Below are 91,474 nucleotides of genomic sequence, written 5' to 3'. Positions count from 1 at the left end.
TTGCTTGGCGACCATAGCGTTTTGGACCCACCTGATTTCCATGCCGAACTCAGAAGTGAAACGAAATAGCGCCGATGGTAGTGTGGGGCTTCCCCATGTGAGAGTAGGACATCGCCAGGCTTTAAATTTGAAAAAGCCCACTCGAAAGAGTGGGCTTTTTTACGTTTCTGGGTTCTGAAAATTACCTAAGCACTCAGAACTCAAACATCTATCGTTAAGGTGTAATGTATTTACTCTCCGCTACTTTCCAAAAAGCCTTCACTAATGGATTCTCTAACTGATTTTTGGTGCAGCAGACACCAAGCTCAAACGGCTTAATTGGTAACACTTTTAAGCGATTTATCTTCTCCCTCACCGGGCTATTGTTGATCACGACATCAGGTGCGATACCCACACCACATCCCAGTGCAACCATACTTACGATGGCTTCATGCCCTGACGTTTGCGCGTAGATATTCGGCTTTATTTTCATTTGTTTGAGCCAAGTATTGGCTCTATCTCTTGCTGTCCCTGCTTCTGGGAGAATGAATGGAATTACTGACCAGTTTGGTCTTTCTTTTTGTAGCTCTTCCGCAAATGAACTCACGCCGACAGGAGCGATGACAGAAAGCGGTATTTCACTGATCGTTTCAAATGCGATTTTGCTTGGCATCTGCTCAGATTTGGCTGAGATGGCAATATCGGCTTCATCTGCTAAAATTTTGTCGATCGCTTGAGCTGGATCGCCGGTTGATAGCTTAAATTCGATAAAAGGATGCTGAAGACGAAAATCAGAGATTAACTCTGGCAGGTGGCTGTAGCTTGCAGTAACCGAACAAAATAGACGGATTTCTCCTTTCAATTCGTCCTCTGCTCCCTTTAGGTGACTTTGGTACTGCTGCCATTCGCCAAGAATTTTTAAGGCGACAGGAACCAGTTTTTTGCCTTGGCTCGTTAAATCAACGCTGCGATTGTCCCGCAAAAATAATTGTTGGCTAGTTTCTTCCTCTAGCTTTTGTATTTGTCTGCTCAAGGCTGAAGGACTCACATGCATCGCTGCTGCGGTCTTAGCGAAACTTTTACTCTCACACAGATGAATAAAAAGTTGCAGGCTTTTGATATTCATTAAATCTTCATGTCCATGTTGCACAAATTGCAATAACTAATTGTGAATATATCACTTTAAGCAATTTAATGTCTGTTTTAGTATGAAGTTATTCGGTAAGGCAATTACCGACCTCAATGGAAGAATCTCAAAGGAGCACCCAGATGGCTAATTATTTCAATACCTTAAACTTGCGCGAGCAGTTGGACCAATTAGGTCGTTGTCGCTTTATGGACCGTAGTGAATTTGCTTCAGAAGCGGATTACTTAAAAGGCAAGAAAGTGGTTATCGTAGGTTGTGGTGCTCAAGGTCTTAACCAAGGTCTGAATATGCGTGACTCTGGTCTAGACGTTGCTTACGCGCTTCGCCAAGCAGCAATTGATGAGCAACGTCAATCTTTCAAAAATGCAAAAGACAACGGTTTTGAAGTAGGTAGCTACGAAACGCTAATTCCACAAGCTGACCTAGTAGTAAACCTTACTCCAGATAAGCAGCACACAAACGTTGTTGAGACGATAATGCCGCTAATGAAAGAAGGCGCAGCGCTAGGTTACTCACACGGCTTCAACGTTGTTGAAGAGGGCATGCAAATCCGTAAAGACCTAACAGTAGTAATGGTTGCACCTAAGTGCCCGGGCACGGAAGTTCGTGAAGAGTACAAGCGTGGTTTCGGTGTTCCAACTCTTATCGCTGTTCACCCAGAGAACGACCCAAAAGGTGAAGGTTGGGATATCGCGAAAGCTTGGGCAGCAGCAACAGGTGGTCACCGTGCAGGCTGTCTAGAGTCTTCTTTTGTTGCTGAGGTGAAATCTGACCTAATGGGTGAGCAAACTATCCTTTGCGGCATGCTACAGGCTGGCTCTATCGTATGTTACGAGAAGATGATTGCTGATGGTATCGACCCTGGCTACGCAGGTAAGCTTCTTCAATACGGTTGGGAAACCATCACTGAAGCACTGAAGTTTGGTGGTATCACTCACATGATGGATCGCCTAACTAACCCTGCAAAAGTGAAAGCATTTGAGCTTTCTGAAGAGCTAAAAGAACTGATGCGTCCGCTATACAACAAGCACATGGATGACATCATCACCGGTCACTTCTCTAGCACTATGATGGCTGACTGGGCAAACGACGATGCAAATCTACTAGGCTGGCGTGCAGAAACAGGTGAAACTGCTTTCGAAAACTACCCAGAAACTGACGTAGAAATCTCTGAGCAAGAGTACTTCGATAACGGTATCCTGATGGTTGCTATGGTTCGTGCGGGTGTTGAGCTAGCATTCGAAGCAATGACGGCATCTGGCATCATCGATGAGTCTGCTTACTACGAGTCTCTACACGAGCTGCCACTTATCGCAAACACTATCGCACGTAAGCGTTTATACGAGATGAACGTGGTTATCTCTGATACGGCTGAATATGGTAACTACCTATTTGCTAATGTAGCAACGCCGCTACTGCGTGAAAAATTCATGCCTTCTGTTAGTACAGACGTCATTGGTAAAGGTCTAGGTGAAACGTCTAACCAAGTGGATAACGCGACTCTTATCGCTGTGAATGAAACAATCCGCAACCACCCTGTAGAATATATCGGTGAAGAACTACGTGGTTATATGACAGATATGAAGCGCATCGCGGTTGGTGGCTAATTTTCTTTGCTTCAAAGTAGAGAAAATATTAAATGAACTCTGGCCAGACTGGAGTCGATAAATACAAAAACACAACATCTAATCAAAAGGCTTGGTCGCCGTTGACCAAGCCTTTTTGTTTTTAGCCGATTTATCTGCGCGCCGATAAGAAAAACGCTCCTTTGTGAGGAGCGCTTTGATACTTATTTTTCAGCAAGCTTTTCTTCAAGTTGCGCCAACTTCTGTTCCATTTCTGTTAGCTTTTGACGTGTACGTAGTAAAACTTGAGTTTGAACATCAAACTCTTCGCGACTTACAACATCTAGCTTGTTTAGCTGGCCTTGGATTACTTGACGAACTTTCTGATCGACATCAGAGCCCAACTCTTTTACAGGTTGAGGCATTGAGTCGTGAATCTGTTTAGCAATTTGCTCTAATTTCTTTGGGTCAAACATAGTGGCTAAAACTCCTTTTGATTTGTCCTCATTTTAAGTAAATGATACGTGAAAGTCGCCATTTAGATGGCAAAAAAGAGAGCGGCAATAAAAAAGGCCACCGAAGTGACCTTTTTGAATGCCTTAATAGCTTATCTGTTATCCGCTAATTCACGATGAGCTGCTTTCGCTTCGTCAACTCGCGCTAACTTCTCCAAGTCTTTGTCTTCAACAAATACTGGCAGAGGTTTGTGTTTTTCAGCTAGGTAGCTGTAAATCACAGGTAGGACAAATAGTGTGAACAGTGTACCGATTGCAAGGCCAGCAACGATGACGATACCGATACTGAAACGTTGCGCGGCACCTGCACCTGTTGCGTACATCAGCGGGATCAGACCTGCGATCATCGCTGCAGTGGTCATTAGGATAGGGCGAAGACGCACTTTCGCAGCCTCCATCACCGCATCAATACGAGACAGTTTATTATGTAACTGCTCTTCTTTGGCTACTTCACAGATCAAGATGCCGTGCTTGGTGATCAGGCCGACCAGCGTGATCAAACCAACCTGCGAGTAGATGTTCATTGAGGCCGTACCCCACGCCAACGCGATCAAGGCACCACATATTGCTAGCGGTACAGATACCATGATGACAATAGGGTCGCGGAGTGATTCAAATTGAATCGCCAGAACGAGGAAGATGATCGCAAGTGCAAGACCAAAGGTTGCATACAAGGCGCTACCTTCTGTCACAAACTGACGAGATTCGCCCATGTAATCGTGGTTATAGCCTGCAGGCAGTTTGGTTTGTGCGATGTCTTCAAACCAGTTAATTGCATCACCCATAGCAACGTTAGGCGATGGCACCGCACCTACCGTCGCGGAGTTTAACTGGTTGAAGTGTGGCAAAGAGCGAGGCTCTGCAATCACATCAATCGTAATCAAGCTGCTTAGTGGGACGGCTTTACCATCAACAGAACGCACATAGTAGTTCTTCATCGACTCTGGGTTTAGACGCCATTTACGTTCAACTTGAGGAATCACTTCATATGAGCGGCCGTTAAGGTCGATACGGTTAACGTAACCATCAGCCATCATGGTGCTGAGAGTGATACCAATATCTTGCATGGTCACACCGTAGGCACCCGCTTTGTCTTTATCGATCTTAATCTTCATGGTTGCTGAATCGTAGTTCAGGTCTAGATCGGAATAGACAAACATTGGACTACTTGCAACATCGGTCAGGATATCGCTAGCGATAGTAAACAAGCTTTCGAAGCTATTTGGTGTCGTAATTACAAACTGGACAGGTAGGCCTGAGCCCGCACCAGGCAGTTCTGGCATTTGGAACGCAGTGACAGACATACCTGGGACACTTGAAACTAGGCCTCCCACACGTTTTGTGATTTCAGATTGACTTGCTTCTCGTTCACTCCATGGCTTCAATGTTGCTAGACCAAACGCTTGGTTTGAGTTCGGCACACCGTTAAATACCTGAGCGTATTCTACTTCTGGCTGATCAGAGAGAATCTTATTCACGTCATCCATGGTGTTTTGGATGTAGTCCAAGTTCGCGTTTGATGGTGCGGTACCCATCAGAACAACTACACCTTTATCTTCGGACGGCGCCAGCTCACTAGGAATAAACTTAAATAGAATCGGTAAGCTCGCAAATACAATTATCGCAAATGCAATTACAACAGGACGGTGAGCCATGACTGCTGTAAGCATTTTCTCATAGCGATTAGTCATGCCATCAAGGATACGATGAACTTTTTGCTCAAACTTGCTCGGTTTTTCATTCGCCTTCAGCATCTTTGAACACATCATAGGTGATAGCGTTAAAGCGATGATACCGGACACAAATACCGAACCTGCTAGCGTTAAAGCGAACTCTTTGAACAACGAGCCTGTAATACCGCCCATCAACGCGATTGGTGCGTATACCGCACCTAGCGTTAATGTCATCGCAATAACTGGCACTGCAATTTCACGCGTACCAATGATTGCTGCACGGAATGGTGACTCGCCTTCTTTGATATGACGATCCACGTTTTCTAGTACCACGATCGCGTCATCCACCACCAGACCGATGGCAAGTACCATCGCTAGTAGTGTCATTAAGTTCCAAGAGAAGCCCATTGCCTGCATAACCATCGCCACACCAATCAAAGAGAGTGGAATAGTGACGATAGGAATGATGACCGCACGGAACGAACCTAGGAACAGTGTGATCACTACAAGTACGATAATTGCCGCTTCAAGAATCGTTTTCACTACTTCGTGAATTGACTCGTTGATCGCAATGGTAGAGTCGTACATCACGTTCATTTTGATGTTACTTGGTAAGTTGCGCTCAAGTTGAGGTAATAATTCAAGCACATCAGCAGCGATGTTGATTGGGTTGGCACTTGGCGCGGCGTTGATTGCAGCAACCACTGCTTCTTGGCCGTTTGCACTTGCACGGTAAACGTCGTGACTCTTCTCAAGTGTTACCTTCGCGATATCACCTAAGCGAATAACGTCCCCTTCACCCGTTTTTACGACCAACGCTTCAAGCTCAGCAACGTTTGATACCTGAGTATCCGCGCTGCCGTTATAAAGCACGAACTCACCCGTCGCTTGACCCGTCGCAGATTGGTAGTTGTTGGCGTTAAGAACGCTCATCACATCCGTTGCAGTCAGCTTTAATGCGCCCATTTTTGCTGGATCTAGCCATACGCGCAGCGCGTATTTCATACCACCGTAAAGGTCGACTTTTGATACACCATTTACAGTGAATAGCTGTGGGTTGATTACACGCTCAAGGTAGTCGGTGATCTGGCTGGAAGACAACTCGTCACTAGTAAAACCAATATACAATACCGCGGTAGTTGAACCAGTCGACATCGTTACAGTCGGGTCTTCAGCTTCTTTTGGAAGCTGGGAACGTACCGAGTTCGTTTTCGCTAAGATGTCAGCCAATGCCGCGTTCGGGTCGGTATTCAACTTCATGTTGACGGTAATGGTTGATTTACCTAACACCGATTGCGAGGTCATATAATCAATATTATCGGCTTGCGCCACCGCTTGCTCCAATGGCTGAGTAATAAAGCCCTGGATCAAGTTGGCACTTGCACCGTAGTAACTGGTGGTCACGGTGACCACTGTATTCGTCATTTCAGGGTATTCACGAACTTGCATTTTGAACACGGCTTGCAAACCAAGCAATGCAATCAAAAAACTGATCGATACCGCTAAAACTGGACGTTTTATAAAAACATCTGTAAAGCGCATGATGCCTCCAACTTAAAGCATTGGTGTTTCAGCAGGTGGGGTAGTTGCATCGCTTTCGACAATGCTTACTTTTGCGTGGTTACTTAAACGGACTTGACCCGATGTCACCACTACATCACCTGGCTTCACGCCTTCTAGAATGTGTGCGATATCTTTAGAGCGTTCGCCAACTTTTACCACATGCTGCTTAACGCGTTTCTCGCCATCTTCTTCCGTTACGATGTAAACATTGTCGCCGTATAGCGTAAACGTGATCGCAGTTTGAGGCAGAGTGACCTGATTTTCTAATTTAGGCAGAATGATGTTTGCACGTGCGAACATACCACTACGCAGTTTGCCATCACTGTTAGGGATATCTGCTTGAACCTGAATCAAGCCACTTTGTACGTTAACCGCAGGCTCAATCGCAGAAATTGAACCTTTGAAAGGCTGATCTGGGTAGGCATCCACGAAGATATCCACTTCTTGGTCGATATTGATACGTGAAATATCGGTTTGCGGCACGGTAAAGCGTAAGCGCATCACGCTGGTGTCTTCCAGGCGAACAATATCGGTACCCGCTTGTAGGTACTGACCTAGGTACACGTTACGAATACCTACTACACCATCAAATGGCGCTTTGATTTCGCGTCGGTCGATGGTCGCTTTCAAGCTTTCAATGTCCGCTTTTAAGGAGAAGTAGTTCGCTTCTGCTTCGTCATACGCTTCTTTAGAAATAGAGCCTTTTTTAAATAGCCCTTGGTAGCGTTTGTATTTCGCTTCTGCTGCTGGCAACTTGGCTTGCGAGCTCTTTAAATTCGCTTTCTCAACGTCAGAGTCAAGCAGTACTAATGGCTGACCTGCTTTGACTTGAGTGCCGGAATCAAATGCGATTTTGTCGATAACACCACTGGTTTCGTTTGCGACCGTCACACCTTGGTTTGGTTCGATAAAACCGATAGCCTCGATCACTGGTACCCAATCAACCGCTTGTACTTTCGTCACGGTTACTGGGAACTCAGGTTCAGGACGGTTTGCCATGTATTCAGCAATCTTTTGTTGCTTAAATAAATTGAAACCTATCACGCTGCCGAACAAGAGAACGGCGATAAGTAACATAAAGAAAGTCCACTTTTTCATTCTATTAAGAACTCCAAGTTAGTGTTTAATAATTGCATCCCAACTGGCTTCAATAGCAGCTTCTAATGCCGCCTTATCCAGTTGATAAAATCCCAAAGCGTGTTTCCTAGCAAGTGCAACACTTGCCTCAAAACTCAATCCAGAAAGCACTTCGTTATCGAGAGGCTTGAATACGCCCTCTTCTTTCCCCTGATTAAAAAGAAGATCTACTTGGGCAAACATTTGTCTTTCAAGTTCCCGAGCTTTGCTACTATTTGAACAGGGTAGAGACTCATATTGGACTCGGTTGCTGATCGCACTTAAGTTCGAGCTCGCTAGATTCCAAATATTGAGCCACATGGTTCGATAACGCTGTTTTAAAGGCATCTCTTCACTAACACCTAGTTGCACCGCAGTAGCAACACGCTTAGCAACGTTAAGGCGTAGTTCCTCTAAAAGATGTTCTTTATCTGAGAAATAACGGTAAATCGTCCCTGCTGCGACACCTGCCTCATTGGCGAGCTTTTGCATGGAAAGCCCTTGAAAGCCAGATTCAGCAATGAGTTGTTCAGCAGCGACTAAGATTTGTTCTCGTTTATCTACAGCAGGGTTATCCTTCATAATGTCACCCTTTAGTGAATGAACGTTCATTCATTATAGCTTAAATACCCGCCATTTATGCAACAGAATATTGCACTTAATTGGTGTAAAAATTACAAGAAATCAGCATAGCTTTCACGAGGCCACCCCTTTATCATAGGCGCCACATTCATCACCCGCAGAGAATTTCTATGAAGCTGAACCCTAGTCAAGATGAAGCCGTGAAATACGTGTCAGGTCCATGCCTAGTGCTAGCTGGTGCTGGCTCGGGCAAAACTCGTGTTATTACCAATAAAATCGCTTATCTGGTTCAGCAATGTGGTTACAAAGCGCGTAACATTGCGGCGGTGACGTTTACCAACAAAGCAGCACGTGAAATGAAGGAGCGTGTAGGTCAAACGTTAGGGAAAGGTGAGTCTAAAGGTTTGATGGTATCAACGTTCCACACCTTGGGATTAAACATCATCAAACGCGAATACAAGCATTTAGGATTGAAAGCGGGCTTTTCACTGTTTGATGACCAAGACCAACTGGCGCTACTCAAGGAACTTACCGAAAAGCAGCTTGATGGTGATAAAGATCTGCTACGTCAGCTTCTGAGTTGTATTTCCAATTGGAAAAACGACATGTTGACGCCAGAGCAAGCCAAAGCGCGTGCGCAAGGTGAGCAGCAACAATTGTTTGCGTTCTGCTTTGATATGTACCAAAAGCAAATGAAAGCCTATAACGCGCTCGATTTTGATGACCTAATTTTGATGCCCGTCTTACTCTTGCGCAATCATGAAGACGTTCGTCAACGTTGGCAGAACCGTATCCGCTATCTATTGGTCGATGAGTACCAAGATACCAACACGAGTCAATATGAGTTGGTGAAATTAATCGTCGGTGAACGTGGGCGATTGACGGTCGTAGGAGATGATGACCAGTCCATTTATTCATGGCGTGGTGCGAAACCTCAGAATCTAGTCTTGCTGGGTGAAGATTACCCGAATTTGCGATTGATTAAGTTGGAGCAAAACTACCGCTCAACGAGTCGAATCCTGCGTGCGGCCAACATTTTGATAGCCAACAACCCTCACGTCTATGAGAAGTCCTTATTTTCAGAAATTCCTGACGGTGAAAAACTCAAAGTGTTGTTGGCTAAAAATGAAGAGCATGAGGCTGAGCGTGTCACGGGGGAGTTGATTGCACACAAATTCTTGAATCGAACCGACTATCGTGATTACGCAATTTTGTACCGTGGTAACCACCAATCGCGCTTAATTGAAAAGTCTCTGATGCAAAACCGTGTGCCGTATAAAATTTCTGGCGGCACCTCGTTTTTTGCACGAGCAGAAATTAAAGACATCATGGCGTATTTGCGTGTTTTGGTTAATCCAGATGACGACAATGCATTCTTACGTATTGTGAATACACCACGACGTGAAATTGGCCCAGTAACGTTAGAAAAGCTAGGCAGTTATGCCAATATGCGTGGGAAGAGCCTGTTTGAGTCGAGTTTTGAAATGGGGCTCGAACAGCACTTAACGGGACGCGGCCTGGAAAATTTACGTCGTTTCACCCAATGGTTAGTGGCGATTGCTGACCAAGCTGAGCGTGGTGATACCGTCGAAGCGGTTCGCTCGCTAGTTCGCGATATCCATTATGAAGATTGGCTATACGAAACTTCAGCAAGCCCGAAAGCCGCTGAAATGCGAATGAAGAACGTTTCTGATCTTTACTCCTGGATAGTGGCGGATCTAGAAGGTGACAACTACGATCAAGAAGAGAAAACGTTAAAAGAAGTCGTTCAGCGTTTGACCTTGCGTGACATGATGGAACGTGGCGAAGAAGATGAAGACAGCGATGCAGTACAACTGATGACGCTGCATGCATCAAAAGGCCTTGAGTTCCCATATGTATACCTAATTGGGTCTGAAGAAGGTATTTTACCGCACCAAACCAGTATTGATGAAGACAACGTCGAAGAAGAGCGTCGTCTGATGTATGTTGGCATTACCCGTGCGCAGCGTGAACTGACTTTCACCATGTGCAAAGAGCGTCGACAGTTCGGCGAGTTGATAAAACCGACTCAAAGCCGATTTTTGGATGAGTTGCCATTTGATGACGTTGAATGGGAAGTGAATAAAAAGCCAGTATCAGCAGAAGAGCGTATGGCGAAAGGTCAGGCACACATTGCCAATATTCGAGCAATGTTTAAGAAGTAGAGTAACCTTGTTCTCACTGACTAAACACAAAAAGGCTTGCCAGTTGGCAAGCCTTTTTCATTGATGTCTTTACTTATAGACCTTCAATCATGTGGTCGATTGCTGCGATGATTTCATCGTCAGAACAGTCCATACAGGTACCTTTGGCAGGCATCGCATTGAAGCCTTCTAACGCGTGCTTCACTAACGTCTCTTTGCCTTGTGCAATACGCGGTGCCCAGTCATCGGCATTACCTGTTTTAGGTGCGCCGTTTACACCAGATGCGTGACAAGCAATACAAAAAGTACCATAAACTGTGGCGCCATCACGTGGACCGGTTGGTTCTTCTTTCACTGGCTCAGAACCCGCTAGATAAACATCACCGACAGGTTGGATGCGTTCTGCGATCGCATCGTATTCAGTTTGGCTGATGTCAGAAGCTAAAGCTGCCGTAGAAAACGTTAAGGCAGCGAACAAAACGCTAATCATTTGTCGAGACATATCCATTAAACCCACTTCACATTCCCGAGGTAAGTGACTTACCTATTTATATAGTTAGAGTATTAATGCCGAGCAGAGAAATCACTAAATTCCACTGAATGGCATAGAATGATTAGACAACTTGGTTGCAGCTGTTAAATCAATGTAAATAATGGGTGATTATATCCCGATAACTTGTTGCAATAAACAACAAGTTATCCATGACAGGGCGTGAATCACATCAAAAATTCAGTTTAAAGGAAGATAACTGTCGAAAAAGAGACCAAACGATAAAAAAAGTAAAAAAAGTACTAGACGGCATAGTGTGATATCCGTATTATTCCACTCCGCCGATAGGGCATGCGCCCGTAGCTCAGTTGGATAGAGCGTTGGCCTCCGGAGCCAAAGGTCGAAGGTTCGAATCCTTTCGGGCGTACCATTGCCTCGGAGGATACATCGGTAAAAATCAGTGGTGGCTATAGCTCAGTTGGTAGAGCCCCGGATTGTGATTCCGGTTGTCGCGAGTTCAAGTCTCGTTAGCCACCCCATTCTTTCTTTTTTAGATTGAATGCGGTAGCATTGCTTCCAATCTTGATTAAATCAAGATAAAACATCGTCGGTGAATAGCGCAGTTTGGTAGCGCATCTGGTTTGGGACCAGAGGGTCGGGGGTTCGAATCCCTCTTCACCGACCACTATTTAGTTTATGGCTGAGATAGCGGTAAACATGACAATTTGATGGTGGCTATAGCTCAGTTGGTAGAGCCCCGGATTGTGATTCCGGTTGTCGCGAGTTCAAGTCTCGTTAGCCACCCCATTCTTTATTTAAAGAATATATGCTCGGTGAATAGCGCAGTTTGGTAGCGCATCTGGTTTGGGACCAGAGGGTCGGGGGTTCGAATCCCTCTTCACCGACCACTATTTAAAGCCTCAGTCGAAAGACTGGGGCTTTTTTACATTTGAAATTTAGAATGTAGGGAACTGAGGGGCGTGGGCTGAAACGCCAGTCCGATCGAATCTCTCTTCACCGACCGCTATTTAGAGCCCCAGTCGAAAGACTGGGGCTTTTTTGCATCTATCCTCTTAAAAGAATCTGCATTCGATTTCAATTTCACCAAAAGTGTACAGCTCTAGGGGCTTTTGACCACCTATGATCCAAATGCTTTTCGAGCTGACAAAATAAACCCCAGAACGACGTCTGGGGTTTTGTGTTTTTCTAATCCGCTACTTTTATTGGGCGAGTGTTTTAAGGATTTCTCTCAGCTCTACCGTTTCTTGGATTTCAAAATTTGGCGTTATATCTGTTGAGTTACTTGCGCCTGTCGCATTTACCCACACACTCAAAATGCCCATATTGTTAGCGCCTGCTATATCTGCTGGTAAAGAGTCGCCAATGTGTAGGGCTTCTTCTGGTTTTACTTCGACCAAGTCGAGCGCTTTTTGGAAAATGCTCGCAGCGGGCTTCTCTTCAGGCTCTTCCCCCCCCACAATAATATGGTCCACCCAGTCGCTCATCTGTGTCGCGCTGAGTTTAGGGTGTTGAGAAAAAATCGGGCCGTTAGTGATCACGACGAGTTTATAATGCTGACGAAGATCGCTGAGCATTTCTTTTACACCAGGGAAGAAAGTGAACGCGCCCATACGTGCAGAGTCAAAGTAGTCTTGAGCTTGTTGAGCCTCTTCGGCATTAATGCTGACTCCGTGCTCCGCCAATATATTTTGGATCAGGCCACAACGGAACGCGTTTTCATCAGGTAGCAGAGCCACAAGGTGAGGGAATTCCGCATTCAGCTTCTTGTACACACCCTGTAAGTAGCGCTGTAAAAAAGCTTGTGGTTCGGTAACTTGCGGGTAGGTCTTATGAATCCAAGTCGTAAACTTTTGTCCTGCAACTTTATCGGCTTGTGACGTCGCACATAAAGTCTCGTCCATATCAAAAAAAATCGCTTTAAGCACAGGGGCTCCTTTCATTTACAGCTTGGCTCTAACATTGATTATCTATTATCCCACTCTGAATTGTGCCGTAAAGGGTTAAAACCGACGTGTTTCACCTACAATGGGAGAGTGATGGTAACCGCACTTTCTTTTGTTTAGTCAACAAACCGCTTAAGCAGCGCATAATCGTCGTCGACAGAGGATTTGTGTGGTTTTGCTGTTGTGTTCACGTTTTAGCCTATCCTTTCTCTTTCTAAGTTTGGCTTTTTATATTTGCCGACTATTTTATTAATAGTTTTTTATGTTGAAAAATCGCTTTTCGCATACGATATTGTTTGTTAAATGTTAATAATTACACATGAATAATGTGGTTAATGGTTCTGGTTAGCTCGTGCTTATTTTTAGAGTGTTTTTCTAGTTTTATTGGTGCATGGCGCACAAAAATAGTGTGATATGAAAATGGTTAAATACTTGTTAATGCATTTTTATTCGCTCATTGTGCGTTTATTTAATGTTTTCTCGGCGGAATATACTTTAATTGTTGCTTTTTTGTGTGATTTTTGCCAAATTGTTTCCGCATTAAGATTTCAGAGTATTATTCTGAATTTGAACGGATTCATTCAGGTGATGAATGGTGCCTTTGGCGCGATTCGATACCACAGACAAGGCAGTAGAGGTCTGAAATGTCACTATTAGAAGTGAAAAACCTTCGTATTGAATACCCATCCCGACACGGCGTTCACGCTGCCGTGAAGTCACTTTCTTTTCATATTGAACGTGGTGAAATCGTGGGTGTTGTTGGCGAATCAGGTGCGGGTAAATCCACCGTTGGTAACGCCGTTATTGATTTGCTTAGCCCTCCAGGTCGCGTTGCTAGCGGCGATGTTTTCTTGGATGGAGAAAAAATTTCTGGTTTATCACCAGAAGCGATGCGTAAGGTTCGCGGATCGAAGATTGGTTTTATTTTCCAAGATCCAATGACCTCACTTAACCCACTTTTTACGGTTGAGCAGCAGCTGAAAGAGACGATCCACGCCAACATGAAAGTCTCTGATGAAGAGGCGTATCAGCGTGCGCTTTCTCTGATGCAGCAAGTTGGCATCCCGCAGCCAGAAAACCGCTTAAAACAATACCCACACCAATTCTCTGGTGGTATGCGTCAGCGTGTCGTCATTGCGATTGCTTTGGCAGGTGAGCCAGATCTGATCATCGCCGATGAGCCAACCACGGCACTGGACGTATCAATCCAAGACCAAATCCTCAACTTGATCCGAGAATTGTGTATCAAGAATAATGTCGGCTGTATGCTGGTTACTCACGATATGGGTGTGGTCTCCAACGTCACTGACCGCGTCGCGGTAATGTATCGTGGTGACTTGGTGGAGTTTGGACCAACAGCCAAAGTGTTGGGCGATCCTGATCACTCCTATACTCGCAGTCTAATTTCAGCCGTTCCACGTTCAGACAGAAAGCTCGATCGCTTCCCTTTGGTCAGCTACATCGAAGAAGCGGCAGAAATGGAGCCTCTCGACATTAAGAATCACTGGCTAGGACAAAGCCAGGATGAGCGCGAGTACACAGGCCCGCTTTTGGACGTGAAGAACGTTAATCTACGCTTTGTCACCAAAGACTCTTTATTTGAAAGCCGTCGCGAATACGTGCAGGCATCCAATAATGTGAGCTTTGAAGTGCATGAAGGCGAAACCTTTGGTTTGGTGGGTGAGTCTGGCTCTGGTAAATCAACCATTGCGCGAGTTATTGCTGGTTTATACCAACCTAACTCTGGTCAGGTGAAGTTTGAGGGTATTGACCTGACAGCTTTAACCTCTGAGAAAGAACGCCGCCCAATGCGTCGTCAAATGCAAATGGTGTTCCAAAACCCGTATACCTCAATGAACCCTCGTATGAAGGTATTCGATATTATTGCTGAGCCAATCCGTTTTCATAAACTGACGAAAAACGAGTCGGAAACTCGCCAAATCGTGAATGACCTTCTCGATCATGTTGGTTTGGGTCGCATGGCTGGGCTTAAGTACCCTCATGAATTCTCCGGTGGTCAGCGTCAGCGTATCTCTATTGCGCGTGCATTGGCGACTCGTCCTCGACTTTTGATTTGTGATGAACCGACATCGGCACTGGACGTATCGGTACAGGCACAAATTTTAAACTTGCTGAAAGATCTGCAAAGTGAGCTGAACTTGACTATGTTGTTTATCAGCCACGATTTACCTGTTATTCGCCAGATGTGTGACCGAGTAGGTGTGATGCAAATGGGTACACTGTTAGAAGTGGCACCAACAGAACAGTTATTTACGGCACCCCAACACGAATACAGCAAAAAATTGATTTCTCTGATGCCTGAATTTACAGGCTTGCGAGAAGAGATCGAGACGGCATAAACCAAGCACCTCGCTTGGCTAACCTTTAGTCATAACAAAGACGCAAACACAACAACAAGGGATCCGTATCCCCGCATGAAGGAGTTATGCAAATGAAAACCATGAAAAGCAAATTAGCAGTGGCGCTAATGGCGGCGGGCCTAAGCTTTAATGCACTGGCAGCAGATATCAAAGTTGGCTACGCAGCTGACCCAGTATCGCTTGACCCACATGAGCAGCTATCAGGTGGCACACTGCAAATGTCACACATGGTATTTGATCCGTTGGTTCGCTTTACTCAAAAAATGGATTTCGAACCTCGCCTAGCGGAAAGCTGGGAACGCATTAACGACACTACCGTTCGTTTTAAATTGCGTGAAGGTGTGAAATTCCACTCTGGTAATACCCTAACGGCTGACGACGTTGTATGGACGTTTGAGCGTCTACAAAGTTCTCCTGATTTTAAAAACATTTTCGACCCGTACGAGAAAATCGTCAAAGTGGACGACAACACGTTCGATCTTGTAACCAAAGGTCCTTACCCACTTGTGCTGCAAACTGCAACGTACATTTTCCCTATGGACAGCAAGTTCTACACGGGTAAAACAGCAGACGGCAAAGACAAGTCTGAGCTAGTGAAGCACGGTAACTCATTTGCATCGACTAACGTATCTGGCACGGGTCCATTCATTGTGACTTCACGTGAACAGGGCGTAAAAGTGGAATTTGAACGCTTTAAAGATTACTGGGACAAAGAGTCGAAAGGTAACGTTGATAAGCTAACGCTTGTACCAATCAAAGAAGACGCGACTCGTGTAGCTGCGCTACTTTCTGGTGGCGTTGACATGATTCACCCGGTAGCACCAAACGATCACAAACGTGTGAAAGACGCAGACGGCATCGATCTAGTAACGCTACCAGGTACTCGTATCATCACGTTCCAACTAAACCAAAACAGCAACGAAGCACTGAAAGACGTTCGCGTTCGCCAAGCGATTGTTCACGCAATCAACAACGAAGGTATCGTGAAGAAAATCATGAAAGGCTTCGCGACAGCAGCTGGCCAGCAGAGTCCAACTGGCTACGTTGGTCACGATGACAAGCTAGTACCTCGCTACGATCTGAAGAAAGCAAAACAACTGATGAAAGAAGCGGGTTACGAAGACGGCCTGACGCTAACTATGATTGCGCCAAACAACCGCTACGTAAACGATGCGAAAGTAGCGCAAGCGGCGGCGGCAATGTTGTCTAAGATTGGCATCAAGGTTGATCTGAAAACCATGCCTAAAGCGCAATACTGGCCTGAGTTTGATAAGTGTGCGGCAGACATGCTGATGATTGGTTGGCACTCGGATACGGAGGATTCGGCAAACTTCAACGAGTTCCTAACCATGACTCGTAACGAAGAAACCGGTCGTGGTCAGTACAACTGTGGTCACTACTCAAACCCAGAAATGGACAAAGTGGTTGAAGCTGCAAACGTAGAGACGGACCCTGCGAAACGTGCAGCAATGCTGAAAGGTGTCGAAGCGACGCTATACAACGATGCTGCATTCGTACCGCTACACTGGCAAAGTGAAGCATGGGGCGCGAAGTCTAACGTGAAAGCCGCAGAGATCGTGAACCCAATGGTAATGCCTTACTTTGGCGACCTAGTTGTCGAGTAATCATACTTAGTCATGACAGAGAGGGGCGCCAGTCCTTCTCTGTTTTCGACACTTGGCTCGGTTTTGTTTCAGTCGGATTGAGCCAGTTTTACAGACTGAATTTTCTCTCTAAGTTTAGAGATCTATGGATAGTTAAGGGGCAAGGAATGTTTTCGTTTCTGGTCAAGCGCCTGTTTCAGGCACTGATAGTGATGTTTGTGATCAGTTTGGTGGCGTTTGCCATTCAGGACAACCTGGGTGATCCGCTGCGTGAGCTTGTAGGTCAGTCGGTTTCGGAATCGGAGCGCCAAGCGCTACGCGACGAATTGGGCCTGAACGATCCCTTTATCACAAAGTACACGCGCTTTGTGGGTAATGCACTGCAAGGTGATTTGGGTACATCATACTTTTTCAAGCGACCTGCGGTTGAGGTGATCCTCGATAAGCTGGTGGCAACATTAGAGCTCGTGTTTGGCGCGACGCTCATCATTATCGTTTTCTCTATACCACTCGGGGTGTATTCCGCGATTCACCCGAAGAGTGTCTTTACCAAATTTGTTATGGCGATGAGTAGTGTCGGCATCTCGATTCCGGTGTTCCTAACCGCAATCATGCTGATGTACGTCTTCTCCATCGAACTCGGCTGGCTGCCTTCCTACGGGCGAGGTGAAACCGCTAACTTGCTTGGTTGGGAATCTGGCTTCTTTACCATCGATGGTATTAAGCACCTTATTCTGCCGTGTATTGCGCTAGCATCAATTATGCTGCCGTTGTTTATCCGTCTGGTACGTTCAGAAATGCTGGAAGTACTGAGCTCGGAATACATTAAGTTCGCCAAAGCAAAAGGTTTGAACTTACAAAAGATTTACTACCAACATGCACTTAAGAACACCATGCTGCCAGTATTGACGGTAGGTGGCGTGCAGATTGGTACCATGGTGGCTTACACCATCCTAACCGAAACCGTATTCCAGTGGCCGGGTACAGGCTTTCTTTTCCTAGAGGCAATCAACCGTGTCGATACACCGTTGATCACAGCTTACGTTATCTTTGTTGGTCTGATTTTCGTGGTAACCAATACCATCGTTGATTTGCTGTACGGCATCATCAACCCAACTGTGAACTTAACTGGAAAAGGAGCTTAATCATGAGCCAATCAAATGTAACACCAGCTCCTGAAGCCGCTCCATCTGCATGGCAACGTTTTAAAGAGTCGGACTTTTTGTATTACTTCAAGCGCGATAAAGTGGCGATGGCAAGTTTTACGGTCTTTATGATGTTCTTAGTGTTGGCATTAGCTGCGCCAATTCTAGCTCCGACTGATCCGTATGATCTGACGTCTATCGACATCATGGATTCAGAGCTACCACCGTCTTGGATGGAAGAGGGCGATGAGCGTTTTGTTCTTGGTACTGATGAGCAAGGCCGTGATATCTTATCGACCATTCTTTACGGTTCTCGTCTGTCTCTAACCATCGGCTTTTTAGCCGTCGGTCTTCAGTTGATTCTGGGTATCATCATTGGTTTGTCGGCGGGTTACTTCGGTGGTCGTATCGATAGCTTCTTGATGCGCTTTGCGGATGTTCAATTATCGTTCTCAACCATGATGGTGGCGATCATCGTATCGGCCATTTTCAAAGCCAGCTTTGGCAGCGATTTTTACAGCCAATACGCGGTGGTGATGCTGGTGGTGATCATCGGTGTGGCTGAATGGCCGCAATACGCACGTACCATTCGTGCTTCAGTACTGGCTGAGAAGAAGAAGGAATACGTAGAAGCGGCACGTGTGATGGGCTTTAAAGCGCCACGCATCATGTTCCGTCACATCCTGCCGAACTGTCTATCACCAATCTTGGTTATCTCGACGGTACAGGTAGCGAATGCGATCATGTCGGAAGCGGCACTGTCATTCCTAGGTTTGGGTCTTCCTGTTGATCAGCCGTCACTAGGTGCGCTGATCAGCATCGGCTTTAACTACATCTTCTCAGGTGCGTGGTGGATTACTGCCTTCCCAGGCATCGTGTTGGTTACACTGGTTCTGGTTATCAACTTATTGGGTGACTGGTTACGAGATGTATTCAACCCGAAACTGTACAAAGGTTAAGAATTTTCCCGCCAAGCGTTGTAAATTCGCTTAATTCCTTCCTAAACTGAGAGCCGGATGCAAATTCCGGCTCTTTTTTTGCTAGTTATTCTTTGTTCACATTTTTTTGGCGCTTTGCCGCCATAATGACCTTACCCACTAATTTAGAGTGAAGTGTATGGAAATGAAGAAGGCACAACACCCATCTCGTATCTTCCAAGCAAGCCTAGCTTTCGGCTTGTTGCTGGTATGCGCCCAGTTTTCTAGCCCAGTATCGGCGGAGGAGTTCCTTTGCCAAGCTACTCAAGCGAGCGAGAAAGAACTGCCGATGCTTGAGAAAACGTGCCCAATTGGTAACGGAGTATGGGGAAAGAAAGTGCCGCAAGGAGGCAACTACCTCTACTGGATTCAATGCGGATTACTACCAAAGCCAATGTCACTCGCGAAAGCAAAGCCGCTTTACAGCAAGATTACGACTGACGTGTGGATGAAGCCGGAGTCCAAAGGTTATCGCTGTTTGATTGGGCCTTACAAAGATCTGTCTGATGCGAGGGGAGATTTGCGGGGAGTCAAAACCTTGTCGAATTACAAAGAGGCGTTCATCCGCGTGGTTGGAAAAGAGAATAAACAGTCTACGACACCATCTAAACCCGCTGTGCCGTCGAAATTAGCCGCATCTTCGGTTAAGCCAACACCGACGGTGACCCCGAAATCCGCGCCAGTTCCTGCCGTGCGAGCTGATACCGACGCCTTTACAGCGCCGGCAGAGAAGTCAAAGACCAAGGTAAAAAATACACGTGATAATTCTTCGTCCAAGCCTGTTGCTAAGACCAAAGCGAAGCCAGTTGTGAGCGGGAATGATGACATTGAAGTTCGGTTGAGAACCTCCTTACAAGGCAAAACGTACGTGGTGCCGTACTTACTCGACCACCACAATCAGTTTTACATGGAATACGGCAAGCCGTGGAATCGTCTCAACTACGAAAACTCGCAAAAAGTATGTCAGCAACTGGGTATGAGCTTAGCCAGCCCTGCAGAATTCAAAGTGTTGAGGGCGTCTGGTGTGATGGAAAAAAATCAATGGCCACTGCAACTGCCGTATTGGGGCAAAGATAAGAAAGGTTTGTTCGCAGATCGTGAGCCAAACCAGCTCACCGGAACCTCATTATTGAACGTAGTGTGCGTGAAATAACGACTCAAATATTGCGGTCAAAAGATAGAAGAAAGCCCCGAGTTCGGGGCTTTTTTGCGGTCTCAAATATTATCGCTATTTGAGTGGCGTTTCTTTGTGACAGTTAGAGCAGATATACACTTCTTTTATGCCGACCAAGCGTTCCCAAAGCGTTCTGCGTCTTCTACGCAAATGCACGCTATCACAGCAAGGGTTAACGATGGTTGCTTTAGTCATCATCGCCAGGCTCCAAAATCGGGAGCGAACTCGCGATGCTCGTCATGGCTTCTTTGTTGTGAGAGTACAGACCATATTCCGGCGCGGATTCATGACCGTTTTGCTCTTTACTCCAACGAATACCGATGTAGAAGTCACCAAAATCACGGTTGATGTAACGATGACGAGTTTTGTAATCTGACTCTGAGCCTGTTTCTTTTAGAATCAGCAGCTCACGGCCTTCATCTCTCTGGATTTCCCAATTACCTGGAGTTTGGAATCCTGTTGGCATGAACGACGTGTAGTTGTAAGTATCAGCGTCGTACTCGTACGTACCTGACGAGTATTTCAGGACTTTGTCGTCGCCCGAGCCTTTACTTTCTACCATCAAGTCATGCTCTACCGTGCCGTGTTTGATGTGTTCTGCAACCGAAAGTGATTCTGCGAATGGTGTATTGCTTGAATCCATCCAGAACAGCTCATCATCTGAGATTTTAACGATCATTTGAGTGCCGTTATGCTCGGTTGTGTGCTGGTACAGCATTTCATACTCTTCGCCGTAGCTGTTGTATAGCTTGCCGTCTTTCAGCTCGACGTCTTCACAGTCTTTATTGTGGTATTCCGCGTAACCAGTTTGTTGGTCCAGATCGGCAAGAATAGCGTAGGCATCGTGTTCCCATGTGTTTTCTAGGAAGTCGCTGATGCTCGCTTTGTACTCTTGATTCATCTCATCATGGTTTGAGCCCCAGCAGAATAGTAGGCCTTCAGAGTCTTGCATCAACATGGCATAGCCAATTTCACCGTCTTTTTGTGCAAAGCTACCCATTTTCCACTCTTGGCCGTTGAAGTGCTCGTGAGTGAAGCCCAAAGTCGGCACTACTGGTGGTGGCGTGACGCCTTCGATAACCGTTGGCATGCTGAGTGCAATCTGTACCGCGGTATGGCCATCTGTTGCGCTAATCGCAAGTGCTGCACCAGCTTCGCTCGCTTTTGTCGGTGTGCCTTTAATGGTGACAATCGCATTGTCATCCTCAGATACTGTTAGACCTTCAATGTCCACATAGTCCGCTGAGTAGTCGGTGATATGACCGTCTTTATCTTGGAACAAGCTAGAAATATCGAGCGTTTGTTCAAATACTTCACCTTGTTGTAGGTACCAACCATCAACGATGGACTGTAGACGCGCTTGTTCTGTTTCCACAACCGTTGGTGGTAAGTTTGCCGATTCGATTTCGAACTTAAATACGGTGCTTACCGTACCCAAAACCTTACCTGAAGAATCAATGTCTTGCGCCGTTAGGACTATCTCAAAATCACCAGCTTTTTCTACGATAGCAGTCGGATATAGAACAATCAGATTTCCAGTTTGCGCAACTTCAATGCCTGTGCCTGCTAAGTTGTGCGTCAGTTTGGTTGTCACAAGGTTTTGGTCTTTGTCTGTGAAAAGACCTTCGATGTTTAGTTCAACGCCATCAAAGCCTGCGCCTTGTACGATTTTTGGTAATTTGCCAAGCTTATCTTTAGCAGCCTCTTCGACGGTTTCGTTTACGGTTAGCTTGTTATTGATTGCCGTTTCAGGTGCTAAGTTGTCGCTATTTGGGGTCGCGTCAGTGATGATTGGGCGTAGGCTTGCATCATTGATGTTTTCGCCGGATGCGATAAGACGATCGACTTCTTGGTTTGCCGCTTGAGCAAATTCAGTGGCCTTTTTCTCGTAGTTAGCTGGGTTTTGCGCTTTTGAGTCGGTCAGAATCTGAGCGGTTTTATGTAGTTCGGCGTTTTTTGTCGCACCTTCAACAAAATCACTGTACAGATCAATTGGTGCTTCTTCTGAGCCTCCTAGCGCTTGGTTTACCTTGGCTTTTGCGTCTTCTTCACTAATGGATGGATCTTTTGCCATTTCAATCGCAACAAGGTCTGTGATAGGTGAAATCACGTTTGACGATGTTGGTGCACGGAACACGATTTCGTGGGCCATGGCTTGGCCTGGATGATCCATATCAACCGTGTATTTGCCAGCGTACTCTTTAGAATCCAAAGCGATAAGCTGTTTCTGCTTTGCACCGTTTGGTGTAATGGTCTGCAGTGCTAGAGTGTTTTCTGGTTTGGCATCCAATTTAAGCTGACCTTTCTCATCGGTCAGACCAAGGAGTGTTTCTTTAGTGTCCCATTGGCCGTTGTTGTTCGTATCTTCAAAAACAACTGCATGTTTGAAGTAGCCGTCAAAGCCTGTGATCACAACACCGTTGTTAGCACTGTTTGAACCACCATCTGAACCGCCACAGCCAGTAAGAGCGATAGCCACTGACGCTGCTAATAAACTCACCTTATTCATTATTCATTTGTCCTTGTTTCGTTTCCGAATGAGAAAGTCGCTTTTTTATTGTTTTTGTCTTTCAATCTCACTAGTGAGATTGAAGAGAGTGGTGTCTTTTTAATGACTATTGAGCCTAGGTTCAAGACACGAAAAACCGCACAAAACCCGTAAAATTTATTTCTATTTTTTGTCTATGATGGAAAATTGATAATTTGATCACGGTTCCAGTTTTGTTTTTGGGATGATTGTTTTGTCAAAATAACCATCTGTAAAGAAAGGTTTATTGGGTGTTAGTAAGGACTGGGGCGTGATAAATCATGTTGATCTTAAATTCCTCAACGCGATCAGCAAATTGAGGGTGAGGTTTAAGCACATAACTGTAGACTTCGCCTGGAATGAATATGTCGTAATCTGTGTATTCAAGGTTGTAAAACATAAATGTTCGTTGCCAGTAATCATCTGGCCATTCAGCACAATGTATTGGAGTTATGCCGTCAAAATCCATTGAGCTAGAGATAATATCGGCAAACTCTCCTCGCCCCGCTACGATAGAGCTGTACCAGTAAAATAAATAATCATGACAAAATAGGTCATGTTGGTTTGATTTCATATTGAGATCAGAGTCCAGTTTGTGCACAGGTTCGTTACCCTGAACACTTCTATCAAATATGTAGTTGCTAGCAGTCCCGTTTATATAACCTCCTCCTGAAATGGGAAAGAGGTAGTCAAACAACGTTCCTTGATATTCGTACTCACCAGTGTGGACATTGATGCGTTTTTCCATCGATTGCTTGTTTTTTTGCATGGTGTAGCTTTCGAATTGTTTGCCATCAAATACGGTGGTGAAATAGTTCTGAGTCTCTTTATGAACCTGAGATGCGTATACTTTTTTGGTGGTCCAAATTTGGCGTACGCCATGGACATAAACAATCAACGAGTCATCACTGATTTTGTACTCACCCACCTTTTTTAAGTCTCCCTTTTCAGGACACTGGTGTTTGTTGTTTGAGGCGGCATAACGTACCTCGTCATCCTCAAACTGAAACGCTTCGCAATAAACCACTTCATACGCGTACGCGGTACCGCCAAGGTTTTGCGTCGTCTCCAAGCGATAGACAATGCCGCCAATTAACGGGTGTTCCGTGTCATTGTGACCTGGAGTGACAACAGGCAACTCAAAACGTGTTGTGACCCACGCATGGTCGCTGTCGCCGTGGTAATCATCACGCGCCGCTACCGCCAGGTATGTGGTGGTTTTAATGTTCTCTGGTGCACCTAGCACCATCATTTGTCCTTGGTTTAGCACCCTTAATCCATTGGCGTTTTCGAGCCAAATCCGAGTGGTGAGGAGATCACCATCCGGGTCTTCAAACAGTTGGTTAAGATTGAGCGAATAGCTAATCGGAGAGTTTTGGTTGAGCTCCCAAGCATAAATAATGGTTTGTAGCTGTTGTTCCACCGTGAGGTTGATGATGGGTTTATTGTTCTCTGATGGGTCCTCTTTTGAGCGGCTGTCTTCATAACCCAATGACGAGTCGTAAAAAGAGCCGTCTTCTGTAGTATGAAATGGGTTCGTAATTGGCCCTGGTTGTCCTAAAATGGCAGAATTGAAGGCGTCATCACCGTCTTTTGTGTGGGCGTTCTCCAACGCAGAACCTGTCAACGCTTGCTTTACTTCAACTAAAGATGTGCGCTCATATTGACGATGTGTTCGCGTGGTTGATTGGCTCGTGCTGTCTGATGAGTCCGCCGCTGATGCCAAGCTGGATTCGTCTGACATGCAGTATACGCCGAGCAAACCAACGCAGATTGCGCCGATTATCCAAAACTTTTTGCTTCTCATTACGCGTGCGCCATTCGTGATTGCAACCAGCTGCGAGAGAATTTTAGGTCTTTCTCTATTAAGCTTGCGCTGCACTCGAGCAGTTCACTGATTTCTTGGTTTTTCATTCCCATTAAATACTTGAGTTTGAGTGCACTTGATTGGCGTGGGTAACGGCTACTGAAGTTATCCAGCGCTTTATCCATGATGATCAATTGTTCGAAGCGATCTTCTTCATCTCTCATCAATGTGATGTGTTGACGCTTTTGTGCTTGGTGCGAGCGTGCGTTATCGATCAAGATTTGACGCATCACTTTGGCGGCCATCAAAAAGAAATCACGTTTTGTTTCAATTTCACTCATGTCGCAGTTGGACATCTTCAGGTAAGCATCATGAATTAATGCTGTGGTGCTGTTGACGCTATCGGCCAATACTTTGTTGTCGGTGCCGTACTTTTCCGCGTTTCGTTCACGCTCGTGTTGGGCGATCTTACGTAACTGCAAATACGCAAATTGGTAGAGCTCACTCTCAGCTTGTTTATCACCAGATTGCCATTGTTGAATGATTTGTGTCAGTGCTACTGCTGTTGCCATGGTTATACATCCTCGCTCACTTTGACAAATTCAGAAATGGTGTGGGTTTCAATGCGATCGGAGCCGTCTCGGTTGCGGAGAACATCTTGTTGATAGCGATATAAAATGCCTTGTTCCCAAGTTGCGCCAGCGGGCAAATATTCCCAAGTGGTGTAATTGATTTCGGCTGGGGTCGTTGACCAACGTACCATGACATTCATTTGCGCAAGCTCGGCTTTGGGTTCGTTATTGTTGACCCACCACATGTCCGCATACTCTTGGGTGACATCTTGTGTGTATAGGCTTGCGTCGGTTGGACAGGTGTCTGCATTGTGTGGCAGTCGCATGACTTGTTGGTGGCGCATCAATAGGCACGATTGTGTCATGGACTGCTGGTGGTATTGGGTCTGCTGCCATACCCCGAGGTAGTCGATATCGTGTTCGTTCGTGTTGGGGTAGGTAAACCACAGCATTTCTGTACGATTGTGGTGGTGGATGTTTTTTTTACGCCCAAGGCCTTGTACTTTTTCCATCAGTAGCTCAGTACTTGGATCAAAGTTGAGTGCAACGGAGCGGTATTTCCAGTCGCCTTCATCATCAAAGTCTTCGAGAGAGAAGCCATTCAAATCGTTGCGGGTGCACCCTGTGATTGAGCAACCGACGATATTAAACCAATCCGCAAATTTGCTTATCGGCTCGACAATGTCTTCCGTGATAGGGCGCTTCATCGAGAGGAAGCAACCTTGAAAATGATCGCCAATGCTTGGATGCTCAATCAATGAATCTTTGGTGATGGTGAATCGAGTTTCACCAAACGGAGGGCGATATTTAGGATGATGTTGATAACGTAAGTCGTAAGCACAAGCTCGGCCTTGCCAATCTTTCTTTTTGATCACGATGTTTTTGAACGTCATGCCGCGAGGTTCAAAGATGATCTCATCTGAGGCAAAGTTTTTTTCAATGTACTGCTGGCTTTCGTTTAGGTGCTCGATTGCCTCATCGACAGATACCCAGTCGAGATTGAGGTGACGTTTGGCGTCATCCAGATAATTGAGGTCAAGGCCCTTGAGCTGGTTTTGAAAGCGAGCATCAGACAACACGCGGTTGGCTAAGACAATTTCCTTACGATTCTCAGGCGTGCTGTCGAGAGAGAGCAGCAGGCGCGTCATATTGATGCTACGACTGGGTTTGGTTGTTGCCATCGTCGGTGTAAGCACTTCTTGGCTCGATAAGGTTGTCAGCAGATAACCCTTATCATCGTTGCCAAGGAAGAAGCTAATCACATCACCAGGTTGGTAGTGAAATGCCCCTTGTTGGGTAACGCCAGTGATATTGGAACTGGTTTTGTAATACAAGCCAGTCACTGGCGCATCGATAAAGTAGCCTTGCTTCACGGTTGAAGTGGGCGGGTGTGAAGTGGCAGCAGAAGTGTCTGCTGCTAACGTGGAGGTAGCCGTCAATGCAGACAGCCAAAATACCACTGAACGTGTATACATCTTGTTTTAAGCCTTATTGGTTGGTGCTGTCCTCAGACGCACAATTTGGCTGACAACTCATTGGAGTAGTTAGGTGCTTCTTTGGCACCGGTGTCATCATCGCCAACAACATTTTTTGTTTTATATGTTTGGGGATATCTGGATTAGAGAGTATCCGTCTTCGTGTTAACTCCATCATGGAGCTCACTGAGAGGTGCTCGACATTTTGCCCCTTCGCGTGGAAGATAAGACGAGTCATTTCGTACATCATATCTTCTGCAATCTTCTTCTCTTGTTGCAGTTGGATATTCTTTTGCATCATGGCGCTGCCAAATAGCACACCTGATAGCACGATGATGCCTGACAATGCAGAAGCAAGAGGGCGCCGTTGCACCAAGCGAAAGGCGCTATACAACGGCCAGTGTTTTTTCTGCTCGATAGGGCGACGTTCGATAATTCGCTCGATATCAATGCGTAGCGCTCGTACATCTGAGTATCGCACTTGGGTGGCTGGACGCGTCGCCCGTCTTATCACCCAATACACATCAGACCAAACCGCTGGTGACGGAAACATCAAAGCGAGGATTTTGCCCAATGAATAAACATCGCTTTGCTCTGTCAGTACTTGTCCAGCCTGCTGCTCAGGGCTGGCAAAATTTTGGCTAAACGCAATCAGTGCCGAGGGTGAGCCCTCTCGGGTGGAGTGCGCTTTTTGAGTCAAGTTGAAGTCGAGCAGTTTGGGTCGTTTGCTACGATCGATCAGTATATTTTCTGGTTTTAGATCGGCATGCAAAACATGATGCTGGTGGGCGTGCTCCATCGCCTGACAAATCTGCTTAAACAGCAACAGTTTTTCCGTCTTTTCCAGCTTATTTTCTGACAGGTATTCATCTAAGGTTTGACCAAATACCCGCTCCATCACGATGTAAACTGAATCTTGATGAAGACCGCCATCAAACACTTTCGCTATGTACGGATGGTTTAGACGTGCGAGCAGTTGTGCCTCATCGAAGAGTGCACGTTGTCCCAGCACATTACTCAAATTGCTTTGAATAAACTTGATGGCCAGATCTTGTTCGAACGTTTCATCTGCACGTAGGGCGGCGTAAACGACACCCATGCCACCGCGACCCAACTCATGAGTTAGGCGATACTTACTGATGACTTCTCCGCTTAGATCGACGTCTCGGTTCGTAGCCTGGTGAGCACCAAAGTAAAGTAACTGCGTTAGTTGTTCTTCAGGTGTCTCGTGGGCTAAAAGAGGAACGAGTTGTTGATACAGCTCAGGTTGACTTTGTTGCAATGCTTGGAGGTATTGCTGCTTTTGGGAGTCGTCCAGATCAAGCAAGTGATAGTAAATCTGGGTTTCGCTAGAGCCTAACTGCACTGTGCCTAATGTCTTATTCTTTTAGGTACGGCATTTTATAAGAACTTTGATATAAATGTCATTTATTTATTCGGCTTTGACTCACAATGTATGAAACGCAATTTGGTGGCTAATAGAATAATAACGTCATGATTTTGCGAATTATTTTCACTGAGCTTGTCGGCAGAGAGTCTATTCGTCATAATGTTACTTGTAACATTACTGATAAATCACATATTTATGGCTCAACAGAATAAGAAAACTCGCACGACATTGCAGGATGTCGCAGACCAAGTTGGCGTCACGAAGATGACGGTTTCACGTTATATGCGTAACCCTGAATCGGTGGCAGAAAAGACTCGGGCCAAGATTGCGACTGCGATTGAAGAGATGGGATACATCGAAAACCGCGCCCCCGCTATGCTGTCAAAGTCGTCCAGTAAAGCCATTGGTATTTTACTGCCCTCATTGTCCAACCAAATTTTTGCTTCTTTTGTTCAGGGCATCGAGATGGTAACCAAAGCCAATGGCTATGAGACGCTTTTAGCGCATTTTAGCTACGATGAGCTTGAAGAAGAACGCAAGATCGCGTCATTACTCTCTTATCAGGTCGATGGACTTATTCTCACTGAAAGCCATCATACGCCGCGTACATTGCAAATGATAAAAAATGTAGGGATCCCTGTAGTGGAAACCATGGAACTACCACCAAAGCCGATTGATATGGCGGTCGGGCTCGATCATGAAGATGCCTCGTACACGGCGGTTAAGCAGATGCTAGATTCAGGTAAGCGCACAATCGTTTATTTTGGGGCGCGTTTGGATACGCGAACCAAGCTGCGTATGCAAGGCTATGATCGCGCGATGACGGAAGCAGGGCTAGAACCTAAGCACGTATTAACGGGTGATCACTCTAGCTTCTCTTTAGCGCATGATTTGCTTGAACGCGCGCTAGAAACTCACCCAACGCTTGATGGCGTATTCTGTACCAACGACGACATCGCGATAGGGACCATGCTGAGCGCGCAACAACGTGGCATTCAAGTTCCGCAGCAGCTGGCGGTAGTGGGCTATAACGCGCTGGATATTGGTCAAACCATCAGCCCGAAACTGACTAGCGTCGATACACCGCGTTTCAAAATCGGTGAAAAGAGCGCAGAGCTTTTGATCGCGCGTCTGAAAGGTGAAGCGCAAGAAGAAAAAGTGGTTGATATGGGGTATCAAATTACCTCAGGAGAGAGTGTTTAACTCGCAGTTAACCGCTCTTCGTATTCGCTCATCAATGGTATTGGCAGGTTAGGGTATGGCACATCAGCTGGATGCATTGGATCTCAACTTAATGCGTTTATTAAAAGCCGTGGTGGAAAACCGCAGCATCAAGCTGGCCGCAATGCAGCTTGGCATTTCTCAACCGAGCGCCAGCCGCGGCGTAATGAAGCTTAAGCAAGTGTTTGATGACCCGCTATTTGTGCGTAAAGCGCATGGGGTAGAGCCATCTCCCATGGCGATTCGCCTTGCCGCCGAATTCGATAACATGATTGCACCACTGGAAAAAGTGGTGCAAGAGTTTGAAGTATTCGACCCTCAGCAATATCAAGGACAGATCGCGATTGTAACCGACCCTTATTTGATGGATGAACAAGGGCAGCGATTGCTAACTGGCTGCCATCGAGCGTTCCCTAAAGCGCACTTTGCCTTTTCCAGTTGGAACAGTTACTCGCACGATGAAATGCTCGAAGGTGAGCACGATTACTGCATTCTTGACCAAGAGACCGAACTGTCGAAAGACATTTACATGCGCCCGTTATTCGTTGAAAAACGAGTGATTTTGGCGCGTAAAAACCATCCGACCTTGTCGAAAGTCAGCAATGATTGGGACACGGTCTCCAAGCTGCCCCTTGTTTCTTTGCCTGCGCCCGCGTCATATAAACCGCTTTGTACCGTGGAGTCCGAGTATCGCCGCATGGGCTATGAGCCCGTGGTGTTATTGAAATCCTATAATTTGCGCGTGGCTTGCCAAATGCTGCAAGAAACCGACGCAATTATGTATGCCAGTCAAAGCTCGGCATTGTTGATGCCGGAACTGGCGTCTTACGCAATGCCACTCGTCAACCGTGAGTTCAGTCAGTTTGTGGTCTCTGGCGGTTTCCTTCAAACCAACCGCAACCATCCTTTGCACAGACACCTGCATAAAGTGGTGCGACAAACCCTCAATACGCCGCTGATTTTTACGCAGTGACGTCACTTTATGGCATCGGCTGAATGAGAGAGCTGGTGCTTTAACCTTGTCAGTATTGTGTTATTACATAGACAACTTACTTCTTAAGATATTCAAAAATGAATATCTCAATTACCTGTCTCTTTTTCCTACCCAGCGCTAACCTTATCTCAAATAGTCAGGAGAAGTGGCTCATTTTTATCTTTTTAACTTTTTGAATGTCGATACAGGTACGCGACATTCACCATTCTCCGTTATGCATTTTTTTAATTTCTGATGGAGGATTAATCATGCTAGTTGCACGTCTATTTTTATTGCTCGCCATCGTTGCCGAAGTGGCTGGCACCAGCACTATGTCTCTTATCGGACAAGGGCACGGGTGGTGGGGCTACATCGTAATGTATGTGCTGATCGCAATCTCTTACTACTTTCTCGCGTTTGCCGCGAAGAAAATATCGATCGGTGTGGCATACGCTGTCTGGGAAGGGTTGGGTATCTCGTTGATCACCGTGGTGTCGATCATCGCCTTTGATGCCAACTTAAACCATCAAGAGCTGTTTGGTTTGATGTTAGCCGTTGTCGGCATTGTGTGTGTGACTTTAGGGGAATCACACGATCAACCTAACGCTGAGAAAAACGCCGATAAACCGGCAAAAGAACGTTCATTTTCTGCTAGTACAAGGTGCGAATCATGAGTCAATTTTTTACGATGTCATTTGGATTTGTCGTGATGGCTGCCTTGGTCGATATCATGGCCAATATGGCGCTGACACGCTCAAAAGGTTTTAAATACAAAGGCTGGGGCATTGCGGCGATTGTGTTGGTACTGACAGCATTCACGCTGTTGGCACAAGCGGTTAAAGAGATCGACTTAGCCATTGCTTATGCTTCTTGGGGCGCGATCGGTATCTTGGGTACCGCAGTGGGTGGAGCCTTGCTGTTTAAGCAGAAACTTAAGCCAATCGGCTGGTTTGGTATCTTTGTGGTGATTGCTGCGGTCGTGGTGATGAAAACCGCTTAATCAAGCTAAACAAAAACAACGAAGACAAATACAAAGAGCGGAGTATCAAACTCCGCTCTTTTTGTTTTTCTGGCTTAAACAATGAAGCTTGCGCCTTCTTCTGCGCTAGAGACGTTTTGGCGGATCACGCTAAACAAGCCTCGTCCCCATGTTTGTTGGGTAGATTCGGTGTCGAAATGAATCAACTCGCGACCAGTGGTATCGCTTAAGTTGTTCAGTTCGCCCGTTTGGCAATCAAGGCGAATCAAATCACCGTTGCGCACCAAACCAATCGCGCCACCACGAATGGCTTCTGGAGAAACATGAATCGCAGACGGAATTTTACCTGACGCGCCAGATAAACGACCGTCAGTAACCAGCGCCACTTTAAAGCCCGCTTTTTGCACGTTACCTAAAATGGGCATCAGCTTGTGCAGTTCAGGCATGCCGTTTGCCGCTGGGCCGTTGTGTGTGACCACAACGATGCAATCTTTGTTCAGCTCACCACGTTTGTACGCGGCTTCCACTTCGTGTTGGCATTGGAATACGATCGCTGGTGCCACAATCACGCGTTGCTCTTCTTTCACCGCAGACACTTTCACCACGGCTTTACCCAAGTTGCCAGTCAGTACGCGAGTGCCGCCGGTGTTTTGGAAAGTGGCGTCCGGTTTGGCGATCACGTCACCGTCTTGGCTGCCTTGGCACGGTGTCCAAGTCAGTTGTCCATCGACAAGACTCGGTCGCGTCATTTGGTCTTCAAATTCACCAAACACGGGTTTCACATCGCGATGCAAAAGCTCGGATTGGTTCAAGCGGTGCAATAACGCTGGCACGCCCCCCGCGTCTTGGAACGCGTTCATATCGGCTGGGCCGTTCGGGTAAACGCGAGCTAACAAAGGAACCACATCCGACAGATCGCTGATGTCTTGCCACGTGAGCAAGATGCCAGCAGCACGCGCCACGGCGATCATATGAATGGTGTGATTGGTACTGCCGCCAGATGCGAGTAGAGCGATGATGCCGTTGACCAAGCTCTTTTCTGTGACCACTTCTGCCAGCGGACGAAAGTGTGCAGAACCCGCCGTCATAGAGGCGATTTTCAGAGCTGCGTGATCGGTTAACGCTTTACGCAGTTGGGTATGGGGATGGATGAATGCCGAACCTGGCAGCATCAAGCCCATGGCTTCGAACACCAACTGGTTGGTGTTGGCTGTGCCGTAAAACGTACACGTCCCCGCAGAGTGGTAAGCGCGACACTCCATATCCAGCAGAGCGTCTTTGCCGACTTCACCCGCTGCGTATTTTTGGCGCACGTCGACTTTCTCTTCATTGCTGATGCCTGTTGCCATCAGACCCGCTGGTACAAACGCAGTCGGTAGATGCGCGTAAGACAGCGCGCCCATCAGTTGCCCCGGGGCGATTTTGTCACAGATACCAAGCAGTAATGTGGCATCAAAGACATTGTGACTCAAAGACAACGCTGTTGATTGCGCAATTAAGTCACGCGAAAACAGCGACATATCCATGCCTGCTTGACCTTGAGTCACCCCATCGCACATCGCTGGCACACAACCTGCGACTTGCGCTGTATGGCCGTAGTCCGCCAGTACTTGTTTGATTTGCGCTGGGTAGTCTTGGTACGGTTGGTGGGCGCTCAACATGTCGTTGTAGGCGCTGATCAGCGCGACATTGGCATGAGTAAAATCGAGAATATTTTTCTTTTCAGAAGAGCAAGAAGCGGCGACTGCATGGGCTAAGTTACCACAAGATAAACCAACACGGCCTTTGCCAGCTTCGGCTTGCACTTCGGTGCGAGCAAGAAACGCAGCGCGCGCTTCACGGCTGCGCTCGGTCAAACGTTGTGTGACCTCAAGAACAACAGAGTGAGTCATTACGCCACCTCGATCGCTTGCATTTTGATTAGCTCAGCGGCAGAGCGTTCCACCACGTCGCTGATGTCTCCGTCGATACTGATGATCAGAGTTTGAGGCTCGTTGTCTGGGCGCTCTAGCGTCTCGAATTGGCTCTTCACCATGTTTTCTTTCATGAAGTGGCCTTTGCGCATACGCATGCGATTAAGGATCAACTCCATATCGCCATCAAGGAACAGGAAGGTCACGTTGTCGTTGCCTTCGCGGATCTGATCGCGGTAAATCTTTTTCAGTGCTGAACAAACAATAATGCCGTGTTCGTTTTTGCTTTCTAGGCTGTACGCCGCATCACGAATGCGTTCTAGCCATGGCTTGCGATCATCATCGTTCAGAGGTTGGCCCGATGCCATTTTCTGAATGTTCGCTCGTGGATGAAGATCATCACCATCAATGAATTTACGCCCTAGCTTTTTCGCTAGATGCTCACCAATTGTGCTTTTTCCACTAGCACAAACGCCCATAACGATGACACTACTACCAGCCATAACTTATCCTCATAACCAAATTTGCGCGTGATCTCAATTTTTGAATTCACTTTAAAATATGGGTTTATCTTATTTATGTTATCGGTAACATGTTACCGGTAACTGAAATAAATGTGAACCATAACACAAACAATAATTCTTAAAGGTGAACCTATGGAGCAATTAACCCAAGCCCCAGATCCTACGTTCCTACTGACGATTGCAGGCCTTGCCATTGCAGCGTTACTCGTTCTGATCATTAAACTGAAAGTCCATGCTTTTGCTTCCCTTACTATGGTGAGTTTAGGCACAGCAATCGCCACTGGCGTTCCTTCTGAGAAAGTCGTATCGACCATGATGGGCGGCTTCGGCGGCACACTGGCTTCCGTAGCATTGCTGGTTGGTCTTGGTGCGATGATCGGTAAAATTCTTGAAGTGACTGGCGGTGCGAAAGTGCTGGCAGACACTTTGATTGGTCGCTTTGGTAAAGAGCGTGCACCATTTGCTTTGGGCGTCGCTTCATTACTGTTTGGCTTCCCAATCTTCTTCGATGCTGGCCTTGTAGTGATGATGCCAATCATCCTAAGTGTGGCGGCTCGTTTTGGTGGCTCACCAATTAAATACGCGTTGCCTGCAGCCGGTGCTTTTGCGGTTATGCACGCGTTTGTTCCACCACACCCTGGTCCGGTTGCAGCGGCAGAATTCCTTGGCGCAAACATCGGTCTGCTATTGGTGGTGGGTATTTTGGTTGCTATTCCCACTTGGTACCTTGGCGCTTACCTATTTGGCTTGTACGCGGGCAAAAAATTCGATATCCCACTATCTAAAGCCTTCTTTAATGGCGAAGCGATGGTGGATGAGCGCAACGCACCAAAATTTGGCACGGTTATGACCATCCTTGTGCTGCCAGTCCTGCTAATCTGTTTGGATACGGTATTGAACACACTGGCGGTTGCAGGTTTGATTGATGGCAAAACGGCACTGGTTGAGTTCCTACGTATGCTAGGTAAAACCCCAGTCGCGTTGCTGATTACTTTGATTGTCTGTCTGGCTGTGTTTGCCAAAGACTACGGCATGGCAAAACTAGAAAAATTATGTGGTGAGTCATTGGCTCCAATCTGTGGTGTTATCCTAGTAACGGGCGCAGGTGGCATGTTTGGCGGCGTATTGCGCTCAAGCGGTATTGGTGATGCACTGGCTGACGTTCTTACAGACACAGGTATGCCTGTGATTGTGGCGGCGTTTGTGATTTCAACCTGTCTGCGTGTTGCTCAAGGCTCGGCAACCGTAGCGCTAACCACGACGGCGGCTCTTATCGCGCCAGTTGTGGCAGCATCAACAGGTTTGAGTGAACTAGACCTTTGCTTTATCGTAATCGCGATTGCGGGTGGTGCAACGGTACTGTCTCACTTCAATGACTCTGGTTTCTGGTTGGTCTCTCGTCTGCTTGAGATGGATGAGAAAACCACATTAAAAACTTGGACGGTAATGGAAACGTTACTTGGTGGTATCGCGTTTATTATCGTCGCAACATTAAGCTTTATTCTTTAGAGGTTCCCCATGACAACACTTGAACAACGATTAAGAGAAATCAAAATCGTCCCAGTTATCGCAATCAACGACGTAGCACACGCTCTGCCACTGGCAAAAGTGTTGGTAGAAAACGGTTTACCATGTGCTGAAGTAACATTCCGCACAGAAGCGGCGGCGGAGTCGATTCGCATCATGCGTGAAGCGTACCCAGAGCTGTTGATTGGCGCGGGCACCGTTCTGACCACAGAACAAGTGGATATCGCGATCGAAGCGGGCGTGGACTTTATCGTTAGCCCAGGTTTCAACCCAACCACAGTGAAATACTGTCAGCAACGTGGCGTGACTATCGTACCAGGTGTAAACAACCCAAGCTTGGTTGAGCAAGCGATGGAAATGGGTCTGCGTACGTTGAAGTTCTTCCCTGCTGAGCCATCAGGCGGCGTAAGCATGCTGAAAGCACTCACGGCGGTTTACCCAGTGGAATTCATGCCAACAGGTGGCGTAAGCCCATCCAACGTGGAAGATTACCTAGCGCTGAAATCGGTTGTAGCTTGTGGCGGTACTTGGATGGTGCCAACCGCAATGATGGACAACGGCGATTGGGAAGGTATTGCTGAATTGGTTCGCGCAGTTAAGTAAAACGCACAAACGGCTCCGAAATACCCCCGAACGTTAGAAAACGTGATACGAAAAAGGGTCATCAAGTTACTTGATGACCCTTTTGCTTTTTGGAATGAAGCGGCTTTAGAAGTGATGCTTCATAAAGCGCTTAATAAAGCGAATGAAATCTGCTTCGGCTAGCTTCGCGCACTTCAATGTTTGGGCGTGAGACAATTCTACATCTCCCAAGCCTTCTGCCATGTTGGTGATCGCACACACTGCCAATACGGGTAAGCCGCAATGCGCTGCAGAAATCACTTCTGGCACGACCGACATGCCCACTACATCACCACCGATGATTTGCATCATGCGGATTTCGGCTGCGGTCTCAAAGTTGGGGCCTGTGTAAGAGACAAACACACCTTCATTCAGGTGAATGCCATTGGCTTTGCCGACTTCAAACGCTTCTGCGCGCAGGTCTTTGTCGTACGCATTGACGAGGCTGAAGAACCTCGGGCCGTACTCTTCATCATTCGGACCGATCATTGGCGATTCAGGCATGGTGTTGATGTGGTCATGAAATACCACCAGAGAGCCGACATCAATACGCTCAGGGCGAAGTGAGCCTGCCGCGTTGGTGACGAGCAGAAACTCACAGCCCAGCTTTTTAAAGGTGCGCACGGGCGTGGTCATGACCTTCATTGAGCCGTGTTCGTAGTAGTGACCGCGACCTTTCATGCACACTACGTCTACGCCGCCCATGGTACCAAGCACCAACTCACCAGAGTGGCCTTGCACGGTGCTAACCGGAAAGCCTTCGAGCTCTTCGTATGGAATGACCACTTTGTCTTGTAGTTCGTCTGCCAATACGCCTAAGCCAGAGCCTAAAATAAACGCCGCTTTAGGTTGGAAGTTTGGTTTGCGTTCGCGAATGGTTTGTAGTGCGCCGATTACTGGATCGTGATTCATGTTAGTCACCTTCTGGTTGTGTGTTGATTCCATTGTGTGACTTTCTGCGCTAGTTATCTTTGCTTTATTCGCTACTATCATCCTTAAAAAGAGGATGATGAAATTCGCTAGGACTCAATGCATGAAGTCAGAACCATTTGAGCGCGTGACGCTGAAGATGCTGCGTTACTTTTACGAGGTCGCACAAACCAAGCATTTCACTAAGGCGGCCGAGAACCTCAATATCACCAATTCGCCGTTGAGCAATCGCATCAAAGAGTTGGAAGAAGTGCTTAACGTCAAACTGTTTGAGCGTGATTCAAGAAACGTCATGCTGACGGAGGCCGGGCGATTGTTGGAGTCCAAATGCCAACTGATTTTTCAGACCTTAGATGTCTCGCTCAATCAAGTGCAGCAAGTGGGTTTGAACCAGAGAAACATCTTGCGAGTTGGTGTGGTAAGTAGCGCATTTTGGGGCGGATTTGATCGTCTGTTACAGCGCTTCCATGCTGAGCATGACAGTTATCATGCCGACATTTTTGACCTCAACCCAGAGACGCAAAAGAAGCATCTGAGTGAGAAGAAAATTGACGTGGGTATTGTACGTTTTGCCGATGCACTCAACATTTATCCGTATCAGTCGGTGTCTTTGGGCAAAGATGTGTTTGTGGTGGCGGTGTCGGAGCAACATGAGTTAGCCAGCAAATCTTTGCTGCGGCTCCAAGATTTAAAGACGTGTGAGTTTGCGTTTATGAGTTTGGCGAATTCTGCCTCGGCAAACTTCATCATCAATGCCTGTCTGCAAGAAGGCTTTTCACCCCATATTGGCAAACAAGTGGTGGAGCCAAGCACCTTGATGGCGTATGTAGCAAACAGCAACACCGTGACGTTGGTGCCGTCGACGTTTTCTCAGCATCATTGGCATGGGATTCGTTTTATCAAGCTGAAAGAGTCACTGCGTGCAGACTTGTGTCTGATTCATGACGGTAAGCAGGAGAGTGCTATCAAAGCCGAGTTTATTCGCACGTTATTGGAGAATGCGAGTTAAGCATGGGCAAACAAAAAAGGTCACCCTAAGGTGACCTTTTCGAATGATTCGCTGAAATCAGCAATGCGATTAGCGCGCAATTAACGCATCGTTACGAATTCTTCTGAGCCCGTTGGGTGGATAGCCACAACAGAGTCGAAGTCTGCTTTGGTTGCGCCCATCTTCATTGCTACGCCGAAGCCTTGGATCATTTCATCTACCGTGAAACCGATGCCGTGCAGACCAACAACCGTTTCTTCTTCGCCCGCACATACAAGCTTCATCTTACATGGTTGACGGTGCTTAGTAACGGCGGTGTACATCGCAGTAAAGCCAGATGTGTAGACTTTGATGTTGTCTTTGCCGTACTTCTCTTCCGCTTCTTGCGTTGTAAGACCGATAGTGCCGATTGGTGGGTGGCTAAATACCACAGTTGGAACCAAATCGTAGTCCATCTTCGCGTTTGGTTTATTGTTGAACAAACGCTCAGAAAGTTGACGACCCGCTTTCACTGCTACTGGTGTTAGCTCGATACCGCCTTCCATGATGTCACCCACACAGTAGATGCCTTTCACGTTGGTTTCTTGGTATTCGTCTACCTTGATGTAGCCTTTTTCGTTCGTTGCCACGCCGGTTGACGCTAGGTTGATTGCGTCTGTCGCTGGGTGACGGCCGATTGCCCAGATTAGTTGGTCAACGTTTTGGCTCTCACCGTTTTCTAGGTGCAGAGTTAGGCTGCCATCGGCTTCTTTTACCACTTCTTTTGGTACAGAATGGGTGTGCAGTGTTGGGCCTTCTGCGTCCATCACTTCAACCAACGTATCGATGATCATTGGATCGAAGCTACGTAGTGGTGACTCTTTACGTACGAACAGGTGCGTTTCTGTACCTAGCGCGTGCAGTACGCCAGCAATTTCAACTGCGATGTAGCCAGCGCCCACAACCGCAACGCGTTTTGGTTGTTCTGCTAGGTCGAAGAAGCCGTTTGAATCGATGCCGTATTCAGCGCCTGGAATGTTTGGAATAGTAGGACGACCACCAACCGCGATCAGGATGTGATCTGCTGTGTAATGTTCACCGTTTACTTCGACAGTTTTTTCGTCAACAAACTTAGCAAAGCCTTTAATCACGTTTACTTTGTTGTTGCCAAGAACGCGATCGTAAGATTGGTGAATACGACCAATGTATGCCTGACGGCTCTCAACCAGTTTGCTCCAGTCGAAACCTTTCACGTCGACATCAAAACCGTAATCTTCTGCGTACAGGTTCATTGCTTCTGCGATTTGCGCGCCATGCCACATCACTTTTTTCGGTACACAACCTACGTTGACACAGGTGCCACCAAGGTCTTGAGCTTCGATTAGCGCAACTTTCGCGCCGTACATCGCCGCACGGTTTGCAGATGCGATGCCGCCACTGCCGCCACCGATACAGATATAGTCAAAATGAGTCGCCATTACTTTCTCCAAGAGCTTATAAATTTTATCTGGTACATAGATAGATTGGGATGACCTTGCCTGAACTCAATGCCACCGTTATCCCACTATCATAAATCGAATGTAACGAATTCCTAAATGGGAAAAAGCGACATTACTTATGACAAATAGCGATGAGAGGCACAAAAAGAAGAATAAGCGCGATGAGAGGGCAAAGTTGAGAGTATAAAAAAGCGCAACGAAAATGTCGTTGCGCTAGAAGGTTTCGGTGCAGATGAGCTTACTCTGGCACAATCCAGTCCACTTTCCAGTGGCCGGTGGCTGGTGCGATCGCGTCTTGCAGGAATGGCAGAATCTCTTTCATCTGGCTTTCCAGTTTCCACGGCGGGTTAATCACAATCATGCCGGATGCCGTCATGCCGCGCTCGTTGGTATCGGGTGCGACACCTAACTCGATTTGCAGAATTTTACGAATGCCCAGTGCTTCCAGGCCTTCGATCATATCTTCGATGTCGTGACGGTTTACCACTGGGTACCAAATCGCGTAGATACCGGTTGCCCAACGCTTATGGCTCTGATGAATCGCTCGCACTACATCGCGGTACTCTTTCGCGAGCTCGTATGGTGGGTCAATCAGCACCAAACCACGACGCTCTTGTGGTGGTAAGCTTGCTTTTAGACGCTGGAACCCGTCCTCTTTGAAGATGCTCACTTGGCGATCGCGATGGAATTCTTGCTCCAACAGCGGGTGATCGGCTGGGTGCAGCTCCGTCAGCACCATGCGATCTTGTGGGCGGATTTGCGCACGTGCCACACGTGGTGAACCTGGGTAGTAACGCAGTTTTTCGCCGTTGTTGAGTACTTTGATGGCATCGATGTAGCTTTTGATGTCTTCAGGAATATTTGGGTTATCCCAAATACGCGCGATGCCTTGTTTGTATTCGCCCGTTTTTTCAGACCATTCGTGAGTCAGATCGTAACGGCCCACACCCGAGTGGGTATCGTGATAAACGAACGCTTTATCTTTTTGTTTCAGCGCATCAAGAATGAGGCTTTGAACGATGTGTTTGACCACGTCGGCATGGTTGCCAGCGTGGAAGCTGTGGCGGTAACTTAACAAATTAAACTCTCGAAACACTCTTTGGTTGAGTGTGGTCTGTGATTTTCACTCTATGGCGGTATTATACTCAAGTAACTTAAAGATGTAGAACTTCCAATCAAATCCGTTCCTCTAACTAGGGGCTCACTATTGAAATTTCTTTAAGTCACCCACACTTACTATTGGTAATCGAATTGAACTAGGTGAGTTTCTCGTGCTCAAAGAGTGTGAAATCTCATTTAGGTATAACAAGACTCAAGGACAGAGTAGCGCTCGTTGACTATATGGTCATCGCAGCATAGAGAAAGGGAACGGAGCTCCCCCAATCCATGTTGCTGGCTCGTCTGTACATTGAGTTGGCCTATCTACACAAAATAGACAGGCAATCACAGAGTCAAAACACAAAAGGAATTATTCATGTCTAATCCTCTTCTGACGTTTACGGACTTACCTCCGTTTTCTCAAATTAAACCAGAACACATCAAGCCTGCCGTTGAACAAGCGATTGCTGAATGCCGAGCGAAAATCGATGAAGTTCTAAAAGATAATGCTCACCCAACTTGGGACAGTGTGATTGCGCCAATTGAAGAAGCGGATGACCGCTTAAGCCGTATTTGGTCGCCAGTGGGTCACATGAACTCCGTGGTGAACAGCGAAGATCTGCGTGAAGCGTACGAAAGTTGTTTGCCAATTTTGTCAGAGTACGGCACTTGGGTTGGTCAGCACAAAGGCCTGTACGAAGCGTACAAAGCGATTAAAGCCAGTGATGCATTCGCAACGCTGACTCGCGCTCAACAAAAAACCATCACCGATGCGTTACGAGACTTTGAGCTATCGGGTATTGGTTTACCATCCGATGAGCAGCACCGTTACGGCGAAATCAGCAAGCGCATGTCTGAGCTCAGCTCTAAATTCTCTAACAATGTACTGGATGCCACCATGGGTTGGACCAAGTACATCACGGATGAGAAAGACCTTGCTGGCATGCCAGAATCGGCGCTGGCAGCAGCGAAAGCCGCGGCAGAAGCAAAAGAGCTAGATGGTTACCTCATTACGCTGGATATCCCATCTTACCTACCTGTCATGACGTACTGCGACAACCAAGAGTTGCGTAAAGAAGTGTACGAAGCGTATGTGACGCGCGCTTCTGATCGCGGTCCAAATGCTGGTAAGTGGGACAACTCAGAAATCATTACTGAGCAACTGAGACTGCGTCACGAAATTTCACGCATGTTGGGTTTCAATACTTACAGCGAGAAATCGTTAGCAACGAAAATGGCCGAAACGCCAGATCAAGTGTTGGGCTTCTTGAATGACCTAGCGACACGTGCGAAACCGCAAGGTGAACGTGAAGTGGAAGAGTTGCGTCAGTTTGCGAAAAGTGAGTTTGGCGTTGAAGAATTGCATGTGTGGGATATCGCTTACTACAGCGAGAAACAAAAGCAGCACTTGTTCCAAATTTCGGATGAAGAACTGCGCCCGTACTTTCCAGAGTCAAAGGTTGTCAGTGGTCTGTTTGAAGTGCTAAACCGCGTGTTTGGCATGACAGTTACTGAGCGCGAAGGCGTGGACACTTGGCACGAATCTGTGCGTTTCTTCGATATCTTTGACGCTGAAGGCGCACTGCGTGGCAGTTTCTACTTAGATCTCTACGCACGTGAGCACAAACGTGGTGGCGCGTGGATGGATGACTGTCGTGGTCGTCGTATTACGCTCTCTGGCGAACTGCAAACGCCGGTGGCGTACCTAACGTGTAACTTCAACCGTCCAGTGGGCGACAAGCCAGCACTGTTTACGCACGATGAAGTTGTGACACTTTTCCATGAATTTGGTCACGGTATCCACCACATGCTGACGCAAGTAGAAACTGGCGCGGTATCAGGGATTAATGGCGTACCTTGGGATGCGGTTGAGCTACCAAGTCAGTTCCTAGAAAACTGGTGTTGGGAAGAAGACGCACTGGCGTTCATTTCTGGTCATTATGAGACAGGCGAGCCGTTGCCAAAAGCGATGCTAGATAAGATGCTCGCGGCGAAGAACTTCCAGTCGGCGATGGGTATTTTGCGTCAGCTAGAATTCGGTTTGTTCGACTTTACTCTGCACACCGAATACGACCCAGAAGTGGGTGCACGCGTTTTAGAAACGCTGGCGAAAGTGAAAGAGAAAGTTGCGGTGGTTCCAGCCGTTGAGTGGGCGCGCTTCTCGCACAGCTTCGGTCACATCTTCGCTGGTGGTTACAGCGCGGGTTACTACAGCTATCTATGGGCTGAAGTGCTGTCGTCAGACGCGTATTCTCGCTTTGAAGAAGAAGGTATCTTCAACAAAGAAACGGGTCAAAGCTTCCTGAATAACATCCTAGAAATGGGTGGTAGCGAAGAACCAATGGAGCTGTTTAAGCGCTTCCGTGGTCGTGAACCACAAATTGATGCGCTATTGCGCCATTCTGGTATTGCAGCGTAAGCGCACGCTGTCTTTCCAAAAATACTAAGGCCAACCATTCGGTTGGCCTTTTTTGTCCATTTTTATAAAAAATTCACGGATTCACACTGCGGTTAATTGGGTTCTGCAGCGATATCAATGTCTCCGTAGACTGAACCTCATCAATGGCTTGCAGCTTATCAATCAGCACAAATTGCAGTTCTTCAATCGATTTGCACATCAATTTGACGAATATGTTATACGCGCCCGTGGTGTAGTAAGCTTCAACGACTTCGTCGAGCGCGTTGAGTTTTTCTAGCGCGGAATGGTAATCACGAGCTGCGTTTAGGTTAATTCCAATGAAGCAGCACACATCGTAGCCGAGCTTTTTGGTGTTTACGATCACCTCCGTTCCTTCGATGATATCAGCCGATTTCATCTTCTCAATACGCACATGGATAGTGGCAGGGCTGACATCGAACTGCTTGGCCATTTCTGCGTAGGGCGTTCTGGCGTCAGCCATCAGTGTTTTTAATATTGCGCGGTCAAGGTCGTCGAGTTTCGGCAGGCTCGCATTCATACTATTATTTCCGTTAGGGATAGAGTTTTACCTCCCTTTTATACTCATAGCGGATAGGATTCACAAGGTTTGGCAGGAGTAACTGCGGGTTAACTCCGAGCTATGGAGATAATGTGCAGCGTTTTCTGGTTATTGTCGCGCTATGTTGGAGCGCGTTTGCCGCGGCCTCAGATCCGAAAGTTTTGGTCGTGCACTCCTATCATCAAGGTTTTTTCTGGACGGATTCCATACAGCGAGGTATCGAGCAGCAATTGGGTGATCGATCGCTGGATATGCGCGTGCTCTATTTAGACTCGAAACGTAACCAGAGTGAGCAGTTTTTCGCTCAGCTTGAATCCTTATATCGTACGAAATTAAGCACAGAACGATTCGATGCCATTTTAGTGAGCGACAACAACGCGCTTGAACTGATGCAGCGTTTGGCGCCAATCATCAAAGACACCCCGGTTATATTTAATGGCATCAATAATTATCATCCTTCTTTGCACCAATCTCTGAACGCAACAGGAGTAACAGAAGATGTCGATTTGGAGGCAAATTTAGCCCTCATAGAGCGCCTACACCCTGATTACACCCAAATTCTTATTGTCAGTGACCATTCCGTAACGGGAGAGGTATTACGCTATCAAATCGACGATTTTGTACATGAACATCCGCAATATCGCGACAAAATCGTGCAAGTTATTCCCGATAGTATCATTGACTTAAAGCAACAAGTAGCGAAGCTGAATAAAGATAAAGTCGTCCTGTTTTGGACCTATTACCGAGATAAACAAGGTGTGGTTGGCAGTGAACGTGACTGGATTGGCGTCAACAGAGCCTCAAATGCGCCGCTGTTTATGGTGCACGACATTGGCTTAGGGCACGGTGCGGTTGGTGGCGTGATCCAAAGTGGTTATCGGCATGGCATAGAGAGCGCTGAGATACTTGAGTTTGTGTTGGATAACCCTGACCAAGCTCTGCCAGCCGTGAAGAAAAGTGATTCTGAAATCAAGCTCGATTATCAAGCTGTAGTGCGCTGGGGGCTGGGTGCTGAGCAAGAGGTCTCTGCGGTATTTTTTAATAAACCGATGAAGTTTTCTGAGCGTTTTGCCAAAGAAATTCGCTTGTTTGGTAGCCTGTTTGTGGTGATGTCGGTGGTCATTTTGTTGATGGGTTACTATTTACAGCGGATGCGTCGCAGCGAGAGTGCCGCGCGAGAAAGCCAAGCCATCTTAGAGTCGATTTTTGATCAGAGCATGCAGTATATGGGCATTTTGGATGCCAACGGTGTACTTAAATCGGGCAACGATCACCTGCAATCTTTGCTGTATCACCAAGGGCTGCGTTTAGACCGACCACTTTGGTTTCATCCCAATTGGAGTGAGAAAGCACAATCGTTGCTTGAGGCGTATTTCCACGCGCCTCACCATCAAGTGTCGACGTTTGAGGCTGAAATTTGGAGTAAAGAGCACGGTACATTGGTGTTGGAAATTTCACTCAAGCCTTTTTCTCAGCAAGTAGGAAATCAAAAGCAATACTTGTTTGAAGCGCGCGATATCACTAGTCGTAAGTTGATGGAAGATAAGCTCTATCAACGCGAATCAACCCTGCGTAACTATTATGAGCAACAGCCCGTCATGATGGTGACGCTCGACAGCAACAATCGCATTCAAGAAGTGAATCGATTTGCTCAGCTACTCCTCGGCTACAAACCGATGGACATGCTCGGACACCGCCTAAGGGAGTTTTATTTTGATGACAAGGTACTGTTTCCTCGCCAAGTGCTATTGCAACCCAATCAACAGGTGCATGGGGTCTGGCGACGGGAAGTCGAGTACCGCCATGCAAATGGTCATCGTGTTTGGGTACGTGAGAACATTCGTCCACTGAGTGAATCTGATCAGCTGTTGATTGTGGGTGAAGATATTACAGAAACCAAACAGCTTTCCGAGAAATTGGAATATCAAGCGCGCTATGACTTACTGACAGGGACTTATAACCGAAACCACTTTGAACTAGAGCTCAAGACCGCACTGCGTGAGGTGGACAGCCATCGTCGCGTCCACGCCATGCTATACCTCGACTTAGATCAGCTAAAAGTCCTCAATGATACGGTTGGGCATGATGCGGGTGACGCGGCGATTCAATTTTGCGCCAGCATGTTAGAGGAAGTGCTGCCATACAATTCCATCTTGGCTCGAATGGGAGGCGATGAGTTTGCGGTACTATTCAAAGATTGCGACGAATACGGCGCCATTAATATCGCTAAACTGATCATCTCGACGTTGAGTGAGCATCTCTTTATTTGGGAAGATACACGCTTGTTCATCAGTTGTTCTATTGGTATTCGTATCATCGATCATACGGCAGAGACGCCGCAAATGGTGCACGCTCAAGCAGACTCGGCGTGTCATGCCGCCAAGGAGCAAGGCCGTAACCGCTACAATCTGTTCAGCTTAGATAACGAAGAGCTACAACGTCGCCAGATGGAAATGCAGAGCGTCAATTTGGTGCATGAGGCATTGTCGAATCAGCGTTTAGAGCTATTTGCTCAACCGATCAAAAGCTTACAAAAGCACGATGCTCAGATGTATTTTGAGATTTTAGTGCGCATTCGCAATGGATATGGTGATTATGTTTCTCCTGCATTATTTATTCCTGCCTCCGAGCGCTACAACATTGCGCATTGGATTGATAAACAGGTCATTACTCAAACGCTAGAATGGTTTGAGCAACGCCCGGAGGTGGTTGAAAAACTCGGCCGTTGTTCGATAAACCTTTCAGGTCAATCTATGGGGAATCAAGAATTTATCGATTTCTTATTGGAACGATTGGAACGTTCGTCCATGCCGTGTGAAAAAATCTGTCTAGAAATCACCGAGACAGCAGCGATGAGTAATCTTGAGCAAGCCATTGAGCTCTTCACCAAGCTCAAAGCGTTGGGTTGCATGATTGCATTGGATGATTTCGGCTCGGGCTTGTCTTCATTTGGTTACTTAAAGAAACTTCCCGTTGATATCGTGAAAATTGATGGCCTTTTCGTGCGAGATATCAACGTAAATGAAATGGACCGTGTAATGGTTCGCTCGATCAATGATCTGGCAAAACAGCTAGGCAAAGTGACGGTGGCGGAGTTTGTCGAAAACGAACAAGTCATGCAGCATTTGATCGATCTTGGTGTGGATTATGGCCAAGGCTACGGTATTGGGCATCCTCAACCGCTTTCTGAGTTAGTTGAGCGACTGAAGGCTGAGTAGTTTTGTCATATCAAGCTCAACCTAGCATTGAGAGGTAACTTAGGTATACACTCAGCGCCAGTTACCGCGATTTTTTATTGGAGCCTACTTTTGCAACTGCAATTGATCTGTGAAGACCCGTCTCAACAACCTCATCTGGATGAACTGGCTGCGCGCTGGCAGCTTTCTCACACTGACGAGAGCGATTTTGCTTTGGTGTTGACCACCGAGCGTTTAGAGCTGCGTAAAGTGGATGAGCCAAAGTTGGGCGCTATTTTTGTCGATTTAATTGGTGGCGCAGTGGGACATCGCCGAAAATTTGGTGGTGGTAAGGGCCAAGCCATCGCAAAAGCCGCAGGTTTGAACAAAGGGGCAACGCCAACCGTTCTAGACGGCACGGCGGGGCTGGGACGTGACGCATTCGTTTTGGCTTCGCTCGGCTGTAAGGTACAGATGGTGGAGCGACACCCGGTAGTCGCAGCGTTGCTGGATGACGGGTTAGCGCGTGCGAAACAAGACCCTGAAATTGGAACTTGGGTATCAGAGCGTATGTCGCTGATCCATGCCTCCAGTCATGATGCATTGGAACAGCTGGCACAAGATGAAGACTTTGTTCAGCCAGATGTGGTGTATCTCGACCCTATGTATCCGCACCCAGAAAACAAGAAGAAATCGGCGCTCGTAAAAAAAGAGATGCGCGTTTTCCAATCGTTGGTTGGCGCCGATTTGGACGCCGATGGTTTGCTAGATCCTGCCATGGCGTTAGCCACAAAACGCGTGGTGGTGAAGCGCCCAGACTATGCAAACTGGCTGAACGAGCAAACGCCGACTATGGCGATTGAAACCAAAAAAAATCGCTTTGATGTCTACGTTAAAGCCTCAATGGCATAACTTCCTGACCGCTCAACTTTTCTTGTCACAGTACGGTGTATCGTGCTGTGATCAAGCCTCTCTTTCTGAATCGTTACTGATAGTTTTCTCTTGCTAATTCTCCTCCCTGACTGTATATCTAACTAAGAATTATTATTATTTCACTTGTTGTGATGCGGTCGATAATTGGGAAGCTGGAGTAGTAGAATGGCTAAACGCTTATGTAAAATGAGTCGTAAACAGATCGCGGCGGAGCTTGGCGACATCCATCGTTTAGTTTTCGCACCAAAGTTTGTTTGTCGCTCTTGCGCACGTTCTTCAGCGGCCAAAGATACCCTGTGTAAGCCAGCCGCTATTCCGCCGCAAAAATGCCAAGACAAGCCATTGAACGAGCAACAATCATGTGGCTTATTGGCTGAAGCGCTGCCAGTACAACCGATTCCTATGACAACAAAACAAAGCAACGAAAAAGCAGCGATTGTGAAGCGTGTTGTTGAACGCGTGAAAGAGAAAAAGCAAGCCGAAAAATCCCTGGAGCCAGTAAGAACCGACGCACCAGTATGGTTTGATTTAGCGGATAAAAAATCGCTTAAGAAAGCGAAAAAAGCACTGAAAAAGCATTATAAGCAGCAGAAGAAGTTGTTAAAAGTAGCGAAAAAACAACAAAAGTTACTTAAGCGTCAGCGCAAGCTTGAAGCGCGCAATGCCAAGCTAGAGGTGTTGCTATCAACGCCACCTAATGCGTTGATGAGCACAAGCTCGCAAGTCAAAGTGCATTAATCTAATCCAAAAAAACGCTCTCCAGTTGGAGAGCGTTTTTTATTGTCGGTATGTGTGTTGGGAGCGGTCGCTTTACTTCTTGGCGTAGCTCATTTCGACGCGCTTTTTCACCCAGGTTTCGTTAATCCATAGCGATAGCATGATGATCGCACCGCCAATGGCGAGTCGCATGACATCAACATCGCGGTTCCAAATCACAATGTTCACAATCAAACCTGCTGGCACTAACGCGTTGTTCATTACTGCAAGTGCTCCTGCGTTTACCATGGTTGCGCCTTTGTTCCACGCGAAGTAACCAAAACCGGAAGCAATTAAACCAAGGTACGTCAGAATGCCCCATTGCGTTGCGGTGGTGGGTAGTTTGTCGAGGTTGCCCATCAGAGCGAAAGCCACGGTTGCTACACAAAGCGCACCTAAGTAGAAGTAACCAAACACGGTGTGTTGTGGCAAATCAACCGGCTCACTTTCCATGATGTATTTGTAGCCTACCTGACCAATGGCAAAACAGAGGTTTGCTCCTTGTACGACCAAAAAACCCAGCAGGAAGTCTTCATTAATGCCTGCAAACTTAATCCAGGCTGCGCCAAATACAGCAATCGCCGCGGTAACCAAATACCAAGGTGAAAAGCGACCTTTCAAGAAGTCATAGATCAGCGTGACGTAAATGGGTGTGAATACGGTGAACAGCAATACTTCTGGCACGGAAAGGAGCAAAAAAGATTGGTAGTAGAAGCAGTACATCAGACCAAGCTGAAAGCCACCGACCGTCATCAGTTTCGCGATTAAGGATTTGCTAACGCCGCGGAATTTTAAAAAGGGAATGAAAACCAGACTCGCCAGTGCCACGCGCATGAACACCGAGAACCAAGAATCAACCTGACCAGCGAGGTAAACGCCGATCAGGCTAAATGAGAATGCCCAAAGTAGGGTAACTGCGGATAGATAAGCCATGGATGAGAATCTTTATCAACAACAAATGTGCCCGCAGTCTAACCAAGTTTTAACGTCGCGCCAATCAGTCTTTTAGCGGTACGACCAGCATATCGACTGGAGAGCAGTTAATCAGTTGTCGAGTCGAAGACAGAATCTTGCTCCAGAAATCTTGGTGATGACCACAAACCACCAAATCGATACTGTAGTCTTGAATGGTATCGCACAGCTCATTACTCAAATCGCCACTACCGACCAACGTATGGGCTATTGGGTATTGCGCATATTCTGCGAAATTCGCCAATTGTGTGCGCGACGCTTCCATTGCTTGATGTTGCGCTTCTGCCATATTGATGTCGATAAGCCCGGTGTAGAGCTCTGCGTAGTTCACGTCGATGTGAATAAAAGAGACTTTCGCATCCAGAGGTTTAGCCAGTGATACGGCTTTTTTAATCAACACTTTACTGTCGTCTGACAGGTCGACTGCCACAAGTATGTGTTTGTAACTCATATTGCTATCTCCTTGTAAGGTCATAGTTTTAGATTAGCACTAACCCCCAAAAAAATTTGCTGAAGTGATCTCATATCAGTGTCGTAGGTACAAAGTCTTGTCTCAGTAATCATGTTATAGTGGCGTTATACCCAAGTGACTTTGAGATGCGGAGTTCAGCGCTCCGTTACTGACTATAGTTCAAGTAAAACCTTGCCTCTGATGTAGAGCAAGTCAATCTCGCGGCGTCGTTTATCTCGAGGTTACTTGGGTATATTGCATGCACATTAATAGGAGTTAACATGCTGTCTCAAACTATGGTCGAACAATTGAATGAGCAAATTAACCTAGAATTTTTCTCATCCAATCTATACTTACAAATGAGTGCTTGGTGTGAAGACAAAGGTTTTGAAGGTGCGGCTGAATTTTTACGCGCTCACGCCGTAGAAGAAATGGAGCACATGCAACGCCTATTCACCTACGTAAGTGAAACTGGCTCAATGCCAATTTTGGGCGCTATTGATGCACCAAAGCATGATTTTGCTAGCTTAGGTGATGTTTTCCGCGAGACCTTCGAACATGAGCAAATGATCACGGAAAAAATCAATAAATTGGCACATGTTGCATTTACTAGCCAAGACTACTCAACGTTTAACTTCCTACAGTGGTACGTGTCTGAACAGCACGAAGAAGAGAAGTTGTTTAAAGGGATTTTAGATAAGATCGAATTAGTAGGTGAAGATGGTAAAGCATTGTTCTTCATCGACAAAGATCTAGCACAAATGGCGAAAGAAGGTTCATCTTCAATCATGGATGCTCCAGCTGCGTAAACGCGTTTTTTGACGCTATAAGTAGCGGGTAAAGACGAAGCATTGATCGTCTTTTTCTCTTGAGCATTGTTGAAGATGTAGGGAGGAAAAGATGATCAGTGGAGACACAATCTTATTTGCGCTAATGGTGGTAACTGGAGTCAACATGATCCGGTATCTCACCGCTCTTCGTTCTCTAATTTACATCATGCGTGAAGCGCATCCGTTGTTATATCAGCAAGTTGATGGCAATGGCTTTTTTACCACCCATGGAAATGTCACCAAACAGGTGCGTTTGTTCCACTACATCAAAAGTAAAGAATATCACCATCACCACGATGAGATTTTTACTGGTAAGTGCGAAAGGGTGCGTGAGCTATTTGTTTTATCGACCGCTTTGCTCGGTGTTACCCTACTCGCGGCCTTCATTCTTTAAAGAATCAATAATCTAGCGAGTTAATCTCCTAGGATTGTACGGGTATGCATAGCGCTTACCGTTTAAGCGCTTTTCCCCTTCGAGATTTGTCGGTAGAATGTCGCGCCTAGAAAGCAAGGATGTGCAATGTGCACATCCTTTTTTATTTCGATTCGATCCCAATCAGTCTAAGAGCTACCGATGAGTAAGAAATTTGATGTTGTTGTAATTGGCGCAGGTGCAGCGGGTTTGATGTGTGCTGCAGAAGCCGGCAAGCGAGGCCGCCGTGTTTTGGTGCTCGATCATGCTAAAAAGCCAGGACGTAAAATCCTTATCTCAGGCGGTGGCCGTTGTAACTTCACTAATTACGACGTCTCAGCCAGCAACTACCTATGCCAAAACCCGCATTTCGTTAAGTCGGCGCTTTCTCAATACACCAACTGGGATTTTATCTCGATGGTGTGTAAGCATGGTATTGAATTTGAAGAGCGCGATCACGGTCAGCTGTTTTGTGTCGATGCGTTTACGGCGAAAGACATCGTGAAGATGCTGTTGGCTGAGTGTGACATGCCGAATATCGAGCAGCGTTACCAATGCGATGTTCACTCAATTGAGAAAATCGATGAAGGTTTTCGTTTGCACGCGGGTACCGAGCCAGTTGAGTGTGAGTCTTTAGTTATCGCAACAGGTGGCTTGTCGATGCCAAAACTGGGGGCGACACCATTTGGTTATAAAGTCGCGGAACAATTTGGTCTTCGAGTTATCCCAACTACGGCAGGGCTGGTGCCATTTACGTTGCATAAAGAAGACAAAGAAGACTTTGCTGAGTTATCTGGTATCGCGGTACCTGCGGAAATTACAGCTGAAGATGGCACCATGTTCAAAGAAGCCCTGTTGTTCACACATCGTGGTTTATCTGGCCCAGCCGTTTTACAGATTTCATCATTCTGGCGAGCGGGGCAAAAGGTGTCGATTAATCTGGTGCCAAATGATGATGTTGCCGAGTTATTAGAACGCAGCCGTGAAAAGCATCCGAATCAGTCGCTCAAAAATACGCTCGCTAAAGTGCTACCAAAGCGCTTGGTTGAAGTCTTGATTGAACGTAAAGAGCTGGTCGATAAACCGTTAAAGCAGTTCAATCAAAAGGAGCTTGCGGCGATTGTGGCGCGTTTAGAACATTGGGATATCGCCCCTAATGGCACTGAAGGCTACCGAACCGCGGAAGTGACACTCGGCGGTGTGGATACCGATCACTTATCTTCGAAAACCATGGAATGCAAAGATATCAAAGGGCTGTACTTCATTGGCGAAGTGATGGATGTGACTGGTTGGTTAGGGGGCTACAATTTTCAGTGGTGCTGGTCGAGCGGCTTTGTCGCGGGTCAGTGGGTGTAATCAAACGCTACACATCCGCATAAAAGATAAGATAAAAAAGAGCACTGAATTGTATTCCGTGCCCTTTTTATATTCTCATTGTATTCCCACAGCGAGTTACTCGTCTTGATACTTTTCGAGTTTGTTGTAGAGCGTTTTAACGCTAATGCCTAATTCCTGCGCTGATTCCGTTTTATTGCCTTGATTCTCTTCAAGGGTATTGAGAATGGCGGCTTTTTCTAGCTCTTCTAGTGATACGCCCGCTGGAACGAGGTCTTCGATGCTGGTGCCTGTTTCCAATGGTGGCGTATCGAATATCAAGTGTTCATCTCGGATAGTGTCATCAGCCAAAATAAACGCGCGCTCGATCGTGTGTTTGAGCTCACGGACATTACCTGGCCAATCGTGCACGGCGATTTTTTGGATGGCAGAATCAAGAATGGTTTTGGTTTTAGCCTCATTTGCGTTGCGGTGCGCGATAAAGTGCTTAGCCAGACCGACGATGTCACCGCCTCGCTCTCGCAGTGGCGGTATCGTTAATGGGAAGTGCGATAAACGGAAAAACAGATCTTCACGCAGGAACTGCTCTTCAATGGCGACTTTAGGATCACGGTTGGTGGCGGCAATGATGCGAGTGTTGGCGATATGCACCGTATTACTACCTACTGGGCGATACTCTCCGGTTTCCAACACACGCAATAGCTTCACTTGATGCTCGATAGGCATCTCGGTGATTTCATCTAAAAACAGCGTGCCGCCTTCTGCCTGTTTAAATACACCTTGGTGAGTTTTATTCGCTCCGGTAAAGGCGCCTTTTTCATGGCCAAACAGTTCACTATCGACCAACTCTGGGCTAATCGCACCACAGTTAATCGCGATAAAGGGTTGTTGCTTGCGATCGCTAGCTAAATGAATGGTCTGTGCGACTAACTCTTTACCCGAGCCGCTTTCACCGACAATGAGGACGTTGGCTTCTGTTTTTGCGACGCGTCGGATCATGCGATAGAGCTGATGCATTGGCGATGAGGACCCCACCAAAAGGCCAAATTGGTCGAGATCGCTAGTGGACACTTTACGTCCTTGATCTTGTTTTTGCTGATAGTACTGGCTGACTTCGCTTAGGGTGTCCGTCAAAATGGCAATATCGACGGGTTTTCTGTAGTGAAAAATTGCACCTAAGTTCATTAGCTTATCCAAATTTTCGTTTGGAGCACCAGAGCTAATGATGATCAAGTCCATATCGTAGATGTCTTCGATATTAGAAAGGCGCTGGTAATCTGCGCTAGTAAAGTGGGCGACTTCAACAATCGCAACTTCCGGTTTGAGTTGGAGGAAATCTTCAATCCAACTATCTGCGGCATCGGTATTATGCAGACGAAATTTGTTCAGTTCCTGGCAAGAGGCAATAGCATCTTTAAGTGTCGGGTCTTGTATTCGTAGAAACAGGCTTGGCAACGACATAGAAATGTCCTCTTTACTATGACAGAAACAATGTACGTGGATTATTCTAAGTGCACAAGACAAAATATTGTCAGCAAAGATTTAAGGGTCTGTAGGCTATTTTAATTTTGTTTAACCTATCTTGGTATATATCAGTAATAATTCTGATAAATATTGCTTCTTTATTCGGGTGTCTCACGTTTTAAATAATAATTCTGCGATTAAGTGAAGTCGAAGAAATAATATCTCTTCTTTTATTGGCGTATTATGTGATTGATTGCGAAATTATTAACGATTAAAAATTACATTTCTTCTGTGTAAATAATTCATGCTTATGTTTACTTGTTAGTCTTATTTTCACCTCTTGTTTTTATTATTCCTTTAAAAACAATTGGTTAAAAACTTGGCACATGGTTTGCTCCTATGGAAATACAACGTCAATAAAGGAGAATTACCATGAATAACATCGCAGCTAAAATTGTACTTACGTCAGTTCTTGCTACTTCATCTACAGCAGTCTTAGCGAGTGATAAATGGGAAAAAGAATCCATGGACGCTTGGCTAGATGGTAAAGCCGAAACTACGCTGCTGCTAAACAGTAACCTTAACTCTTTTGATATCAACACCGATGTTGAAAATCAGGTAGTTACCCTTTCTGGTTCGGTAAACAATGACCTTGAAAAATCGCTTGCCGAAGAGCTTGTAACAGGTCTTGATGGTGTGAAAGAAGTAAATAACGAATTGTCAGTGGTGAATGAAGGTAAGAAAGAAACCGATTCAGAGGCATTAGCCACACTGACCGACTCTAAAATCACGACTATAGTTAAAACGCGCCTACTGATGGATACCAATGTAAGTGGTACGGACATTGATGTAACGACGGAACGTAAAACGGTAACGTTGGCAGGTAAGGTTAATTCAGATGCGGAGCATGATCTTGCACTTTCAATTGCAAATAATACCAATGATGTAAATAAGGTGATTGATAAGCTAGAAGTGGTTCAATAATAACGAGCCGAGTGATTTAACCCACTTTTATTAGGAGGTAACACTATGGTTCGTTGGATGTTTATTTTTCTGGCTTTGGCACTGGTTTCTGCACTACTAGGTTTTACTGGTATTGCAGGGGCAGCGGCCTCTATCGCGCAAGTGATATTTTACCTATTCCTATTGTCATTAATTGTATCAATAGTGATTGTTCTGCTAGGAAGAAAAAACGTAAATAGATAGGAGATTTCATGCGACTTACGTCATTAATTTACCGTATCGCCGCAGTATTTGGTTTGGTGTTCGCACTGGCTGCTTGTAGTGAAGAAGGGCCAATGGAACAGGCAGGCAAGAAGATAGATGAAGCCGCCGAAGAAACTCAAAACGCGATTGAAGATGAGTGTGAAAATATTAAAGAGAACTTGAACGCAGAAGACCAAGATTGTTAGTCGAGTCAGGTCAGCTTTTTGTTCACAGCAATGTAAGAGAAGGGCGGTCAATCACCGCCCTTCCTTTTATCCCAATTGTTTACAATCAGATGAGGAGTCAAAGATGAAAAACATATTTGATGTACTAAAAGAGAGTCATGAAAAGCAACGCCTTTTACTCGATGCTCTGATGGAAACGTCTGGAGATTCCCCTGTACGCGAAGAGTTTTACCTCAATCTGAAGGATGAACTCGAACAGCACGCCGCCGCAGAAGAGCGCTTTTTCTACGCGCCTTTAATCGAGAGCGATAAAACCATCGATCTTACTCGTCATGGCATCGCAGAGCACCACGAGATTGATAAAGTGATTGCGCAGCTTGATGCAACCGACATGAGCTCGCCAGCATGGCTCAACCTCATGAAAACTTTGCGTCACAAAGTATTGCACCACCTCGAAGAAGAAGAGCAGCGTTTTTTCCAATTGGCCGGTAAGGTGATGACCGATCAGCAGAAAATGAAACTAGCGGATAGCTACGTCGAAGAAATGGCTAGTTAGGTGGAGTATTGGTCCTTTTCGTGCCATTTCGGCACGGGAAGGGGCCCAATCAAAGCGTTTACCAAGCTAATTAGCCTAAACTAAAACCAGCTTATTCTCACTTTCACTAAAAAAGCGCACTCGCTGAAGGCAAGGAGAGCGAATGTTTATCATCAAATATTATATTCTTGGCGCTCTGATCAGTTTATTGGCCGCTATTTATATTCCCCAAATCATGGTTAGCCTGTTGTTCTTATGGGTATCTCTTTCTTTAGCATTAGTCAGCGTAGCCTACGTTTTCGACATTCCCTCCATTTTTAGAAAAAACCAAGACGGCAAGATTGTCAGGTGGATCCGCTGGGCATTCATCCCCTTTTTACTGGGCGCTAGAGCATATAATGCCTGGGAAAGACGGCGCGATACTGTGCCTCCGATCCAAAAAGTCAGCGATAATTTATACCTCTCCCGTCGGCTATTTCAGAGTGACTTAGATTTTCTCGAATCCAATGACATCTCTTGTATTGTCGATGTCACCGCAGAATTTGCTGGGCTTGAAAGTGCGATGACCGACAAGCAGTTTCATTACCTTTCGATTCCGGTACTCGACCACAAAGCCCCAACGCTAGAGCGCCTTCGCCATGCGATTAACTGGATTGATACGCAAATCTCGTGCTCGCGAGCTGTGGTTGTGCATTGTGCGTTAGGGCGCGGTCGTTCGGTGTTTGTTGTTGCGGCGTATCTACTGAGCAAAGACCCGTCGCTGACGGTTGAATCTGTGATGAAAAAAATCAATGACGTGCGCAGTACCGCGAGATTGAATAAATTGCAGATCAAAACGTTACGAGCGATAAGTGAAAAAGGCGTACTGGATCTGGATCAATCCACTTGGATGGTGGTTAACCCTGTTGCAGGTGGCGGCAAATGGGAGGAAAACAAACAGCACTTGATTCGTGAACTAACCAAAAAATATCGCTTGAGTATTCATCAAACCACCACAAATCTCAGCGCCGAGCAGCTAACACAACAGGCAAAAGAAAGTGGGGCTAAGCAAATTATCGTAGCGGGTGGCGATGGCACAGTGACGGAAGTGGCGAGCCAGCTGGTAGGTACCGACATAAAACTCGGCATTGTTCCGCTCGGAACCGCCAATGCGTTGTGTCATGTGCTCTATGGAGTTGGCGCAAAATTCTCACCAGTCGAAAAAGCGTGTGAAGCATTGCTAGCAGGTCACTGCCAACGTATTGATACGGCGGAGTGTAATCAGAGGCTTATATTGTTAGTCCTAGGTATTGGCCTAGAGCAGAAAATGATCGAGCATGCGCAGCGAGAAGAGAAAAACACCTTTGGACAATTGGCCTACTTAACGGGCTTTTTTAACGCGGTGGTGGCGGAAGATACGCAGACGTTGACTGTTGCGATGGATGCGCCATTTGAAGATGGAAACCGCGAAAATGGATCACAAACGCTAGAAGTTCATAGCTTTGTTGTTGCGAACATCGCTCCTTTTAGTACGTTGCTCGCGCAAGGTGGTGGTGCTCCGCAGCCTGACGATGGCAAGCTGCATATCACGTATTTAGATAACACCGAATCTTTAGGTGGACGCCTCATCGCATTGTCTGATCTGACATTAACCAGCGTAGGTGCGCAGGAGGAATCGACTCATTTTCAATACGCGACGGCTCAGAATGTCACTATTTCTGCGAACAAACCGATTGAGTATGTGATTGATGGTGAGCTTTATTCTGATGAGCAATTAGCGATTAAGCTTCGTCCAAAATCGTTGAATGTATTTGTCCCAAGCGGGAGAAGTAAATCGGCTTAGCTTTAAAACAGATAAGCAGTGGATAATGCGCCATTTGCCTAGTGCTTTGTAGCGTGCCTTTGTTTACCGGTTTAGTCGTAGTTTTGAGGGAACCAATAAGGTCGCTGCGTAGGTGCAGCGGCTTTTTTATATCGGCATTTTTTTTTGTATCTGAGAGAGCGTCTATTTATCGTTCTCGAAGTGAAAGGAAGAAGGGGGTGAGTATGACTACTCACCCTGGGGTAAGTGCTTTTCAATTTCATCGTTTTCGACTTGTAAAGCAGCTAACCAGTAAGAAACAAGCGCCGTTAAGTTAGTGTCGTCAATGGCTCTGAGTAGCGCTTTTAAATCATCTAACAACAACTTGTTCATGAAATGCATTTCTTTGTAATTACCTAATTCGGCAACGCCGTATTCGGTGGCATTTTCTGCAATGAATTGTTCACCATCTTGGTCGAAGAACAACTTCGCCATCTTTTTGATCATCACTTTTTCTATTTTAACGAATCGATACGCCGCTCTTGCGAGTGTCATATGCGATTGCGGATTAACGAGAGGCAAACACGTTTGGCGATGGTGTGTCATTTTTACGAGTAGCTCCCTTACTCGATTATTATCCAATGTCATACTGACCTCTTTATTTATGACTACCGTGTTGATTACTCGGTTTAGTGTTTTCTAGTTTTGGTTGTATTGAGGTGCCTGTGGTCTTATCAGAAATGGCCAAAACGGGTTGGCCATTTTCTCTGCCAGCGCTTGATTGCAAAGGCGACCACTAAGGATCAGCTGATAAGGCTGATGCTGCTGAGCTTTTCTTTACAGCTTTTGATATCACTGCGAACTTTCAGTAGAACCGAATTATCCGCTTGCTCTGGGTGGCTAGTAATTAGGTTTTCGATCTCTTTGAGCACCTTGCTTTCAACACCTTCGAGCTGTTCCAAATACATGGACTCTTTGTCAGAAGACACCTCCTTCATCACATCGCTGTATACCTCACGCGCTTTAATGGTGTAGGAAACCGGAGTGTCGTCGGCAGAGTCTTCCTGGTTATTTGCCAATGTGTAGGGAGTAAGCTCAAGCACCGCTCGCTCACGTACTCTAAGCAGTTCTACCAACACATTATTCAAAGAAGTGTTGTCAATGTTCTCAATGGCCTTGTTGTAAATGTCATTTCCGCTCTCGATAAGCTCAATGATTGAGGCGATATTTTCATTTTTCATATCTCACTCCTGATTTGGTTGGTGATGGGAGTGTTTGTACGTATGGGGAACAAACACAGATGTTTCATCTTTAGTTGCAGGTTGTATGCCAATGAATGTTATTTTTCTATTAATCAATTGGTTATGAGTTTATTGCGCAAGAATTGGAGGGTTGCAGACGTGGTGCTAAGAAAAAATTACAAGAATGTTGGGGAAGTCTGGAAAGAATTACACGTACAGATAAGGGTTTGTCGTGAAACAAAATAAAAATCAAATAAAAACAAATACTTATAATTTTGGCACGGATATGGCTTTGTTGTGAGTAAGTGAGTTCAAAAGTTGTTTCACTTGATTTACTACTCAACTCATCAACGGAGGCTAGTTATGGCTACAACAAAAGAAAGCACAGTAAAACCTCAAGAGCAGTTAGAAGAAGCATATCACTTAGCGGAGCAAGCCACGACGGAAGCCGTCGGCGCAATGAAAGACCAAGCTAAAGAGAAATTTGATGTGGGCGCGGAACACGTTCAGCAGGCGACCAAGTCGGCAGAGAACGTTATCAAGGAGCGTCCATTGCTGAGCATTGGTTGTGCCTTCCTTGCGGGTTGGGCGGTTTCGAAGCTGATCAAATAATCACGGTCCAACGGATTAAGCCACATAACAGAAGGCGAGGGTTCCAATGAATAATTCCGGACAAGTCACCAACCAGCAACCGGGCTCGGCCGCAGCAGACAGCGGTCGAGCCCCAAGTGGGGCAGAAGAGCAGGATATCCAACAAACCATCAATGGTTTGAGCAGTATTCTTTCACAACTGGACCAATTGACTCAATCGCTGAAAGCGTGGTCGGGTTCAACGTTGGATTTGTTCCTCTTGGAGGTGAAAATTAATGCGTCCGCAGCGCGACAGATTTTGCTGTGCACCATTGTTTTTACCTTATTGTCGGTATTGTTCGTGTTCAGTTTGTGCCTTGCCTCTGGTGTGGTGGCTTATCAGCTGACCGCTAACGTGTATGTTGCCGTGGGCGTATTTATTGCGTCCTTAGGTTTGGCATTACTGTCTTTAGCTTGGTGGCAGAAGCGTTTAGTTGGTTTCCTTGGATTCAAAAATACGGCAGAACAGTTGCAGGAGGGGTGGGATGCGCTCGCTACAAAAGCTCAATCGAGCCATGCGAATCAAGCGGATGGAAGGTAAGGCATCTTTAGAGCAATGCTGCTTGTCGATGGAAATGTTCACATTTACCACTAAGAAGTTTGTGAAAGAAAATCCTTGGACGACGCTAGGTATTAGTGCTGTCGTTGCTGTTACCGCTGCCAAAGCGGGTCGATTGTCTCGACTGACTTCCTCTATCTCTTCCATGGGGCTATTGGCGAGTAGTGTCTCCGAACTGACGGATTCGCTTGCCAAGCCAGTTATGGCAGCGTCTTCTAACCAGTCGGGCGTAGAACAAGGTCAAAATGCAGAACCACAAGCAAGCAATACTGCTTCGACAGAAGAGACCGCGACATAAGCAGAAGTCGAGCAACCCCAATAACGGCTTTCGCCGATAATCATTCCTACCGACCTTGAGCCTTTTTATGACAGCGAAATTGAACATCCCTGCCAACACCGCGATTGGTGCAACCCTTCTTGTCTTATTGCTCGTTCCTGGGCTGTATTTTGCTAAGCCAATCTTGTTACCTATTGTGCTTAGTACCTTTATTTCTCTGTTATGCAGTCCTTTCATTAACTATCTTGAAGACAAAGGTTTACCGCGCGCGATTACCGTCGTGGTGACTCTGTCATTCTTGGTTGGTGCTTCAATTATTGGCCTTGCTGCCATGTCGGAGCCTGCCAAGCAGTGGTGGTCTGAACTGCCCAGTATCGTGAAAAATGTGTCGCAAGAAGTGAGCGAAGTGACTCAAGCCTCGGCGGATCACCTTAATACGCCGCTGAATATTGCCAGCGATATGGGTATGGATGAAGTCGGGAACAATACCGTATTTTCTTTGGTGAAGACACTCGCGACCACGACGCCGACCATTTTGACACAAGCGATGATCGTGCTGTTTATGGTTTATTTTATGCTCAATCACGGACGCAGCTTATTTCGAAAGTCAGTGTCGTACTTGCATGGGTTTGCCAAGCAGCGCCAAGCGATTGAACTGGTCAAAGCACTACAGAAAGACCTATCTCGATACATTGGCACTATCACGTTGGTGAATGCGGGACTTGGGTTGAGTGTTGGGGCTGTGTTTTTTGTTTTAGGCCTTGAGGACCCGTTCTTGTGGGGTGCGTTTGCTGGCGTGATGAATTTTGCGCCGTATCTCGGCCCAGTCATCTCCATGGTGAGTTTCGGTTTTGTGGCTTATCTGCAGTTGGAGTCGGTCAGTTTTATGCTCACTGTGGTGTCTATCTATTTGTTGATCAACTTGATTGAAAGCCAGTTTGTCACGCCAACGTTATTAGGGAAAAGATTCAATTTAAATCCGTTAGTGATCTTCGTTTGGCTCGTGTTCTGGGGTTGGCTTTGGGGTGGTATGGGGCTCTTAATCGGTGTACCGCTATTGGTCTGCATTAATATTTTGGTTGAGCGTCTGGAGCTGTGTCAATCAACTCACAGTCAACCAAGCCAAACCATCCCCGAGGATGTGGCTCCACGAGAATGACTTGGGCTACAAGCTGGCTCAACGAAAAAGTTTTTCCGCACTTACTGGCTGGCTAAAAAGATACCCTTGACCGTAAACACAGCCTTTTTCGAACAAGTAATCGGCTTGCTCCTGAGTTTCTATTCCTTCCGCTACCACTTTCAATGACAGTGTTTTGCCCATGGCGATAATCGCATTCACAATCGCATTGCTATCGCTGTTGCTGGGTACATCACTGACAAACGAGCGGTCAATTTTCAGCTTATTGATGGGTAAACCTTTTAAATAAGACAAAGACGAATAGCCTGTGCCGAAATCATCCAGAGAAATCTCGATGCCTAACCCTCTTAGTTGATTTAACGACGCAATGGCTTGTTGAGGGTCGATCAGTAAAAAGCTCTCGGTTATCTCCAAATCCAGCCGTTGAGCAGGAAAACCGGTTTGATTGAGGATATCGCTCAATCTCTGAATGAAATTCGATTGCTGAAGCTGTAATGCCGACACATTAACCGCAATTCTGCCAAACTCAACGCCTTGTTTCAGCCAAGCATTTCCTTGCTGACAAGCGTGTAGCAAGACCCACTCGCCAATGCTTTGGATAAGCCCCGTTTTTTCTGCAATTGGAATAAAGTCGGCTGGTGGTACAAGGCCAAATTCGGGGTGCTGCCAGCGTAATAAGGTTTCAACGCCAACAATCGCATGTTGCTCCAAGTTATATTGTGGCTGGAACTCTAATCGAAGTTGCTGTTTTTCTATCGCTTGATGCAAAGCAGATTGAATGCGCACATGAGATACCGATTTATCGGTTAAATCTGGCGAGTAAAACGCGTAGCCGTTGCGTCCATTTTTCTTCGCTAAGTACATCGCCGTATCTGCGTTTTTGAGTAAGGTTTCGCTGTCTTGGCCGTCTCTTGGGTATAAGGCTATGCCAATACTGGTCGAGACGCGCAGTGAGTCGTGATTTGCCAAGTCGAACGGTTGTTGGAAAACGCTGAGAATATCGCCGACGGTTTCCAGCAAAGCCACATCACTGTGGACGTCCGGCAAAATGATCACGAACTCATCGCCGCCAATACGAGCCACATGCGCATTTAAGTGAAGAATATCTTGCAGACGGATAGCCAACTTAGACAGCAACTGATCACCACAAAAGTGACCCATGCTATCGTTGATGTGCTTGAAATGGTCGATATCCAGAAATAGGGTGGCAAACGTCTGTTGGTTCTTGTGCCCGGTTTCAATGTGTTGCTCAAGCAAGCTAAGTAAATGGGTGCGATTAGGTAGATTCGTTAACGGATCATAAAAGGCCATGCGCTGCAGTTTTTCTTCGTGTGCTTTACGCACGGAAATATCTTCAAATACACAGATGTAGTTAATGAGATGATTTTTATCGTCCATTACGGCACTAATGGTCGCTAACTGCGGGTAAATGCTGCCATCTTTCTTTCGGTTGATGAACTCGCCTTTCCATTGACCTTTGGTTTCGAGCTGATGCCACAACTGTTTATAGAAGCCTTGGTCATGATGACCAGAGCGCAGAATTCTGGGGTTCTTTCCAATCACCTCTTCAGAGCGATAGCCGGTGATTTGAGTAAAGGCTGTGTTTACATCAATGATGTTGGCATTGCGATCAGTAATGACCATGCCTTCTTGTGAGTTATTAAAAATTTTGGACGCCAATGAGAGTTGCGTTTCGACCATTTTCCGGCGTGTGATGTTGCGTGTCATGCCCAGAATGCCAATTAAGTTACCGTCATTATCACGGACAGGAGACTTAATGGTTTCTAGCCAAGTTGGGTTATTGTTTTCATCAATTTGGCGGCATTCTTCGACGATGTTCAGCGTGCCTGTCGCCACGACCAAGTTATCGGCCTCAATGAACTTCTCTGCTCGTTCGTGGCTAAACAGTGCGAAATCGTCTTTGCCGATGATCTCACTGTTGGTCTTTTGCCACGCATTTTCTACGCTTCGATTGGTCATCGAATAAAGACCATCCATGCCTTTTATCCAAATATGGTCTTCAAGGCAGTCGATAAACTCTTGCAGCGTCGGTAATGGTGTGGTCGCTGCAGTTTGATGGCGTGTTCGTTCTTGCTGGTAGTGTGAGCTGACATCAAAGCTCATTCGCCCCACTAATGCACTCAGCCAAGCAGACACTACCGTGATTTGATCGTCAGGGTGAGTTAGCGCTAATACGGCAAACAGATCGCCATTTGGTAGCCAAATTGGACCTATGCTCAAGGTTTGCTGTCCAAAGGATGTGTGGCTTATCGTCAAGTCTGTCGGTTTAAATTGATCGGCAACTTGCACTACCACTTCGACGATAGCGCAATGATTTTGAACCGAGGTGGACACCTCAGTTGATAGCCACTGCTGGGTATCGCTCAGAGTATAAAGTTGTCCCTGAGCTTGAGTAGCATCACAGCATTGTTGCAGAGCCTGTTGCCAGTCTGCCATCAAAGGCGAAGGAATAGCGAAGCGAAACATAATTAATAACGTGTCCTGAAGCGCCCAAAGATAGTGGTATTAGAATCTAGCTTAAGCTATTGGGCCGTGTTGGTATCGTATCCAACGCTTAGGTAATTCCCAGCAGCGTAAGGCGCTTTCTATCATTAAACTGTTAGCTATATCTCTTTTTTATCCAACTCATTGCATCGTTTATTGAGGTTTTTTGTTCATCATTGAGAAGTGCTCATGGCTTTGTTTTTTTTACCCCACGATACTTGTTGGACCACTAATCCACTGATGATCAGTATTAAACCAATCAAGGTTGATGGATGAATTTCTTCACCAATGATAGTTGCCAATAGCATCAGTGAGATGAATGGCGAAGCAAAGATCAGATTACTGATGCGGGCTGTGTTTTGTGTCGATTTGAGGGCGCTTAGCCATAGGACGAAAGTAATCCCCATTTCAAATAGCCCGACATACGTCACCGCTGCCCAGCCTTTAATTGAGATTGCCTGCCAGCTCGCACCTTCATAAATACTTAAACCAATGGCAAATGGAATAGCGACCAAAAAACCAAGTAATACACCAACCACAGGGTCGGCCTTATTTTTGGTGTTTAAAATCCAGTAACCAGCCCACAACAGTGTCGATAGCAGCGCCAGCCCCACGCCCAACGGGCTCTCGAATTGCATGCCGAGAACATTGCCTTGTGTGGCAATCACAATCACGCCTACATAACTAAAACCGCAAGCGAGCCAATCTTTAGCACGGATCTTCTGCCCTAAGAAAACAGCAGCCATTAGCGTCAAGGTAATGGCCCAGCTGTAGTTGATCGCTTGGGCTTGGGATGCAGGCAGCAAGTCATACGCTTTAAAGAGAATGACGTAATACGCCAAGGGGTTAATCAACCCAAGCAGTAGGTAATACCAAGGGTTTGAGAGGAAGGTGGCACTTAACTGGCCCAACTTGCCTTGCACACCACAGATTATCGTCAGCGCAAGCGCAGAGACGATACTGGCAATGCACAGCATTTGGATTGGCGTAAATTCTGCCAACGTGAGTTTAAATGCGGTTGCAACGGTAGACCAAAGTAATACTGCTGAGAGCCCAAATCCTAGGGCGCGACGCTCGTTCATGATGCCTCTGCGTGATGATGTGCCGCTCGGTCTGGTTCATTTGAGCGGAAGAAAGAATATTATAGGAAGGCCTAGTGTATGCGAGGATTTTTCATCCAACAAACTGGACATTTATCCAGTGTCTAAATACCATTGTTATAGATACAAAACACAGGCTAACTCGCTATTATGCAATGGATTCTTGAGTACCAATCTCTCATTCTCTCTTCTCTTTGCGCTGCCACGCTTAGTGGTGTCGCCGTCGGTTGGTGGGTGAAACAGCGTTTTATCACCCAAACTCAGCTTCTCGAACAACAACTTGTTTCAGAAAAGCAGTTTCACCAACAGCAGCTTGAACAGGTTAAACAAAGCCTTGCCGATGCCCAGCAAGAGTTGGATGAATTAGATGATGAGCGCGATAAAGCCGCGTTTGAAGTACGCCAAACACACGGAAAGCTGATGGCAGCAATGGAAAAACTGCGTTACTTCGAGGCCGTAAAGCAAGAGCGCCAACAATACTTTGATGAGCTTGGTCAGATGCGTGAGCACAAATCACGTCTAGAAACGCAACTGCGTGAGCAGCAAGCACGTCATGAGCAAATCAACCAAGCCAATGCCGAAAAACTGCAAATTCTAGAGCAAGCGGAAGCGCGCCTGAAACAGCAATTTGAGCACTTGGCCAACCAACTGTTTGAAGAAAAAACCGCGAAGGTCGACTTGCAAAACCGTCAGAGTTTGGAAGGTTTGTTGTCACCGCTCCGAGAGCAGCTAGAAGGATTCAAAAAGCACGTTAATGACAGCTTTAGCCAAGAAGCTAAAGAGCGCCATACCTTAGTGCATGAGCTCAAAAACCTGCAACGTTTGAATGAGCAAATGACGCGAGAAGCGGTTAATTTGACCCAAGCGTTGAAAGGGGACAACAAGCAGCAAGGTAATTGGGGCGAAGTGGTGCTCGCTAGGGTGCTTGCCGAGTCGGGACTGCGTGAAGGGCACGAATATCAGACTCAGGTGAATTTGCAAAATGAAGCAGGCAAGCGCTACCAACCTGATGTGATTGTTCATCTCCCACAAAACAAACAAGTGGTTGTGGATTCCAAAATGGCGCTGGTCGCCTATGAGCGCTATTTCAACGCCGAAACTGATGCCGAGCGAGACCAGGCTTTGAGTGCGCACTTAGCCGCACTGCGTGCTCACATTAAGGGTTTAAGCATGAAGGACTACCACAAACTCAAAGGTATTCAGAGTTTGGACTATGTGCTGATGTTTATTCCGGTTGAGCCTGCGTTCCAAGTCGCGATTCAAGCCGATCCAAGTTTGATCAAAGACGCGATGGAGCAAAACATCATTTTGGTGAGCCCAACAACGTTGCTGGTGGCACTGCGCACCATTGATAATCTATGGCGCAATGAACGCCAGAATGAAAACGCCAAAATGATTGCGCAGCGCGCGACAAAACTCTACGACAAATTACGATTGTTTGTGGACGACATGGAAGGGCTCGGCGGTGCGCTGGATAAGGCGAATCAAAGCTATCAAGGCGCAATGAACAAGCTTGCCACAGGGCGCGGGAATGTGATTCGTCAAGCCGAAAGCTTTAAGCACCTTGGGGTTGAAATCAAACGACCAATTTCTTCTGACCTCGCACAGTTAGCGCAGAGTGATTCATTTTCAGAAAATGACCCGTTAGTAGAAAGACATCCGGCTGAGGATAAAGTAAACTAATCGCCCGCAGTGCAGTGGGCGATTTTATTTGTCAGCAAACGCCCCGCAGAGAGAAAGCGCTGCCTAAGAGGAATTAGAATGACGGACACAAGTTTGCAATCCAATACAGCGTTAGAGAATGAAACCACCCACTTTGGTTTCTCTACAGTGGCAAAAGACGAAAAAGTGACTAAGGTTGCCGAAGTATTCCACTCCGTGGCAACAAAATACGACATCATGAATGACCTGATGTCTGGTGGTATTCACCGCCTTTGGAAGCGCTTCACTATCGATTGTAGTGGCGCTCGCCCTGGCCAACGTATTCTTGACCTAGGTGGTGGTACGGGTGATTTAACGGCGAAATTCTCGCGCATTGTTGGCGATGAAGGCCATGTCATCCTTGCTGATATCAATAATTCAATGCTTAACGTTGGTCGCGATAAACTGCGTGACAACGGTATTGTGGGTAACGTGCATTACGTTCAAGCCAACGCAGAAGAACTGCCGTTCCCTGATGATTATTTTGATGTCATCACCATCAGTTTTTGTTTGCGTAATGTGACTGACAAAGACAAAGCGCTTCGTTCAATGTTCCGCGTACTGAAGCCAGGCGGCCGTCTATTGGTGCTAGAATTTTCGAAACCAGTTCTAGAGCCGTTATCGAAAGTATACGACGCATATTCATTCCACTTGTTGCCGAGAATCGGTGAGCTAGTTGCGAATGACTCAGAGAGTTACCGCTACCTAGCGGAGTCAATCCGTATGCATCCAGACCAAGAAACGCTGGAAGGCATGATGCAAGACGCAGGTTTTGAAAACACCAAATACTACAACTTAACTGGTGGTATTGTGGCTTTGCATCGCGGTTATAAATTCTAAGGGTTAACGGCATGCCATTTGAACCACTTATCACCGCTGTGATTGAAACGTCACTGAATACTCTGATCAAAGACGACCCTGCATTGGGCCGTCGTTTAGCGCGTCTAAAAGGTCAAGTTATTCAAGTTCACCTGAAAGAGATCAATAAAACACTGACGTTCGTTTTTAGTCAGCAAATTGATGTGCTCGGTCATTACGAAGGGCAGCCTAACTGCTACTTATCGCTCAACTTGAGCGTGTTGCCAGAGCTGCGTGACCAGGCCAACATCACTCGCCTTATTAAACAAGATAAACTTGAGCTTGAAGGCGATATTCAATTGGCGCAGAAATTCTCTCAGTTGATGGTGGATTGCAAGCCAGATGTTGAAGAGTGGTTGTCTCGCGTAACTGGCGATGTCGCCGCACATACCTTTGTGCAAGGTTCAAAAAACATAGGCAACTTCCTCGCATCTCAAGCAGAGAAACACCAGCGTCATCTTGCGCAAGTAGTGACTGAAGAGTGGAAGTTGGCACCTGCTCCTCTAGAAGTGGCGTATTTTTGCGACCAGGTTGATGAGGTGCGCAGCCAGGCTTCTCGCGTTGAAGCTCGCTTGACTGCTTTGCTGAATAAGCTGGATGCGGATAAGCCGGCATTGGAGAAACCATGACGCCAGCAGAACTAAAGCGCTTATACCACATCGCCAAAGTACAACTGGAATACGGCTTAGATGAGCTGCTTCCCGATCACCAACTGACCAAAGCTCCGTTATTACTGCGCAAAAGCCTGTTCTGGATTAAGAACAAGCATCCAGAAAAACCACTCGGTGAGCGCCTGCGTTTAGCGTTGCAAGAGCTGGGGCCGGTTTGGATTAAGTTCGGTCAGATGATGTCAACGCGCCGTGACTTATTTCCTCCGCACATTGCTGATCCCCTGGCTTTGCTTCAAGACCAAGTCGCGCCATTTGATGGTGAGCTAGCAAAAAAGCAGATGGAGCAAGCATTAGGTGGCCCGTTAGAAAACTGGTTTACCGAGTTTGATATCAAACCACTGGCGTCTGCGTCGATTGCTCAGGTGCATACTGCGCGTTTAAAAGACTCTAACCAAGAAGTGGTATTAAAGGTTATCCGCCCAGATATTCGCCCGGTCATTGATTCAGATCTAAAACTGATGCACCGAATGGCGCGTATAGTCGCCGGAGCGATGCCTGAAGCACGTCGTTTGAAACCAGTTGAAGTTGTACGTGAGTACGAGAAAACATTGCTTGATGAACTCGACTTACGACGTGAAGCGGCGAATGCCATTCAGTTGCGCCGCAACTTTGAAGGCAGCGAAGAATTGTATGTTCCTGAAGTTTTTCCTGACTTCAGTAATGAAACTGTCATGGTTTCTGAGCGAATATATGGCATTCAAGTCTCTGATATTGAAGGCTTGAAAGCAAATGGCACCAATATGAAATTGCTCGCGGAGCGCGGCGTGAGTGTGTTCTTCACTCAGGTGTTCCGAGACAGCTTCTTCCATGCCGATATGCATCCGGGGAACGTGTTCGTCAAACCAGAACACCCAGAGAACCCAATGTGGATCGGGCTAGATTGCGGAATCGTTGGTACACTTAATAGTGAAGACAAGCGTTATCTGGCGGAAAACTTCCTGGCGTTTTTCAATCGAGACTACCGCCGAGTGGCGGAGTTACATGTGGACTCAGGATGGGTGCCTGCCGATACCAATGTCGATGAGTTTGAGTTCGCGATTCGTATTGTGTGTGAGCCTATTTTTGCTAAGCCGCTGTGCGAAATCTCCTTTGGTCATGTGCTGTTGAATTTGTTCAACACGGCACGTCGATTCAACATGGAGGTTCAGCCACAGCTTGTATTGCTGCAAAAAACGCTGCTGTACGTGGAAGGGCTTGGTAGGCAGCTGTACCCTCAGCTTGATTTGTGGGAGACCGCAAAACCATTCCTTGAAGAATGGATGATGAATCAAGTTGGGCCGCAAGCTTTGGTGAATGCAATTAAAGATCGCGCACCATTTTGGGCGGAGAAGTTACCGGAACTGCCAGAGCTGCTTTACGATAGCCTGAAACAAGGTAAAGCGATGAACCAACGCATGGATCAGCTTTATCAAGGGTATCGTCAGAGCAAGCGCCAGCAGGCGACAGGAAAGTTTTTATTTGGCGTTGGCGCCACTTTAGTCGTATGCTCGGCAATATTGGTGAACAATGCTTTTGAGCAGCTTTCGTTGGCCAGCGGTATCGCAGGTGTCACATTTTGGCTGCTTAGTTGGCGAGCTTATCGTCAATAGACGTTAAACTCTTGAAATATTTTTGTTTATTTAAAGACCCGAGGTAAAGAGAATGGGTGGTATCAGTGTTTGGCAACTTCTAATCATTGCTGTAATTGTTGTATTGCTATTCGGAACTAAGAAACTACGCGGTATCGGTGGCGATCTGGGTGGTGCCGTTAAGGGCTTCAAAAAAGCGATGAGCGAAGATGAACCTGCGAAAAATGACAAAGACGCAGACTTCGAACCAAAAAGTCTAGAAGAGCAGCAGAAAAAAGAAGCTGCTCCTGAAACGAAAAAAGACAAAGAGCAGGCGTAAAACGTGTTTGATATCGGTTTTTGGGAACTGGTATTAATATCTGTTGTTGGTCTGGTCGTTCTTGGGCCGGAGCGTTTGCCTCATGCTATTCGCAGCGTGTCTCGCTTTATCGGTGCCGCTAAGAGTATGGCAAATAGCGTCAAAGACGAATTGTCACACGAGCTGAAAGTCCAAGAGCTGCAAGAAAACTTGCGCAAAGCAGAGCAAATGGGGATGGATGATTTGTCTCCTGAGTTGAAATCTTCAGTCGAAGAATTGAAGAAGGCAGCGCAATCTGTAAATCGTCCTTACGCAAAGAACACCGATTCAGAGGCTGAGCCTGTAAAAACAGAGCCAGCAGCAGAAAAGGTAGAGAAAGCGGAAGAGAGCAAGGTTACAGCGGCAGATAAGAAAGCCGAATAGTCTCATTAGGAGGAGCTACTAGTGATTGGTAGCTCCTTTTTGATCTGGTTTTTAATAAGAGGTTTGCCATGTCTACCGTCGAGCAGACACAACCTTTAATTAGTCATTTGTTGGAGCTTCGCAACCGACTACTGCGCTCAATTTTGGCAGTGTTGGTGGTGTTTGTCGGACTAATTTATTTCTCTAACCACATTTACGAGTTTGTTTCCGCACCTTTAGTAGAGCGTCTACCTGAAGGCGCGACCATGATTGCTACGGATGTGGCTTCACCCTTTTTCACGCCACTGAAGTTGACGTTAATCGCTTCGGTATTTATTGCGGTGCCGTTTATTTTGTATCAAGTTTGGGCCTTTGTTGCTCCTGGCTTATACAAACATGAGCGTCGTTTGATTATGCCGTTGCTGTTTTCCAGCTCACTGCTGTTTTATTGCGGTGTGGCATTTGCGTATTTTGTGGTGTTTCCACTAGTGTTTGGCTTCTTTACTGCTATCTCATTGGGTGGTGTAGAGTTTGCGACCGACATTTCTAGCTATCTCGATTTTGTACTGGCGCTATTTATGGCGTTTGGTATCGCATTCGAGGTGCCTGTTGCGATTATTTTGTTGTGTTGGACTGGGGCCACCACACCAGAAGATCTAAGACAGAAACGGCCTTATATCATTGTGGCGGCGTTTGTCGTAGGTATGGTGTTAACGCCACCAGACATGATCTCGCAAACCTTACTCGCTATTCCGATGTGTTTACTGTTTGAAGTCGGTTTGTTCTTTGCGCGTTTTTATACGCGTCGAGGCGAAGAGGCAGAAGCGGAAACCGAAGAATAAGTTTACTGTAGATGTAAAAAGCGGCTCAATTGAGCCGCTTTTTTTGCGGTTGGTTTGTTTCTTGGGCTAACTACTTAACTTTCATGACGTAACCACACTTTGTGCATACGTATACTTCCTTGATGCCCAGCAGCTTTTGAAAAAAACTGCGCGGTACGCGTTGTAAGTAAGCACCATGTGTACACACTTCAACTTCCATATTCATGCTGTTTTACATTTGTGCTAATTAATGGGCATAAAGCAGTATAGAAAAAGAATATGTCTAATTGTCGACAGTTTTGCAAGACAGACGAAGTAAAGTGGCGATATGAGAGGTAAGTAGAGTTGCTAGTTAATTATTATGTTTATCAATAACTTTGTGTGGGTTGTTCTATTATTTCAATAGGTTGAATCATTCATTCAATAGTTTAGGTAATAAAAAAGCGACGTTGATTTCGTCGCTTTTTTCAATTTTCGTGAATTAAATATTAAACAGCTTTTTGGCATTTTCAGTCGTTATTGCATCGATAGTTGCGACATCGACATCACGCAAGTCGGCAACACGTTGTGCAACGAGAGAAGTGTAGGCTGGTTCATTACGCTTACCACGGTGCGGTACTGGCGCTAAGTATGGACAATCGGTTTCTAAAATGACCCACTGCATATCCAAATGTGGAATGACTTTATCCATCCCGCCATTCTTAAAGGTCGATACGCCACCCAAGCCTAAGTGGAAGCCTAGCTCATTGATTGCTTGCGCTTCTTCTAAGCTGCCTCCAAAACAGTGGAATACACCACGCAGACGACCATCTTGCTCTTGTCTTAGCAAAGTGAGTGTTTCTTCAATCGAATCACGAGTGTGGATAACGACTGGTAAATCCATCTCTTTTGCCCAGTTTAGCTGAGTCACGAATGCCATCTCTTGCTTGGCGCGATAGGTTTTGTCCCAATACAGGTCGATACCAATTTCGCCCACCGCAATAAACTTGTGTTTCTCAAACCAGCCGCGGATGATTTCCAACGTTTGCTCAACGTTGTTATCCACATAGCAAGGATGGAGTCCCATCATTGAGTGGCACACGTCTGGATACGCCGCTTCGGTTTGTAGCATGGGCTCAATAGAGTCCAGATCGATGTTTGGCAACAGGATCTTATTAATGCCTTGCGCTAAGGCGCGTTGTACTACTTCATCGCGGTCGTTATCAAATTCGCTGGCATAGATGTGCGCGTGGGTATCGATCATCGTTACTCTCTGTGCTTCATGGTTGGTTTCGTATTCGAAGTATACTTGAGTGTGAGTGCTGGGTCATTTTCAGTTTTTTTCATTACCTTTTTCCAGATTGTCACTCGCAACATGCATCAAGAGTGATATGATTTTGTTCACCAGATGATTTGATCATCATAACCGTCCAGACAAGGAGAAAATGGTGTCTGTATCAATTCAAGGTCCATTCCCTGCACGCCGTATGCGTCGTTTACGTAAGCACGATTTTAGTCGTCGTTTGATGGCTGAGAACCAACTTTCTGTTAATGATCTGATTTACCCAATGTTCATCCTAATGGGTAAAGATCGTCGTGAGAGCGTGGAGTCCATGCCGGGTGTAGAGCGTTTGTCGATTGATTTAATGCTAGAAGAAGCGCAATACCTTGCAAATCTAGGCGTTCCAGCAATCGCGCTTTTCCCTGTCGTAAACCAAGACGCTAAAAGCTTATGTGCTACTGAAGCCTACAACCCAGAAGGTTTGGTTCAGCGAGCAGTACGTGCGCTTAAAGAACATATTCCTCAAATCGGTGTGATCACAGATGTGGCACTTGACCCATTCACGACGCACGGCCAAGACGGCATCATCGATGAAGATGGCTACGTAATGAATGATGAAACCACGGAAGTACTGGTTAAGCAGGCTTTGTCTCACGCTGAAGCGGGTGCTGACGTTGTCGCGCCTTCAGACATGATGGATGGCCGTATTGGTAAGATCCGCGAAGCATTAGAAAATGCGGGCTACATTCATACACAAATCATGGCTTACTCGGCTAAATACGCATCGAACTACTACGGACCATTCCGTGATGCGGTTGGCTCTTCTTCAAATCTAAAAGGCGGCAACAAGAAAAACTACCAAATGGACCCAGCAAACATTGATGAAGCGATTCACGAAGTGGCGCTAGACATCAATGAAGGTGCGGACATGGTGATGGTTAAACCTGGTATGCCATACTTAGATGTAGTTCGCCGAGTAAAAACTGAACTTCAAGTACCGACATTTGCTTATCAAGTATCTGGCGAGTACGCGATGCATAAAGCGGCGATCATGAATGGCTGGCTCAAAGAGCGCGAAATTGTGATGGAATCACTACTGTGCTTCAAACGTGCAGGTGCTGACGGCATCTTAACGTACTTTGCGAAAGATGTGGCTGAGTGGTTGGCAGAAGAGAATGCACAAACTGCTCAACACCTAAATCGTACTCCGGAAGCGACTGAAGAGTAATTATCGCTCAGTGAGAAACACCAGACCAACAAGAGTTGTTCGTCTGTATATACCCAAGTAACCTCAGGCGGATTACAACAGTAACAATCCAAGGTGCTTGGGTATTTTTATTTTGGAGAAGAGAACAATGACAATGCTGATTCGTGAAGGCACATTGGAAGAAGCACTTCAAGTTGTGGCACGTGTTACCGAATTTTCGAAAGGAGAAACGGTAGACTCCATGACTCAACGTTTAGAAGAGAAAAACAGTTTAATCCTCGTTGCAGAAAAAAATGGCACGATTGTCGGCTTCAAAATAGGTTACGAATTAGAGGATGGTGTTTTCTATAGCTGGTTGGGTGGTGTCGTTCCTGAGGCTCGAAATGAAGGCGTGGCACAATTGCTTTTGGAAGCACAAGAAGATTGGGCGGCTGAGCAAGGCTATAACACGTTAAAAGTGAAATCTCGAAATCAGTTTCCTGCTATGCTTCGATTGTTATTGAGAAATGGGTATATCATTGAAAAATTTGAAGAAAAAATTAATCTTCGTGAATCTCGAGTTCATTTCATTAAAGCGATGTGAAAATAAATGAGATTTTTTCTCATTTAACTGTTGACTACGAAATGAGAATCATTATTATTAAACCTGTCTTAGGGAATGAGGAAGAGTTCACAAGGACGTTGAATGACTTATTAACAGAAGTTGATTAACTGAAAGTTGAGAAGTGATGAAACATTTTTCCGAGAACTTGCACGAATTCTTTTTGACACGACATTGCTCACATTGCTTCCAGTGTAATTTATAGCTTCTTGGTTAAGCTGCTCTATTTACAGAATTTGCTTTACCACTTCTGCTAGGCGACCCCATTCGGGTCGCTTTTTTCTTTTCTACGATTTCTATTTGACGTCACTATTCGTATTTTTTCCACACACGATGATCATTTAAGGATCGTTGATCTTCTCGCCGTTTTATAAAATAAATATTTAAAAACAATAAGTTACCATGTGTGTTTTTTGTGTTTTCTATCATTGGATAACCAGTGGATAATTTCTATAAACAGAGTTATCCACAGGGTGAGGTTATCTTCGTGAATAAAATCGAAAAATTTACGCGACCTAGATCGAGCGAACAAGATAGATTCGGATCAGCAGTCATGGCATCCTAGGCAGATCTCTCAAGTACTGAATTGGATACAGACAATTATGGCAAGTATTCCTGAAAATCCGTTGATCCTTATCGACGGCTCTTCTTACCTATATCGCGCTTTTCACGCCTACCCGGGCACCATGAGTAATGGTGAAATTCCAACTAATGCCGTTTACGGTGTCGTGAACATGTTACGCAGCATGATGCGTCAGTTTGCGTCTGAGCGCATCGCGGTGGTTTTCGATGCGAAGGGAAAAACCTTCCGTGATGATATGTATGCAGAATACAAAGCTAATCGTCCGCCAATGCCGGATGATCTGCGTTGCCAAATTGAACCATTGCACAATGTTATTCGCGCGATGGGTTTACCACTAATCTGCGTTCCTGGTGTCGAAGCGGATGACGTCATTGGTACGTTGGCGCATCAAGCATCACAAAAGGGCATGCCTGTATTGATCAGTACTGGTGATAAAGACATGGCGCAGTTGGTGGATGATAATATTACCCTGATCAACACCATGACGAACGTCGTGATGGATCGTGAAGGTGTGGTTGAAAAGTTTGGCATTCCACCTGAGTTAATCATCGACTACCTAGCGCTGATGGGCGATAAAGTAGATAACATCCCTGGTGTGCCAGGCGTGGGTGATAAAACAGCGACCGCACTACTGCAAGGTATTGGCGGTCTGACTAAGCTGTATGAAAATCTCGATGACATTGCTGCGCTCGGTTTCCGTGGTTCTAAAACCATGGCGAAGAAGCTCATCGATAACAAAGAAAATGCCATGCTGTCGTACGAGCTCGCGACCATTAAATTGGATGTTGAACTTGAAGAAACGCCAGAATCACTGCTGAAAGCGGAACCAAATAAAGACGAACTAGTGAAGCTGTATGGCCAACTGACGTTTAAATCTTGGTTGAACGAACTACTTGAAGGCGGTTCTGGGTCGGTAGAAGCTGTTGAGCTTGCTGGCTCTGCTCAAGCCTCTGCTTCTCATGCCGAGATGGAAACTTCCGCAGTGACAATCGACCGCAGCCAATATGAAACGATTCTGGATGAAGAAACCTTCAATGCGTGGCTAGATAAACTTCAAACGGCCGAGTTGTTTGCGTTTGATACGGAAACCGACAACCTAGATTACATGCTAGCGAACTTAGTTGGTTTGTCATTCGCTGTCGATGAAGGTATTGCCGCTTATGTGCCTGTTGCACATGACTACCTAGATGCACCTGAACAGCTTGATCGTGATTGGGTTCTAGAACAGCTTAAGCCAATTCTTGAAGATGCAGCGAAAGCAAAAGTTGGTCAAAACTTAAAGTATGATGCGTCTGTATTGGCTCGTTATGACATTGAGCTAAAAGGTATCAAGCACGACACGATGTTGGAATCGTACATTTACAACAGTGTCGGCGGTAAACACGATATGGACAGCTTGGCGCTTCGCTTCCTACAACATAGTTGCATTTCTTTTGAGCAAATTGCAGGTAAAGGCAAAAATCAGCTTACGTTTAACCAAATCGAGTTGGAACAAGCATCGCCATACGCGGCAGAAGATGCGGATGTGACCCTTCGTCTGCACAATCGCTTGTTTGCGAATATCGAGCAGGATGAAAGCCTGAAGACAGTGTACGAAGAGATTGAAATGCCGTTGGTGCCAGTTCTTTCGCGCATTGAACGCACCGGGGTCTTTATTGACGAAATGAAGCTGAGTGCGCAGTCGGTCGAGATTACCGCTCGCCTTGATGAGCTTGAAAAGAAAGCGTATGAAATTGCAGAGCAAGAGTTCAACATGAACTCGCCAAAGCAATTACAAGCCATCCTATTTGAAAAAATGGGTTTACCGGTGGTGAAGAAAACGCCATCAGGTACACCATCGACGAATGAAGAAGTTCTGCAAGAGCTTGCCTTAGATTACCCACTGCCAAAATTGATTTTGGAATATCGCGGTTTGGCGAAGCTTAAATCGACGTACACGGATAAGCTGCCGAAGATGATCAACCCAACAACAGGGCGTGTGCATACTTCTTACCATCAAGCGGTAACCGCAACAGGTCGTCTATCTTCTACCGATCCGAACTTACAGAACATTCCAATTCGTAACGAAGCCGGCCGTCGTATTCGCCAAGCGTTTGTCGCACCAGCTGGCCATAAAATCTTAGCGGTCGACTACTCGCAAATCGAACTGCGCATCATGGCGCACCTTTCTGGCGATCAAGCGTTATTGGATGCCTTCCGTGATGGTAAAGACATTCACGCGGCAACTGCGGCAGAAATTATGGGTCTGGATATTGAACAAGTATCCAGTGAGCAGCGTCGCCGTGCTAAAGCCGTTAACTTCGGGCTTATCTATGGCATGAGTGCATTTGGTTTGGCGAAGCAGCTTGGTATCCCTCGCGGCGAAGCACAAGCCTACATGGATAAATACTTTGAGCGTTACCCTGGCGTTATGCAGTACATGGAAGACACGCGCAGCACGGCTGCAGATAAGGGCTATGTTGAAACGATTTTTGGTCGACGTTTGCATTTACCAGAAATCAAATCGCGCAACGGTATGCGTCGTAAAGCTGCTGAACGTGCGGCAATCAACGCACCGATGCAAGGTACAGCTGCGGACATCATTAAGAAAGCGATGCTGTTGGTTGATCAGTGGATTCAGGAAGAAGGCAATGGCCGTGTGAAGTTGTTAATGCAAGTACACGATGAATTGGTCTTTGAAGTTGAAGAGTCATCATTGTCCGAAATTGAAAGTAAAGTACAGAAATTGATGGAATCTGCAGCAGAGCTAAAAGTACCGTTGGTTGCAGAAGCAGGGCACGGTGACAACTGGGATCAAGCTCATTAGTCACTTTTAGACCAAAATAACCAATTAATTATGAGCCAGCGCACAAACGCTGGCTTTTTTTTGCGATTAAAAAAGCTAGCGCAAAGTTAACTTTGATGTTGCTTAATAAAAATTTCATGAAAAAAAACTACAAAAATTCTTTGCAATTCTGACCAATTGTTGTACATTAATACTCGTAGGGTACAGAGGTAAGATGTTCTATCTTTCAGACCTTTTGTTTCACGTTATTGGATTAGGCTGATTCAGCCGCCCCAGTCAGCTTTTGACTGGGGCGTTTTTTATTGGGCGAAAGAAAATTTTTCTTTTTGTTCAATGTGTTGGGTTGGTAACGACTTGTCTTTATATTTCTCCCACCTTTAACCTATTGTCTACACTCCAATTTTCTTCAAAAACTCGCAAACTATTCAGTCTGTAAATTTATGCCAATCACACTATGATTTTTTCTTGAAGGAAACTAAGTTGACGTGGAAGTGGGTAGGTTTCTGTTTAACTTGTTGAATTGTATTTTCTTTATTGGTTATGGTTGTGAGTTAATTAAGCGAAAGCTAAAGTTAGGCGGCTTTTTAAGCTATTGAAATCATCCGATAGTTCAGCAATGCTTCGTCACATAACAATAATTACCAATTTTTCTCTCCCGTTATCCCTGCCAGGAAGGTGGGGATTTTTATTGCCTGTTATTTAGCTCAGATAAACAAAAGCCCCACCAAATGGTAGGGCCGTGTCGAAAAAATTTAACAAATATTGTTAATTATTCTTCGTCGCTTGCTGGGGTATCCAGTTCGCCTTCTTCTATCAGGTGTGCGAGCGCCGGTGCAAACCAGGTATCCAGTTTTGCACGCAGCTGATCAACGCCTAATCCTTTAAGGGAAGAGAACACATCAACGGAAACGTCGCCACCGAAAGTTTCCACCTGTTTGCGAACTTTCAGCAGGGTTTGTTTGCGTGCGCCACTTTTTAGTTTATCTGCTTTGGTTAGCAAAACTTGCACAGGAATGTGGCTGTCGATGGCCCAGAAAATCATTTGCTGGTCGAGATCTTTCATTGGATGACGAATGTCCATCAGAACCACTAAGCCTTTTAGGCACTCGCGTTTCTGTAAGTATTCACCTAAAGATTTCTGCCATTTGTTTTTCATCTCTACCGGTACTTGAGCAAAACCGTATCCAGGTAGATCGACAATGTGACAACCTTCTTCTACTTTGAAAAGGTTGATTAATTGCGTACGACCAGGTGTCTTTGATGTCTTGGCTAAGCTTTTTTGATTAGTTAGACGGTTAAGTGCACTCGATTTACCAGCGTTTGAGCGTCCTGCAAACGCAATTTCGACACCTTCGTCTTCCGGTAGGTGACGAATATCGGGTGCGCTGGTGATGAAATGCGTATTTTGGTAATGAATTTTTACGCTCACTGTTAACTCCATCTCGACTTTGTGTAGTCGATTGATTACTTTTTTGTGAAAATGTGTAAAATAACCGTGCTCGGCATAAGGTCGCCTATTGTACCATGAGTGTACGCGGTATGTTCACATTCCGTGGTACTGGAAGCTTGATAATTATAATGGAATGTCATGAAGAAATTAGCGCTAATTTTGAGTCTTTTAGCCAGTTGCTCAGTATGGGCCCAAGGTAATATTGAGGCTGGTAAAGCAAAATCACAAACCTGTGTCGCCTGTCACGGAGCAGATGGCAACAGTGCAATAACAACGTACCCGAAACTCGCAGGCCAACACGCTAAGTATCTTGAGAAGCAGTTAAAAGAACTTAAGCTAGGCATGACAAGTGGTGGTAAACAAGGTCGTTACGATCCTGTAATGAGTGGTATGGCAATGCCACTGAGCGATGAAGATATCGCAGACCTATCTGCTTACTACGCTTCGCTACCAGTTTCAGAAAACTCAACACCTGAAGATGTGGTAGCAAAAGGCAAAACGCTTTATACCGCTGGTGATGCCGAGCGTGGCCTAACCGCATGTATTGCATGTCATGGTCCTCGTGGCAATGGTACAGAGCTTTCAGGTTTCCCTAAAATTTCTGGTCAGCATGCTGACTACATCAAAGCTCAGCTAGAAAAATTCCGTGATGGCGACCGTGGTAATGATATGAATGCCATGATGCGCGACATCGCGAAGAAAATGACAGACGAAGATATCGAAGTGCTGTCTAAATACGTTGGCGGTCTGCACTAATATACCTAAATCGCTCAAGATCCTGCATCTTGAGTTTATTGGGTAGATGTCCCTACATCGTTCGAGCAACTTATACAAAAATGCCCTAGTGAATTCGCTAGGGCATTTTTGTTCGTGACAAATATCACAGTCGACTTTGAGTTCGAAAGCGATAGTTAGCTCGGTAGTTTGTGAGACATTTGCCATACTTGATGTTGGCTTTTTCTTGTTGGTGTTTTTAAGTTTTTGATTAAATGATAATTTTGATGTTTTAGAAAAATAGGCGGATTATTTTTTCAACCCATTACTTGTGAGCATAGCGGGATGGCGTAAAGTAGAAGTTGTTCACAGGGGGTGAATGTAAGGATTTAAGACCACGGTTTAGGTCTCCAAGGATGTAGCTCGGATGCTTGGTGATTTAGAAAGGGATTTAGATAGGTAGGGAGCCTATCAGATAAGGATGGTCATCTCGTCTGACGGTTAAGACAGTGAAACGGATCAGGCACAGGAAGTTGCTCAGTAGACAGGAAGTAAACGGATAGCCAAAACTCATCAGGAAGATGAAAAACAACTCTTTTTGGCAGGGAAAGCTCGAAAAACAAAGGGAACATTGATGCACCAAATGCGTGCAACACAGTTTCGCCACTTGATGGCACTTAGAAAGCGACAGTCTGACTGTCGCTTTTTTTATATTCTTTTCCTTTGGTAAGTCGCAATCTGAATTACGATTACTGCACTTATTTACTTCGATGGGTTGTAAACAAAGTTTTTTAACAAAAATTGCTGAAAAAATGCTCAGTAACACTCCAATCTGAGTTCACTTTCTGGTATGTTTCGCATCCCTGTTTGAGGAAGTCAGCATGCATACCTGTCCTTTATGCCAAAATCAGCGTACTCACCACTATTTTGAAGATAAGCGACGTGAATATCTTCAATGTGAGCAGTGCAGTTTGGTGTTTGTGAATCCAGACCAACGTTTGGATGCGGAAACCGAAAAAGCTCACTATGATTTGCATGAGAACAACCCTGAAGATTTAGGTTACCGAGGCTTTTTGTCGCGTATTGCTGACCCGATCACAGAGCGAATTTCTCCACAATCAAATGGTATCGACTTTGGTTGTGGTCCTGGCCCAACGCTCTCCTTAATGCTGGAAGAGGCGGGGCACAACATGGCGTTGTACGACCTCTACTACCACCCTGATACGTCGGTTTTAGAAAAAACGTATGACTTCATGACAGCAACAGAGGTGATAGAGCACCTCTACCACCCAGATTTGGTGTGGAAGCAATGGTTGAATTTAGTTAAGCCAGGGGGCTGGATAGGCCTGATGACGAAAATGGTCATCGACGTGGAGGCTTTCAAATCATGGCATTATAAGAACGATCTCACTCATGTAGTGTTCTTTAGTCGTGACACGTTCCAGTTCCTAGCAGAGCGGGATAAGCTCGAACTCGAATTTATTGGTAATGATGTAATTTTACTGAGGAAACCCCAGTAATGAGCCGTAGTAAAAAATCTAGAAAGCCAGGTGCCGCTGGCGCACCTGAGTTTGTTGTAACTCGTAACCGTACAGAATCTGATGTGGAAGGCCGCCTACGCAAGCGTGCTAAAAAGCGCAAAGGCTTGAAAACGGGTAACCGTAACTCAGAAGTTAACGAGCAGAAAAAGCAAGCTGCTGCACAAAACCGCGACCCGCGTTTAGGCAGTAAAAAGAAAATTCCTCTGGTTGTTGAGCCTGCGAAGAAAATGACGAAGCAAGAGCGTCGTTTGTCGGCAGAGCAAGAACTAGAGATGCTAGAAAATGACGCGCAATTGAACGTGTTGCTAGACCGTATTGAAGCGGGTGAAAACCTAGGCACAGGTCTACAGAAATACGTCGATGAGAAGCTCGACCGCATTGAGAAGCTAATGGACCAACTAGGTTTGTTGGAACCTGAAGAAGAGGAAGACTTCACTGCTCCTGCTGAGAAAAGCACGCGCAATGATGATGACTTGCTGGCAGATTTCGACGACATTAACTTCGACGACTACAAAGGATAATTAAGCTATGAATGTAACCTTATTAGCTATTGCTGGTGTTGTGATTATCATCGCACTTGCTTCTTATGCAGGTTACCTTCTGCTTCAATTGAAAAAGCAAAAGGAATTGCAGCTAAAGCATCAAAAATTGGCGATAGATAAACGTAACGCCAACATTTTTGAGAATGTGCATACCTTGTGTCAGGCGGGTATTCAAGGCCAATGCGATTTATCTGAAATCAGTATTCGTGTGTATAACATCATGGATTATGTACAAGGTGAAGACCGTGTCGATTTTGATAAAACGTACCCTGCAATTTCTGAGCTTTACCATATCGTGAAAGATATGGCGCGTGGTGAAGAACGCCAACAACTTGCCAAGAAAGAGCGTATGCAACAGAACTTGACGCGTCATAAAGCGGAAAGCCGCCTCACTGATGCGATCATTGAGGAGCTCAAAGTGTTGCAGAAAAACGTCCAGCCACTGAATAATCAAATCAATATTCAGATGATTTAATAGTTACCCCCAATGGTTTCCTTATGACTGTTGGGGGTATCGTGATCACGCTAGCACTTCTTTAGTTTTATAATTAAAAAGCCAGTCGGCGTTGCCACGCTTGTCATCGTCGTATGGCAAAATAGCGGCTCTGAATATCGGGTGACGGCTTTCGTTGCCCTAGCATTTAACGGAAAGTACCACCATGTCGAATCAACACACTGAATCGAAGCAGCAAATCGTCTGGGATCAAGCGGTATTGGATAAGTACAACTATTCCGGTCCTCGCTACACGTCGTACCCAACGGCGCTGGAGTTCCATGAAGCGTTCACCATTTCTGATTATGATATGGCATGCACTCAGTACCCAGACCGCCCATTATCGCTGTACGTGCACATTCCGTTCTGTCACAAGCTTTGTTACTACTGTGGTTGTAATAAAGTCATCACGCGCCACTCGCACAAAGCGGACGAATACCTCGATGTGCTTGAGCATGAGATTCGTCAACGTGCAGCCTTATTGGTGGGCAGAACGGTAACGCAATTGCACTTTGGTGGTGGTACGCCAACGTTCCTTTCTGAAAAGCAAATTACACGCGTAATGAGCCTGTTGCGCCAAGAGTTTACCTTTAGCAGTGATGCTGAAATCAGTATCGAAGTTGACCCGCGTGAAATTCACATCACCATGCTGGATCACCTGCGTAGCGAAGGCTTTAACCGCTTGAGCATCGGTGTTCAGGACTTCAACAAAGAAGTGCAAAAGCTGGTGAACCGTGAGCAAGATGAAGAGTTCATCTTTGCGATGGTTGCGCGCGCAAAAGAGTTGGGTTTCCGTTCGACAAACCTAGATTTGATCTACGGCTTGCCAAAGCAAACCAAAGTCTCTTTTGCCAAGACGTTAGAACAAGTACTGGAAATGCAGCCGGGCCGTCTGTCCGTATTTAACTACGCGCACATGCCACAGCTATTTGCAGCGCAGCGTAAGATTAAAGACGAAGATCTGCCTAAAGCAGAAGAGAAGATGGCGATTCTGCAAGACACCATCGCGACACTGACTGGTGCTGGCTACCAGTTCATCGGTATGGACCATTTTGCATTGCCTGATGACGAACTTGCCGTTGCTCAGCGCGAAGGTATTTTGCATCGCAACTTCCAAGGCTACACCACACAAGGTGAATGTGATTTGGTTGGCTTTGGTGTCTCTGCAATCTCGATGATCGGCGATGCATACGCGCAAAACCAGAAAGAGCTGAAGAAATACTACGCTCAAGTCAACGAACTTCGTCACGCACTGTGGAAAGGGGTTTCGCTGGACTCTGATGATTTGCTCCGTCGCGAAGTGATCAAGCAGCTGATTTGTAATTTTAAACTAGACAAGAAAGCGATCGAGTCTGAGTTTAAAGTAAAGTTTGATCAATACTTTAAAGAAGATTTGCAGCTACTTCAGACCTTCATCAACGATGAGCTGGTGGAAGTGGATGACAATGAAATTCGTGTGACGCTGCGAGGTCGTTTGCTGATCCGTAATATTTGTATGAGCTTCGATAAGTACCTGCGAGCGAAGGCGCGTCAGCAACAATTCTCTCGTGTTATCTAATCATAGACGCCGATTCAAGATATAAAAAATGCCAGCAGATGCTGGCATTTTTTTATGTTTTCGCTGGATTTAAGCGCGATCTTTTACTTTTGCTTTCAGTTCCGCTTTTTCTGCTTCTGAAAGGAACGCAATCTCAAGACCATTGATTTGTGCTTGGCGAATCTGGTCTTGGCTCAGACCAGCTGCTGGTGCCGCTACTTCGTATTCGTATGGCAGCTCGATGCCTTCTACCGCTGGATCGTCAGTGTTCAGACACGCAAGAACACCATGCTCTAGGAACTGTTTGAGAGGGTGGTTTTCCAACGTTTCTACCGTGCTTGTTTGGTAGTTTGATGTTAGGCAAGACTCAATACCAATGCGGTTTTCTGCTAGGTAATCCATCAGTTTTGGATCGTGGATCGCTTTTACGCCGTGACCGATACGAGTTGCGCCCAGCTCATTGATTGCTTGCCACATGCTCTCTGCACCTGCTGCTTCACCAGCGTGAACCGTTACCCCAAGGCCAGCATCGTGTACTTGCTTGAAGTGAGACACAAAGCGATCACCCGGTTGGCCCAGTTCGTCACCCGCCAAGTCGACCGCAACGATGTGATCTTTTTGGCTCAGAATGCCGTCCAGTTCTTGTTGGCACGCGTCGGTGCCAAATGTGCGGCTCATGATGCCGATCAGGTTGGCTTTCACGCCAAAATCGCGCATACCCGCTTGCACACCGTCCACGACTGCTTCAACAACACCCGCTACTGGTAACTTGTGTTTCATTGCCATGTAGTATGGTGAGAAACGCAGTTCAGCGTAATCGATTCGAGCGTTTAGTGCGTCTTCCACGTTTTCGTACGCCACACGACGACACGCATCTAGGTCGCCCAGTACCGCAACCCCCCAGTCGAGCTTAGAAAGGAAAGCAACAAGAGAGGGTTCCGCTTCGACAATTTGAACGTGAGGAGTTAGGGACTCAATATCGTACGCTGGCAGAGCAATACCAAATTTTTGGCCAAGCTCAAGAATCGTTTTAGTACGAATGTTACCGTCGAGGTGGCGGTGCAAATCAGTAAGAGGAAGGTTCTTCGTTATCATTATGTCGATCCGGATAGTTATGAACTGGAACAGGGCCCAAACATCATCTGTGACAATACATGGGTAAGATTTGCAGTTAAGTATAAATAACAGTTAGGTAGATTGTCAGTAGAGGATGACTAGGAAATCAACGATTCTCGCTCTTTTCTACTTCATGTTAACCAAATGTGTTGGCCACTCTTCTAGCGGCATTGGACGACTGTAATAGAAGCCTTGCACTTGGTTGCAGCCTAAAGAGCGCAGTAATTGTGCTTGATTGCTATCCTCTACGCCTTCTGCGACGACATTGGTTTTGAGGCCCGCGGTGATATTGATGACCGCAGCAACGACCGAACTGTCTAAGTTTTCTTGCGTGAGTTGATTGATGAAGGTGCGATCAATCTTCAAACAAGTAAATGGCAGTGAGTGAAGATAACCCAGTGATGAGTAACCGGTACCGAAATCATCGATCGCGATACCAATCCCCATATCACGCAGTTTGGTCATATTTTCCAGTGTGGTTGGTGCGCTATCAATAATGCGCGACTCGGTGATCTCCAGTGTTAGGTTACTGGCGGGTAATTTTGTGATATCCAATACGTTGGTCACTGTATCGACAAAATCAGGGCAGGACAGTTGATTAACGGAGATGTTCACATGCAGTTGGAAGTCTGATGGCCACTGATTACTTTGAATGGCTTGGTATGTATCGCGGCAAGCTTGTAACAGAATTTGTTGGCCAATGGCTTTGATCATGCCGCTTTCTTCTGCGATTGGAATAAAATCTAATGGTGACACCATTCCTGAGTCACTGTGCCAGCGCGCCAGCGCTTCTGCGCCACACACATTACCACTAGCGAGATCCACAATAGGTTGATAATGAGGGACAAATTCTTGGTTTTCGATGCCAGTTTGAATCTTAGTCAGCATTTGGGTGCGGAACTTTGAAGCGCTTGCCAGTTCAGGGCTGTAATGACAGACACCGGTCAGTGAGTCTTGCTTGGCGTAGCTTAATGCGATGCTGGCGTTGCGAAGCCACAGCGGCATGGTTTCATTTGGTTGGGTTTGCACAATGCCAAGTGAAATCTTCATCACTACATTCTCACCTTCCACCATAAATGGGGTGGAAAAGAGTTGCTGTAATCGACGCTCGGTTTGTTTAACTTTGGCTTCAGTATCGGCGTTTGAGAGAAACACTGCGAACTCATCACCGCCAATCCGAGCCAGTAACGCGTGATCACTAAACTCTTGTTTTAGCCTTTCTGCGATGCTGACCAACAGTTGATCACCGTTATGATGACCCACACTGTCGTTGATATCTCTAAATTTGTTGATACCAAGTAAAAATAAACTGCCGTGGCACAGGTGAGATTGGTTCTCACAGATTTCGACCAAGCCCTGACGACTGTATAAGCGTGTCAGAGAGTCATAAACCAACTGCTCACGCAACGCTTTAAATGAGGCTCTGAGGTTACTCGTCATCTCATTAAAGGCATGCACAAGTACCGTTGTCTCATACACATAACCAGGTTTTGGCATACTGCTGTCCCAATCGCCATTCGCAAGGTGTTGGGCGGCGTCGGCCGTCGCGTTAATCGGTCTGGTGACTCGGTTGAAAATGATCCAACTGATGGCGATACCAAATAAGCTGACGATAAACCCGACTAGCCAACTCTTTTGTTGGCTTTTCGGCAATGTACCCAGCAACTCGGATTCAGATATAGAGGTGCCAATAAACCATGTTAAACCGTTTTGATCTCGGTATGGGGTTAGTCGGCTGAAAATACGTTGGCCGTCATGCTCAAATGAAAAGGTGTAAGGTTGCTTAGTATTGTTGAGATCAAACGACCGAACGCGGCTCGCACTGATTTTGATGATCGGATCTGCGTTTTCAGCCGCAAACAAACGCTGCCCTTTATCAGAAAACTTTGTGCCCCATGAGATAACGCTTCCCGGGCCTGAGTGAGCGATTAAACGATGCTCTGGGTCCATGATGTAGACCGAAGCTTTGGTGTTGTATTTTAACTCACGTAGAAATTCGTTAAATGTGTTGATGCGAATGTCTGTCACCAACACGCCAGCAAATTGGTCGTGTTTATACACCGGTGTCATGGCTGACAGCGTAATATCCTGGCGTTCATCGGCATTCGTATAAATCTCAGACCACATCGAGGTTTGAGTCTCTGCGACGGGCGTATACCATGGGCGAGTGCGAGGATCGTATGGAGAGATAACCGTTCGAATGCTATTACTCACATGGTTGGTGCCATAAATAATCAGATCACCATCGGTATATCGATCTTGAACCATTAAGGTGTAATCGTCGGAAAGCTCGCGGCGGAACCCGGCAAAGTCACCGCTTTCTGAACCAAATGCGATGACATCCAACTGCGGTATCGATTGGTAAAGGTTTTTGAATGCACTCAGCAGGTAGCTTTGAATATCTGAGGTGTCGTGAGGGTGATAAAGGTTGTGATAGCTGACGTTATGTGCGAGAGCCATAACTGCAGTAAACGGCTTGCGCAGATAGCTATTAAGGTGGTCGTGGACACTTTCGGTTAACACGGAAAGTTGTTTGTCGCTGATATCTGTGACCACTTCTTCGTAGCTTTGTTTTTGGACGTAGACAATGACACCGATCGCCAGTAAGAAGATCATGACAAATGGAATGAGAACAGCGGTACGCAGTGTAATTTGAGTCGTAGCAGTAGACATTGCCTAATCACATAGATGGTGGTGCGCCACAATTGTACTGATATTTTTGTTAATATCGAGTGACAAACGACTCTCGTTGTTAACGCACCACGTAAGTGATTGTCAGTACAATTCTTTTAATTTTCTGGTAAGCGTGTTTCGCCCCCAGCCTAATACTTTAGCGGCATCTTGCTTGTGACCTTTAGTGTGCTCCAAAGCGGCCTCTAATAAAATGCGCTCAAATTCTGGTAAAGCATAAGAAAGCAGTTCTTTATCTCCTGCCGCGAGTGATTGACGTGCCCAATCCGCCAATTGTTCTTGCCAGCTGCCATGCTCAGAGTCCGAAATGGATTTTTTCTCTTCGAGCAGTTCGCTTGGTAAGTCGTTTGGCAATACCTCGCTACCACTGGCCATGACGGTTAACCAACGGCAAATATTCTCTAATTGACGCACGTTGCCCGGCCAATCAAGGCGGTTAAGAATTTCAACGGTCGACGGATGCAGAGTTTTGGTTTCGACCCCCAGCTCATCAGCCGCTCGGATAAGAAAATGCTGCGTAAGTTTTTCGATGTCCTGCTTACGTTCACGCAATGCCGGAATCTGCACTCGAATCACGTTCAAGCGATGGAATAAATCTTCACGGAAATCGCCTTCATGCACCAGCTTTTCTAAATTCTGGTGTGTTGCCGCGACAATCCTTACGTCGACGCTGATTGGGGAGTGACCGCCCACTCGATAAAACTGTCCATCGGCCAGAACACGCAGCAAACGGGTTTGAATATCTAACGGCATGTCACCGATTTCGTCTAAAAATAGGGTGCCGCCATTGGCTTGTTCGAATCGACCCTGACGAACATTGTTCGCCCCGGTAAATGCCCCTTTTTCATGACCAAACAACTCTGACTCAATCAGATCTTTGGGAATCGCCGCCATATTGAGTGCAATAAAAGGTTTGTTGGCGCGAGGACTATGGCGGTGCAACGCATGAGCAACGAGCTCTTTACCCGTGCCCGATTCACCGTTAATCAATACTGAAATTGAGGAGCGAGAAAGACGACCAATGGCGCGAAATACTTCTTGCATGGCTGGCGCTTCACCGATGATTTCTGGCGTTTCCGCTGGAATGTCTTCTGGAGAGAGTTGCTCACGTTTATTTTCGTGACTGTGTGCAATCGCTCGTTCAACCAGAGTTAAGGTTTCATCGATATCAAAAGGTTTTGGTAAGTATTCAAAGGCGCCTTTTTGGTACGCATTCACTGCCGCATCCAAATCTGAGTGGGCGGTCATGATAATCACGGGAAGGTCTGGGTAATCGCGCTGTACTTGTTTTAGCAGCTCTAATCCATCAATGCCCGGCATGCGAATGTCTGATACCAGCACATCTGGTACTTCGCGTTCGAGCGCCATCAAAACGCTTTCCCCATCGGCATAGGTTTCGCATTTTATGTTGGCAGAGGAGAGCGTTTTCTCCATCACCCAGCGAATGGAACTGTCGTCATCAACGACCCAAACATATCCTTTACTCATGTAGTAATCCTTGCAGCAAACCGAAAAACTGATGCGACTTGAAGTCCATTAGTGCAATCAGATCGGCAAATAAATAGTAAATGTTGTGTGACCAGGCCAGCTTTCTACGTCTATTTTTCCATTGTGCTGGTCGATCAAATTTTGTGAAATAGACAGCCCTAAGCCAGTTCCTCCCTCGCGGCCACTGACCATGGGATAGAACAGCGTGTCTTGTAATTCCGGTGGAATGCCAGGGCCGTTGTCTGTGATTTCGACACGCGCAGCGAGTTTACAGCGTTTGCCGTGAATATTAGCTTGATGCACCGTTCTGGTGCGAATGGTGATTTTACCGTGTTCTTGATGGCTAAGAATTTGCGCCGCATTACTGACGATATTAAGCATCGCCTGTTCGATTTGGTCCGCATCCATCAAAATTTCTGGCAAGCTCGGGTCGTAATCGCGTTCAATCACGATTGAACGTTGCGATTCTAATTCAACCAACTGGCGGACCTTTTCCAGAATTTGATGCAAGTTTTCTTGTGTCTTCTTACCTGGCTTTTGTGGCCCGAGTAATCGATCAACGAGCGCTCTTAAACGGTCGGCTTGCTCAATAATGATGTGCGTATACTCGGTGAGAGAAGGCTCTGGCAGCATTTTTTCTAGCAATTGCGCTGCACCACGTAATCCACCTAGCGGGTTTTTGATCTCATGTGCAAGCCCTCGGACTAACAGTTTCGCCGCTTGTTGTTGGGCGTGCTGGTTCAGTTCTTGAGAGAGTCGGCGCTGTTGATCAATTTTGCGCATCTCAACCAGAAGCATCAACTGCTTTTGCCAAGTGATTGGGCTAACTGTCACCTCTAGCATTAAGGGGCGGCCATCAACAACGAAAGTGACGTCACTGTCGGTGATGCTTTGGCCACTTTGCAATGGTTGAGTGAGCAGCGCGAGATCCAGCGACGCATGTTGAATCAATTGAGAAAGCGATTGTTCAACAATACGTTTCGCGCTTTGAGAAAACAGCAACTCGGCAGCCGGATTGGCATAACGGATAGCCAATCCATCATCAAGAATCAGCGTTGCTGTCACCATGTTGTTGAGAATGGCACTAGGAAGACTGGTATCCACATTACGTCCTTGTTTTGCTTTAAGATTGTGCGTTGCACAATAATGGTGCAATTGAACGTTAAGTATGGCGAATAAATCTCAGAAGAAAAAGTGAAAAGCACCGCAGTGATGCTATTTTTTTCACCAGATATTCTATTTTGCCCCTTTTACGGTCGGCTTAACACTTGCTCTATGTAAATGCACCGTTATAGGGCTAGTAGATGCAATAAGCTTGCCGCTTCTTTTCGCGTGCACGGCCAGTGTGTGGGTGCCTCGGTCAATATTGTTTAACTGCCACATCATATGGCTTTGTGGCGCACCATAAGGTTTTCCGTCGAGCAGCAGTTGCAACTGTTCGCCGATACCAAGCTTGCGATTGGTTTCCAGTTGAATATTGATGATGCCTCGGTTGCTGCGGATGGTTTCGTTATGTTGAGGAGTCAGCATCGAGAGCTTTAATGGGAGAGGTTTATCGGTTTTCTTTTCCGGCTTGTCTTGTGGCTCTTTCGATGGCTTGGTCTGAGGGGCGAGTGATTCCGTGCTTTCTACCTTAGGAGCGGGTGCGCTGGCTTCAAGGTTTGGCAGCGCGATGGCTTTTGCACCTTGGTTTGGCGTATCACTAAAATGAACCACGCCATTTTTATCTACCCATGTATAAGCAACCTGCGCTGATGCGATGGAGACGATTAATAATCCGCTGAGAGCACATAGCGATGGAATAAGCTGAACTTTCATTGCTCACCTTCTTTTGATCGATGATTTCACGTTTCAATGGCTTAGCTCTTTGACCCATAAGGTAAAAAGTCCAAGCGTATTTTTATTATCCCCTCATGTTAAACGTCAAATCTTGACTGACGAATACAAAAAAGGCCCGCCTGCGAGGCGAGCCTAATATTTTGTTGCTGTGTTTACATTTTACACAGTGTCGACCTTATACAGAGTAGTAAAGTTCGAACTCAACTGGGTGAGTTGTCATGTTCACGCGCTCTACGTCCTGAGATTTCAGCTCGATGTAAGAGTCGATGAAGTCGTCAGAGAATACACCACCCGCTGTTAGGAATTCACGGTCAGCATCTAGCTCTGCTAGTGCGTCTTTCAGTGAGTATGCAACCGTTGGGATTTCTGCTGCTTCTTCTGCTGGTAGATCGTAAAGGTCTTTATCCATTGCTTCGCCTGGGTGGATCTTGTTCTTAATACCGTCAAGACCAGCCATTAGCATTGATGCAAAGCATAGGTATGGGTTAGCCGCTGGGTCACCGAAACGAACTTCGATACGACGTGCTTTCGGGCTTGGTACCACAGGGATACGGATTGAAGCAGAGCGGTTACGTGCAGAGTAAGCAAGCATAACTGGCGCTTCGAAGCCTGGTACAAGACGTTTGTACGAGTTTGTTGATGGGTTAGCAAATGCGTTGATTGCACGAGCGTGTTTGATGATACCGCCAATGTAGTAAAGCGCCATTTCAGATAGACCGCCGTACTTGTCACCAGCAAATAGGTTTACACCATCTTTCGCTAGAGATTGGTGAACGTGCAT

Annotated in this window: 79 protein-coding genes, 5 tRNA genes and 1 rRNA gene (1 of these 85 cut by a window edge); 51 read left to right on the top strand and 34 right to left on the bottom strand. The window is 46.2% G+C overall.

What is annotated here, in order from left to right:
- The first annotated feature begins 3 nt into the window (after positions 1–3).
- Positions 4–120 (top strand): 5S ribosomal RNA (rrf, locus tag FKN16_RS08935).
- Positions 121–214: 94 nt separating this feature from the next.
- Here the strand turns inward: rrf and ilvY are convergent.
- Positions 215–1,105: an HTH-type transcriptional activator IlvY gene (gene ilvY / locus FKN16_RS08930; protein ID WP_134647525.1), complete on the bottom strand. Its 891-nt coding sequence runs from the start codon at positions 1,103–1,105 to the stop codon at positions 215–217.
- A 143-nt stretch (positions 1,106–1,248) separates the two neighbouring features.
- Between ilvY and ilvC the strand changes: the two genes are divergently transcribed.
- Positions 1,249–2,733, top strand: a complete 1,485-nt coding sequence (gene ilvC, locus FKN16_RS08925) for a ketol-acid reductoisomerase (RefSeq protein ID WP_046874191.1) — start codon at positions 1,249–1,251, stop codon at positions 2,731–2,733.
- 182 nt (positions 2,734–2,915) lie between these two features.
- On the opposite strand, the gene FKN16_RS08920 is transcribed toward ilvC, so the two are convergent.
- The 4 genes from FKN16_RS08920 to FKN16_RS08905 all read right to left on the bottom strand — a co-directional run bounded on the left by FKN16_RS08920 (position 2,916) and on the right by FKN16_RS08905 (position 8,140).
- On the bottom strand, positions 2,916–3,167 hold the full coding sequence (locus FKN16_RS08920) for an accessory factor UbiK family protein (RefSeq protein WP_005379099.1): 252 nt from the start codon (positions 3,165–3,167) through the stop codon (positions 2,916–2,918).
- A 131-nt stretch (positions 3,168–3,298) separates the two neighbouring features.
- A complete protein-coding gene (vmeD, locus tag FKN16_RS08915) occupies positions 3,299–6,421 on the bottom strand; it encodes a multidrug efflux RND transporter permease subunit VmeD (protein ID WP_170902501.1) in 3,123 nt (1,040 codons plus the stop codon).
- A gap of 12 nt (positions 6,422–6,433) precedes the next feature.
- The gene (gene vmeC / locus FKN16_RS08910; RefSeq protein ID WP_170902500.1) at positions 6,434–7,540 is read right to left on the bottom strand and encodes a multidrug efflux RND transporter periplasmic adaptor subunit VmeC; all 1,107 of its coding nucleotides are present in this window, start codon (positions 7,538–7,540) and stop codon (positions 6,434–6,436) included.
- A gap of 18 nt (positions 7,541–7,558) precedes the next feature.
- A complete protein-coding gene (locus tag FKN16_RS08905) occupies positions 7,559–8,140 on the bottom strand; it encodes a TetR/AcrR family transcriptional regulator (RefSeq protein WP_212756482.1) in 582 nt (193 codons plus the stop codon).
- 170 nt (positions 8,141–8,310) lie between these two features.
- On the opposite strand from FKN16_RS08905, the gene rep reads away from it, so the two are divergent.
- A complete protein-coding gene (gene rep, locus FKN16_RS08900) occupies positions 8,311–10,326 on the top strand; it encodes a DNA helicase Rep (protein WP_170902498.1) in 2,016 nt (671 codons plus the stop codon).
- A gap of 73 nt (positions 10,327–10,399) precedes the next feature.
- On the opposite strand, the gene FKN16_RS08895 is transcribed toward rep, so the two are convergent.
- On the bottom strand, positions 10,400–10,813 hold the full coding sequence (locus tag FKN16_RS08895; RefSeq protein ID WP_012841248.1) for a cytochrome c5 family protein: 414 nt from the start codon (positions 10,811–10,813) through the stop codon (positions 10,400–10,402).
- A 335-nt stretch (positions 10,814–11,148) separates the two neighbouring features.
- On the opposite strand from FKN16_RS08895, the gene FKN16_RS08890 reads away from it, so the two are divergent.
- The 5 genes from FKN16_RS08890 to FKN16_RS08870 all read left to right on the top strand — a co-directional run bounded on the left by FKN16_RS08890 (position 11,149) and on the right by FKN16_RS08870 (position 11,703).
- Positions 11,149–11,225: transfer RNA gene (locus tag FKN16_RS08890), tRNA-Arg, on the top strand.
- 33 nt (positions 11,226–11,258) lie between these two features.
- Positions 11,259–11,334, top strand: a tRNA-His gene (locus FKN16_RS08885).
- Between the two features lie 69 nt (positions 11,335–11,403).
- Positions 11,404–11,480 (top strand) — tRNA-Pro (locus tag FKN16_RS08880).
- 46 nt (positions 11,481–11,526) lie between these two features.
- Positions 11,527–11,602 (top strand) — tRNA-His (locus FKN16_RS08875).
- Positions 11,603–11,626: 24 nt separating this feature from the next.
- Positions 11,627–11,703: transfer RNA gene (locus FKN16_RS08870), tRNA-Pro, on the top strand.
- A 312-nt stretch (positions 11,704–12,015) separates the two neighbouring features.
- On the opposite strand, the gene FKN16_RS08865 is transcribed toward FKN16_RS08870, so the two are convergent.
- Positions 12,016–12,741, bottom strand: coding sequence for an HAD family hydrolase (locus FKN16_RS08865; RefSeq protein WP_005394354.1), 726 nt, complete (start codon positions 12,739–12,741; stop codon positions 12,016–12,018).
- Positions 12,742–13,403: 662 nt separating this feature from the next.
- Here FKN16_RS08865 and FKN16_RS08860 point away from each other — a divergent pair.
- From FKN16_RS08860 to FKN16_RS08840, 5 genes are all read left to right on the top strand, one after another.
- Positions 13,404–15,119: an ABC transporter ATP-binding protein gene (locus tag FKN16_RS08860; protein ID WP_005379108.1), complete on the top strand. Its 1,716-nt coding sequence runs from the start codon at positions 13,404–13,406 to the stop codon at positions 15,117–15,119.
- A 92-nt stretch (positions 15,120–15,211) separates the two neighbouring features.
- Entirely contained in the window at positions 15,212–16,765 is a 1,554-nt protein-coding gene (locus FKN16_RS08855; RefSeq protein WP_170902497.1) for an ABC transporter substrate-binding protein, read from the top strand.
- A gap of 146 nt (positions 16,766–16,911) precedes the next feature.
- Positions 16,912–17,889 carry an ABC transporter permease gene (locus tag FKN16_RS08850; RefSeq protein WP_069549306.1) on the top strand — a complete coding sequence of 326 codons (978 nt, stop codon included), beginning with the start codon at positions 16,912–16,914 and terminating at the stop codon, positions 17,887–17,889.
- A gap of 2 nt (positions 17,890–17,891) precedes the next feature.
- Positions 17,892–18,848 carry an ABC transporter permease gene (locus FKN16_RS08845; protein WP_005394358.1) on the top strand — a complete coding sequence of 319 codons (957 nt, stop codon included), beginning with the start codon at positions 17,892–17,894 and terminating at the stop codon, positions 18,846–18,848.
- A gap of 157 nt (positions 18,849–19,005) precedes the next feature.
- The gene (locus FKN16_RS08840; RefSeq protein WP_170902496.1) at positions 19,006–20,019 is read left to right on the top strand and encodes an SPOR domain-containing protein; all 1,014 of its coding nucleotides are present in this window, start codon (positions 19,006–19,008) and stop codon (positions 20,017–20,019) included.
- Between the two features lie 75 nt (positions 20,020–20,094).
- Here FKN16_RS08840 and FKN16_RS08835 read toward each other — a convergent pair whose 3' ends face one another.
- The 6 genes from FKN16_RS08835 to FKN16_RS08810 form a co-directional block, all read right to left on the bottom strand.
- Positions 20,095–20,238 carry a hypothetical protein gene (locus FKN16_RS08835; RefSeq protein WP_012841245.1) on the bottom strand — a complete coding sequence of 48 codons (144 nt, stop codon included), beginning with the start codon at positions 20,236–20,238 and terminating at the stop codon, positions 20,095–20,097.
- Positions 20,228–22,549: an acid phosphatase gene (locus FKN16_RS08830; protein ID WP_170902495.1), complete on the bottom strand. Its 2,322-nt coding sequence runs from the start codon at positions 22,547–22,549 to the stop codon at positions 20,228–20,230. Before FKN16_RS08830 ends, FKN16_RS08835 begins: the two co-directional genes overlap by 11 nt.
- A gap of 262 nt (positions 22,550–22,811) precedes the next feature.
- Complete coding sequence (locus FKN16_RS08825; RefSeq protein ID WP_170902494.1) at positions 22,812–24,374, bottom strand: hypothetical protein; 1,563 nt, start codon at positions 24,372–24,374, stop codon at positions 22,812–22,814.
- A complete protein-coding gene (locus FKN16_RS08820; RefSeq protein ID WP_005394366.1) occupies positions 24,374–24,946 on the bottom strand; it encodes a sigma-70 family RNA polymerase sigma factor in 573 nt (190 codons plus the stop codon). Before FKN16_RS08820 ends, FKN16_RS08825 begins: the two co-directional genes overlap by 1 nt.
- Positions 24,947–24,948: 2 nt before the next feature.
- On the bottom strand, positions 24,949–26,421 hold the full coding sequence (locus FKN16_RS08815) for a chromosome partitioning protein ParA (RefSeq protein ID WP_170902493.1): 1,473 nt from the start codon (positions 26,419–26,421) through the stop codon (positions 24,949–24,951).
- A gap of 13 nt (positions 26,422–26,434) precedes the next feature.
- The gene (locus FKN16_RS08810) at positions 26,435–27,787 is read right to left on the bottom strand and encodes a serine/threonine-protein kinase (protein ID WP_170902492.1); all 1,353 of its coding nucleotides are present in this window, start codon (positions 27,785–27,787) and stop codon (positions 26,435–26,437) included.
- Between the two features lie 219 nt (positions 27,788–28,006).
- On the opposite strand from FKN16_RS08810, the gene FKN16_RS08805 reads away from it, so the two are divergent.
- From FKN16_RS08805 to FKN16_RS08790, 4 genes are all read left to right on the top strand, one after another.
- The gene (locus FKN16_RS08805) at positions 28,007–29,014 is read left to right on the top strand and encodes a LacI family DNA-binding transcriptional regulator (protein WP_170902491.1); all 1,008 of its coding nucleotides are present in this window, start codon (positions 28,007–28,009) and stop codon (positions 29,012–29,014) included.
- Between the two features lie 55 nt (positions 29,015–29,069).
- Positions 29,070–30,005, top strand: a complete 936-nt coding sequence (locus tag FKN16_RS08800) for a LysR family transcriptional regulator (RefSeq protein ID WP_005455215.1) — start codon at positions 29,070–29,072, stop codon at positions 30,003–30,005.
- A 269-nt stretch (positions 30,006–30,274) separates the two neighbouring features.
- Positions 30,275–30,679 carry an SMR family transporter gene (locus tag FKN16_RS08795; protein WP_005455212.1) on the top strand — a complete coding sequence of 135 codons (405 nt, stop codon included), beginning with the start codon at positions 30,275–30,277 and terminating at the stop codon, positions 30,677–30,679.
- Positions 30,676–31,005 (top strand): SMR family transporter, encoded by a 330-nt coding sequence (locus FKN16_RS08790; RefSeq protein ID WP_005478614.1) that lies wholly within the window; start codon positions 30,676–30,678, stop codon positions 31,003–31,005. The genes FKN16_RS08795 and FKN16_RS08790 overlap by 4 nt, the downstream gene beginning before the upstream one ends.
- Positions 31,006–31,079: 74 nt before the next feature.
- On the opposite strand, the gene edd is transcribed toward FKN16_RS08790, so the two are convergent.
- Both edd and FKN16_RS08780 read right to left on the bottom strand, forming a co-directional pair.
- On the bottom strand, positions 31,080–32,876 hold the full coding sequence (gene edd / locus FKN16_RS08785; RefSeq protein WP_170902490.1) for a phosphogluconate dehydratase: 1,797 nt from the start codon (positions 32,874–32,876) through the stop codon (positions 31,080–31,082).
- The gene (locus FKN16_RS08780) at positions 32,876–33,400 is read right to left on the bottom strand and encodes a gluconokinase (protein WP_005478642.1); all 525 of its coding nucleotides are present in this window, start codon (positions 33,398–33,400) and stop codon (positions 32,876–32,878) included. The genes edd and FKN16_RS08780 overlap by 1 nt, the downstream gene beginning before the upstream one ends.
- A 153-nt stretch (positions 33,401–33,553) precedes the next feature.
- On the opposite strand from FKN16_RS08780, the gene FKN16_RS08775 reads away from it, so the two are divergent.
- On the top strand, positions 33,554–34,930 hold the full coding sequence (locus tag FKN16_RS08775; RefSeq protein ID WP_005478622.1) for a GntP family permease: 1,377 nt from the start codon (positions 33,554–33,556) through the stop codon (positions 34,928–34,930).
- Positions 34,931–34,939: 9 nt separating this feature from the next.
- Entirely contained in the window at positions 34,940–35,551 is a 612-nt protein-coding gene (locus FKN16_RS08770) for a bifunctional 4-hydroxy-2-oxoglutarate aldolase/2-dehydro-3-deoxy-phosphogluconate aldolase (protein WP_005379148.1), read from the top strand.
- A 105-nt stretch (positions 35,552–35,656) separates the two neighbouring features.
- Here FKN16_RS08770 and xapA read toward each other — a convergent pair whose 3' ends face one another.
- A complete protein-coding gene (gene xapA, locus FKN16_RS08765) occupies positions 35,657–36,481 on the bottom strand; it encodes a xanthosine phosphorylase (RefSeq protein ID WP_170902489.1) in 825 nt (274 codons plus the stop codon).
- A 121-nt stretch (positions 36,482–36,602) separates the two neighbouring features.
- Between xapA and FKN16_RS08760 the strand changes: the two genes are divergently transcribed.
- A complete protein-coding gene (locus FKN16_RS08760; protein ID WP_025509523.1) occupies positions 36,603–37,508 on the top strand; it encodes a LysR family transcriptional regulator in 906 nt (301 codons plus the stop codon).
- Between the two features lie 80 nt (positions 37,509–37,588).
- On the opposite strand, the gene gorA is transcribed toward FKN16_RS08760, so the two are convergent.
- Together gorA and FKN16_RS08750 are read right to left on the bottom strand one after the other, a co-directional pair.
- The gene (gorA, locus tag FKN16_RS08755; protein ID WP_031818769.1) at positions 37,589–38,944 is read right to left on the bottom strand and encodes a glutathione-disulfide reductase; all 1,356 of its coding nucleotides are present in this window, start codon (positions 38,942–38,944) and stop codon (positions 37,589–37,591) included.
- A gap of 259 nt (positions 38,945–39,203) precedes the next feature.
- Entirely contained in the window at positions 39,204–40,043 is an 840-nt protein-coding gene (locus FKN16_RS08750) for a 23S rRNA (adenine(2030)-N(6))-methyltransferase RlmJ (protein WP_054867837.1), read from the bottom strand.
- A gap of 396 nt (positions 40,044–40,439) precedes the next feature.
- On the opposite strand from FKN16_RS08750, the gene prlC reads away from it, so the two are divergent.
- Complete coding sequence (gene prlC, locus FKN16_RS08745; protein ID WP_170902488.1) at positions 40,440–42,482, top strand: oligopeptidase A; 2,043 nt, start codon at positions 40,440–40,442, stop codon at positions 42,480–42,482.
- Between the two features lie 73 nt (positions 42,483–42,555).
- Here the strand turns inward: prlC and asnC are convergent, their stop codons facing one another.
- Complete coding sequence (asnC, locus tag FKN16_RS08740; RefSeq protein ID WP_005394393.1) at positions 42,556–43,020, bottom strand: transcriptional regulator AsnC; 465 nt, start codon at positions 43,018–43,020, stop codon at positions 42,556–42,558.
- Between the two features lie 113 nt (positions 43,021–43,133).
- On the opposite strand from asnC, the gene FKN16_RS08735 reads away from it, so the two are divergent.
- The 3 genes from FKN16_RS08735 to FKN16_RS08725 all read left to right on the top strand — a co-directional run bounded on the left by FKN16_RS08735 (position 43,134) and on the right by FKN16_RS08725 (position 47,888).
- Positions 43,134–46,259 (top strand): EAL domain-containing protein, encoded by a 3,126-nt coding sequence (locus FKN16_RS08735; RefSeq protein ID WP_170902487.1) that lies wholly within the window; start codon positions 43,134–43,136, stop codon positions 46,257–46,259.
- 90 nt (positions 46,260–46,349) lie between these two features.
- A complete protein-coding gene (locus tag FKN16_RS08730; RefSeq protein WP_170902486.1) occupies positions 46,350–47,129 on the top strand; it encodes a class I SAM-dependent methyltransferase in 780 nt (259 codons plus the stop codon).
- 186 nt (positions 47,130–47,315) lie between these two features.
- The gene (locus tag FKN16_RS08725) at positions 47,316–47,888 is read left to right on the top strand and encodes a hypothetical protein (protein WP_170902485.1); all 573 of its coding nucleotides are present in this window, start codon (positions 47,316–47,318) and stop codon (positions 47,886–47,888) included.
- 72 nt (positions 47,889–47,960) lie between these two features.
- On the opposite strand, the gene FKN16_RS08720 is transcribed toward FKN16_RS08725, so the two are convergent.
- Both FKN16_RS08720 and uspA read right to left on the bottom strand, forming a co-directional pair.
- Positions 47,961–48,839, bottom strand: coding sequence for a carboxylate/amino acid/amine transporter (locus tag FKN16_RS08720; RefSeq protein WP_006741764.1), 879 nt, complete (start codon positions 48,837–48,839; stop codon positions 47,961–47,963).
- Between the two features lie 64 nt (positions 48,840–48,903).
- Positions 48,904–49,329, bottom strand: a complete 426-nt coding sequence (gene uspA / locus FKN16_RS08715) for a universal stress protein UspA (protein WP_005379165.1) — start codon at positions 49,327–49,329, stop codon at positions 48,904–48,906.
- Positions 49,330–49,610: 281 nt separating this feature from the next.
- Between uspA and ftnA the strand changes: the two genes are divergently transcribed.
- The 3 genes from ftnA (at position 49,611) to FKN16_RS08700 (ending at position 51,927) form a co-directional block, all read left to right on the top strand.
- Entirely contained in the window at positions 49,611–50,138 is a 528-nt protein-coding gene (gene ftnA, locus FKN16_RS08710; protein WP_005379167.1) for a non-heme ferritin, read from the top strand.
- A 91-nt stretch (positions 50,139–50,229) separates the two neighbouring features.
- Positions 50,230–50,553: a universal stress protein UspB gene (gene uspB, locus FKN16_RS08705; RefSeq protein WP_005394407.1), complete on the top strand. Its 324-nt coding sequence runs from the start codon at positions 50,230–50,232 to the stop codon at positions 50,551–50,553.
- Between the two features lie 180 nt (positions 50,554–50,733).
- Positions 50,734–51,927 (top strand): NAD(P)/FAD-dependent oxidoreductase, encoded by a 1,194-nt coding sequence (locus tag FKN16_RS08700; RefSeq protein WP_047009370.1) that lies wholly within the window; start codon positions 50,734–50,736, stop codon positions 51,925–51,927.
- 96 nt (positions 51,928–52,023) lie between these two features.
- Here FKN16_RS08700 and FKN16_RS08695 read toward each other — a convergent pair whose 3' ends face one another.
- The gene (locus tag FKN16_RS08695; RefSeq protein ID WP_074191874.1) at positions 52,024–53,367 is read right to left on the bottom strand and encodes a sigma-54 dependent transcriptional regulator; all 1,344 of its coding nucleotides are present in this window, start codon (positions 53,365–53,367) and stop codon (positions 52,024–52,026) included.
- Between the two features lie 435 nt (positions 53,368–53,802).
- Here FKN16_RS08695 and FKN16_RS08690 point away from each other — a divergent pair, with 435 nt between their 5' ends.
- The 5 genes from FKN16_RS08690 (at position 53,803) to FKN16_RS08670 (ending at position 57,118) form a co-directional block, all read left to right on the top strand.
- On the top strand, positions 53,803–54,354 hold the full coding sequence (locus FKN16_RS08690; protein WP_047009372.1) for a BON domain-containing protein: 552 nt from the start codon (positions 53,803–53,805) through the stop codon (positions 54,352–54,354).
- Between the two features lie 45 nt (positions 54,355–54,399).
- Positions 54,400–54,576 (top strand): DUF1328 family protein, encoded by a 177-nt coding sequence (locus FKN16_RS08685; protein ID WP_012841233.1) that lies wholly within the window; start codon positions 54,400–54,402, stop codon positions 54,574–54,576.
- A gap of 8 nt (positions 54,577–54,584) precedes the next feature.
- Positions 54,585–54,782, top strand: a complete 198-nt coding sequence (locus FKN16_RS08680) for a hypothetical protein (protein WP_048624594.1) — start codon at positions 54,585–54,587, stop codon at positions 54,780–54,782.
- 103 nt (positions 54,783–54,885) lie between these two features.
- A complete protein-coding gene (locus tag FKN16_RS08675) occupies positions 54,886–55,317 on the top strand; it encodes a hemerythrin domain-containing protein (protein WP_170902484.1) in 432 nt (143 codons plus the stop codon).
- 142 nt (positions 55,318–55,459) lie between these two features.
- Positions 55,460–57,118 carry a diacylglycerol kinase family protein gene (locus FKN16_RS08670; protein WP_170902483.1) on the top strand — a complete coding sequence of 553 codons (1,659 nt, stop codon included), beginning with the start codon at positions 55,460–55,462 and terminating at the stop codon, positions 57,116–57,118.
- Positions 57,119–57,325: 207 nt separating this feature from the next.
- On the opposite strand, the gene FKN16_RS08665 is transcribed toward FKN16_RS08670, so the two are convergent.
- The gene (locus FKN16_RS08665; RefSeq protein ID WP_005379193.1) at positions 57,326–57,724 is read right to left on the bottom strand and encodes a hypothetical protein; all 399 of its coding nucleotides are present in this window, start codon (positions 57,722–57,724) and stop codon (positions 57,326–57,328) included.
- A gap of 155 nt (positions 57,725–57,879) precedes the next feature.
- The gene (locus FKN16_RS08660) at positions 57,880–58,317 is read right to left on the bottom strand and encodes a DUF2383 domain-containing protein (protein WP_005394423.1); all 438 of its coding nucleotides are present in this window, start codon (positions 58,315–58,317) and stop codon (positions 57,880–57,882) included.
- A 363-nt stretch (positions 58,318–58,680) separates the two neighbouring features.
- Between FKN16_RS08660 and FKN16_RS08655 the strand changes: the two genes are divergently transcribed.
- The 4 genes from FKN16_RS08655 to FKN16_RS08640 all read left to right on the top strand — a co-directional run bounded on the left by FKN16_RS08655 (position 58,681) and on the right by FKN16_RS08640 (position 60,942).
- Positions 58,681–58,929: a hypothetical protein gene (locus tag FKN16_RS08655; RefSeq protein WP_005394426.1), complete on the top strand. Its 249-nt coding sequence runs from the start codon at positions 58,681–58,683 to the stop codon at positions 58,927–58,929.
- Positions 58,930–58,975: 46 nt separating this feature from the next.
- Positions 58,976–59,488, top strand: coding sequence for a hypothetical protein (locus tag FKN16_RS08650; protein ID WP_170902482.1), 513 nt, complete (start codon positions 58,976–58,978; stop codon positions 59,486–59,488).
- Positions 59,433–59,804 carry a hypothetical protein gene (locus tag FKN16_RS08645; protein WP_225311738.1) on the top strand — a complete coding sequence of 124 codons (372 nt, stop codon included), beginning with the start codon at positions 59,433–59,435 and terminating at the stop codon, positions 59,802–59,804. Before FKN16_RS08650 ends, FKN16_RS08645 begins: the two co-directional genes overlap by 56 nt.
- 67 nt (positions 59,805–59,871) lie before the next feature.
- Positions 59,872–60,942, top strand: a complete 1,071-nt coding sequence (locus tag FKN16_RS08640; protein ID WP_170902481.1) for an AI-2E family transporter — start codon at positions 59,872–59,874, stop codon at positions 60,940–60,942.
- Positions 60,943–60,960: 18 nt separating this feature from the next.
- On the opposite strand, the gene FKN16_RS08635 is transcribed toward FKN16_RS08640, so the two are convergent.
- Both FKN16_RS08635 and FKN16_RS08630 read right to left on the bottom strand, forming a co-directional pair.
- Positions 60,961–63,408: a bifunctional diguanylate cyclase/phosphodiesterase gene (locus FKN16_RS08635; protein ID WP_164666599.1), complete on the bottom strand. Its 2,448-nt coding sequence runs from the start codon at positions 63,406–63,408 to the stop codon at positions 60,961–60,963.
- Positions 63,409–63,599: 191 nt separating this feature from the next.
- On the bottom strand, positions 63,600–64,508 hold the full coding sequence (locus FKN16_RS08630) for a DMT family transporter (RefSeq protein WP_170902480.1): 909 nt from the start codon (positions 64,506–64,508) through the stop codon (positions 63,600–63,602).
- Between the two features lie 168 nt (positions 64,509–64,676).
- Here FKN16_RS08630 and rmuC point away from each other — a divergent pair, with 168 nt between their 5' ends.
- The 7 genes from rmuC to tatC all read left to right on the top strand — a co-directional run bounded on the left by rmuC (position 64,677) and on the right by tatC (position 70,866).
- On the top strand, positions 64,677–66,209 hold the full coding sequence (gene rmuC / locus FKN16_RS08625; RefSeq protein WP_104971126.1) for a DNA recombination protein RmuC: 1,533 nt from the start codon (positions 64,677–64,679) through the stop codon (positions 66,207–66,209).
- A 78-nt stretch (positions 66,210–66,287) separates the two neighbouring features.
- Positions 66,288–67,067 carry a bifunctional demethylmenaquinone methyltransferase/2-methoxy-6-polyprenyl-1,4-benzoquinol methylase UbiE gene (gene ubiE / locus FKN16_RS08620; protein ID WP_005379210.1) on the top strand — a complete coding sequence of 260 codons (780 nt, stop codon included), beginning with the start codon at positions 66,288–66,290 and terminating at the stop codon, positions 67,065–67,067.
- Positions 67,068–67,078: 11 nt separating this feature from the next.
- Positions 67,079–67,714, top strand: a complete 636-nt coding sequence (locus FKN16_RS08615) for an SCP2 domain-containing protein (protein ID WP_005394440.1) — start codon at positions 67,079–67,081, stop codon at positions 67,712–67,714.
- Positions 67,711–69,345, top strand: coding sequence for a ubiquinone biosynthesis regulatory protein kinase UbiB (gene ubiB, locus FKN16_RS08610; RefSeq protein ID WP_104974618.1), 1,635 nt, complete (start codon positions 67,711–67,713; stop codon positions 69,343–69,345). Before FKN16_RS08615 ends, ubiB begins: the two co-directional genes overlap by 4 nt.
- Before the next feature lie 52 nt (positions 69,346–69,397).
- On the top strand, positions 69,398–69,643 hold the full coding sequence (tatA, locus tag FKN16_RS08605) for a Sec-independent protein translocase subunit TatA (protein WP_005382958.1): 246 nt from the start codon (positions 69,398–69,400) through the stop codon (positions 69,641–69,643).
- 3 nt (positions 69,644–69,646) lie between these two features.
- Positions 69,647–70,045: a Sec-independent protein translocase protein TatB gene (gene tatB, locus FKN16_RS08600; protein ID WP_005382959.1), complete on the top strand. Its 399-nt coding sequence runs from the start codon at positions 69,647–69,649 to the stop codon at positions 70,043–70,045.
- A 68-nt stretch (positions 70,046–70,113) separates the two neighbouring features.
- Complete coding sequence (gene tatC, locus FKN16_RS08595; protein WP_005394442.1) at positions 70,114–70,866, top strand: twin-arginine translocase subunit TatC; 753 nt, start codon at positions 70,114–70,116, stop codon at positions 70,864–70,866.
- 460 nt (positions 70,867–71,326) lie between these two features.
- Here the strand turns inward: tatC and FKN16_RS08590 are convergent, their stop codons facing one another.
- Positions 71,327–72,088 (bottom strand): TatD family hydrolase, encoded by a 762-nt coding sequence (locus tag FKN16_RS08590; RefSeq protein ID WP_104971128.1) that lies wholly within the window; start codon positions 72,086–72,088, stop codon positions 71,327–71,329.
- Positions 72,089–72,272: 184 nt separating this feature from the next.
- Here FKN16_RS08590 and hemB point away from each other — a divergent pair, with 184 nt between their 5' ends.
- The 3 genes from hemB to polA all read left to right on the top strand — a co-directional run bounded on the left by hemB (position 72,273) and on the right by polA (position 77,303).
- Positions 72,273–73,334 (top strand): porphobilinogen synthase, encoded by a 1,062-nt coding sequence (gene hemB / locus FKN16_RS08585; protein WP_031777176.1) that lies wholly within the window; start codon positions 72,273–72,275, stop codon positions 73,332–73,334.
- A gap of 127 nt (positions 73,335–73,461) precedes the next feature.
- The gene (locus FKN16_RS08580) at positions 73,462–73,896 is read left to right on the top strand and encodes a GNAT family N-acetyltransferase (RefSeq protein ID WP_012841227.1); all 435 of its coding nucleotides are present in this window, start codon (positions 73,462–73,464) and stop codon (positions 73,894–73,896) included.
- Positions 73,897–74,516: 620 nt separating this feature from the next.
- A complete protein-coding gene (gene polA, locus FKN16_RS08575; protein WP_048624601.1) occupies positions 74,517–77,303 on the top strand; it encodes a DNA polymerase I in 2,787 nt (928 codons plus the stop codon).
- A gap of 748 nt (positions 77,304–78,051) precedes the next feature.
- On the opposite strand, the gene yihA is transcribed toward polA, so the two are convergent.
- Complete coding sequence (gene yihA / locus FKN16_RS08570) at positions 78,052–78,711, bottom strand: ribosome biogenesis GTP-binding protein YihA/YsxC (protein ID WP_005394452.1); 660 nt, start codon at positions 78,709–78,711, stop codon at positions 78,052–78,054.
- Positions 78,712–78,870: 159 nt separating this feature from the next.
- Between yihA and FKN16_RS08565 the strand changes: the two genes are divergently transcribed.
- From FKN16_RS08565 to hemN, 5 genes are all read left to right on the top strand, one after another.
- Entirely contained in the window at positions 78,871–79,488 is a 618-nt protein-coding gene (locus FKN16_RS08565) for a c-type cytochrome (protein ID WP_005379248.1), read from the top strand.
- An 839-nt stretch (positions 79,489–80,327) separates the two neighbouring features.
- Positions 80,328–80,966: a class I SAM-dependent methyltransferase gene (locus FKN16_RS08560; protein ID WP_170902479.1), complete on the top strand. Its 639-nt coding sequence runs from the start codon at positions 80,328–80,330 to the stop codon at positions 80,964–80,966.
- Positions 80,966–81,508 (top strand): Der GTPase-activating protein YihI, encoded by a 543-nt coding sequence (gene yihI / locus FKN16_RS08555; RefSeq protein ID WP_005394455.1) that lies wholly within the window; start codon positions 80,966–80,968, stop codon positions 81,506–81,508. Before FKN16_RS08560 ends, yihI begins: the two co-directional genes overlap by 1 nt.
- A gap of 7 nt (positions 81,509–81,515) precedes the next feature.
- Positions 81,516–82,004 (top strand): DUF2489 domain-containing protein, encoded by a 489-nt coding sequence (locus FKN16_RS08550; RefSeq protein WP_005379254.1) that lies wholly within the window; start codon positions 81,516–81,518, stop codon positions 82,002–82,004.
- A gap of 184 nt (positions 82,005–82,188) precedes the next feature.
- Positions 82,189–83,580 carry an oxygen-independent coproporphyrinogen III oxidase gene (hemN, locus tag FKN16_RS08545; RefSeq protein WP_170902478.1) on the top strand — a complete coding sequence of 464 codons (1,392 nt, stop codon included), beginning with the start codon at positions 82,189–82,191 and terminating at the stop codon, positions 83,578–83,580.
- 69 nt (positions 83,581–83,649) lie between these two features.
- On the opposite strand, the gene add is transcribed toward hemN, so the two are convergent.
- From add to glnA, 6 genes are all read right to left on the bottom strand, one after another.
- A complete protein-coding gene (gene add / locus FKN16_RS08540) occupies positions 83,650–84,654 on the bottom strand; it encodes an adenosine deaminase (RefSeq protein WP_170902477.1) in 1,005 nt (334 codons plus the stop codon).
- 147 nt (positions 84,655–84,801) lie between these two features.
- Entirely contained in the window at positions 84,802–87,348 is a 2,547-nt protein-coding gene (locus tag FKN16_RS08535) for an EAL domain-containing protein (RefSeq protein ID WP_046874155.1), read from the bottom strand.
- Positions 87,349–87,450: 102 nt separating this feature from the next.
- Positions 87,451–88,854 carry a nitrogen regulation protein NR(I) gene (glnG, locus tag FKN16_RS08530; protein WP_005395036.1) on the bottom strand — a complete coding sequence of 468 codons (1,404 nt, stop codon included), beginning with the start codon at positions 88,852–88,854 and terminating at the stop codon, positions 87,451–87,453.
- A 57-nt stretch (positions 88,855–88,911) separates the two neighbouring features.
- The gene (gene glnL, locus FKN16_RS08525) at positions 88,912–89,958 is read right to left on the bottom strand and encodes a nitrogen regulation protein NR(II) (RefSeq protein WP_005395035.1); all 1,047 of its coding nucleotides are present in this window, start codon (positions 89,956–89,958) and stop codon (positions 88,912–88,914) included.
- A gap of 132 nt (positions 89,959–90,090) precedes the next feature.
- Positions 90,091–90,672, bottom strand: coding sequence for a DUF4124 domain-containing protein (locus FKN16_RS08520; protein ID WP_012841225.1), 582 nt, complete (start codon positions 90,670–90,672; stop codon positions 90,091–90,093).
- Between the two features lie 196 nt (positions 90,673–90,868).
- A protein-coding gene (gene glnA / locus FKN16_RS08515; RefSeq protein WP_145533315.1) for a glutamate--ammonia ligase crosses the window boundary here: on the bottom strand, positions 90,869–91,474 show its final stretch. Its footprint extends 804 nt past the window's final position; 606 of the gene's 1,410 nt are visible here — the last part of the coding sequence; its start codon lies beyond the right edge, outside the window; its stop codon occupies positions 90,869–90,871.

It is taken from the genome of Vibrio sp. 11-4(1) (genome assembly GCF_013048625.1).
Taxonomy (GTDB): domain Bacteria; phylum Pseudomonadota; class Gammaproteobacteria; order Enterobacterales; family Vibrionaceae; genus Vibrio; species Vibrio diabolicus.
Note: the sequence above shows the minus strand (reverse complement) of the source record. Positions and strands in the feature narration are given on the sequence as shown.

Coding starts and splice junctions, on each gene's coding strand:
- ilvY (WP_134647525.1), bottom strand. CDS start 1,105: ATGAATATCAAAAGCCTGCAACTTTTTATTCATCTGTGTGAGAGTAAA.
- ilvC (WP_046874191.1), top strand. CDS start 1,249: ATGGCTAATTATTTCAATACCTTAAACTTGCGCGAGCAGTTGGACCAA.
- FKN16_RS08920 (WP_005379099.1), bottom strand. CDS start 3,167: ATGTTTGACCCAAAGAAATTAGAGCAAATTGCTAAACAGATTCACGAC.
- vmeD (WP_170902501.1), bottom strand. CDS start 6,421: ATGCGCTTTACAGATGTTTTTATAAAACGTCCAGTTTTAGCGGTATCG.
- vmeC (WP_170902500.1), bottom strand. CDS start 7,540: ATGAAAAAGTGGACTTTCTTTATGTTACTTATCGCCGTTCTCTTGTTC.
- FKN16_RS08905 (WP_212756482.1), bottom strand. CDS start 8,140: ATGAAGGATAACCCTGCTGTAGATAAACGAGAACAAATCTTAGTCGCT.
- rep (WP_170902498.1), top strand. CDS start 8,311: ATGAAGCTGAACCCTAGTCAAGATGAAGCCGTGAAATACGTGTCAGGT.
- FKN16_RS08895 (WP_012841248.1), bottom strand. CDS start 10,813: ATGGATATGTCTCGACAAATGATTAGCGTTTTGTTCGCTGCCTTAACG.
- FKN16_RS08860 (WP_005379108.1), top strand. CDS start 13,404: ATGTCACTATTAGAAGTGAAAAACCTTCGTATTGAATACCCATCCCGA.
- FKN16_RS08855 (WP_170902497.1), top strand. CDS start 15,212: ATGAAAACCATGAAAAGCAAATTAGCAGTGGCGCTAATGGCGGCGGGC.
- FKN16_RS08850 (WP_069549306.1), top strand. CDS start 16,912: ATGTTTTCGTTTCTGGTCAAGCGCCTGTTTCAGGCACTGATAGTGATG.
- FKN16_RS08845 (WP_005394358.1), top strand. CDS start 17,892: ATGAGCCAATCAAATGTAACACCAGCTCCTGAAGCCGCTCCATCTGCA.
- FKN16_RS08840 (WP_170902496.1), top strand. CDS start 19,006: ATGGAAATGAAGAAGGCACAACACCCATCTCGTATCTTCCAAGCAAGC.
- FKN16_RS08835 (WP_012841245.1), bottom strand. CDS start 20,238: ATGATGACTAAAGCAACCATCGTTAACCCTTGCTGTGATAGCGTGCAT.
- FKN16_RS08830 (WP_170902495.1), bottom strand. CDS start 22,549: ATGAATAAGGTGAGTTTATTAGCAGCGTCAGTGGCTATCGCTCTTACT.
- FKN16_RS08825 (WP_170902494.1), bottom strand. CDS start 24,374: ATGAGAAGCAAAAAGTTTTGGATAATCGGCGCAATCTGCGTTGGTTTG.
- FKN16_RS08820 (WP_005394366.1), bottom strand. CDS start 24,946: ATGGCAACAGCAGTAGCACTGACACAAATCATTCAACAATGGCAATCT.
- FKN16_RS08815 (WP_170902493.1), bottom strand. CDS start 26,421: ATGTATACACGTTCAGTGGTATTTTGGCTGTCTGCATTGACGGCTACC.
- FKN16_RS08805 (WP_170902491.1), top strand. CDS start 28,007: ATGGCTCAACAGAATAAGAAAACTCGCACGACATTGCAGGATGTCGCA.
- FKN16_RS08800 (WP_005455215.1), top strand. CDS start 29,070: ATGGCACATCAGCTGGATGCATTGGATCTCAACTTAATGCGTTTATTA.
- FKN16_RS08795 (WP_005455212.1), top strand. CDS start 30,275: ATGCTAGTTGCACGTCTATTTTTATTGCTCGCCATCGTTGCCGAAGTG.
- FKN16_RS08790 (WP_005478614.1), top strand. CDS start 30,676: ATGAGTCAATTTTTTACGATGTCATTTGGATTTGTCGTGATGGCTGCC.
- edd (WP_170902490.1), bottom strand. CDS start 32,876: ATGACTCACTCTGTTGTTCTTGAGGTCACACAACGTTTGACCGAGCGC.
- FKN16_RS08780 (WP_005478642.1), bottom strand. CDS start 33,400: ATGGCTGGTAGTAGTGTCATCGTTATGGGCGTTTGTGCTAGTGGAAAA.
- FKN16_RS08775 (WP_005478622.1), top strand. CDS start 33,554: ATGGAGCAATTAACCCAAGCCCCAGATCCTACGTTCCTACTGACGATT.
- FKN16_RS08770 (WP_005379148.1), top strand. CDS start 34,940: ATGACAACACTTGAACAACGATTAAGAGAAATCAAAATCGTCCCAGTT.
- xapA (WP_170902489.1), bottom strand. CDS start 36,481: ATGAATCACGATCCAGTAATCGGCGCACTACAAACCATTCGCGAACGC.
- FKN16_RS08760 (WP_025509523.1), top strand. CDS start 36,603: ATGAAGTCAGAACCATTTGAGCGCGTGACGCTGAAGATGCTGCGTTAC.
- gorA (WP_031818769.1), bottom strand. CDS start 38,944: ATGGCGACTCATTTTGACTATATCTGTATCGGTGGCGGCAGTGGCGGC.
- prlC (WP_170902488.1), top strand. CDS start 40,440: ATGTCTAATCCTCTTCTGACGTTTACGGACTTACCTCCGTTTTCTCAA.
- asnC (WP_005394393.1), bottom strand. CDS start 43,020: ATGAATGCGAGCCTGCCGAAACTCGACGACCTTGACCGCGCAATATTA.
- FKN16_RS08725 (WP_170902485.1), top strand. CDS start 47,316: ATGGCTAAACGCTTATGTAAAATGAGTCGTAAACAGATCGCGGCGGAG.
- FKN16_RS08720 (WP_006741764.1), bottom strand. CDS start 48,839: ATGGCTTATCTATCCGCAGTTACCCTACTTTGGGCATTCTCATTTAGC.
- uspA (WP_005379165.1), bottom strand. CDS start 49,329: ATGAGTTACAAACACATACTTGTGGCAGTCGACCTGTCAGACGACAGT.
- ftnA (WP_005379167.1), top strand. CDS start 49,611: ATGCTGTCTCAAACTATGGTCGAACAATTGAATGAGCAAATTAACCTA.
- uspB (WP_005394407.1), top strand. CDS start 50,230: ATGATCAGTGGAGACACAATCTTATTTGCGCTAATGGTGGTAACTGGA.
- FKN16_RS08700 (WP_047009370.1), top strand. CDS start 50,734: ATGAGTAAGAAATTTGATGTTGTTGTAATTGGCGCAGGTGCAGCGGGT.
- FKN16_RS08695 (WP_074191874.1), bottom strand. CDS start 53,367: ATGTCGTTGCCAAGCCTGTTTCTACGAATACAAGACCCGACACTTAAA.
- FKN16_RS08690 (WP_047009372.1), top strand. CDS start 53,803: ATGAATAACATCGCAGCTAAAATTGTACTTACGTCAGTTCTTGCTACT.
- FKN16_RS08685 (WP_012841233.1), top strand. CDS start 54,400: ATGGTTCGTTGGATGTTTATTTTTCTGGCTTTGGCACTGGTTTCTGCA.
- FKN16_RS08680 (WP_048624594.1), top strand. CDS start 54,585: ATGCGACTTACGTCATTAATTTACCGTATCGCCGCAGTATTTGGTTTG.
- FKN16_RS08675 (WP_170902484.1), top strand. CDS start 54,886: ATGAAAAACATATTTGATGTACTAAAAGAGAGTCATGAAAAGCAACGC.
- FKN16_RS08670 (WP_170902483.1), top strand. CDS start 55,460: ATGTTTATCATCAAATATTATATTCTTGGCGCTCTGATCAGTTTATTG.
- FKN16_RS08665 (WP_005379193.1), bottom strand. CDS start 57,724: ATGACATTGGATAATAATCGAGTAAGGGAGCTACTCGTAAAAATGACA.
- FKN16_RS08660 (WP_005394423.1), bottom strand. CDS start 58,317: ATGAAAAATGAAAATATCGCCTCAATCATTGAGCTTATCGAGAGCGGA.
- FKN16_RS08655 (WP_005394426.1), top strand. CDS start 58,681: ATGGCTACAACAAAAGAAAGCACAGTAAAACCTCAAGAGCAGTTAGAA.
- FKN16_RS08650 (WP_170902482.1), top strand. CDS start 58,976: ATGAATAATTCCGGACAAGTCACCAACCAGCAACCGGGCTCGGCCGCA.
- FKN16_RS08645 (WP_225311738.1), top strand. CDS start 59,433: ATGCGCTCGCTACAAAAGCTCAATCGAGCCATGCGAATCAAGCGGATG.
- FKN16_RS08640 (WP_170902481.1), top strand. CDS start 59,872: ATGACAGCGAAATTGAACATCCCTGCCAACACCGCGATTGGTGCAACC.
- FKN16_RS08635 (WP_164666599.1), bottom strand. CDS start 63,408: ATGTTTCGCTTCGCTATTCCTTCGCCTTTGATGGCAGACTGGCAACAG.
- FKN16_RS08630 (WP_170902480.1), bottom strand. CDS start 64,508: ATGAACGAGCGTCGCGCCCTAGGATTTGGGCTCTCAGCAGTATTACTT.
- rmuC (WP_104971126.1), top strand. CDS start 64,677: ATGCAATGGATTCTTGAGTACCAATCTCTCATTCTCTCTTCTCTTTGC.
- ubiE (WP_005379210.1), top strand. CDS start 66,288: ATGACGGACACAAGTTTGCAATCCAATACAGCGTTAGAGAATGAAACC.
- FKN16_RS08615 (WP_005394440.1), top strand. CDS start 67,079: ATGCCATTTGAACCACTTATCACCGCTGTGATTGAAACGTCACTGAAT.
- ubiB (WP_104974618.1), top strand. CDS start 67,711: ATGACGCCAGCAGAACTAAAGCGCTTATACCACATCGCCAAAGTACAA.
- tatA (WP_005382958.1), top strand. CDS start 69,398: ATGGGTGGTATCAGTGTTTGGCAACTTCTAATCATTGCTGTAATTGTT.
- tatC (WP_005394442.1), top strand. CDS start 70,114: ATGTCTACCGTCGAGCAGACACAACCTTTAATTAGTCATTTGTTGGAG.
- FKN16_RS08590 (WP_104971128.1), bottom strand. CDS start 72,088: ATGATCGATACCCACGCGCACATCTATGCCAGCGAATTTGATAACGAC.
- FKN16_RS08580 (WP_012841227.1), top strand. CDS start 73,462: ATGACAATGCTGATTCGTGAAGGCACATTGGAAGAAGCACTTCAAGTT.
- polA (WP_048624601.1), top strand. CDS start 74,517: ATGGCAAGTATTCCTGAAAATCCGTTGATCCTTATCGACGGCTCTTCT.
- FKN16_RS08565 (WP_005379248.1), top strand. CDS start 78,871: ATGAAGAAATTAGCGCTAATTTTGAGTCTTTTAGCCAGTTGCTCAGTA.
- FKN16_RS08560 (WP_170902479.1), top strand. CDS start 80,328: ATGCATACCTGTCCTTTATGCCAAAATCAGCGTACTCACCACTATTTT.
- yihI (WP_005394455.1), top strand. CDS start 80,966: ATGAGCCGTAGTAAAAAATCTAGAAAGCCAGGTGCCGCTGGCGCACCT.
- FKN16_RS08550 (WP_005379254.1), top strand. CDS start 81,516: ATGAATGTAACCTTATTAGCTATTGCTGGTGTTGTGATTATCATCGCA.
- hemN (WP_170902478.1), top strand. CDS start 82,189: ATGTCGAATCAACACACTGAATCGAAGCAGCAAATCGTCTGGGATCAA.
- add (WP_170902477.1), bottom strand. CDS start 84,654: ATGATAACGAAGAACCTTCCTCTTACTGATTTGCACCGCCACCTCGAC.
- FKN16_RS08535 (WP_046874155.1), bottom strand. CDS start 87,348: ATGTCTACTGCTACGACTCAAATTACACTGCGTACCGCTGTTCTCATT.
- glnG (WP_005395036.1), bottom strand. CDS start 88,854: ATGAGTAAAGGATATGTTTGGGTCGTTGATGACGACAGTTCCATTCGC.
- FKN16_RS08520 (WP_012841225.1), bottom strand. CDS start 90,672: ATGAAAGTTCAGCTTATTCCATCGCTATGTGCTCTCAGCGGATTATTA.